The organism is Marinobacter sp. MDS2, assembly GCF_030718085.1.
GTDB lineage: Bacteria > Pseudomonadota > Gammaproteobacteria > Pseudomonadales > Oleiphilaceae > Marinobacter.
The window spans coordinates 1663233-1778575 of record NZ_JAVAJF010000001.1; the positions used below are offsets into that span (position 1 = coordinate 1663233).

General features: G+C 56.2%; 101 protein-coding genes and 1 pseudogene (2 of these 102 cut by a window edge). 49 read left to right on the top strand and 53 right to left on the bottom strand.

The features are described 5' to 3' along the window. The 5 genes from Q9245_RS07890 to trxA form a co-directional block, all read right to left on the bottom strand. Window positions 1-259, bottom strand: partial view of an iron-containing alcohol dehydrogenase gene (locus Q9245_RS07890; RefSeq protein WP_305896616.1) — the 5' portion only. It extends 899 nt beyond the left edge of the window; the window shows 259 of its 1158 coding nt (coding positions 1-259); it begins with the start codon at window positions 257-259; its stop codon lies beyond the left edge, outside the window. Between the two features lie 158 nt (window positions 260-417). Continuing rightward, window positions 418-1182 carry a hypothetical protein gene (locus Q9245_RS07895; protein ID WP_305896617.1) on the bottom strand — a complete coding sequence of 255 codons (765 nt, stop codon included), beginning with the start codon at window positions 1180-1182 and terminating at the stop codon, window positions 418-420. Between the two features lie 176 nt (window positions 1183-1358). Further along, complete coding sequence (locus Q9245_RS07900) at window positions 1359-1952, bottom strand: TetR/AcrR family transcriptional regulator (protein WP_305896618.1); 594 nt, start codon at window positions 1950-1952, stop codon at window positions 1359-1361. Between the two features lie 111 nt (window positions 1953-2063). Next, window positions 2064-2999, bottom strand: a complete 936-nt coding sequence (locus tag Q9245_RS07905; protein ID WP_305896619.1) for a LysR family transcriptional regulator — start codon at window positions 2997-2999, stop codon at window positions 2064-2066. Between the two features lie 33 nt (window positions 3000-3032). Continuing rightward, window positions 3033-3356 (bottom strand): thioredoxin, encoded by a 324-nt coding sequence (gene trxA / locus Q9245_RS07910; RefSeq protein ID WP_305896620.1) that lies wholly within the window; start codon window positions 3354-3356, stop codon window positions 3033-3035. A 315-nt stretch (window positions 3357-3671) separates the two neighbouring features. Between trxA and Q9245_RS07915 the strand changes: the two genes are divergently transcribed. Next, window positions 3672-3839, top strand: coding sequence for a hypothetical protein (locus Q9245_RS07915; protein ID WP_305896621.1), 168 nt, complete (start codon window positions 3672-3674; stop codon window positions 3837-3839). 219 nt (window positions 3840-4058) lie between these two features. Then, on the top strand, window positions 4059-5153 hold the full coding sequence (locus Q9245_RS07920) for a rhomboid family intramembrane serine protease (protein WP_305896622.1): 1095 nt from the start codon (window positions 4059-4061) through the stop codon (window positions 5151-5153). A 59-nt stretch (window positions 5154-5212) separates the two neighbouring features. On the opposite strand, the gene Q9245_RS07925 is transcribed toward Q9245_RS07920, so the two are convergent. The 21 genes from Q9245_RS07925 to tssB all read right to left on the bottom strand — a co-directional run bounded on the left by Q9245_RS07925 (window position 5213) and on the right by tssB (window position 34498). Continuing rightward, window positions 5213-6526, bottom strand: a complete 1314-nt coding sequence (locus tag Q9245_RS07925; protein ID WP_305896623.1) for a hypothetical protein — start codon at window positions 6524-6526, stop codon at window positions 5213-5215. Window positions 6527-6528: 2 nt separating this feature from the next. Next, a complete protein-coding gene (locus Q9245_RS07930) occupies window positions 6529-6804 on the bottom strand; it encodes a hypothetical protein (protein ID WP_305896624.1) in 276 nt (91 codons plus the stop codon). 156 nt (window positions 6805-6960) lie between these two features. Beyond that, window positions 6961-8274: a hypothetical protein gene (locus Q9245_RS07935; RefSeq protein ID WP_305896625.1), complete on the bottom strand. Its 1314-nt coding sequence runs from the start codon at window positions 8272-8274 to the stop codon at window positions 6961-6963. 2 nt (window positions 8275-8276) lie between these two features. Then, window positions 8277-9143: a hypothetical protein gene (locus tag Q9245_RS07940; RefSeq protein WP_305896626.1), complete on the bottom strand. Its 867-nt coding sequence runs from the start codon at window positions 9141-9143 to the stop codon at window positions 8277-8279. A gap of 22 nt (window positions 9144-9165) precedes the next feature. Further along, window positions 9166-11697 carry a toxin VasX gene (locus Q9245_RS07945; RefSeq protein WP_305896627.1) on the bottom strand — a complete coding sequence of 844 codons (2532 nt, stop codon included), beginning with the start codon at window positions 11695-11697 and terminating at the stop codon, window positions 9166-9168. Then, window positions 11690-12619, bottom strand: a complete 930-nt coding sequence (locus Q9245_RS07950; RefSeq protein ID WP_305896628.1) for a DUF4123 domain-containing protein — start codon at window positions 12617-12619, stop codon at window positions 11690-11692. The genes Q9245_RS07945 and Q9245_RS07950 overlap by 8 nt, the downstream gene beginning before the upstream one ends. Beyond that, window positions 12612-14696, bottom strand: coding sequence for a type VI secretion system Vgr family protein (locus tag Q9245_RS07955; protein WP_305896629.1), 2085 nt, complete (start codon window positions 14694-14696; stop codon window positions 12612-12614). The genes Q9245_RS07950 and Q9245_RS07955 overlap by 8 nt, the downstream gene beginning before the upstream one ends. 102 nt (window positions 14697-14798) lie before the next feature. Then, window positions 14799-18392, bottom strand: a complete 3594-nt coding sequence (gene tssM, locus Q9245_RS07960) for a type VI secretion system membrane subunit TssM (protein ID WP_305896630.1) — start codon at window positions 18390-18392, stop codon at window positions 14799-14801. A 24-nt stretch (window positions 18393-18416) separates the two neighbouring features. After that, on the bottom strand, window positions 18417-19856 hold the full coding sequence (gene tssA, locus Q9245_RS07965; protein ID WP_305896631.1) for a type VI secretion system protein TssA: 1440 nt from the start codon (window positions 19854-19856) through the stop codon (window positions 18417-18419). 10 nt (window positions 19857-19866) lie between these two features. Continuing rightward, entirely contained in the window at window positions 19867-20508 is a 642-nt protein-coding gene (gene vasI / locus Q9245_RS07970; protein ID WP_305896632.1) for a type VI secretion system-associated protein VasI, read from the bottom strand. Next, window positions 20505-22070 (bottom strand): sigma-54-dependent Fis family transcriptional regulator, encoded by a 1566-nt coding sequence (locus Q9245_RS07975; RefSeq protein WP_305897194.1) that lies wholly within the window; start codon window positions 22068-22070, stop codon window positions 20505-20507. The genes vasI and Q9245_RS07975 overlap by 4 nt, the downstream gene beginning before the upstream one ends. 177 nt (window positions 22071-22247) lie before the next feature. Next, window positions 22248-24920, bottom strand: coding sequence for a type VI secretion system ATPase TssH (gene tssH / locus Q9245_RS07980; RefSeq protein ID WP_371824795.1), 2673 nt, complete (start codon window positions 24918-24920; stop codon window positions 22248-22250). Next, the gene (gene icmH, locus Q9245_RS07985; RefSeq protein ID WP_305896634.1) at window positions 24886-25707 is read right to left on the bottom strand and encodes a type IVB secretion system protein IcmH/DotU; all 822 of its coding nucleotides are present in this window, start codon (window positions 25705-25707) and stop codon (window positions 24886-24888) included. Before icmH ends, tssH begins: the two co-directional genes overlap by 35 nt. Window positions 25708-25710: 3 nt before the next feature. Beyond that, on the bottom strand, window positions 25711-27045 hold the full coding sequence (gene tssK / locus Q9245_RS07990) for a type VI secretion system baseplate subunit TssK (RefSeq protein ID WP_305896635.1): 1335 nt from the start codon (window positions 27043-27045) through the stop codon (window positions 25711-25713). Then, entirely contained in the window at window positions 27045-27578 is a 534-nt protein-coding gene (tssJ, locus tag Q9245_RS07995; RefSeq protein WP_114335286.1) for a type VI secretion system lipoprotein TssJ, read from the bottom strand. Before tssJ ends, tssK begins: the two co-directional genes overlap by 1 nt. Beyond that, window positions 27578-28900 (bottom strand): type VI secretion system-associated FHA domain protein TagH, encoded by a 1323-nt coding sequence (tagH, locus tag Q9245_RS08000; protein WP_305896636.1) that lies wholly within the window; start codon window positions 28898-28900, stop codon window positions 27578-27580. The genes tssJ and tagH overlap by 1 nt, the downstream gene beginning before the upstream one ends. Window positions 28901-28917: 17 nt before the next feature. Then, window positions 28918-29934: a type VI secretion system baseplate subunit TssG gene (gene tssG / locus Q9245_RS08005; RefSeq protein ID WP_305896637.1), complete on the bottom strand. Its 1017-nt coding sequence runs from the start codon at window positions 29932-29934 to the stop codon at window positions 28918-28920. Further along, window positions 29898-31670, bottom strand: a complete 1773-nt coding sequence (tssF, locus tag Q9245_RS08010; RefSeq protein ID WP_305896638.1) for a type VI secretion system baseplate subunit TssF — start codon at window positions 31668-31670, stop codon at window positions 29898-29900. Before tssF ends, tssG begins: the two co-directional genes overlap by 37 nt. Before the next feature lie 344 nt (window positions 31671-32014). After that, complete coding sequence (tssE, locus tag Q9245_RS08015; RefSeq protein WP_305896639.1) at window positions 32015-32452, bottom strand: type VI secretion system baseplate subunit TssE; 438 nt, start codon at window positions 32450-32452, stop codon at window positions 32015-32017. Window positions 32453-32455: 3 nt separating this feature from the next. Then, window positions 32456-33937: a type VI secretion system contractile sheath large subunit gene (tssC, locus tag Q9245_RS08020; protein WP_133007098.1), complete on the bottom strand. Its 1482-nt coding sequence runs from the start codon at window positions 33935-33937 to the stop codon at window positions 32456-32458. Between the two features lie 63 nt (window positions 33938-34000). After that, complete coding sequence (tssB, locus tag Q9245_RS08025) at window positions 34001-34498, bottom strand: type VI secretion system contractile sheath small subunit (protein ID WP_305896640.1); 498 nt, start codon at window positions 34496-34498, stop codon at window positions 34001-34003. 271 nt (window positions 34499-34769) lie between these two features. Here tssB and Q9245_RS08030 point away from each other — a divergent pair, with 271 nt between their 5' ends. Together Q9245_RS08030 and Q9245_RS08035 are read left to right on the top strand one after the other, a co-directional pair. Beyond that, window positions 34770-35030, top strand: a complete 261-nt coding sequence (locus Q9245_RS08030; protein ID WP_305896641.1) for an acyl-CoA-binding protein — start codon at window positions 34770-34772, stop codon at window positions 35028-35030. 149 nt (window positions 35031-35179) lie between these two features. After that, the gene (locus tag Q9245_RS08035; RefSeq protein ID WP_305896642.1) at window positions 35180-35491 is read left to right on the top strand and encodes a site-specific integrase; all 312 of its coding nucleotides are present in this window, start codon (window positions 35180-35182) and stop codon (window positions 35489-35491) included. Between the two features lie 10 nt (window positions 35492-35501). Here the strand turns inward: Q9245_RS08035 and Q9245_RS08040 are convergent, their stop codons facing one another. Then, window positions 35502-35972 carry a hypothetical protein gene (locus Q9245_RS08040; protein ID WP_371824796.1) on the bottom strand — a complete coding sequence of 157 codons (471 nt, stop codon included), beginning with the start codon at window positions 35970-35972 and terminating at the stop codon, window positions 35502-35504. Window positions 35973-36078: 106 nt separating this feature from the next. Beyond that, window positions 36079-36591, bottom strand: coding sequence for a transcription elongation factor GreB (gene greB / locus Q9245_RS08045; RefSeq protein WP_305896643.1), 513 nt, complete (start codon window positions 36589-36591; stop codon window positions 36079-36081). A 288-nt stretch (window positions 36592-36879) separates the two neighbouring features. On the opposite strand from greB, the gene Q9245_RS08050 reads away from it, so the two are divergent. Continuing rightward, window positions 36880-37161, top strand: a complete 282-nt coding sequence (locus Q9245_RS08050; RefSeq protein WP_305896644.1) for a hypothetical protein — start codon at window positions 36880-36882, stop codon at window positions 37159-37161. 2 nt (window positions 37162-37163) lie between these two features. On the opposite strand, the gene Q9245_RS08055 is transcribed toward Q9245_RS08050, so the two are convergent. The 8 genes from Q9245_RS08055 to ftsY form a co-directional block, all read right to left on the bottom strand. After that, the gene (locus tag Q9245_RS08055; protein WP_305896645.1) at window positions 37164-38642 is read right to left on the bottom strand and encodes a cell wall metabolism sensor histidine kinase WalK; all 1479 of its coding nucleotides are present in this window, start codon (window positions 38640-38642) and stop codon (window positions 37164-37166) included. Further along, window positions 38629-39309, bottom strand: coding sequence for a response regulator transcription factor (locus Q9245_RS08060; RefSeq protein WP_133007660.1), 681 nt, complete (start codon window positions 39307-39309; stop codon window positions 38629-38631). The genes Q9245_RS08055 and Q9245_RS08060 overlap by 14 nt, the downstream gene beginning before the upstream one ends. Before the next feature lie 104 nt (window positions 39310-39413). Then, complete coding sequence (gene hyi, locus Q9245_RS08065; RefSeq protein ID WP_305896646.1) at window positions 39414-40193, bottom strand: hydroxypyruvate isomerase; 780 nt, start codon at window positions 40191-40193, stop codon at window positions 39414-39416. Between the two features lie 22 nt (window positions 40194-40215). After that, the gene (locus tag Q9245_RS08070; RefSeq protein WP_305896647.1) at window positions 40216-41127 is read right to left on the bottom strand and encodes an NAD(P)-dependent oxidoreductase; all 912 of its coding nucleotides are present in this window, start codon (window positions 41125-41127) and stop codon (window positions 40216-40218) included. A 246-nt stretch (window positions 41128-41373) separates the two neighbouring features. Next, the gene (gene rpoH, locus Q9245_RS08075; protein ID WP_305896648.1) at window positions 41374-42234 is read right to left on the bottom strand and encodes an RNA polymerase sigma factor RpoH; all 861 of its coding nucleotides are present in this window, start codon (window positions 42232-42234) and stop codon (window positions 41374-41376) included. A 206-nt stretch (window positions 42235-42440) separates the two neighbouring features. Further along, window positions 42441-43448: a permease-like cell division protein FtsX gene (ftsX, locus tag Q9245_RS08080; RefSeq protein ID WP_305896649.1), complete on the bottom strand. Its 1008-nt coding sequence runs from the start codon at window positions 43446-43448 to the stop codon at window positions 42441-42443. Beyond that, complete coding sequence (gene ftsE, locus Q9245_RS08085) at window positions 43438-44130, bottom strand: cell division ATP-binding protein FtsE (RefSeq protein WP_305896650.1); 693 nt, start codon at window positions 44128-44130, stop codon at window positions 43438-43440. The genes ftsX and ftsE overlap by 11 nt, the downstream gene beginning before the upstream one ends. A gap of 27 nt (window positions 44131-44157) precedes the next feature. Beyond that, entirely contained in the window at window positions 44158-45411 is a 1254-nt protein-coding gene (gene ftsY / locus Q9245_RS08090) for a signal recognition particle-docking protein FtsY (RefSeq protein ID WP_305896651.1), read from the bottom strand. Between the two features lie 158 nt (window positions 45412-45569). On the opposite strand from ftsY, the gene rsmD reads away from it, so the two are divergent. Then, window positions 45570-46208 carry a 16S rRNA (guanine(966)-N(2))-methyltransferase RsmD gene (gene rsmD, locus Q9245_RS08095; RefSeq protein WP_305896652.1) on the top strand — a complete coding sequence of 213 codons (639 nt, stop codon included), beginning with the start codon at window positions 45570-45572 and terminating at the stop codon, window positions 46206-46208. An 82-nt stretch (window positions 46209-46290) separates the two neighbouring features. Here the strand turns inward: rsmD and Q9245_RS08100 are convergent, their stop codons facing one another. Continuing rightward, entirely contained in the window at window positions 46291-47469 is a 1179-nt protein-coding gene (locus Q9245_RS08100) for a fatty acid desaturase (RefSeq protein ID WP_305896653.1), read from the bottom strand. Window positions 47470-47652: 183 nt separating this feature from the next. On the opposite strand from Q9245_RS08100, the gene mutM reads away from it, so the two are divergent. The 6 genes from mutM (at window position 47653) to Q9245_RS08130 (ending at window position 52890) form a co-directional block, all read left to right on the top strand. Next, the gene (gene mutM, locus Q9245_RS08105; protein WP_305896654.1) at window positions 47653-48465 is read left to right on the top strand and encodes a bifunctional DNA-formamidopyrimidine glycosylase/DNA-(apurinic or apyrimidinic site) lyase; all 813 of its coding nucleotides are present in this window, start codon (window positions 47653-47655) and stop codon (window positions 48463-48465) included. Between the two features lie 192 nt (window positions 48466-48657). Beyond that, entirely contained in the window at window positions 48658-48990 is a 333-nt protein-coding gene (locus Q9245_RS08110; protein WP_305896655.1) for a hypothetical protein, read from the top strand. An 87-nt stretch (window positions 48991-49077) separates the two neighbouring features. Next, window positions 49078-49764 carry a GMP/IMP nucleotidase gene (gene yrfG, locus Q9245_RS08115; protein WP_305896656.1) on the top strand — a complete coding sequence of 229 codons (687 nt, stop codon included), beginning with the start codon at window positions 49078-49080 and terminating at the stop codon, window positions 49762-49764. 56 nt (window positions 49765-49820) lie between these two features. Next, window positions 49821-50228 (top strand): ribosome-associated heat shock protein Hsp15, encoded by a 408-nt coding sequence (gene hslR, locus Q9245_RS08120; protein WP_305896657.1) that lies wholly within the window; start codon window positions 49821-49823, stop codon window positions 50226-50228. A 99-nt stretch (window positions 50229-50327) separates the two neighbouring features. Beyond that, window positions 50328-51182, top strand: a complete 855-nt coding sequence (gene hslO, locus Q9245_RS08125) for an Hsp33 family molecular chaperone HslO (RefSeq protein ID WP_305896658.1) — start codon at window positions 50328-50330, stop codon at window positions 51180-51182. Between the two features lie 172 nt (window positions 51183-51354). Continuing rightward, complete coding sequence (locus Q9245_RS08130; RefSeq protein ID WP_305896659.1) at window positions 51355-52890, top strand: phosphoenolpyruvate carboxykinase; 1536 nt, start codon at window positions 51355-51357, stop codon at window positions 52888-52890. Window positions 52891-52955: 65 nt separating this feature from the next. Here the strand turns inward: Q9245_RS08130 and Q9245_RS08135 are convergent, their stop codons facing one another. Continuing rightward, window positions 52956-55022, bottom strand: a complete 2067-nt coding sequence (locus Q9245_RS08135; protein WP_305896660.1) for a TRAP transporter large permease subunit — start codon at window positions 55020-55022, stop codon at window positions 52956-52958. Between the two features lie 26 nt (window positions 55023-55048). After that, window positions 55049-56101 carry a hypothetical protein gene (locus tag Q9245_RS08140; RefSeq protein ID WP_305896661.1) on the bottom strand — a complete coding sequence of 351 codons (1053 nt, stop codon included), beginning with the start codon at window positions 56099-56101 and terminating at the stop codon, window positions 55049-55051. 156 nt (window positions 56102-56257) lie between these two features. On the opposite strand from Q9245_RS08140, the gene Q9245_RS08145 reads away from it, so the two are divergent. After that, window positions 56258-56530 (top strand): HU family DNA-binding protein, encoded by a 273-nt coding sequence (locus Q9245_RS08145; RefSeq protein ID WP_305896662.1) that lies wholly within the window; start codon window positions 56258-56260, stop codon window positions 56528-56530. Window positions 56531-56574: 44 nt separating this feature from the next. On the opposite strand, the gene Q9245_RS08150 is transcribed toward Q9245_RS08145, so the two are convergent. The 8 genes from Q9245_RS08150 to gshB all read right to left on the bottom strand — a co-directional run bounded on the left by Q9245_RS08150 (window position 56575) and on the right by gshB (window position 63513). Then, window positions 56575-57594 carry a putative solute-binding protein gene (locus Q9245_RS08150; RefSeq protein ID WP_305896663.1) on the bottom strand — a complete coding sequence of 340 codons (1020 nt, stop codon included), beginning with the start codon at window positions 57592-57594 and terminating at the stop codon, window positions 56575-56577. Window positions 57595-57799: 205 nt separating this feature from the next. After that, window positions 57800-59098 carry a dihydroorotase family protein gene (locus Q9245_RS08155; protein WP_305896664.1) on the bottom strand — a complete coding sequence of 433 codons (1299 nt, stop codon included), beginning with the start codon at window positions 59096-59098 and terminating at the stop codon, window positions 57800-57802. Continuing rightward, complete coding sequence (locus Q9245_RS08160) at window positions 59095-60114, bottom strand: aspartate carbamoyltransferase catalytic subunit (protein WP_305896665.1); 1020 nt, start codon at window positions 60112-60114, stop codon at window positions 59095-59097. The genes Q9245_RS08155 and Q9245_RS08160 overlap by 4 nt, the downstream gene beginning before the upstream one ends. A 27-nt stretch (window positions 60115-60141) precedes the next feature. Further along, on the bottom strand, window positions 60142-60651 hold the full coding sequence (pyrR, locus tag Q9245_RS08165) for a bifunctional pyr operon transcriptional regulator/uracil phosphoribosyltransferase PyrR (protein WP_305896666.1): 510 nt from the start codon (window positions 60649-60651) through the stop codon (window positions 60142-60144). Between the two features lie 10 nt (window positions 60652-60661). Next, window positions 60662-61102, bottom strand: a complete 441-nt coding sequence (gene ruvX, locus Q9245_RS08170; RefSeq protein ID WP_305896667.1) for a Holliday junction resolvase RuvX — start codon at window positions 61100-61102, stop codon at window positions 60662-60664. After that, window positions 61095-61661 carry a YqgE/AlgH family protein gene (locus tag Q9245_RS08175; protein ID WP_305896668.1) on the bottom strand — a complete coding sequence of 189 codons (567 nt, stop codon included), beginning with the start codon at window positions 61659-61661 and terminating at the stop codon, window positions 61095-61097. Before Q9245_RS08175 ends, ruvX begins: the two co-directional genes overlap by 8 nt. Continuing rightward, window positions 61658-62515: an energy transducer TonB gene (locus tag Q9245_RS08180; protein ID WP_305896669.1), complete on the bottom strand. Its 858-nt coding sequence runs from the start codon at window positions 62513-62515 to the stop codon at window positions 61658-61660. Before Q9245_RS08180 ends, Q9245_RS08175 begins: the two co-directional genes overlap by 4 nt. A 47-nt stretch (window positions 62516-62562) precedes the next feature. Next, window positions 62563-63513: a glutathione synthase gene (gene gshB, locus Q9245_RS08185; RefSeq protein ID WP_305896670.1), complete on the bottom strand. Its 951-nt coding sequence runs from the start codon at window positions 63511-63513 to the stop codon at window positions 62563-62565. A 310-nt stretch (window positions 63514-63823) separates the two neighbouring features. On the opposite strand from gshB, the gene pilG reads away from it, so the two are divergent. The 12 genes from pilG (at window position 63824) to Q9245_RS08245 (ending at window position 80559) form a co-directional block, all read left to right on the top strand. Further along, window positions 63824-64216, top strand: a complete 393-nt coding sequence (gene pilG, locus Q9245_RS08190; RefSeq protein WP_114335249.1) for a twitching motility response regulator PilG — start codon at window positions 63824-63826, stop codon at window positions 64214-64216. 32 nt (window positions 64217-64248) lie between these two features. Next, entirely contained in the window at window positions 64249-64611 is a 363-nt protein-coding gene (gene pilH / locus Q9245_RS08195; protein WP_114335248.1) for a twitching motility response regulator PilH, read from the top strand. Window positions 64612-64632: 21 nt separating this feature from the next. Further along, a complete protein-coding gene (locus tag Q9245_RS08200; RefSeq protein WP_114335247.1) occupies window positions 64633-65178 on the top strand; it encodes a chemotaxis protein CheW in 546 nt (181 codons plus the stop codon). A 92-nt stretch (window positions 65179-65270) separates the two neighbouring features. Continuing rightward, window positions 65271-67343 (top strand): methyl-accepting chemotaxis protein, encoded by a 2073-nt coding sequence (locus Q9245_RS08205; protein WP_305896671.1) that lies wholly within the window; start codon window positions 65271-65273, stop codon window positions 67341-67343. A 27-nt stretch (window positions 67344-67370) separates the two neighbouring features. Further along, window positions 67371-68270: a protein-glutamate O-methyltransferase CheR gene (locus Q9245_RS08210; RefSeq protein ID WP_305896672.1), complete on the top strand. Its 900-nt coding sequence runs from the start codon at window positions 67371-67373 to the stop codon at window positions 68268-68270. An 11-nt stretch (window positions 68271-68281) separates the two neighbouring features. Further along, window positions 68282-75817, top strand: a complete 7536-nt coding sequence (locus Q9245_RS08215) for an Hpt domain-containing protein (RefSeq protein WP_305896673.1) — start codon at window positions 68282-68284, stop codon at window positions 75815-75817. Further along, window positions 75817-76872 (top strand): chemotaxis protein CheB, encoded by a 1056-nt coding sequence (locus Q9245_RS08220; RefSeq protein ID WP_305896674.1) that lies wholly within the window; start codon window positions 75817-75819, stop codon window positions 76870-76872. Before Q9245_RS08215 ends, Q9245_RS08220 begins: the two co-directional genes overlap by 1 nt. An 11-nt stretch (window positions 76873-76883) precedes the next feature. Beyond that, a complete protein-coding gene (locus Q9245_RS08225; protein ID WP_305896675.1) occupies window positions 76884-77345 on the top strand; it encodes a chemotaxis protein CheW in 462 nt (153 codons plus the stop codon). 72 nt (window positions 77346-77417) lie between these two features. Beyond that, window positions 77418-77909 carry a Fur family transcriptional regulator gene (locus Q9245_RS08230; protein WP_305896676.1) on the top strand — a complete coding sequence of 164 codons (492 nt, stop codon included), beginning with the start codon at window positions 77418-77420 and terminating at the stop codon, window positions 77907-77909. Next, complete coding sequence (gene znuC / locus Q9245_RS08235; RefSeq protein ID WP_305896677.1) at window positions 77902-78675, top strand: zinc ABC transporter ATP-binding protein ZnuC; 774 nt, start codon at window positions 77902-77904, stop codon at window positions 78673-78675. The genes Q9245_RS08230 and znuC overlap by 8 nt, the downstream gene beginning before the upstream one ends. Further along, window positions 78662-79474: a zinc ABC transporter permease subunit ZnuB gene (gene znuB, locus Q9245_RS08240; RefSeq protein WP_305896678.1), complete on the top strand. Its 813-nt coding sequence runs from the start codon at window positions 78662-78664 to the stop codon at window positions 79472-79474. The genes znuC and znuB overlap by 14 nt, the downstream gene beginning before the upstream one ends. Before the next feature lie 80 nt (window positions 79475-79554). Next, a complete protein-coding gene (locus Q9245_RS08245) occupies window positions 79555-80559 on the top strand; it encodes a PAS domain-containing protein (RefSeq protein ID WP_305896679.1) in 1005 nt (334 codons plus the stop codon). A gap of 3 nt (window positions 80560-80562) precedes the next feature. Here the strand turns inward: Q9245_RS08245 and Q9245_RS08250 are convergent, their stop codons facing one another. Continuing rightward, window positions 80563-81645, bottom strand: coding sequence for a patatin-like phospholipase family protein (locus Q9245_RS08250; protein ID WP_305896680.1), 1083 nt, complete (start codon window positions 81643-81645; stop codon window positions 80563-80565). A 213-nt stretch (window positions 81646-81858) separates the two neighbouring features. On the opposite strand from Q9245_RS08250, the gene Q9245_RS08255 reads away from it, so the two are divergent. Further along, window positions 81859-82941, top strand: coding sequence for a GGDEF domain-containing protein (locus tag Q9245_RS08255; protein WP_305896681.1), 1083 nt, complete (start codon window positions 81859-81861; stop codon window positions 82939-82941). On the opposite strand, the gene Q9245_RS08260 is transcribed toward Q9245_RS08255, so the two are convergent. After that, a complete protein-coding gene (locus tag Q9245_RS08260; protein WP_305896682.1) occupies window positions 82938-83867 on the bottom strand; it encodes an alpha/beta fold hydrolase in 930 nt (309 codons plus the stop codon). The two genes, Q9245_RS08255 and Q9245_RS08260, sit on opposite strands and share 4 nt — an antisense overlap. 164 nt (window positions 83868-84031) lie before the next feature. On the opposite strand from Q9245_RS08260, the gene folE reads away from it, so the two are divergent. The 11 genes and pseudogenes from folE (at window position 84032) to Q9245_RS08315 (ending at window position 96985) form a co-directional block, all read left to right on the top strand. Then, window positions 84032-84604 (top strand): GTP cyclohydrolase I FolE, encoded by a 573-nt coding sequence (gene folE / locus Q9245_RS08265; RefSeq protein ID WP_114335236.1) that lies wholly within the window; start codon window positions 84032-84034, stop codon window positions 84602-84604. A 175-nt stretch (window positions 84605-84779) separates the two neighbouring features. Beyond that, a pseudogene (locus Q9245_RS08270) lies at window positions 84780-85598 on the top strand (SDR family oxidoreductase); the annotation flags it as partial. Between the two features lie 141 nt (window positions 85599-85739). After that, complete coding sequence (locus Q9245_RS08275; RefSeq protein ID WP_305896683.1) at window positions 85740-86456, top strand: enoyl-CoA hydratase/isomerase family protein; 717 nt, start codon at window positions 85740-85742, stop codon at window positions 86454-86456. A 31-nt stretch (window positions 86457-86487) separates the two neighbouring features. Next, complete coding sequence (locus Q9245_RS08280; RefSeq protein WP_305896684.1) at window positions 86488-86910, top strand: CoA-binding protein; 423 nt, start codon at window positions 86488-86490, stop codon at window positions 86908-86910. A gap of 48 nt (window positions 86911-86958) precedes the next feature. Then, complete coding sequence (locus Q9245_RS08285; RefSeq protein WP_305896685.1) at window positions 86959-88230, top strand: HD-GYP domain-containing protein; 1272 nt, start codon at window positions 86959-86961, stop codon at window positions 88228-88230. 67 nt (window positions 88231-88297) lie between these two features. After that, window positions 88298-90565 carry an EAL domain-containing protein gene (locus Q9245_RS08290; RefSeq protein WP_371824797.1) on the top strand — a complete coding sequence of 756 codons (2268 nt, stop codon included), beginning with the start codon at window positions 88298-88300 and terminating at the stop codon, window positions 90563-90565. Window positions 90566-90620: 55 nt separating this feature from the next. Further along, complete coding sequence (locus tag Q9245_RS08295) at window positions 90621-90941, top strand: hypothetical protein (protein WP_305896686.1); 321 nt, start codon at window positions 90621-90623, stop codon at window positions 90939-90941. Window positions 90942-91260: 319 nt separating this feature from the next. Then, window positions 91261-91692, top strand: a complete 432-nt coding sequence (locus tag Q9245_RS08300; RefSeq protein WP_305896687.1) for a MerR family transcriptional regulator — start codon at window positions 91261-91263, stop codon at window positions 91690-91692. 3 nt (window positions 91693-91695) lie between these two features. After that, entirely contained in the window at window positions 91696-94290 is a 2595-nt protein-coding gene (locus Q9245_RS08305; protein ID WP_305896688.1) for a heavy metal translocating P-type ATPase, read from the top strand. Window positions 94291-94409: 119 nt separating this feature from the next. Beyond that, window positions 94410-94859, top strand: coding sequence for a DUF411 domain-containing protein (locus Q9245_RS08310; protein WP_305896689.1), 450 nt, complete (start codon window positions 94410-94412; stop codon window positions 94857-94859). Between the two features lie 140 nt (window positions 94860-94999). After that, the gene (locus Q9245_RS08315) at window positions 95000-96985 is read left to right on the top strand and encodes a ribonuclease R family protein (protein ID WP_305896690.1); all 1986 of its coding nucleotides are present in this window, start codon (window positions 95000-95002) and stop codon (window positions 96983-96985) included. 12 nt (window positions 96986-96997) lie between these two features. Here the strand turns inward: Q9245_RS08315 and Q9245_RS08320 are convergent, their stop codons facing one another. Then, complete coding sequence (locus Q9245_RS08320) at window positions 96998-97891, bottom strand: acyltransferase (protein WP_305896691.1); 894 nt, start codon at window positions 97889-97891, stop codon at window positions 96998-97000. A 181-nt stretch (window positions 97892-98072) separates the two neighbouring features. Between Q9245_RS08320 and Q9245_RS08325 the strand changes: the two genes are divergently transcribed. The 7 genes from Q9245_RS08325 (at window position 98073) to Q9245_RS08355 (ending at window position 106768) form a co-directional block, all read left to right on the top strand. After that, window positions 98073-99224, top strand: a complete 1152-nt coding sequence (locus tag Q9245_RS08325; RefSeq protein WP_305896692.1) for an alpha/beta fold hydrolase — start codon at window positions 98073-98075, stop codon at window positions 99222-99224. A gap of 68 nt (window positions 99225-99292) precedes the next feature. Beyond that, a complete protein-coding gene (locus Q9245_RS08330) occupies window positions 99293-100204 on the top strand; it encodes a LysR family transcriptional regulator (protein WP_305896693.1) in 912 nt (303 codons plus the stop codon). A gap of 233 nt (window positions 100205-100437) precedes the next feature. Further along, complete coding sequence (locus tag Q9245_RS08335) at window positions 100438-101655, top strand: multidrug effflux MFS transporter (RefSeq protein ID WP_305896694.1); 1218 nt, start codon at window positions 100438-100440, stop codon at window positions 101653-101655. 297 nt (window positions 101656-101952) lie between these two features. Next, a complete protein-coding gene (locus Q9245_RS08340) occupies window positions 101953-103926 on the top strand; it encodes an acyltransferase family protein (protein ID WP_305896695.1) in 1974 nt (657 codons plus the stop codon). Between the two features lie 255 nt (window positions 103927-104181). Next, window positions 104182-104682: a thiol peroxidase gene (gene tpx / locus Q9245_RS08345; protein ID WP_305896696.1), complete on the top strand. Its 501-nt coding sequence runs from the start codon at window positions 104182-104184 to the stop codon at window positions 104680-104682. A 262-nt stretch (window positions 104683-104944) separates the two neighbouring features. Next, on the top strand, window positions 104945-106273 hold the full coding sequence (locus Q9245_RS08350) for an MATE family efflux transporter (RefSeq protein WP_305896697.1): 1329 nt from the start codon (window positions 104945-104947) through the stop codon (window positions 106271-106273). A gap of 303 nt (window positions 106274-106576) precedes the next feature. Continuing rightward, window positions 106577-106768, top strand: a complete 192-nt coding sequence (locus tag Q9245_RS08355) for a CsbD family protein (protein ID WP_199005627.1) — start codon at window positions 106577-106579, stop codon at window positions 106766-106768. Between the two features lie 72 nt (window positions 106769-106840). Here Q9245_RS08355 and Q9245_RS08360 read toward each other — a convergent pair whose 3' ends face one another. Continuing rightward, window positions 106841-107266 (bottom strand): thioesterase family protein, encoded by a 426-nt coding sequence (locus Q9245_RS08360; protein WP_305896698.1) that lies wholly within the window; start codon window positions 107264-107266, stop codon window positions 106841-106843. A 215-nt stretch (window positions 107267-107481) separates the two neighbouring features. Here Q9245_RS08360 and Q9245_RS08365 point away from each other — a divergent pair, with 215 nt between their 5' ends. Then, a complete protein-coding gene (locus Q9245_RS08365) occupies window positions 107482-109122 on the top strand; it encodes an MBL fold metallo-hydrolase (RefSeq protein ID WP_305896699.1) in 1641 nt (546 codons plus the stop codon). A gap of 8 nt (window positions 109123-109130) precedes the next feature. Here Q9245_RS08365 and Q9245_RS08370 read toward each other — a convergent pair whose 3' ends face one another. After that, window positions 109131-109289 carry a YqaE/Pmp3 family membrane protein gene (locus Q9245_RS08370; protein WP_004581060.1) on the bottom strand — a complete coding sequence of 53 codons (159 nt, stop codon included), beginning with the start codon at window positions 109287-109289 and terminating at the stop codon, window positions 109131-109133. 183 nt (window positions 109290-109472) lie between these two features. On the opposite strand from Q9245_RS08370, the gene Q9245_RS08375 reads away from it, so the two are divergent. After that, window positions 109473-110933, top strand: a complete 1461-nt coding sequence (locus Q9245_RS08375) for a succinylglutamate desuccinylase/aspartoacylase family protein (RefSeq protein WP_305896700.1) — start codon at window positions 109473-109475, stop codon at window positions 110931-110933. A 41-nt stretch (window positions 110934-110974) separates the two neighbouring features. Continuing rightward, window positions 110975-111904: a DMT family transporter gene (locus Q9245_RS08380; RefSeq protein ID WP_305896701.1), complete on the top strand. Its 930-nt coding sequence runs from the start codon at window positions 110975-110977 to the stop codon at window positions 111902-111904. Between the two features lie 6 nt (window positions 111905-111910). On the opposite strand, the gene Q9245_RS08385 is transcribed toward Q9245_RS08380, so the two are convergent. After that, the gene (locus Q9245_RS08385; protein WP_305896702.1) at window positions 111911-113098 is read right to left on the bottom strand and encodes a MalY/PatB family protein; all 1188 of its coding nucleotides are present in this window, start codon (window positions 113096-113098) and stop codon (window positions 111911-111913) included. An 89-nt stretch (window positions 113099-113187) separates the two neighbouring features. Between Q9245_RS08385 and Q9245_RS08390 the strand changes: the two genes are divergently transcribed. Together Q9245_RS08390 and Q9245_RS08395 are read left to right on the top strand one after the other, a co-directional pair. After that, the gene (locus Q9245_RS08390; RefSeq protein WP_305896703.1) at window positions 113188-114075 is read left to right on the top strand and encodes an AEC family transporter; all 888 of its coding nucleotides are present in this window, start codon (window positions 113188-113190) and stop codon (window positions 114073-114075) included. 79 nt (window positions 114076-114154) lie between these two features. Continuing rightward, window positions 114155-115343 carry the beginning of an acyl-CoA dehydrogenase gene (locus Q9245_RS08395; RefSeq protein WP_305896704.1) on the top strand. 1316 nt of this gene lie beyond the right edge of the window, so 1189 of the gene's 2505 nt are visible here — the first part of the coding sequence; the start codon lies at window positions 114155-114157; its stop codon lies off the right edge, out of view.

Consider the following 115343-nt stretch of genomic DNA (forward strand, 5'->3'; position numbering starts at 1 on the left):
CGAACTGCTCCTGTTCGATCAGCGCTACGGCTTTCATCAGTGTTTCATAGGTCGGGTTTGGCTCAATGCCACCGAACTCAGCCACGTGCCGATCGCCCAGCGCTTGCTTGACCTCATCGAGGGTGCCGGTTTTCCGGGCACTTTCACCGCCGAACAACACCAGCACCCGCGCATCGGCCGGCACCAGATCATCAAGGCGAGCCACCGTGCCTTCGCCAAATACGATTCGCGTGGGATTGTAGAATTCGAAATTATTCATTACGCCTCGCTCTTAGACCAGTCGTCTAGTGTTTAGATAAATAAAAAGCCGATTAGATCGGCTCATACTTGATTCTCTAATTTAAGTCTAAAGCATGATTAGACCAGTCGTCTACACCCAAAAGGAAACTCCCCTGCTCTATCGGTACTTCGCGGATCTTAAACCAACGACACCAAAGCCAGTAACCCAAAAAACAAGCCGAAAATCGCGGCCATGGGCAGGGCTTCTGCAGTCGCTTGCGTTGGCTTCATCAGGCTACGCTTCAACGCTTTAGCGAAGCGCTTTGGGGTGTAGATGTTTTTCCGGTAGTTGGCTTGGTAGTGCGCCTGCATTTCGCGGGGCATGCTGTCTCGGTCGAAGCGATACCAGAGCTTCAATACGCCCATCCGATCCTTCTTGCGAGCCCAATCTCCGATCACGCCCGGCAATAAACGGAAAAACACGGCAGACCCGAAATCGATGATTTTCGGCTCGCCCGCTGGCGAGCACAGTACGTTCCCGGAGTTCCCCAAATCAAAATGCACCACGCCGCTTTTATGCATCTGTTGCACCGAGGCGTATAGCTTCATAAAGAAATCGTTCGGAACGTCACCCCGCCGTGCCAGCTCTTTGAGTGACACGCCGTCTACGTACTGATACTGAATGGCCTCACTGCAGTCAGCGCACCGATAAACCTCGCTGGGGGTAAACGGAAGACCCTCAACAGCCTTGAGCATCCGATATTCATGTCTTGCAAGCATTTGAAAGTATTGCGCGAGCGGAAACACGAAAGAAGGATAGGTTTTCACCACCTGCTTTGCCCCCGCCGGGTTCTCAGCCACAACCGTTACCGGCTTGTGCCAACGCTTGGCACGCTCACGGCTTTCACCACACTGCGCACTGACATCAAGACAATCGAGAAAATTGCCGCTACGAGAACTCATTACGCCTTCCTTTTGATGGATCTTACCGAGCAATGTCGGAGGAAGGGCTATTATTGGCGGGCAAACGATTAAGGAATAATTCGGAAGTCGTATCCTTCATATCACTGAGAGTGATATCAAGGTCAGCAAGAGGCCGTCGTCAGTGTGTTTGCAGGTAACTCTGATCCAACGAGGCCTTATAGACCGAGCATGTCTTTGGTTGCCGTGAGCGCGCATTCCATGGGTTCAGGGTCCCGAGTGATTTTGCTACGCAGGCTTGCGCCAAGCCACAGCTGATATAGCGTGGACGCGGTTACTTTAGCGTTCAGAGATGCCGGCAAGGAGCCATCAGCCATGCCCTCTGAAACCGCCTGCTCCAACCTTGCAACGACGCGGGCCGTTTCTCGTGCCAACACTGCTCGCATCGTTTCAGACAAATCACTGACCTCGGCAGCCAGCTTAACCGTGAGGCATTTACCTTTTGGATCACAGGCCGATTGGGTCTCCAGCCAGGTTTGCCAATAGCTGATCAAACGCTCGGCACCGTTCAGGCCCGGGCGCGACAGCATAGCATCCAGCGTTTCGTGGTAATCGGCAAAATAGCTCTTGAGCAACTCTTCACCAAACGCTTCTTTGGAGCCGAAATAATGATAGAAAGATCCTTTCGGCACACCAGCAGCCTGCAGAATCTGATTTAATCCCACAGCACTGAAGCCCCGGCCACTGATAATGACTTGGGCTGTTTCTAGGATGTGGCTGCGCACATCTTGAGTCGCTACTTTTGCTTCCATGGCGAAATTCTAAGCGGGATTAGACCAATTGTCTAGAAAGCATACATAGGAGCCTGACAAGGCTTCTTCGGGCTTAAACAACAGGTTTCAACCGATCCCCAACCCTGCAATTTAATGCGAAGAGCATGGCGATGCGGTCATGATTTCTTGCCAACGCTCCTGAAGGAGCCGCTCAAGGTGGCCCCGCATCCAGATGACCCCGGGGTCACGGTCGTGACGGGCGTGCCAGATTAAATAGAGGCTGGTGGGATCGACGTTGAACGGCAGCTCGCTCATCCACAGCCCGTTGACGAAGCCGCAGTCCTGACTGATCAGTTCAGGCACTGCGGCGATAAGGTTGGTTTCTCTTAGCAGTTCAGGGGCAATGGAAAACTGGTTGACCGTTGCCGCAATTCGGCGGCTCTGGCCTTTCTGGTCGAGATAACTGTCCACAAACCCGTGAACATCTCCGGACATCGTCACCAGCAAGTGACGAGCCTCCAGAAATTCCTCCAGCGTGATGGGCCTTCCGGCAAGAGGATGATCTTCGCGCATCGCCAGCACGAACCCACTTTCAAATAGCCAGGTACTGCGCAAGCTGTGGTCGTGCTGCTGCAACATCCCCACCGCCAAATCGACGTTCGCTTCCCGAAGATCGTCATGGGTGCCCTCGGGCGTATAGGGCACGGCATAGACATCAACACCCGGCGCCTCTTGTTCCAGCAGCTTGACCAGAGGGCGCCAGACCATCTCTGCGATGACGTCTGTCACCGCCAGCCGGAACTTGCGCTTGGAGGTTTGAGGATCAAACTGCGTGGCGCTCACGGCGTTGGTCAGAGCATACATGGGCCCGCCCACCTGATCCCACAGGCTCAGCGCATAAGACGTAGGCTCGATGTTTCTGCCCTTGCGCACGAACACCGGATCGTTCCAGATCTGGCGCATTCTGGAGATAGCATTCGACACCGCCGGCTGGGTCATGGCGAGACGGTCAGCCGCGCGCGTGACCGACCGTTCCGTCATGATGGCATCGAAAATATAGAGCAACTGGAGCTCTTGGGTTTTCATCAACAGTTACCCCGGGTGATTCGGTTCAGGTTGTTACAGGTTGCCTTTTACAAACGTGCGCAGCTCACTCAGGCTGCCTGCACCGGTTTGGCGGGCAATGGCGGCACCGTCTTGAAAGAGCGCCAGAGTCGGGATGGCCCGAATACTCATTTTGGCCGCCACCTCCGGGCTATCATCAACGTTTACTTTAGCTACGGTCAACTGCCCATCGAACTCCTCGGCCAGCTCTTCAAGCAGAGGCGCTATTGCTTTACACGGGCCACACCAGGGTGCCCAAAAATCAACCAGAACGGGCTGCTCGCTCTGAAGAACCGCTTTATCAAAATCCGCATCGGTTACATGGATCATGTCGGTCATCGTCATTCCTCCTGAAAAATAAACATCTGATCGCTACCTTGCGGCTGAATGACCGGCAATACCAATTTCCCAATCGTATGATTCACATTCACAAATTTGATACCAGCTTCGCCTTTGACGGTTGGCCAGTGAGATTTTTTACCCACACGCCCTAAAAGCTCTAGCCTCAACGCCCTTCACATAACATTCAGTGATGTATCCCATATTGATTCCAAATTATTCACAACCGCCGCTGAGTCACATACTGCTTGCCATCTGATCGCGAGTCGCTTCCGGCTTCGCGATCACTACACATCACGAATCGGAGAACGTCCTATGCGTAACCTCATCCTAGCCGCCCTAACCTCTCTCGTTGTTTTTGCTGTCGTACCGGCACAGGCAAGCCTTGCCGACCGTGAGTCAGACAGCGCACGGGTAGAAACCACCGAACCGGCGCCTTACAGCGGCCAAACTGTTATTCGAGGTAAAATCGTCTCTGATTAAGACGGCTAGCCTTTCCTTTTTCTTTTGCATCTTGGCACCAGGGACGGTGCGTTTTTGATCTAACCTCGCCACGCGCAATCCATGTGTAATTGATACTGCCTGAACCAACCGTGACCGAGGCTGTGGAATCCAAAGTTGAGGTTGCTATGATCAACCAAGTTAACCCAACCTTGGAAAACCATTCGCTCCAATACGCTGTTTATTCAGGAAAAGGATTTCATGCCCAAAACACGTACCCATGCCTGCCCTTCGTGCGCAAATAATAGCCTGAAGGCCACCAGCAACCCCTCGATACAGAGCTGCCGACACTGTCACGGCATGTGGTTTGAAGACGGTGCGCTGAACCAAGCCATTGCCAACCGGCATGATCACATCGACCACTATGACCATGAGCAACACTTAGGCTCTGCCCTACGAACCAGCGACCGACAATGCCGGCGCTGCCGGGTTTCTATGGTCCACTACCAACTGCTGGAGCACTATACGACCGAAATCGACTGCTGCCCGAGTTGCGACGGAGTCTGGCTGGATAAGCACGAAGTCGACCAGGTGATGCAATCCCCGGAACTGAAACGGGCGCTGAACAATCTCAATGAAAAGGTGAGCTGGAAGTCTTGGCTGTTTCAGTTTTTTACAGCTATGCCCGTGGAATACAACATTAAGCCTCAGCGCACACCTTGGGTCACCCGAGCATTAATTGCACTTTGCAGCCTCGTATTTATCGCCGGCCTGCTCTCCCCCGAAATCAACGACTGGGTGTTCGCATACTGGGGGTTAAACTCTGAAAACCAGAGCCCTGCACATTTTGCCATCCAGCTCCTTACCTATCAGTTCGTCCATGGCGGTTTCATGCACTTGGCCGGCAACATGTATTTTCTGTGGATCATTGGGGACAACCTGGAAGACGCCCTCGGGCATGGAGCCTTTCTCGCGCTGTACCTGTTTGCCGGCGTGATGGCGGCTTTGGCGGAACTGCTGTTCTTCGACAGCAGCCAAGGCCCGCTGCTGTTAGTGGGGGCTAGCGGGTCTATCGCTGCGCTATTCGGCCTTTACTTGATGTGGTTCCGCCACGCCAGCCTGACCTTCATGTTCTTTGTTTACCAGAAGAAACTCGCACCCCACTGGTACTTCCTGATCTGGAGCCTGATTAATCTGTTTGGCATGTTCTCCGGCCAAGGCGGTGTGGCTTGGGTGGCCCACTTGGGCGGTTTCGCGCTTGGTTTGTTGTTGGGTTATCTGTTGAGGGATTATGTGTTCAGGAAGAACCCGCTGATTGCGCTGCTGAATCGGCCGGAGGCTGAGTTGCGGCGGTAGGGTTTCGAGTGTGGAGATAGAGGCCCCTGTATGCATGGTTCTCCTTGCGCGAGTGATATTCAGGCCCGGAAACGACCTCTCCCCCGTTTTTGTTGTCGTTTTTCCTCAAGGCCCGCTTGCCATTCCGATACAGGTCCCATCTGCGTAAATTTCAAACCACGCTCGTAGGCCCGAGTTAGCTGTTGGTTCAGGCTCTGCAGTCCCTCGGATGGTTTGGCCCATTGCTCTTTGGGCAAAGGCGCGGACCAAGCTTTCAATTCCTCTGGCAAGCTCTTCAGGGCCAAGGTCTTGATGCGACGTTCGGTGATGATGTGAGCCAGATAGCGCTGAAAGAACCAGTCACCCACCTTATTGCCGAGCCAAGGTAACAAGGACATGTCTTTGCGGGCCTGACGGCACTTGGCTTTGTAATGGGCCAAGGTTTCATCTTCTTTCGGGTCCGGGCAGGCCTCGGGGCCGTTTTCCATAAACTGTCGAATACACTCCCACTGGGCCAAGCCGGCTGTTTCGTGGCCCACGTTAATGCTGGCAGCGGCCAAGGCCGATTCCGGATCGTCGGGTTTTGGTATCGCCAAGGTGAGCACCGTGTGTGTGGCCATCAGGCTTGGGCCCATGTCCTGGCGGGTTTCGATGTAGGCGACCAGTTTTTCCCAGGGGTAGATTTCGTAGACGAGTTTGGGGTCGTGTTTTTTCTTTAGGCGGAGGGCGATGAAGAGGTAGGTGCCGATGACTAAAAGCTCTAATGCAAGCACGACCAAGGCCCACATTATTATCGTGTTGCGATACTCCTCTGTTACATCCTCCAACATAAATGGTGCAAAAACAGCAACAAGTGTGAATACAACCGTCACATAAGCCCATCCTTCTGCGCTTTCATTCCAAAATGGCAGCTTGTATTCTTTTCCTCCCTTCCAATGCGGTATAGCCACTTCTCGGCGTTGCCGGTTCAGTCTCACCGAAGGCGTTTCTTTCACCGCTTTGTTACCCAAAAAATGCATGTACAGTCCCCAAGGGATGGTGATTAACAAATTCATCCCACCCAAACCCAGCAAAGGTATCCACGTCAATTCGTTGTGCCCCAGGTAATAGTGCACCGTCATAGCAAGCCCACCCATCATCACGAGAATGGTGAGACTCAAAAACATCAACGCAAATTCGGCCCCAAACAACAGATTGCCATGCTGTAGATCCAGCCAGCCATCGGTTTTTCGTCTAATCCAGGCATTGACGTCCACCGCCCGCTTACCTGTTGTTACCGGTTCCGGACTCAGGGCCAGTAACCGACCCTCTTTAGTGGTACGGCGCGCACCGACTTCCCAATCGGATTCACGCGATGTATTAGTTGATAACGGATTCTCGTTTTCTTTGGTCATAGTTATGACTTAGTGGGGTCGCTTGTCAGGGCATGATATTTGGTAATCAACGCGGTCAGTCGATTGTCCGGTTTATCCAAAGTTGTTACGGCTTTCCATTGCTTAGTTTCGTTAGCTCCGACCATCGGCAAATCACCCTGCTCGTGCAAGGTCAGCTTGTAATGGTACGCTTTGTCTTTCTCTGGCAACCAGTTGGGGGAATTGGCTGCCTTGTAGCGGAAGGCCAAATAAAACCCATCGGCTGTTTCTAGGTCGGCCCCAGTCAGGGACAGCTCCAAGGCAACGCCCGCACCGCCCATGCTCTTGGCAGTAATGGCCTGATTCCAGTAGTCGTGGTCAGGGTCCCAGGCCGTTCCCTCCTGCCGCAGGATGGCCCACCCAAGTTATCTACTTCCACTGAGCTCAGTCCGGGCAATTCGATTCGGAAGCGAGACTCAGGCTCGAAAACGGCCTTTCCCTCGCTTTTGTTGCTGCTTTTTCTCACGCCCTGCCTGCCATTCAGACACTGGCCCCATCTGGGTAAACTTCAGGCCACGCTCGTAAGCACGGGTGAGTTGTTGATTCAGGCTCTGTAGTGCCTCAAACGGTTTGGCCCACTGTTCCTTGGGTAAAGGCTCGGACCAGGTTTTCAATTCTTCTGGCAAACTTTTCAGAGCCAACGTCTTGATACGGCGTTCAGTGATGATATGAGCGAGATATCGCTGGAAGAACCAGTCGCCCACTTTCTTGCCCATCCAAGGTAATAGGGTCATTTCTTTGCGGGCCTGACGGCATTTGGCTTTGTAGTGGGCCAGGGTTTCGTCCTCTTTCGGATCCGGGCAGGCCTCGGGGCCGCTCTCCATAAACTGGCGAATACACTCCCACTGGGCCAGGCCGGCCGTTTCATGGCCGACGTTGATACTGGCAGCAGCCAGGGCCGATTCCGGGTCGTCCGGTTTTGGTATCGCCAAGGTGAGGACCGTATGTGTGGCCATCAGGCTAGGGCCGATGTTTTGTTTCGTCTCGATATAGGCGACCAGTTTTTCCCAGGGGTAGATTTCGTAGACGAGTTTGGGATCGTGTTTTTTCTTTAGGCGGAGGGCAAAATAGAGGTAAGTGCCGATTATAAAAGTTTCGACGACCAAAGCGGTGGCAAATATAGTCACCAACAATTGGATGTATTCTGGCGACTCCCCTTCCAGCGTAAAAGGCATGAATACAGCAGCTATAGTACCGATATAGGTTATGTAGGCGATTCCAGCGGCACTGTCGTTCCAAAATGGCAACTTGAATTCTTTGCCCTCTGCCCAGCGCGGCATCGCCACTTCCCGGCGTTGCCGGTTCAGTCTCACCGGAGGCGTTTCTTTCACGGCTTTGTTACCCAAAAAATGCATGTAAAGCCCCCAAGGGACCGTGATTAACATGTTCATCCCCCCCACAACACTGTACGGAATCCATGTTATTTGCCCATCTTGGAGATAGGCATCAACTGTGATAGCCGTAGCGAACAGCATCATTAAGATAAACAGGCTTAAAAACATCAACGCAAATTCGGCCCCAAACAACAAGTTGCCATGCTGCAAATCCAGCCAGCCCTCGGTTTTCCGTCGCATCCAGGCATTGACGTCCACCGCCCTTTCACCTGTCGTTGCCGGCTCCGGACTCAGAGCCAGCAACCGACCATCTTTAGTGGTTCGGCGCGCTCCGACTTCCCAGTCGGGCTCTGGTGATGTTTGAGTTGGTGATGGGCTCTCGTTAGCTTTGGTCATAGTCAGGACTTAATGGGATGGTTTACCAGGGCATGGTAATTGATGATCAACGGGGTCAATCGAGTGTCCGGCGCATCCAGCGGCATTATCGGCTGCCACTCTTTCGTTTCGTTAGCGCCGACCATCGGCAAATTACCCTGCTCGTGTAATATCAGCTTGTAATGGTACGCTTTGTCTTTCTCTGGCAACCAGTTGGGGGAATTGGCTGCCTTGTAGCGGAAGGCCAAATAGAATCCATCGGCTGTCTCCAGGTCAGCTTCGGTCAGCGACAGCTCCAAGGCAACGCCCGCTGCGCCCGTGCTCTTGGTAGTAATGGCCTGGTTCCAGTAGTTGTGGTCAGGATCCCAGGCTGTGCCTTCCTGCCGCAGGATTGCCCATTCCATGTTATCCGCTTCCAGCGAACTCAGGCCCGGTAATTCGATCCGGAATGCGCAGTAGCTCGTGCGCCCATCCAGAGCAGTCTGTTCCGCCTTCACCAACAGGTTTGGCCGGTAGATGGCCTTGGCCAGTTCTTGGCGTTGTTGATCCGTATCCCAACCTTTGGCGTCATTGCCCCAGGCACTCTGCTCACACCAGCGCTGCACGTCTGTGCGTTTATAATAGTTTTGTACCCAATTGCCTATGCAGACCAAAGCGGTGCCTATCCACAGGTAAGCGTTCAATCCCCGGAACACACCGCCGGCCAACGACAGCATCCCCCGATTGACCGATTTCCAGGTGATGTCGGCGGAAGTTTTGCGGAGGACGTGGTAGATGCCGGCTGATCCGTTTTTCGCCATTTGCCAACTGCCGTATGTCAGCAAGCTATCTCCAATAAAGGTAACACCTGCGCCTGCCCGGGTTCCGCCGCTAATCCCAGACTTAACCATTACAGAAAGTTGCTTGAACCAATCAGCACCCGCCGAAAAGAACCCCGCCCAAGCGGCAATCGTGCCACCCCATACATAGTCGCGTGAGCACTTCATCCGCCTGGGAGATGGTCTGGTAGTAATAATTCAGGCGGGCGCTGCCGACGATGGTCAGGACACTGGCAGCCGCGCCGATTGTCCCTGTTACGCCACCAAACATAGGCAGGAAGTTGTCGAGGGTTTTATCTTTTTGCCATTTACTAAACGCATCCCAAGCCCCAACAGCCCCAACCAATCCTATAAACGACACCAGCCCTAGACCGCTAATTCGCAGCGCATCCTGACCGTGAGCCAAACCACGACCAAAATCCATCATGCCCTTAAGTCCACCCCTTTCTCTGAGGCGTTTCAGTGCGTCAACTTCAGATTGCACCGCACGGCCATAGGCAGTCCGGGTCAAACCGCCGATCAGAAGAGCTCCGCTGTGGCCCTCCCCCTCAACCGGAGACGTGTCCACCAGTTGAAAACCTCGCTCACGGAGCTGATTAGTCAGCGCTTTCTTTTGAGCACGAAGGGCTCGAATCTTGTCGTCGTACTCTCGTTTGTTTCGGCGACGGTCTCGGGTACTGGCCTCGCTATTCCGTTGCTGAAGACGGTTTTCCTGCGCCAAAACTTTCTCACGCAACTCAGCCAGCCGTTCAATTTCCTTCACGAGGGATTCATGCCTCGTCAGGCTGTCGGCATCGGCAATCTTCAGATCAACCTGGTACAGCCTCTGGTTCTCGAAAACGTGAGCTCGCAACCCAGGGTCCATGCGCTCAAACACTTGCCTTAGGCGGCCATGCAAATCGGCGGCATCCGCCGCTTGAACCAACTCGAATACAGCCAATCGACCGGTAATATTCAGCTGGGCCAGGTGGTGGCTGAGTTGTGCGGCTGCGCCCTCTGAAAGAGAGGGAAATTGCAAATAAGGGCTCTGCTCAACCAGTTGAACCCATTCCTGGTAGGCCGCCGGAGCTTGCCTGGCATCCATAATGGCTTTCAGGCCGCCGATGACGTCTTTTAACGTGCCGGGAATTACCTCGGGCTTCAGATCCAACGAGATCAAATGCTGATGCCCAACCTCCTCAAAATAGAACTCCTTTAGGAAAGAAAAGTCACCCGTTGATTGCGCCCATTCAGTGAGCACCGTAACCAAGCCATTGTCCATACCCAGCAACGCCGTGTAGCTGGCTTCACTTTGCCGGTCATAAAGATGGCCGTGAAGATAAAATGTCGCCAATAGCGACTGAATATCCGCGACGATCCGGCGCTTTTCGTCGTCAAACCAGGCTAAATGCTGCTGAGCTTGCTCCAGATAGGCGTTCATATCGTCCAGTTTCACCAAGTCTGCGATGCCCTGTTCGCCACTGAAGGCTGAGCCATCAACAAGGCTCTCTTGGTAGTCCGCGATAGACTCGACGATCGAGAACACTTCCCGCTTCGACATATCCAATTCAGCCGCCAATGCTTCAGACGCATTACGCATTGCGGTGACCCGGTCCTGATCGGCTGGCATATAGCTGTATGTAGCAGGTCCGGCTACTTTGCGAACACTTTTTTGATATTCAGGGAAATCTTGAATCAGCTGTTTTAACCGGGCATGTTGGTCACGACTTCCCTCAGTAACCTTCTCAAATAATGCCTTGGCCTCTTCATCATCAACCTGCTCTGAAAACGCCCGGGCCAACTCAGCTACGCGCTCGTCATCCAGTTGAATCAGTTCGTTGATAAAGCGCGCCGGATAGTATTTAGCATCCTCAGCCTCCAGCCATGCGTTATGGTTGGTGTCCACTATTGCCCAGGCATCCAGAAGCTCACTGATGTGACCCATAAAATCATCAACGACGATATACGCATGATCTAAATCATAAGCAGGTAACCGATGGGCGAACGGTTCCGAGCCTGTATCCAGCGCATTTTGCGCCCAATACCACGAAGGTAAGTGGGGTTTCCCATCCATGGTCTCTGTTTGTTTGTCTGGATGGGCCAGCAGCGATTCCAGACTCTCTTTACTCAACAAATGGCGCTTGCCATTGATGGGGCAATAACCAGACAAGCTGACCCGCTGCATTACCTCTCGCCGATAATCTTCCCAACGAATCAGCATGCTGCATTTTTTTGCAGTTAGCTGCGTGGACGAGAACAAGGCATCAACATGGCCTCGACGCGGCACCACTATGGCTGATGTATCCGGGGTCCCAGTACGTTTATCCTGAGCGGCTTCGTCGCCTTGCCATAAACGCTTGGTGACCGCACCGCCGTCTTTGACTTCATACTCGTGCAAAATGTCCGGGGCATCGGAATGAAACAAGTAGAAGTAACCATCTCGTATCTGGCGAACGCCAATAGGCTGGAATTCCAGATCGAACCGAGAAGCTAAAGCGGAATGCTCCACTGGCTTATCGGCATAGGCGTATCGAACGGGGATCAACTGAATATCAGCCCGCGTCAAAGGGCAGGCGCCTTGAGCGGTAGTGCTTGCGAGGCTTGCACGGTCGGCTGCGACTATGGGGTTCGTAAGTTGCTTACCCATGAATAGGCTCTCCTTGCTCTTGGGTTTCAGCCGAGGACATGGCGATCATCGCCGCTTCTCTAGCCTGAGCTTCCGCGGCCGTCCCTGGCCACCGATGAAAAAGGTCATGAATACTAGAGGCCGCCGTTTCCCATAACGAGAGCTCTCCCATATATCCGTATACGGTAGACCAGTGGAGCAAAGCTTGTTGTGATTCATAGCCGTTAGCTAAGGCCTGCTCCATGATGGCCCGAAGATCCTCAACTACACCCTGCCGTGCTTTTGATGCAACTCTACTCGGAAAATAGGTCTCAAGGTGTTGCATCAATTTGACCAGTGTTGCGCGTCGATCCGTGTCCGTTAAACCGCTGAGGGTGAGTTCGCCCAGCCGAAATGGAGCACTACTCTCCGCGCTCCGTCCAACGCCAACCTCCGACAACCAGTCCGGGCGTACCTGAAGGTGCCAATCGTCCCATAAGGCATCAGGGAGTTTGACCGCAGTTAACGGAGCCCAATATTCTGACACCCCGCCATCACCGGACGAAGCCAACAGGACTCTTGCAACCGTGGGGTCTGCAAATCGCAGCATGACGCTGTATCCCACAGGGTGACGTACCGTGATAAACCGGCGTAAATGATCAGCTAACGCGTCCATGGGCTCATCGCTGTCGATAGCGTAGCCCCACTCCTTCATCCTGCCTTCCAGAGACAGTCGTTCCAATAGCGGGTGACTCTGGCTGGTGCGCACTAGGAGCGGCGAAATGGAGCGAATCGGTGCCCACTCGGTGCCATCATACAGATTACGATAGTCCGGACTATCGACAAGCTCGTACAGCCAGCGCTCCGCCTCTTCGCGTTTGCTGCCATCAATCAGGACGTAGTTGCAATGAATGTCCTGAACCTGTGTGGTGTTTTTGGAAGGTCTTTCGAAAACATCAAACATCGGACTGATCTCCCGATGTGTTCCCCTCTGCCTGACAAATAGCCGTCAGTGCTTTGCCTTCTTTTAGCGCGCGAATCTGTGCATCTGGTTGTGCATTAGGTCGCTGCCCAACCTCCGCCAACACCGCCGGCGCCACAACCCCGCCAGCAGCATCCACCAACCCCGGCATCTCCGGCACCTGCACCTTCTGCCCACTGCCTTTACCTGCAGCCCCACCGGCATTCATCTTGATACTCGCGCCCCCCATGGCCACGCCACTGGGATCGATCTTTACGAAGCTGCCGCCGGCTTTCAGGGTGATTTCGGCTCCTGCTTCGATCACCGCTTTCTGACCGGCTTTGATATGCAGCTCGGTGCCCGAGTCACTGATCCAGGCGGTGCCGGCTTTGAGGTGCAGGGTGCCGGTGACGTTGAAGCTGTGGTCTTTGCCGGTTTGTTCGCGCTTCTCGCCGTCCACCGTGTTATGGCTGTTGCCTTGGGTGTGGCTGAAGCGGTTGTTTTCCACCGTCAGGTGGCTGTCGTTCTTGATGACTTCGGTGCGGTTGTTTTCCGTCAGCAGGTCCAGGTCTTTCTGGGCATGAATGTAGATCTGCTCTTCGCCAGCTTCGTCTTCAAAGCGCAGTTCGTTGCTGCCTTCACCCTTGTGGGTTTTGGTCTTCAGGGTGGTCCGGGTTTTGTGTTCCGGCAGCGCGTACGGCGGTGTGTTGGTGGCGTGGTAGGTTCTTCCGGTGATGATGGGCTGGTCCGGGTCGCCGTCCAGGAAGCTGACGATGACCTCGTGGCCGATTCTGGGCAAGGCCATGAAGCCATACTGGCCACCGGCCCAGCCTTGAGATACGCGCAGCCACGCGCTGCTGTGTTCGTCATTCTCTGAATAGCGGTCCCACGGGAATCTTATTTTCACTCGGCCGTATTGGTCGCAGTGAATCTCTTCGCCTTCCGGGCCGGTCACGATAGCTATTTGAGGGCCGTCCATCATGGGTTTGTGTTCACAGAGGGCGCGCCAGGTTTTATCGGCGGGAATGGCGGTGAATTCGTTGTGGTAACTGGTGGGTTCGCTACCACCCTCTTCTTCCAGCGCTTGCGGTTGTTTGCCGGTGTGGGTGATGGCGGTGATCAGCCATTCCCGGTTCAGGGTCTGGCTGTCGTGGTCCTGCAGTTCCACTTTGGCGCCGGCGGCAAAATACGGGCGGTTGCTTTTGCCGTTGGCGACGGAGGCATCGTTTCTGAGTGCGTCTAATCGGGTCTCAGTAAACGGCTGACCGCTGGCGTCAGCTTTGTAGCGGCCGGGGTAGTCGTAGTGCTGGTAGTCTTCCCGGTGGTTCACACCGCCGGCGCTCTGTTCGTGCATCAGAGCGTAGGCAGGGTTCTTGAAGGTGTAGTCTTTCATCGCCACCGATGACGCCCGCACCCTTTCTTCGTAGGCGAAGCTAAATACACATGCCTGCTGGGTGCTGCCGCCGGCTTTGGTGTTGCATTCTACAGGGTCTAGTTTGGGCGCATCACCGTGATGATCGGCGATGACCAGCGCCGGTTGCTCTTCACCGTCCACGCTGCCGTGCTGGTAGCGGTAGTGCCAGCCTTCTTCGGCAGCGAGTCGCTCCAAGAATTTCAGGTCGTTTTCGCGGTGCTGGACGCAGTATTCCCGCTCTTCGGGGGAACGCTTTAAATCAAATACCGTATCCACAATACCCCGCTCTTCCAGCAGCGTGCGCACGATGGCATCGGTGGTCTTAGCTTGGAAAATCCGGCTGTTGTGCATTAGGCCCAAGCGCCACACGGGAGGCTGAATCACCACTTCGTAGTGGGTGCGGCGGTGGCCGGTGTTGCCTCGAACGAATTCGTTCACCACGCCGGTGAATCGGCGCAGAGGCTGGCCGTCTTGCCACACCACCAGATCCACCGGCTGCTCCAATACATCCGCTGCTTGCACGTCCGGGTCGGTGCTGGCCAGTTTCAAGCGGCCATGGGAGAGCGTGGATAGACCTTCGGTGAGCACAAAGCTGGCAACCACGAAGTAGTCTGAGGGGAATTCGCCAATACGGGCGGTGAACTGCAATCCGCTTGCCTGGGGCATAACTTCAGTCCCTGAAGAATGAACATTTCCTTTTCAGCCAGCGCCATCCGGGTGCCAGCTCCCGCCAACCCGAGCATTCATGCCCGGGCGACGGCACACAGTCTAATACAAGCTGCGGGGTATTCGGTACCCTGCAAGCATCTGCTGTGTGAACGGGTTGGTATTACTGGCCGCATGCAGGCGGTAACGCATCTCGCCATCGTCCACTTTGAACATCACATCCACCGCATTACTGCTGACTCCGGTGATTTCTGCTTTGTTCAACAGCCGGAAGAGCGCCCACGGGCCACGCTCGGAAATGCTGCGCGGTGAGCGGTTCACCTGTATCGGCACCAGGGTAATGCGGCTCTCAACGCTGTCACGCAGGGTGTTCGGCCAAACCAGCGGGATGCTTTGGCGAGGCCCATGGGAGAACTCCACCAGTTGCCCGTCGATATTCACCACGGCGCGGCGTTTGTTGTTGGTCAGATTGAGCGGTTCTAGCGCGAATTCAACATCCAGCGTGCCACTGCGGGTGAAGAACGCCTGGCGTATCTGGCGGGCCCGTTCCAAGGCGGCGCGCACATCGCGGCGCACCAAGCTCGCGCGGCGGGCATCGCCGACCTGTTCGGGGTGGTCTTCCAAAAACAGCTTCAGGTTATTGTTGTAGAAAGACTCCAGAATGCCGTCGGGAGCGAAGAAGCGCTCGAAATCCTGCAACGCGGCATCTCGGCTTGCGTCTGTCGCAAACGGGTAATGCCGGGCAAGCGTTTGCTGGAACGGCTGGTACACTTCCCGGTACCACTCCCGCTCAAGCTGGGCCACGGCACGATCAAGCACCACTCGCCAGCTTTCGGTAGCCAGTCGGCTTAACAGGCGGTTCAGCGGCTCGGGCTGATGACTAGCCATACGCTGGAGCGTAAAGATGGGGTCGGAGCCCTGCAGAGCCATGCGAGCGCGGGCAGCGCTCAATGCGGCTTTGCCGGAATCCGGTGATTCCTGAATGCTGCGCATGTATTCGTGTAACTCGGCTACCACCACCATGACTTCTTCCAAACCACTGGGCTGATCGCTGTTTTTGCGAGTCAGCCGGTTCAGGTCGTCGAACTGGCGCTCGATGTCCTGCAGCATTCGGTAATGCGGCGACTCCTGCAGCAGTTTTCGAGCCACTTCGGCTTCGCCTTCACCGGCAGGAATCAGTTTGGTGTTGGCCTGCACCTGGCCCAGCAGACGCGCCAAAGGCTGGTGGCCGCTCGTTAAGCTTTCAAGGATACGCACGCCGTGATTCAAGTCTTCAAAACGGTGCACGTCGATTCGGCTGAGCGCGGTGCGCCACACGTTGGCGTAGTTTTCGGCGTACAGAGTCTGCAAGCTCGATAGCAATTCCGCTTCGTCGGCTTTGCTGAAATCCACGTCGTTCCGGCGCCCTAATACCCAGGCATCCACCAAGGCCAGTTCCGTCACCGAGCTTGATTGACGCAGGAACCATTTTTCCAGACCGTCCCGGGTCAACAGTGCCGCAATGGAGAGCGGGTCATCCTCTGCAGGCAGGGTATCGCCCTGAGGCTCGCCGTAGGCATCCACGCGAGTGAACACGGTAGCGAAGGCCGGGCCAGAACTACGCGCCAGCTCCAGCGGTGACTGGAAATCCCGACCGGCTTCGACTTTCAGATCACGGTACACCCTGTCCGGGGTGCTGATCCGCCCCAACTCGTGCTGCGCCCACTGCACACTGCTCCGGAAAGGCGCCAGTGCCATAGTCGCAGCTTGATCACCTTCGGCGGCCATACCCGCAAGATTGGTGTGCGCCATCGCGTACTGCAGATGGCTGTGCAGCCGGTTCTGTACGTCCCGCTGGCCGGGGAAGCGCGCTTGCCAATACTCGCGCATGTATTCCGATACGATGTCGCCACGGCGGCCGCTTTCGTCATACATCATGCGCAGAACCCGCAAATGCTCCAACCGCTCGGTGCTGTTATCCGGCGCTTGCCCCATTTCTTCCATGACACCGAACATCAGCGCTGGAAGGTATTGATAGGCCAGCATATCCAGATAGGCAGCATCCACTTCCGGCCCAACTTTATGGCCTTGATACAGGCCCATGTCGGTTACCAGCGGCCACTCTTTACGGTAGTCGCCGAACGCCAGGGTGGCTTCTCGTAACTCATCCAGTGGCTGTAGCAGGTTGCGGCCGGTTGTGTCCGGCTCGTAGCCAACCGGCTGCCAATCGTTTAGGAAGGCGTTAACCCGGTTTTCCACCTGCGCCGCAGCTTCGGCATTCTTGATGAAATAGTGCTGCCAACCGGCAGTCATAGCTGCGCCGGCACACAGAGCGATGATGGAAGCCATCGCGACTTTCCGGTGGCGCTTTTTGATCACTTTCCGGTTGTCACCCGCCAAGCCGGCCTCGCGATAGATCACGCCCGGGAACAGGTTTTTGGTGAACAAACTGACCGACTGGGCATTCCGCTGCGCCGGCTGGATCGGACCGCTCATCTGGTAATTACGGGCGGCGGCTGCCACGAAGGCATCTTCAGGCACCCCCTCCTGTAGAACGGAGGTGAAATAAGTGCCCCGCACCAAAGCCGGTGTCGAGAACGCGTCGGCGGACAGCAAGTCGTTGAGGAACTGTTCTATCGCTGGCTTGAGGCCCGCCAGCTGGCGTGTGAAGGAATACGCTGCCGCCCGTTCTTCGGCATCACGGGTATCGGCGAGCACGTCTGGCAAACGCTGACTTAGCTCGTCCACTAATTCGCTGTAACGTTCCGCGAACTGCTCGAGCCATTCGTCGTGATCTTGCTGGTTATCCAGCTGGAAGGTGAAGCCGAGCGCCTGGTCTTTTTCGGCCTTCGACATGGCTCTAACAAACGGGGCAAAGCCGTAAATCAAGTCCATTTTGGTGAAGGTGACGTACACCGTTAGCCGCGAGCCCAACTGCTCCATGAGCTCCCTTATCCGGGTGCGCAATAAAATGGCGTGGGCTTCCCGCTGTTGCTCATTGGCCGTGCTCAATCGCGCCAAGTCTACGGCAAGGATCAGGCCGTTCAGTGGTCTTTGCGGGCGGCTGTTTTCCAGCCAGCCGATGAAGTGGTTCCACAAACGGTTCTGGATTTCACCCGAAGCCCCTTCACCCTGATTCTGGCTTAGCAATTCACCGTCTGGATCAATCAGAACGCCGTTATCACCAATCCACCAATCGAAACCGAAGGGGTTGCGATCACCCCGGTTATTGCGGGTGACGTTAGTCAAGGTGTAGGTTTGCCCCGAGCGCTGGATCAGACTTGTTTTACCGGCGTCTTCAAGCCCCATCACCAAATACCATGGCAGGCGATACAAACCTTTTCGGCCGGGTAGATTGCTCTTCAGCGTCTGAAGCTGACGATCCAGCAACCGTTGTTGCCGGCGCTCCATGGGTAGAATCGGGTCTTCTTGCTCTTGTTGCTCGGCCGCTTTGGCCTTATTGACTTTGCTCAACCGGCGAGCCAGCGCCATGCCCCAGAATATGACCACCAGCAGAACAACGCCGAGAGTCACCAGCGCCCGCATCTGCCAGGCCACCAACGGGTACTCGCCGTCGATTTCCAGCCTTGGCCCTAACCACCAAGTCGCAACCAATAACGCGATCACGCCCAAGGTCAGCGTGACCGGGGCCGCGTTACGAAGGTATGGCAGCAGCCATCGACCAATGAGTAATGCTTTTCTCCACATGGTTTCCATTCCTGCGTTTGATGCGTGTGGCGGTTACGCCAGCCGTTCCATTTGTTTGATCAAAGCCGGTTCCCAGTCTTCAAGAACCAACCCTTGAACCTGCCCTTGCAGGTCCTGAATTTGTTGTGCAGCCATGGCTTTCAGGCCGCTTTCTTTCATCAGTTTTGCCGTCGTCAGGCGCCAGTAGAATTTCTCTCTGGGCTCACGGGCGTCGGCCAAACCTTGCTCCAGTAGTTCCAGAGCAGACGACAGCTGATTCTGCTGCACCAACTCCAGTGCGGTTTCCAGAGCCTGCTCCCAAGGGTTTGAACGGCCTCCACCGGCTTTGGCCGAAGCCGGGACGGTATGCATCCACTCGGCCGCTTGTTCACTGAGAAACGGTGTATGGTCGTTGAAGGTCAGCTCCGCGATTTTCGGTAACTGCTCTACGAACTGTTTCAACGCGTCTCGAATTGCTTCTGCGCAGTGGTTATGGCCTAAAGCTTGGGCGGCGCGGGCGCTCAGCCAATGGCCATCGAGCCAGAACGGGCTTACAGACAAGCTCTGTTCGATGCGCTGCCACAAATCATTGTCGGGCGTTTTTTCCAGCGCCTCTTTGTAGTCCGCAACCCGGTCTGCACTGACGGCGGCCAAATCGGTACGAATACCATCCCGTGTCGGCGGCAGGCTGGTGATGCTTTGCCAAATGGCATAGCGGCGCAGTTGATAGCCCAAGGGGTTCTCCGGCTCGGTGCTGGTCAACAGCTCCGCCACTTTCAGCAAGCTTTGGCGGGTTGCTCGTTCGTTGCCCGGGTCCAGAGTAAGATTGCCCAAGGCCGCCGGAGCCGCAGTTGACTGTGCCGGCGATTGAGCAGATTGCGTTTGTGCGGGACTTACCGTCGCAACCGTTGAAGCCAGTTGCTGGCTACTGCTTTGATCCGGCTTTGGCAACTTATCCACAGCCCGTTTCAATTCGAACAGCGGGTCATCTGGTAAATCCCGGTTCCGCGCCTGCTCATCCAGCTTGGCAATCAGGTCCAGACAAAACTGCCGTCCATCACCCACACTGGCATCGAATCCCAGGCCGTCCACACTTTTAATCGTTCGCTGCACAATCTGGGTGAACAGCATTTTTCGGGCCCGCTGCCCCTTGGCTCCCGGGTAAGGCCACGCGCTTTCCCACCAGTCATCCAACACCCGATGCAACAGATACAAGGACAAGGCGAAGTGCTCGCCATCCTTGCCCTGCTGCAAGCTCAGCATGAAAAAGCCAAGCACTTTCAGGTCTTTGCTGCGGTCTGCCAGCAATTGCAGAGATTCGCTCTGCACTTTTTGCCAATTGATGTCGTTGTGAGCCAGCGAGCCCACCTTCATCACTTCGTCTTCCAGAAACTCCAGCACGGAATCGTCGGCAAGGTTGTCACCCACCCCGGAGTCCCCTGGAATGGCGGCGAGAACCTGATCAACGTATGGGTGCTGTTCAATCACTTGCATAGCACTCTCCTCACCAGCCACAGGCTTGTCGCAGAGGGCGAATGGCGTCGCGGTAACCGGTCAGGTCAAACAACAAGCCATCCAACTCCGGTACGTCTGCCTGAATACGAACATCTGGCTGGTGCACGATTTCAAGCACCGAACGTATTGCCGGCAGGCCGCGGCCAGCACTTACCACTAGGCCTTCATCCCGCACCCGCCACTGGCTGGGTGCCGATGCCAGCGCCACGTCTACACGCTCCCGGCTGATCGGTTTGGGCAGCATCACCGTCAGTTCCGTGATGTTGTTGTGGCACTGCAGTGTCAGTACTGGCCGCGGAGGCTGAGCCCCCAAAGCGGCTACCGTGACCATGTGCCCGGCGGCCGAGCCGGTATTGCGGTAGATCGGACCACTGGCATCGTTTTGACCCGCTTGCGAAAAGGCCTGGCGCCAACGTTCGGGCTGGTTAATAACCGCGTCGCTGGCGCCGGCTTCGTATCGAGCCAGTGGGGTATCAAACACCTCATCAAAGCACGCCAGGCGGGCCAGCCGATTGGCTTCTTCGGTGCAGGCTTGGGCATCACTCAGGCGGGTATCCGCTTGCCCGGCACTGCTCATCAGCACTAATGCGAGGCCGAGGAAGCGGGCTCGGGGTTGGTCTTTCAGGGTCATACGTCGGTTACCTGATACTTCAGACATTTATGGGCGAGTGTGCGCTTGGGTAAACCCAAACTCTCGGCGGCCTGGGCCCGGTTGCCGCGGTATTGTTGCAGGCGTTCGCGAATGATGGCCGCCTCGAATGCCTGTGCGGCGGCTTTCAGATCCCGAATTTCCTCGGCCACGGGAATACCTGGAATAAGCGGTGCTTCCGCTGCGGCAGGGACAGCTTGTCCCGCGTCCATCAACAGGTCATCCAATCGCAATGCCTCAGGCTGGATGTCGCCGTTGGCATCCGTTTGCAGGCAGGCCAGTTCAATGATGTTGCGTAATTCCCGCACGTTTCCGGGGAAGTCATAACCCGCCAATCGCTTCAACGCGTGGCTGCTGATACCCAGTGGCCCACTGCCTTCGCGTTCAACGTAGAGTCGGATGAAATGCCGGCTTAGCGCTTCGAGATCGTCGGTACGTTCGCGCAGGGGAATCACCCGCAGCGGGAACTGGCTGAGGCGATAGAACAGGTCCCGGCGAAACAGGCCGTCATCAATGCCTTGCTGCAGCGGTTGGTGGGTTGCAGCCACCAGACGGAAGTCGGAAAACCGCTCTTCCCGAGCGCCTAGAGGGCGGAACTGTCGGCTTTCCAGAACCCGCAACAATTTGGACTGCAGGGCCATGGGCATGTCGCCAATTTCATCGAGGAACAGGGTGCCGCCGTTGGCTTGAGCCAGTAGCCCTTCTTTGGCTTGATCGGCACCGGAGAAGGCGCCTTTGGTATGGCCGAACAGTTCGCTTTCCAGCAAGGTGTCGGGGATGGCTGCGCAGTTCACCACGACCATTGGGCCCGTTGCGCGTTCGGATAGCTCGTGAATGCCTCGGGCGACCACGTCTTTACCACAACCGGTTTCGCCTTGGATCAGAACCGAAAGCTGGCTGCTGGCCGCGCGCACGACTTGTGCCCGGAGGTTGGTCATGGCTTCGGAGTTGCCCACCAAACTGTGGGACAGTTGCTGGCAGCGCTGGCGCACGCTTTCGGCGTCGTGCAGGTGATCCAAGGAGCGTTTGAGCATACGCCGCTGCCAGACCTGGTCGCGGGTTTGCAGTTGGCTGATCCATTGATGCACCAACAGCTGTTTCAGGCCGGTGTACAGGGATTGGCCAACAATGCTTTGCCAGTCCTCGTGGTCGCCGCAGAGGGCGAGTATGCCAAGGGTGCGGCCATCTGCGCCGGTGAGTGGTTCGAGCCAGAGGCTTCTGGGGCGGTCGCTGTGTTCGAACAGGGTTTGGAAGCCGGTGTGGTCGAGCCGGTAGCTGGCTGCGCGGGTGAGTTCGCGCGGCTTTCCGGTTTGCAGTACGTGGGCGAAGGGGTGGCTGAAGTCGCCACAGTCGAATTCGCCGGCATCACCTAACTGGCCACAGTGGAGCGTTCGGCCACTGAGGTCGAGTTCGAGGGCCCAGCATTTGCTGAGGCCAAAGGCGTTTTCGAGTTGGCGGGTGGCTGTGTCAAGCAAGGCAGGGAGTGTGTCCTGCTTGATCAGTGCTACCGCCAGTTCTATGCCGGTGTGCAGTTCCATCTGCATCCGTCCCATGCTTTCTACCCCAGAACAATGACTTAGGAGATTGTCGCCCGCGCATCCTGCGGGGTGGCTTTCCAAAACACGCTGTGAATACATCCTTGTACGCTCCGCTCCGCCATCCATGGCTCCGCAGGGTTTTGGAAAGCCACCCCGCAGGCTACGCTCCGTTTCTATGGGCCGTCAGGCAACGACTCCGGTGAACTTTCCGTCGCTCACGCCCAGCGTGACCTTGGTCACCGGTTCTCGTGCCGCCAGTTTTTCCAGCAGCGCCAAGGATACCGGTGGCAGCAATTCACCTTCGATGATCGATTCCAGCATCCGTGCACCGTTTTCGCTTCGAGTGGCGCGGCTGCGGATGGCTTCTACCAGGCCGTCTTCCAGCGCCACTTCGGTGTGGTAGCGGGCCGTGATTTGGTCAGCAAGGCGCTGGAGTTTATCGCCCACGATGCGGTTGAGGGTGTCTTCGCCCAACGGCAGGTAGGGCACCACTTCCATGCGCGCCAGCAAGGCCGGTTTGAAGAAGTTGGCCAGTTCCGGGTAAAGCGCCTCTTCGATCTTTTCCGGCTCTTCAGCGTGGTTAACGATGGTTTGGTAGCCAAGGTTGGAGGTCAGGAAGAAGACTACGTTTTTGCAATCGATCAACCGGCCTTCGCCGTCTGCCAGTTCGCCTTTGTCAAAAGCCTGATAGAACAGGTTGAGGACTTCCGGGTGGGCTTTTTCGACCTCGTCCAGCAACACCACAGAGTAGGGTTTCTGACGGATGGCTTCGGTGAGGATGCCGCCTTCGCCAAAGCCAACGTACCCCGGGGGTGAGCCAATCAGGCGGGAAACGGTGTGTTTCTCTTGGTACTCAGACATGTTGATGGTGGTTAGGAACTGGCGGCCGCCGTAGAGCAGTTCGGCCAGTTGTACCACGGTTTCGGTTTTCCCCACGCCACTTGGGCCAACCAGCAGGAAGGCGCCCATGGGGCGGCCGGGCCGGCGCAGGTCGGCGCGGGCGGTGAGCAGGTGCTGGTGCAGGCAATCGATAGCGGTGTCCTGGCCTTTGATGTGGGCCTGCAGGTATTCCGGCAAGTGGGTGATTTTTTCCAGCTCGTCAGTGGTCATGCGATTGACCGGAATGCCGGTCCAGTCGGCGATGACTTCGGCCACTTGGCGAGCATCGACTCGTGCGTGAACCAGCGGTTCGTCGGCCTGAAGCTCCGCCAGTTCCTGTTCAATGGCTGCGGCTTCGCTTTTCAGATCCGGGCGCTCTTCGTTGTCGGCATCGGTCGTTGCTTCCAGAGCTTCCGACACTTCTCCGGTGAGCAGTTGTTCGCGGATTTCGACCAAACGGGCCACCAGCTCTCGCTGGTCGTTCCAGCTTTGCTCCAAAGCCTCGGACTCGGTCTTGAGCTCAGCAATGCGCTGTTCCAGCGCCTGCTCTCGTTCGTTATCAACCGCTTGGCCAAGCGTGTGTTCCCGGGTCAGCAAGTCTTGTTCCATGGCCATTTGGTGCAGTTCGCTGCGCACGTGGCTCAATCGGCGTGGCGGGGTGCTAAGGTTCAGGCTGACCCGAGCGCAGGCGGTATCCAATACGTCGATGGCTTTATCCGGCAGTTGGCGGCCGGCCAGATAACGGGCAGACATTTCGGAGGAGGCTTTCAGGGCACTGTCGGCTACCAAGACTTTGTGTGCTTTTTCGTAGACGGTGAGCAGGCCACGTAGAATGTGAACAGCCTCGCCCGGCGTGGGCTCATCCAACGCCACGGGCTGGAATCGACGGCTCAGGGCCGGGTCTTTTTCGAAGTATTTTTTGTACTCGCGCCAGGTAGTGGCGGCGATGGTGCGCAGTTCACCTCGGGCCAGTGCGGGTTTCAGCAGGTTGGCGGCATCTGAACCACCCTCGCTGTTGCCTGCGCCAATCAAGGTGTGCGCTTCGTCGATGAACAGGATGATCGGGGTAGCAGAGCCTTTGACCGCTTCGATGACGCCTTTCAGGCGCTTTTCGAACTCGCCTTTCACCGAGGCACCGGCTTGCAGCGCGCCCATGTCCAGGGTCCAGAGTTCAACGTTTTTCAGGCGGTCCGGCACATCGCCACTCACAATCCGCAGGGCCAGCCCTTCTACCACCGCACTTTTACCCACACCGGCATCGCCCACCACAATCGGGTTGTTCTTACGGCGACGGCATAGGATGTCGATCATCTGGTCGATTTCGGCATCCCGGCACACCACGGGGTCGAGTTTTTCGTCCCGAGCCAATTTGGTGAAGTCGGTGGCGTAGCGCGTGAGCGGGTCCATGCCGGCTTCGGCGGCTGGTTTGGCCGTACCATTCTCCGCCAGCTGCGGGCGTTCCACTGAGCCTTCGGTCAATCGGTCGAACTGCTTTCGCAGTTGTTCACGGTTAATGTCCACCAACGCTTGAGCAACTCGCGGCATCAGGTAGCGGTCGGCGTTCATCAACAACGCCAAAAACAAGGCACCAGATCGCAATTCGCTGTGGCCGAGTTCGGTTGAGGCCAGCAGCCAGGCGTCCTGCATCATTTCTACCAACAAGGGTGAAAAGGATGGGTATGGCTCGGCGCTTTGTGGCTCGCCGTTCAGGCTGTCGCCTACCAGCGGCTGCAGTTGCTGATGGTTGATGTCGGTTTGTTCCAGAATCTGACGCACATCGGAAAACGGGGTTTCCAGCAGTTTGAACAACAGATGTGCCGGCGTAATTTCCGCCCCTTGTCGGCTGATGCACAGCGCGGCAGACCCTTCCAGGGCCTGACGGGAAATCTCATTTAGGCGCCCGATCAGCGCCGGTAGTTCTACCCGAATCACAGTGATGTCCTTATTTCGGTAGTTGTTCCAGTACGCTGAGCACATCCCTGATGCGTTCGTTCAGCGCTACGTTATACAAGTGATAAATCCCAACCATGGCCGCTGCAAACGCGCCGGTGATAAGCCAAACCGGCATGCCTGTCCGTAAACGGTTGCGTGCCGGCACCACGTTTTCCGAGGCATCGGCCAGCGGCCCCGGGTCACGATCTCCGCGCAGATCACGCAGCTGTTCGTACAAGCCACGAACGATTTGCTGGTACTCATCACGGCCGCTTTCCATGACCTTGTAGCGACCTTCAAAGCCCAGACACAGGCACAGATAGATGAACCCAAGCATGTCGCGGTAGCGTTCCGGCTCTTTCTCCATGCGCGCCAGAATGGCGAACACTTTTTCGCCGCCCCAGGTTTCGTTGTGGAAACGTGATAGCAACGAGTGCTGCGACCACACGCTGTGCGCCCCCCAGTCGGTGCCCAATACGGCTTCATCGATAAAAGCGCAAAGCACATAGCGGTACGCCACCACGATAGGCCGTTCGTGGCCTTGTTCGATCAGTTCGCGGTCAATAGCCGCCACTTCATCGACCACCTGCTGGTACAGGCTTTCGACATCGTGAAAATCGGCCAACCGGCGAACCCGGATAACCAGCCCCAATAACGGTGTGGCGGCATCAATCAGGCGATTTTCTTCCAGTCCGCGCAGCTGAAAGTGGGTATCACCCAACTCGGTGCGGCGGCCAGTGTTATCGGTGTCCGCGAACAACAACTCACTGAATGCACTATCACCCGTGTCCGTGGTGGTATTTGGTCGATCCATTACCGGTGCATTGGTCATTATTTAGCTCCTGATTGCCCAGAACTGCATTTCCAGCCCCGGATAGCTTCCCGCTACGTGGAAAGCAAAGCCGCTGGCGTTGTCGAGCATTTGCCAGGCCTGGCTCTGGTCATCCAACCGGAAGTACACAAAGCCGGCGTGATACGGCAACTGGCGCGGTGCCACGGGTAACGCCGACAGCGGAATACCCGGCAGCTGCAAGCTGATGAGATCCCGTATTTTTTCCACCGACGCCACTTTGCACTGCTGGGTGAATTGCTTGCGCAGGTCGTCAAGCGGCATATCGGCTTTTACCGCCAGAATGAACTCGGCATCCTTGATCAACTGACCGTCCTGAACCGGTGCCACCGTCAGCCCGTACTGACGCTGCTGCAGGGCAATAGACAGGGCTCGCGGCTCCAGCACGGTGCTCAGGGCTTGTCGCAGCACCTGCATCAGCGGGCTGAAACAGCCTTCCGGCAGGTCGTGATCGTAGGGGGTATATTCGCGAGGCATGCGGCTTTCATCGGTGAAGGTCACCAATTCACCACACAGCTCCAGCAAAGCTTCGTACAACCGCTCGGGATGCAACTGGCGCAAACGCGCTAAGTGCATGAACTTTGGATGCGCCCGGTTTAGCATTTGCAGCAGCATGAAGTCCGACACGTCGGCCACACCGCCCTGCCCCGGCGCGCCCACCCGCTCGGCAATGTTGCGGGCACGTTCCTGCATCAAACCGGCCATTTCACCGACAAATCGCTGTAACCGCGGTGCCGCGCGCACACTGAGCATGGTGGGCAAGAAGTTGGGATCCATCACCAAGCTGCCGTCTGGCCTTTTCTCCAAAATTCGGCCAATGGCCAAAGCTGCGTAGGCGCTGCGGTCTTCCCGCTCCAGCATCAGCCGCGGTGCCACTCGCCCAACATCAATGCTGTGGGCATCGCCATCAATGGAATGCAAATCGCGAATTTCGACAGATAACGCCCGGAATCGCCCGGCAATCGGTGCATCGGGCCACTCCACTTCCGCAAGAGAATCACTCCCGAGCGGCAACGCCAGATACACCACCTGATTGGCCACCGACGCATCGGTAATTTCCAGCGGCTCGGGCATCACATCGTCTTGCGGTAGGTTGAATCTTGTACCATCCGGAAACAAACCGCTTGCCCGCACCAAACCGACTCGACCAAAACTCAGGTATTCGGCATTGAGTTCCAGATCGCTGAAGCCGTAGAGGTAGTCCGAGACGGCCAAGGCGCGCTCATTGATCTGATGCTCTAGGTACCGTTGTTGTTGCTGAAAGTGCTGGGGCTTGATGAACAAGCCGTCACTCCAGACCACTCGATTGCTAACAGGCATCAGCTTTCATCCGAACGGGTCAGTTTCACTTCCCGCTCTCGCAGGTTAACCAGCAAATGGTAGGTGCCACCGATCGGGTCCACCTTCACCACCTTCTTCCACTGCGACAAGTTAGGGTAAGCGTAGAAGGCAATCACACCGATAAACCGGGTGTCTTCGCTGATCTCGAACGGCTCCACAAACTTGAACTGACCGGGCACCAAGGTGTAGTCGCTGTGGTCCACGTAGTTGCGACCCAACGAGTCTTCAAGGTTATTCAGCAGCTGATCGAAATCACCCGCCATCAACAGCGAACTGTCACGAAGTTCGATGATCTGAAAGGCAATTGGCGTGGGCGCCAAAGACTGGTTCGGGTTAACGCTCGGCTCCGCCAGCATGGTCAAATCCACTCGGCTGGGCTGATCTTCCGGGTAGCCCACAGGGATGTCGGGGTCCCACAACACTTTGGCGGTTTTGGTGACCGCGTTGTAGGGGGTGCTGCACCCCACCAGCAACATAACCATCGTCAGCAAGCTCCATTTGCAGTACTTCACTAGCCATTCTCCCTCTGTAATTGGCGCAAGTGTTGGTCGTAAGCCTGGTCGAACACCTCTTGGAAAAGGCGCTCAAAACCCTGCTGACGACTGGATCTAAGTTCTTGGTAGTAATGTTGATACATGTCCCAGGCCCAACGGCCCTCGTCTTCGTTGTCCTTGAGCCCACGGCGGTATCCGTGGAACCTTCTCAGCAAGGCCTCCGGCGAGAAGGCGTGCAGAATCGCGTCCAAGGCTTCGCGAATGGCTTCCTGCGTGGCCCGCTGGTGGTGGTTCAAGCTGTCGAGGCTTTCTCTCACCGCAGCAGGCGCAGATAGGTGAACCGGGCTTCGTTCGGCGGCAAACAGGGTTTGAATGGTGCCGTGGTAATCGTTTCCCAGTCGCAGCGGGTTGTCTTCAAGGGGCTGCAAGCGGGTACGCAGTGCCTGATGCCGGGTATCTTCGCTTTGGTGCAGCGTAAGCAGGCCATCCACCACGGCTTTGAGGGTTTGCCCGGCCTCTTCCAGAAACAGCTGCATGTCTTCGCTGTCGGTAAATTCAATGTCCGCCTGCAACCCTCGCAATAAAGGCGCCCCACTGATGTGCTGACGGCTGGCATCCCGGGTGGGTGCTCTGGTGTCCGACATTCCCAGTCGCTCCTTTTCCTGATCATTCTGATGGCGGGCCGTGCGGTTCACCGGCAGTCCCATCGCCACATCCCGGTTTTCCCGGTATTCCTCATCCACATCGGTGGAACCGGCAAACCAGCGTTCCTCGCTGGCCAGCAGTGCTGGTGATAATTGCTCACCCGATGCCTCTGGCTTCTGCCAAAGGGCCAGTGGGTCGTTACTTTGAGGCGCGTCGGCCGAGCCTTTCAGCCCCACCAAAGGTTCGCGGCCTTCCGGCAAAGTTTGGTGCTGGCTAGATCGCAGCAAGTCGCCTTCATCTACATTAACCAACCGATGATCTTCGGCGCTGGGCTCGTTCAACTCGCTTCGCCCTGAAGAACCACCCTGCAGCTCCGCCCGGATTTGGTACCGGCCAATGCTGACGGTGTCGCCATGGTTCAGGCGCGCTCTGCGTCCACGACCTACGGGCTGGCTACTGCTGTTGATGTAGGTTCGGCCGCTGCGGTCGATCAGACAGAAGCCGCCGTCCAGAAAGCGCACTTCAGCATGCCCCGCCACGGCACCAGTGCGGTGGGGCGATAAACGCCAGGTATCATTAGCCGCAGTACCAATCGAGCCCCCGGTTGCGCTGAAACGGTGTTCAATACTTTCGCCGCCCCCCGCTTCCGAGGGGTTGGTGATCACCAAGTTCAATTCTGCTGTTTGCGTGGTCACACTCTTGGCTCCTTGCCTTAACGTCGGATCTGGATGCGCACCGCCGGTCGCTTGCTGGCGCGCTCCGGTGTCACGAATGAGTTCCAGCCCAAACGCAGCTCTTCCCCCATCTGCATGGGCCGTATGTCTTTCGGTCGCATTTCCAGCTCAAGGTCATAAGCCAGCTGTTCCCGTGTAGCGAACTCCACCAGCTTGACCAACCGCTCGTGCTCCGCACCGTTGGGCAAAAAATCGGCAAAGCGCTGTCGGCTCAGGTTGCGTAACCGAAGTATGAATTTGCCGCCGCGGTCCCGGATGCTCGACCCCATCAACGTGTCCTGACCGAGGCTGGCATTCGCCTGCCCCAAACGAGTCTGCTGATCTTCTGCAATGGCCACCTTTCTCAACACCCACTGCTCTATGCTGACATCTTCAAGATCGAAGCAATGAGCCACTATGCCGCTGACCACTTCCGGGGACCGGCTACGCCCCGCCATCAAGCCGGCATAGGCCAGCATTTTCGACCAGTTAACGGGTGTCGCTTCCCGCAGACGCCGATCACCCAGCCCCGTTAGGGAGAACACCAGTTCCGAAAAGCCGTCACTGGCACCCGGCTGAAACCGTATGTAGTAGCGGTACTTGCGCCAGGCCCGATGAAACAGAGTCACCAGCCGGTGGTTAAAGAAATCCAGAAAATGCCGGCGAACGCCCAGATTCTGACCCGCTTCCCACGCCAGATCTTCCAGGTAATACCCGGGTAATGGCGACTGGGAACCGTGCAAGCCGAGAAAGCTCACTTCCATTTGGTAGGGTGCATGCTCGTGCTCCGGCGACAATGCCGACACCACGTCACTGCCCGGAAACCCCAGGCCGGCAGAGGCCGAAAACCGAATGCGTTCCTGCACCGGATCGCCGGAGCCAGAGCCTTCCAAATCATCGCCATGATGCCGGTGAATCAGGTCCACCAGCTGAAAAAAACTGTAGCGCCGCGCGTTGCCCAGAACGGGTTCCAGCCCGGCTACATCAGCGGCTGCTGACCTTGCTGTAACGTCCATGTGTACCGTTCCTGATTCTCTGTATTCACCACTTCCAACTGGTGAAAGGCGTTAATGCTGGCGTAGAGCGCAAAGAACTGGCTCAACACCGTGCCAAACAGGTACAGATCGCCTTCACTGGCGAAATTCTGTTGGTCGAGTTTTAGCACTGACCGGATACCCCGCACCGGCAAACCACGCACCATCCGGTCAACCGGTTGCGTACTGATGTCGCTGATGCCCGCCAACCGCTTCTGAGATACCCGCTCGGCTTGGCGATCTACCAACGCCCGAAAGTCATACACCCGGAGCACAGTGCGCAAGGCATCCACATCGAGCATCGACAGGTAGTTCAGGGACAGGTTGGAAATCAGCGTCCATAACAAGCTGCCATCCAGTGTGGGTCGCAGGGTGGCGGTGGGCCGGGTAATGTTGCTGAACGAAGCGAAGGCCGGTGTGGTTTCTGTGGCCATGCATATCTCACCCACCGCCAGCTGTTGCGGCAGTTGCCGGTTGGTGCAGGTGAGCGTTAACGAAACCGCTTCCTGCCGATTCAGGCAGTCGGATTCGTCGGCGCGCACGAAGGAGATGTAATGATCAAAGCCATCACCCCGAACGCTTTCGCGGGTGCGCACGCGGTAATACAACGCGGTGCGGCCACGGTCCCGCTCCACTTCGTGCTGAAAACTCTCAAACGCTGTGTATAAACGGGGTTCGCCCCGGCCCGAACGACCTTCCAGCCAGCCTTCAACCTGTTCAATGCTGAACACTTCGTAGTGCTCGGGGCAGCGGCTGGACGGCGAAATTCGGTACTCGGTTTCACGACCGTTCAGATCCACCGGTTCGCCTTCGTGGCTAAACAGGTTCACCGCTGGCGTGCAGTACAGCTGCAGGGAATCCCGGGTGACTCGGGTGTCCGGCGGCAAGATGCGGCTGAAGTGGAAGCGCAGGCTGATCTCGTCTGCCTGAACTCCGGGCAGGCGTTGCTTCAGTCCGGTGACATCGATAAACCGGAAGGCTTCGGGAAAACTCAGGTACTCCTGAATAATCCGGTAGCCGGAGTAGGCATTTTTCGGGTACGGCAGTATGGCTTCATCGGCAGCAAAGCCCACCGGCTTGAGCAACGATGTGGGCAGGCTGTATACGCTGTCGCCCACCACCAATTCCATGCGGCTGAGATAGTGATTTAGCCAAAGGTACAGGGTTTCCGCGGTGTGGTTGTCGCCGCCCAGATAGAAGCGCAGGCTTTCCATGCCCAGTTGGTTCAACGGCTGGTCGGTGTGCAGGGCCAGATCGACCGACACTGAAGAGACTTCACGAGAGTGCTCGGCGTGGGCTTCTGCGACGCTGACAGGAAAGATATCCACAGCTCGGCAAGTACGGAACCGGCACTGGGTTTGGCGGGTGCTTTCACCCACGGGCCGGCTTTTGATTTCGGTATGGCGCTCTACCCGCTGGCGTTCGCTGATCGCGTGCAACTGGGGGTCGAAGCGCATGATGGTGCAGCTGGGCACGGGGCGCAGGTAGTTGGGCCAGAGCATGTTGAGCAATGAGTGCGTCAGCTCCGGGAATTGGTCTTCCACTTTTTCGCGCAGCTTGCCGGTCAGGAAGGCAAAGCCTTCCAGAAGGCGCTCTACGTCTGGGTCGGTGCTTTGTTCGGATAGAAATCGGGTGAGCTGCGGGTGTGCGTCGGCAAATTCCCTGCCTTGCAACCGCAAAAAGCTCAACTCATCCCTGTAGAACCTATTTAACTTCATGTTACTGCACCTTGACTGCTCGGTCTCACTCCGAGCCAAGATGAGGGTAGTCTTTCCAAAAGACGCTTCTGGCCCATCCATGGGACGCTTGAGCTTCGCCATCCATGGCTCCGCACACTTTTGGAAAGACTACCCTCATCCTGACTCTCATACCTACCTTCAAAAACTTCGGCCGCATTCCACTCAGGTTTGCAGGAGGGGATGGGGATGCTTTTCTGGCGGGAAAAAAGATGTCTGAGCGAAGCGAGTTATTTTTTCCCAGAAGAAAAGTATCGCCATCCCTTCAGGCTCCGAGCGAGGAGCAGAAGCCCCTCACTCTCTTCCCTGCCTTCAACTACTAAGTTTCAAACAACCCGGTAGTATCGTTTTTCATCCAACACCAGATCGATCGTGGTCCTGTCATCACTTCCCGTGACGCTGAGATAAACCGTGACCTGAAACTTCAACTGCAACGGGTTCGGGCCCGGCGGCAACGCCATCACGTCCACCCGCTTCACTCTGGGCTCAAACTTCTCGATACACTGACGGATCGCACCGCGAATCTGGATACTCAGGTCGTGAGTACCCAAAGTGGCGTCGTTGAAATCCAGCAAGCCCAGGTCCGGTACGCTTGCGCTGTTGCCCGGATGGGCGTTCAGCAAACGCACCAAATGGCGCTTGATGGATTCCACCACATGGGTCACTTCACCCATGCCTTGCCCTGCGGGGGCCGCAGCCTGCTCGAGTCGTTCGAACAGGCTGCCGGTGTTGCGAACGCCGTCAGTTGCCGTGTCGCCGAACACGGATTAATCCTTATCCAGTCGACCAACCAGCGAGAGCTCGAAGTTCGCACCCATGTACTTGAAGTGCGGGCGAACCGCCAGCGAGATCTGGTACCAGCCCGGATCGCCTTCAACATCCGACACCACAACCTGCGCGGCGCGCAGTGGGCGACGGCTGCGAACTTCCGCCGGAGGATTCTCCTGATCGGCCACGTACTGACGAATCCAGGTGTTCAGCTCACGCTCCAGATCCTGGCGTTCTTTCCAGGAGCCGATCTGCTCACGTTGCAGCACTTTGATGTAGTGAGCCAGCCGGTTCACGATCATCATGTAAGGCAGCTGGGTGCCCAACTTGTAGTTGGTTTCCGCTTCTTTGCCTTCTTTGGTGTTCGGGAACTGCTTGGGCTTTTGCACCGAGTTGGCCGAGAAGAACGCGGCGTTGTCGCTGCCCTTGCGCATGGTCAGGGCGATGAAGCCCTCTTCCGCCAGTTCGTATTCACGACGGTCAGTGATCAACACTTCGGTCGGGATTTTGGCTTCCAGCTGACCGAACGACTCGAAGGTGTGCACCGGCAGGTCGTCCACCGCGCCGCCGCTTTGCGGACCGATGATATTCGGGCACCAGCGGTATTTGGCGAAGCTGTCGGTCAAACGTGTACCTAACAAGTAGGCAGTATTGCCCCACAGGTAGTGTTCGTGATCGCCGGACACGTTTTCTTTGTAATTAAAGCTGCGCACCGGGTTTTCCGTGGGGTCATAGGGTGTGCGCAACAGGAAGCGCGGCGCGGTCAGGCCCAAGTAGCGAGCGTCTTCGGATTCGCGCAGAGAACGCCATTTGGCGTATTTCGGGCCTTCAAAAACAGCGCTCAGTTCCTTGATGGCCGGCAGTTCCTGGTAGCTGTCGACACCAAAGAACGACGGTGCAACGGAAGACAGGAAGGGTGCGTGAGCCATAGCGCCTACGGACGACACATACTGCAGCAGCTTCATATCGGGCGTAGAAGGGCTGAAGGCGTAGTTACCCACAATGGCACCGACAGGTTCACCACCAAACTGGCCGTATTCCGCCGAGTATACGTGCTGATAAAAACCGGTCTGGGTCACGTCTGGCGCAAATTCGAAGTCTTCCAGCAGTTCCTGTTTGGTGGCGTGCAGGATATCGACTTTGATGTTTTCGCGGAATTCAGTGCGATCAACCATCAGCTTCAGGCCGCGCCAGGACGACTCCAATTCTTGCAGTTTGGGGGCGTGCAGAACTTCGTCCATCTGCGCGCTGATCTTGCGGTCCAGCTCTACCACCATCTGGTCTACCAGAGCCTTATTAACCGGTTGGCCTTTTTCGTCGCTTTTTAGCAGGTTGGCAATAAATGTTGCGACACCTTTGCGCGCGACATCGTAACCTTCGTCAGCCGGCGCCATGCGGCTATTGGCCATAACCTGATCAAGCAGAGAGCCTTCTGCCACGGATTCGGAGGCAGCAGATTGCTGCACAGCAGTATCAGACATACCACATCCCTTCAGTACGTAATTGATAATTGGTGTTGGGTGTAACCGGTTTCGGAAACGTGCTTATGCGTCGTTTTCGGTCGCCAGTTCCAGTTCCGCCAGCAGCGATTCCCGTGCGCGTTCGTCATCCAGCAGCTCTTGGAGCTTGGTGCGGAATGAGGGCACATTGCCGAGCGGACCTTTAAGAGCAACAAGCGCTTCGCGCAGTTCGATCAGCTTTTTCAGCTCGGGAACCTGGCGGGCGATACTGTCAGGCGAAAAGTCTTCCAGACTTTCAATTCGCAGATTGATCGGCAGATCATCAGCGCCTTCTTCGAGCTTATTGGATACGGAGGTCGATAGAGTAAGACCAGCTTCCTTCATCACAGAACGGAAGTTGTTCTTATCCACAGAAATGGCCTTGCGGTCTTCAATGGGGGTTTCTTCAGCATGGCCCTTGAAATCGCCAACCACAAACATTTTTAGCGGCAGTTCAGTTTCAGCCTGCTGATCGCCGGTGGCGGGGACATACTTGATATTAATGCGCTCTTTCGGCGCGACAGAACCATCTTTGCCAGACATGACGTGCTCCCTGTGCAATTCATTTGCAACGTATTTCATTCCCTTGTGTCTGCCATCCTAGCAAACAACAGGCGAGACTCTACACCGGTGATCGGGCCAGCTCAATAAGCCTTTGGCCACAATTGGCTCAAAATGAGGACTCGGGCAAACTTTTGCCAGATTGCCGTAATGCCACGTGGCACGCTGTTTTAGTCAATGACGGGCCTGGTGCTCAAAGCTATACTCCGGTGATCCTTATAGGAAACAATCATTCACACCAAGGACCACAACGATGAGTGACCTGAAAGCCAAGTTTGAAGAGTCAGTAAACTACATCCAGACTGCCGAAGGCGATTTCCAGCCGTCCAACGAACTCAAGCTGGAATTCTATGCCCTGTACAAGCAAGCCACTGAAGGCGATGTCACCGGCAAGCGCCCCGGCATGATGGATTTCGTAGGCCGCGCCAAGTACGACGCGTGGGATAAACTGAAAGGCACTTCCAGCGAAGAAGCCATGCAGCAGTACATCGACAAGCTCGAATCGTTGAAGTAAAACGCTGCAATCGCGGCCGCTGGTCACTGCCGGCGGTTGCCCACTCTCTCTACAGCCCCCTCACTTCTGCTTCACCTTTGCGCCTTTCAAACGTTTGTCATATGATGCGCGCACCATAAGAACAACAAGTCATTCGGAAGATTTTACACATGGATATTACTGAAGCGCTGGAGCAGTCACGCCCCGGCTTGGTGAGCCTTGTTCAAGCTGCTATTCACAAACGCGAACTCAACCAGCGGGCAGAACAGACCTATCTGCACTGGATAAGCCGTTTCGTGCTGTTTCACGATTTAAAAGACCCCGGAACCCTGTCGGACGAAGATCAGGCGCGTTTTTTTGCGTATCTGAACGAACAACTGCGAGTGTCGCGGGCCCGGCTCAACCAAGCCAGGCAAGCTCTCGAGTTTTTCTTCGACGATGTGCTGAGCAAACCTGTGCAGCAAGACAGCGCCGCCGCATAGACCGCGGCGGTTATGGCCGCTCTGTCATGTTCACATTAAGCGCGTCGTAAGTTCGGTTCTGGGGCGGGCGGATGACGTAGTTATTGCTGTGGGTCTGCCCCGGCACGACTTTCGGGTTGGCGAAACGGATGTCCACCGGAATTTCAGACCGGCCCAAATCGGTGCGTTCATCCCGGGGTTGCAGCGCCAGGGGATCAAGATAAAAGTCCGCGTCTTTACCTGACTGCACCGGTACACCCGCTGCAGGTGCCGCTAGCCCACCCTCAATAACCGTGTTCGCCAACACCTCTTCATCCATTGAACGAAAAGGGATTGTGTCGATGGTTGTGCGCTCTTCGTATTCGAAAACCGGCGCGTCGTTCCCGTTGGTAGCCGTCTGGCTAAACGCCGGTGACAGTCCGGCCCCCAACATAAAACCGATACAAGCTTTCCAAAGACCGTAGCCAGCCGTTTTTCCGGCAATGAGGTTTGCGGTATTCATGACAATCATCCTGATCAGATCGTGCACCCATGGGGTGACAATTTTTGATCAGTGTATCGCCTAAATTGACGAATCGCTCACCGATTAGACGATTCTGTGACAGCTCTCACTTACCGGGCGTATCAGCGTTATATCGAATGGCAGTAATAACAACGTTTTTCCAACCTTCCGGTGTTTTTACCGACACGTCGTCATCCAGGTGCTTGCCTATCAACGCTCGCGCCAACGGTGCGTTGATGCTCAGGTATCCCTTGGTCAGATCAAACTCGTCGGCCCCCACCAAACGATAGGTTTGTTCTTCGCCGTCTTCATCCTCGACGGTTACCCAAGCGCCAAAATACACGCGGCTTTGGTCGTCCGGAAGCCGATCGACTACGGTCAGCTCGTCCAGCCTTTTGCTGAGAAAACGAACCCGTCGGTCAATCTCACGCAGTTGTTTTTTGCCGTAGATGTACTCCGCATTTTCTGAACGATCGCCCTGTGCGGCGGCTTCGCGCACCGCTTGGGTTACTTCAGGCCGCTTGATCTTCCACAGGTATTGCAGCTCTTCGCGCAGCGCTTGCTCGCCGTCCGGAGTAATGTAGCGGGGCGGATGTGCGGGTGATGTGGCTTTAACCATAATGCTATGCGCTCAACCTGACTGAAAAAGTGGGGCATAAAAAAACCCCGTGGATCACGGGGTATAAGGCTAGCGCTGTGCTGGAGGAAGAAGCAACCTTAATGGGCCGGCTTCTTCGTCTACATTGTCTATTATGCAGACTGACCATTACCCCTCAGTGGCCACCGCATTACCTTTTGGAAAGAGCAGAAGGGCCACCGCTCAACGGCAAATTAGGTTGCACACTCTAGACACTATCGCTAATTTCGCCCCCACTACCCCTTACTCACCATTTTGTGGAGACACACCATGAACACTCAAAAGATTCTGAATCTGGCGCTGGAAGGCGTTGATAGCCTCGGTTTCAAACTGGAAGAACTGGGCATCACCAACAAGGTCAATCGCCACAACATCGCGGCCTTTATGATGGCTGAACAAAAGCATCTGGAAGGAGAGTGGGACAGCCTGCAGGTGAAAGTGGACCACCGCCGTGCCCAGTTCGACGCACTGACCAAGCAAGTTGAAGCACGTGCTGAAGCAATTTTCAGCCCGTTAATGGCGCAAGTAAATCGTTTCCGCGCCAGCCACTGAGTTTACGCCTGACTGTCGGCGGATGAGCGGGCCTCATCCGCTCCGTCAGGAATCTGTTCAACCTGCGCCGCTTTAATGCGTTTTCTGACTCCGGTGAACGCCGGCATTTTCACTGCGACCGTTAGCCCCGGCATCTCCGCGTCAGGGTGACTATCACTCAGCAGAATTTCCCCCTGGTGAATCTCCGCCACGGCGCTGACCAGACTCAAACCCAAACCATTACCCGGCAACGAACGACTCTTTCCAACCCGGTAAAAACGTTGGAACACCTGGTCTTTTTCATCATCCGGGATACCAATCCCAGAATCCTGAACTTCAAAAATAGCGTTGGCCCCTTCTTTGCGAACCACAACCACAATCCCGCCATGCTCCGGCGTATATTTGATCGCATTGTCGATCAGGTTACTGACCATCTGGAACAGCAGATCCCGATCCCCCTCAATCATCACCTTGGGCTCCATCACCTGCTTGAACTGCTGATCTTTATCTTCGGCCAACGCTTCGTAGAGTTCACAAGCGTCGCCCACCAGTTCATCCAGCGAGACGACTTTCATGTCGGCGGTGTTGCCTCGGGTTTCCAGCCGGGCAATTCTCAGCAACGCATTAAATGTCGCCAACAACTGATCGGCCTCACCCACGGCCCGACCAACCTGTTCCCGGGCTTCGTCGTTATCCACAGATATCAGGGTTCGTTCCAGCTGGTTACGCAGCCGGGTGAGCGGGGTTCTCAAATCGTGAGCAATACTATCGGAAACGTGTCGAATGCCTTCCATCAGATACACGATACGGTCGAGCATCTGGTTCAGGTTTTCCGCCAGCTGGTCGAAGTCGTCTTCGGTACCCCGGGTGGGAATTCTCAAAGACAGATGGCCGTTCATGATACGGCGGGAGGTGTTGTTGATCACTTCAATACGACGGGTGGTACTTCGGCTCATCAAAAAGCCGCCCAATAGAGCCAGCGCCAAAGTAATGCCCATACCCCAGTTGATCGCGCCTTCGATCACGCGCTTGAGACTGGTCAGTTCATCGACGTCGCGTCCGACCAATAACCGAAGACCACCCTGAACGTCAAAAATACGGGCACGGGCCAAACGTTCCGGGCCTTGCCAGCCTACGCTGGAGTCCAGAGTAAAGTTGATCCAACCGCTTTCGGCGGTGCGGCTACCTTCCGGCCAGGCTTCAATATTGCCCGCCAGCTTCAGCAGATCATCGGTAGAAAGGAGGTAAACCGTTTTAGCGTTGGGGTCGCGTGCGACACGTTCCCGGATAATGGTAATCAACCCGTTAACGCCTCGCCCGCGGTACTGCTCCGCGAGGCCTGCAATTTCGGCCTCGATCGTCTCATCAGTCTGAGCGGTCATGAATCCAGCTGTACGCCAGTATATAAATGCCAGAAGCAAAAATACCGAGGTGGCAAACACCACCATATACAGCAGCGCCAGCTGGAAAGACGACGTTCTGAGCTGACTAAGCAGTTTCACGCAACATGTATCCCGCACCCCGAACTGTTTGCAGCAAGGGGGTGTCGAATTCCTTATCGATTTTCGCGCGCAGACGGCTGATGTGCACGTCGATCACGTTAGTCTGGGGATCAAAGTGATAGTCCCAAACCTTCTCCAGCAGCATGGTACGGGTGACCACCTGGCCGGCGTTGCGCATCAGGTATTCCAGCAAACGGAACTCACGGGGCTGAACATCAATGTTCTGGCCGGAACGTTTGACGGTACGCGCGAGCAGATCCATTTCCAGATCCGCCACTTTCAAAACCGTTTCGGTTTCTGCCGCCTGTCGGTTACGGCGTACCAAGGATTCGATCCGCGCCAGCAATTCGGTGAAGGAAAACGGTTTGGTCAGGTAATCATCACCACCCCCGCGCAAACCTTCAACCCGGTCGTCCACATCGCCCAAGGCGCTCAAAATCAGCACGGGGACCTGGTTGCCGGTGGCCCGCACCGTCTTGATAATAGAAAGGCCGTCCATGCCCGGCAGCATGCGATCCACAATCATGATGTCGTACTCTTCACTCGCAGCCATCATCATGCCGTCTTTACCATCGGCAGCATGATCCACTACGAAATCGGATTCCTTCAGCCCCTTTACCAGGTAACTTGCTACATCCTGATCGTCTTCGATTACCAGTGCTTTCACCGGTGAGCCCTCCTGATAGCGGATAACATTAACTCTAAGGTTACGAAGAACTGGCAGCGCGGGCCAGTTACGATCTTGTAAGAGGGTGTCGCGTCTGGCGACGGTCAAGCTGTGGCACTGAACCATCCCAGCGTCTGCTCAGTTGCCCCCGAAGGTCTGTACTCTGCACTGACCCAGCCCTCGTACCCCATGTTATCCAATGCTGTAAAAACATTCGAAAAGTTAATCTCGCCAGTGCCCGGTTCGTGCCGACCCGGATTATCGGCAAATTGCACATGAGCAATCCACGGCAGCAGACACTCCACAGACCGGACCAGATCCCCTTCCATAATCTGCATGTGGTAGATGTCGTACTGCAAGCGCACGTTATCGGCATCTACTTCTTCAATCAGCGCCATCACCTTGCCGGTGGTATCCAGCATAAAACCGGGCATATCCACTCTCGAGTTGATCGCTTCAAGGCACAAGGTCAATCCGGCCTCGGCAAAGCGCTCGGCGGCATACTGCACATTCTCCACTAACGTGCGCCAGGCTTCGTCCTCAGTCAGCGTTTCCGGCTTCAACCCGGCCAAGCAATTCAGCTGCTTACAACCCAGCACTTTGGCATAGGTAATGCCTTGCTCAACCCCGGCACGGAACTCCTCAATCCGGTCAGGCAAGCAGGCAATCCCCCGCTCGCCAGCATCCCAGTTGCCAGGCGGCAGGTTAAACAACACCTGAGTCAGCTCATTAGCCTTCAACTCCGCCGCAATAGCCTCGGCCGGCCACTCATACGGAAACAAAAATTCCACGCCACTGAACCCCGCAGCCCGGGCCCTGGCAAACCGCTCAAGAAACGGCACCTCTGTGAACAACATCGACAAATTAGCGGCAAAACGGGGCATAGCAATCTCCTGAAACTAAATCTTATTCCTTGGGCCCACGGCCCAGAGAACCCATCAACGCGCCGTTCACGTGTTCCAACTCAAGTAAAAGCCCACTGTGGTCCACCTCACTGTGCCCGTTCGCCACCAGTGATAAGTATTCATTATGCACCTGCTGCGACAACGGCAACGTCAGCCCCTCGGCACGGGCCTCATCGAGAATCATCCGTAAATCCTTCAATTGAATCCGCGCCGGCGCACCCGGCGCAAAATCCCGATCAATCATCCGCTGGCCATGCAATTCCAGAATCCGACTCCCGGCAAACCCGCCCATCAAAGCCTCACGCACCGCCGCCGGATCCGCGCCGCCCTTAGCCGCCAACAGCAACGCTTCAGACACCGCACCAATGGTAATCCCGACAATCGCCTGATTCGCCAGCTTAGCCAACTGCCCTGCCCCCACCGGCCCAATGCGGGTGCACTTTCCCAGCACCTCAAACACCGGCAAAGCCCGAGCCACATCCGCCTCGGCACCACCCGCCATAATGCTCAATCGAGCCTCAGCCGCACCCACCGTGCCACCCGACACCGGCGCATCCAAATACCCTACACCCTGCTCTGCCGCCAAAGCCGCGTGACCACGCGCCACCGACGGCTGCACCGAACTCATATCAATCAACAGCGCGCCTTCCTTCAATGCGGCAATCGCACCCTTCCCCACCAGCACATCATCCACCACCTGCCCGTTCTCCAGCATGGTGATCACCACATCTGCATCGGCGACCGCTTCGGCAGGTGACTTGGCGATGGTGGCTTCGTCGGCAAACGGCTCGCACTTACTCTCGGTGCGGTTCCACAACGTCATCGGATAGCCTGCATTCAGCAGGTTTCGGGTCATAGGCGCGCCCATCAAACCAATACCAAGAAAGGCGATCTTGGGTAATTCTGTACTCATCTTTTCGGAATCCCACTGGAAAGTTCGGCGAAGTGGTTGGGCAGGGCTTTCCAAAACTGTGCGGAGCCATGGATGGCGTAGCCCAAGCGTCACAGGGATGTGCCGCAGGAGCGTGTTTTGGAAAGCCCTGCCCAACCACTTCCACTCGGATATATGAAATTAGATAGTAAACGGATTATACAAACAAAAACGCCACCAACCGCGAAACGGTGGTGGCGTTTTCAAACATTCAAAACAAAAGGGCTATCAGGCCGCTTCCGTCATCTGAGCCTTAATCTTCTTCATGGCGTTCTTTTCCAACTGCCGAATCCGCTCAGCAGACACGCCATACTTATCCGCCAGCTCATGCAGCGTCGACTTACTGTCCGTCAACCAACGCTCACGCAGAATATCCTGGCTGCGCTCATCCAACGCACTCAACGCATGCATCAAACGGCCATTGGAATCTTCCGACCAATTGGAATTCTCTAGCTGCACAGCCGGATCAGCACGACGATCCTCAAGATAATGAGCCGGCGCCTGATAAACCGCATCGTCATCGTCGTCCATCGGACCATCAAAAGACGCATCACGGGAAGCCAACCGGCCTTCCATCTCGCGAACCACCTTGGGCTCAACACCCAAATCTGCCGCGACCGCATTCAGCTCATCGTGATTCAACCACGCCAGCTTCTTCTTCTGGCTGCGCAGATTAAAGAACAACTTACGCTGCGCCTTGGTGGTCGCCACTTTCACAATGCGCCAATTGCGCAAAATAAACTCGTGAATCTCAGCCTTGATCCAGTGCACGGCAAACGAAACCAAGCGCACACCGTATTCCGGATTGAAGCGCTTGACGGCTTTCATCAAGCCAACATTACCTTCCTGAATCAAATCCGCCTGAGCCAGACCGTAGCCCGAATAACTGCGAGCGATATGAACCACAAACCGAAGATGAGAAAGCACCAACTGGCGTGCCGCCTCTACATCACCGTCGTAATGCAGCCGTTCCGCTAAATCCCGCTCTTCTTCAACCGTAAGAACAGGAATGCGACTTGCCGCCTGAATATAGGATTCTAGATTCGCGCCCGGAACCAGTCTGTCAGCCAGCTGTAAACTCGTACCCATGCATTAACCTCCGAACCTGACGGACTTAAAATATATCAACAAACTGCAAGACCGCCAAGATCATAATAAGTTCCAGAGAATTCCAGTAAAACGTTCATTATCAACAACCTGGAAAACTCACCGTACCTGCCTGAAACGCCACATCAATTTCGTCAAGCTACGCCAGCTCAAGCTTCAAATTCAATACGGTATTCCCGTGATCTGCGTCACCCACCGGCAATCTCGCCCGGCTCTATATCGTCCAGATGACGCTTTACGGCCACCCAAGCGCCCAACCAGCCTAACAGCATTGCGATGATAATCAATGCTGCCGCGCCCTCAAAGCCCAGCCCCTGCAAGGCAAACTCACTGCGATACAAGGCAGCCAGACGTTCTATAGGACCGTTTAGCCACCACAACGAGGTCTGAATCAACACCCAGGCAACCAGACCGCCGCCCACGCCAAACCAGGCGCCAGTGTACAAGAACGGCCTGCGCACAAACGCATCCGTGCCGCCCACCAGCTTCGCCACCAGAATCTCATCGCGACGATTCTCGATCGCTAAACGTACGGTATTACCGATCACCAGGATCACCGCCGCACCCAACAACAGTGACAATGCCCATACCGCTCGCGCCAGAATATCAGTCATTGCATTCAAACGCTGCAACCAGCCGAGATCGACCTGAACCTGATCTACCCGCCCCATACCTTCAACAAAGGCCACCAGTGCCTGCACACTCGCAGCCGTGCGGGCGCTTTCCTGAGGGGTGATCAACAAAGTATGCGGCAACGGGTTATCACCCAGAAAATCCAATGCATCGCCCAAACCGGAGGCTGCCCGAAATTCGGCCAGGGCCTGATCCCGCTCCACCAGCTCGACCGACAATATTCGGCCGTCACTGTCAATGTCACGAGTCAGCTCGCGGGCCTGCAGTACAGACGTATCCATACTCAAGTACGCGGTGATCCGGGCACTGCTTTCCCAACCGGCACTCACCCCCTGCAAACTGGTCAGCAATAACAGCAAAGCCACCGGCAACGCCAGCGCCACGCCCATCACGGTCCATGTCATCAAACTGGCGACCGGTGCTTTCAACAAACGCCGAGCGGACGCGCGAGCCACCTTACGATGGTGGTCGAGATAACTTCGGGCCTGATTGTTAATCGGAGATTTCGAACGCGTGGCAGCACCACGGGGGTTATCGGGCTTCTGTTTTTGGTCAGCGGCCATTCAGACCTCCTCCAACCGAGGCGCTACCGCCTGCGATCAGTTCACCGTGGTCCAGAGTCAGTCGGCGGCGGCCCATTTGGTTAATCAAGGCGATGTCGTGAGTGGCGATCAACACCGTGACACCCACCTGACTGAATTCGGTAAACAACTGCATGATGTCGGCCGACAACTGAGGGTCAAGGTTACCGGTAGGCTCATCCGCCAGCAGCACCGGAGGTTTGTTGACCACCGCCCGGGCAATACCAACCCGCTGCTGCTCACCACCGGACAACTGCATGGGGTTCATTTTTTCTTTGCTCAGCAGGCCAACCTTGTCCAGGGCTGCCCGCACCCGGCGACCGATGTCACGCGGAGCAACGCCCATGACTTCAAGCGGCATCGCCACATTGTCAAACACGCTGCGGTCGAACAACAACTGATGGTTCTGAAAGACCACGCCGATGTGGCGCCGAATGTAGGGAATCTGTCGTTTCGGCAGGCTGTTCAGTCGCTGCCCGCCGACCACCACCTCACCGGCGGTCGGCCGCTCCATCACCATGATAAGTTTCAACAAGGTACTTTTACCGGCACCGGAATGGCCGGTAAGGAACGCCAGCTCACCCCGCCCCAGATGAAAATTCACCTGGCGCAGAGCGGTGTGATCGGAGTCGTAGCGCTTGGTTACCTGACGAAACTCTATCATCTGGGCTGAGGCTCCCGGGCCTGGGTATCAGTCGTCAAACAGTGCACTGACGAAGGTTTCTGCGTCGAACGTGCGCAAATCTTCGGCCTGCTCACCCACACCGATGTAACGAATGGGCAGCTGCAGCTGACGTGCGATGGCAAATACGATACCGCCTTTCGCCGTGCCGTCCAGTTTCGTCAATGTAATGCCGGAAACACCCACTGCCTGCTGGAACACCTGCGCCTGGCTCAGGGCATTCTGTCCAGTACCGGCATCCAGCACCAACATGACTTCGTGAGGCGCAGAATCATCCAGCTTTTTCATCACCCGAACGACTTTGCTCAGCTCGTTCATCAGGTTGTCCTTGTTCTGCAAACGCCCGGCGGTATCGGCTATCAGAATGTCGGTACCGCGGGCTTTCGCCGATTCAATGGCATCGAAGATCACCGATGCGCTGTCTGCTCCGGTATGCTGGGCTATCACCGGCACGTCGTTGCGCTCACCCCATACCTGAAGCTGCTCCACCGCAGCCGCCCTGAAGGTATCACCAGCAGCCAACATGACAGACTTGCCTTCGCTCTGGAACTTGCGGGTCAGCTTGCCAATGGTGGTGGTTTTGCCCACACCGTTAACGCCAACCACCAGAATCACATAGGGTGCTTTTCCGGAATTGATTTCCAGGGGTTTGGTGACATCTTTCAACAGTCCGTGCAGTTCTTCCCGCAGCGCCTTACGCAGGGCCTCTCCGTCTTTCAGCTGATTGCGCTCCAGCTTGTCAGTCAGTGAATCGATGATTTCCGACGTGGCTGTTACGCCGACATCCGCCATCAACAAGGACGTTTCGATTTCTTCCAGCAGGTCTTCGTCGATTTTCTTACCGACAGAGAACAGATCCGCAAGGCCACCGGTCAGGCTGGCGCGTGTTTTACCCAGACCTTTCTTGATACGCTCAAAGACGCTGACCTCTGGCTCTGGCTCTGGCTCTGGCTCTGGCTCTGGCTCTGGCTCTGGCTCTGGCTCTGGCTCTGGCTCTGGCTGAGATTTTACTTCCGGTGCCGGGGCAACGTCTGGTTCCACAACCGCAGGCTCTTCAGCCGGTACTTCCGGCGCAACATCTGCGGCCGGTTCATCGGCTTTTTTCTCGGCTTCGGGTATCGGTGCCGGGCCTTTGGCGATGTCCGGCTTGCGCTGTGGGACCGGCTTCGGGCGCGGAATCCGCTTACGATTGCCGGCAACATCCAGCACGAAGAAAAGAACAAGAAGGGCCAACAGGCCAATTGAAATCCACTCTGCCGTCATAGTCTTACCATCTGTCTGAAAATGGGCGCGCGAAAGAAAGCGCACATTCTAGCAGACTGCCGGCGCTAAGTGATGGGGCGCTCGATTATCGCTCACTTCAGGCTTTCCGGTACTATGGCCCTCAAATTCACCCCACATCCAGTACCGCGGAGCGAACCATGGCGAAACGTAAATCTGCCCCCAGAAAACCGGGGTCCGGCGCACCACAAAACGCTGGCCAAGGCGGCAACGGAGAGCTGCGGATCATCGGCGGTGACTGGCGCAGCCGAAAACTGCGTTTCCCGGATGTGGGCGGCGTGCGCCCGAGCCCGGCCCGTATTCGTGAAACCCTGTTCAATTGGCTGAATTACCAAGTGGCCGGGAGCGACTGTCTGGACCTGTTTGCCGGTTCGGGTGCGCTGGGCCTCGAAGCCCTGTCTCGCGGCGCCGAACAAGCCACGCTGGTGGACCACACCCCCGCACTGGCGAAAGCACTGCGGGACAACCTGAGGCTGCTGAAGTCAGACAAGGGCGCGGTGATCTGCCAGGACGTTGAACGCTTCCTGAGCCACCGTCAACAACCCCCATTCGACATCGTGTTTATGGACCCACCGTTTCGCCAGGGCTGGCTGGACAAACTGTTCCCGCTGCTGGATTCGGAACAATGGCTAAAACCCGGAGGCTGGGTGTACGTGGAGCATGAAAGTGAGCTGCGCACTCCGCCAACCCCGAAAAGCTGGGAACTGCACCGCCAGAAAACTGCGGGACAGGTCACCTACAGCCTGTACCGCGTGACCATCGAAACGGCTCCGGAATAAAACCGGCCAACATCCCATCGGCTTTAAACGAAAAAAGCCCGAATGACCAGGTCACTCGGGCTTTCTTCAGTGCGGCGGCTAATCAGCTCACCGGGCGCAGCGAATAGGCTCGCAAGTGCGCTGAAAACTCTTCCAGGTACCGTATGCCACTGGCTTCGGCATCCTTGCACCACTCCATCAAGGCCTGCAGTTTTTCCTGAGGCTTCAGGCCACGCTGGCGCCACAGCAGTTGCAGCTCCTGATGCTTTTCATAGATCTGACGCAGAATCTCATTGCGTTCCAGAACCGTCTCCAGATGCGCCTTTTCACGCGGCTTGATGAGCGCTTCTTCCCGGTGCAGCAAACGCTTCAGCTTGCGGTACATCGGGCGAATTTCCTCATCCATCAACGACCGCTGCTGACGCAAGACCGGCTTCATGACCCGCTTACGATACTGGCGCATGATGTCAAACCGGTTGTTGGCAATGGCCTGCACCGTTTCTACATCCACGTCCAGTTTGCCGGGAACGTGGTGTGCAATCGGGCGGTAGCCTTTCGGCTTGGCCAGACCAAACAACTGGAACAGGCGAATATAACCCCAGCCAATATCCACTTCGAACCAGCGGCGCGACAGTTTTGCCGAGTTCGGGTAGGTGTGGTGGTTGTTGTGCAGCTCTTCACCGCCGATCAAAATACCGAGCGGTGAAATATTGTGGGCATTATCGGCACACTCGTAGTTCCGGTACCCCAGGTAGTGACCCAGCCCGTTCACCACACCAGCGGCCCAAATCGGGATCCACATCATCTGCAGCGCCCAAATCCAGATACCGTTGACACCAAACAGCGCCAGATTGATCACCGCCATCAGCGTGATGCCCATAAACTTGTGCGGGGTATACACCTTGCGTTCAATCCAGTCTTCCGGAGTGCGCTGGCCATAACGCTGGAGAATCTCGGGCGTTGCGGAGGCGGCGTACAACTCTGCACCTTCAAACAGCACCTTACGCACACCAAGAACGACCGGGCTATGGGGGTCTTCTTCGGTTTCACACTTGGCGTGGTGTTTGCGGTGAATGGCGGTCCATTCTTTGGTGTTCTGGGCTGTGGTTAACCACAGCCAGAAACGGAAAAAGTGTTTCAGAACCGGATGCAAATCCAGAGCGTTATGAGCCGAATGTCGATGCAGGTACAGCGTAACACTGACGATCGTGATGTGAGTCATCACCAAGGCAGCTGCAATCAACTGCCAGACAGAAAGGTCTAAAAGACCATTAAACCACATAAAATTTCCTCAAAAATCAATCTACTTCGACATACGGCACGAGAACACTACTGCGGGCATTCGAAGGGAATTATTCGACCCACACTTTAGCGTACAGCTGTACGCCAGAACAACCGTATTTGGTGGACTTTTTGTTACCGTTTACACTTATTCGTTTCGCAAGCGGCAAACGGCGGAGGTTCAGTGCCCGAATTACCTGAAGTAGAAACCACACGACAAGGCATTGCGCCCCACTGCGAAGGCCAAACCATAACCCAGGTCCATGTACACAACGGAAAACTCCGCTGGCCGGTTCCGGACAACCTGCCCGCTTTGCTGCAGCACCAAACCATTCGAGCTGTCGATCGACGCGCCAAATACCTGTTTCTGCACCTTGATGCAGGCTCGGTCATCGTTCATCTGGGCATGTCGGGAAGCTTACGGGTTATCACAGACAGCAGCCCGGCGATGAAACACGACCACGTCGAGCTGCTTCTCGGCAACGGCCGAACCCTGCGCTTCAACGACCCCCGTCGATTTGGCTGCTGGCTCTGGAGCGAAGATTACCGAAGCCACCCCCTGATCCGGGATCTTGGCCCGGAACCCTTGTCCGAGGACTTTAACGGAACTGCGCTGTTCAGGTTATCCCGCGGGAAACAAACGCCGATAAAGTCTTTTATCATGGACAACCATGTTGTGGTCGGCGTGGGCAACATCTACGCAAACGAAGCCCTCTATAAAGCGGGCATTCACCCTAAGCGCAAAGCCGGGCGCATCAGCCTCGACCGCTACCACAAGCTGGTGGAAGCCATAAAAGAAACTTTGAGTGCAGCCATCCTGATGGGCGGCACCACGCTTCGGGATTTCGTCAACAGCGACGGCAAACCGGGATATTTTGCCCAATCTCTGCTGGTGTACGGCCGTGCGGGGGAAGCCTGCCCGGAATGCCAAGCTTCTTTAAAAGAAATTCGCATGAACAACCGGTCAACCGTCTACTGCCCCCGATGTCAGCGCTAGCCTTGCACGTTATTCGTGAGTCAGCCCTCTTTTTAACCGGAAAGCGTTTGAAATTGCGGCAATATGATTCATAGTTAACAGAGAATTCATGACCGTGCGCTATACTTATTCCTTACACCTCTGAAATGCGCACAAAGATTTCGGGCTAGAAGCTCCGGTTATGCCGGGCGATTCGTTCAGGAGAGATTACCCATGATTCGCAAGTTTTCCCGCACACTGGTAGCCACTGTCGCCGCCTGCCTTCTCGCGTTTTCATCCGTGGGCCACGCCCGTGCTATCGATGAAAGCCCTTCAGCCCTGGCCATGACAACCGACGCCGTACTGTTGCGCCCAGCTCTGCTGGCCACCACCATTGTCGGCACCGCTGTTTATTTGGTGTCGCTGCCGTTTTCGGCTTTGGGCGGCAACGCCGGTGAAGCCGGCGAAGTCCTGGTGGTCGGGCCAGCCAAGGCAACGTTTGTGCGCTGCCTGGGCTGCACGCGCAGCGGCCGCAAACAAGAGGCGGTGTCGCAATCTGACGACTGAACACCCCGCACTCCTCCGTATAATTCCGGCTTGCCAGAGGCCGGAATCTAAGGCAGCCTGAAGCAAAATTCTTCAGGCTGTTTTTTTATGGTTGACTGGTCATCGCTCGACACGGTGTTTCTGGACATGGACGGAACGCTGCTGGATCTGCATTTCGACGCCCATTTTTGGCTGGAACACTTGCCCAAACGCTATGCCGAACAGTTCGATCTAAATCCGCAGGAAACCAAAGACCAGCTGATCAGCATGATCATGGCCGAACGCGGCACACTGAACTGGTACTGCACCGACTACTGGAGCGAGCGGCTCTCGGTGGACATCACTCAGCTGAAAGCGGAAGTCGGTGACCGGATCGGCTACCGTCCGCACGTTCGCGACTTTCTCAGCAGCTTGCGCCAAGCCGGTCTTCACTCGGTGATCGTCACTAACTGCCACCCCGATCCTCTGGCTCTGAAACTGCAGCGAACCGGCCTGGACCGACACGTCGATATGATCATCTCCAGCCACGAACTGGGCAAACCCAAAGAGGACCGTGATTTCTGGCACGACCTGTCTCAGCGAGTGAGCTATCGACGCGAACGCACATTGATGGTCGATGACAGCTTTCCTGTGCTGGAGAGTGCGCACGAAGCCGGTATAGGCCAGTGTCTGGCCATTCTGTCACCCGACAGTACGCAGGCCGCAAGCCCTCATCACCCTGATATTCCGGGCATTTGTCATTTCGATGAAATTTTGCCATCCCTGCAGGCTCGCGGGACACTGCCATCGGCCTGACGAGGCCGTTATAATTCGAAAGATGATTGCCCGGAGCGCTCATCAGGTAAAGAGATATGAAGGCGACAAACACTGAAGATCAAAAAGTGCGACTCGACAAATGGTTGTGGGCCGCCCGATTTTATAAAACCCGTTCTCTGGCAAAAGAGGCTATAGAAGGCGGCAAAGTTCATTACAACAGCCAGCGAACCAAACCGGGCAAAATCGTCGAGTCTGGCGCCAAGGTCACACTTCGTCAGGGCTGGCAGGAAAAAATCGTCGTCATTGACGACATCAGCGACCGCCGCCGCGGAGCACCGGAAGCTCAAAAGCTGTACCACGAGACCGAAGACAGCGCCAAAAAACGGGAAGAACTGGCCTGGCAACGTAAAACCATGCAAGCAGCGCAATTGCCACCCGCGCGCCGGCCCAGCAAAAAAGATCGCCGAAAAATTCAACGATTTCGGGAAGAGAACGATCTGTAATCCACCACTGCAGACTCGAGCGCTCCGATATCAGCATAGAGAATGCTCTGCCCTATGCGGGCAATGACAACCAATTGACCAATATTTTCAGGAGACACCATGGCATCCCGAGACCAGTTCCAGCGTTTTATCTTTGAGCACAGCCAGGTTCGGGGTGCCTGGGTGCAGCTGGGCGACAGCTACAACGAAATCACCCGGCAAGCACCCTACCCCGATACCATCCGCGATTTACTCGGCGAAACACTGGTGGCCAGCGTTTTGTTGAGCAGCACGCTCAAATTCGAAGGCACCGTGGCCCTGCAAGCTGCTGGTGAAGGCGCTCTGCGCACACTGATGGCGGAATGCAGCCACGACCGCAACATCCGCGGTCTGGCCCGCTTCGACGATCAGGCCATGAGCGGTGGCACCCTGAATGAAATGCTGGGCGACGGGCGCATGGCGATCACCATCACGCCAGACAAAGGCCAGCGTTACCAAGGCGTTGTTCCGCGAGAAGCCGAAACACTTTCCGGCTGCCTGGAAGAATACTTCGAGCGCTCCGAGCAGCTCGCAACCAGCCTGTTCCTGTTTGCCAACGAAGGCTCGGCTGCAGGCCTTCTGCTACAGCGGCTGCCAGGGCACACCGAAGAAGACGACGAACTGTGGAGCCGGGTGAATCATCTGGCCAGCACCGTGAAAGCGGAAGAGCTGCTCGAGCTCGACAGCGAAACCCTGCTCCATCGCCTGTTCAACGAAGAAACCGTGCGTTTGTTCGATGCCGAACCGGTGGCGTTTCGCTGCAACTGTTCCCGGGAACGCACCCTCGGCGCCCTGGAATCGATTGGCAAAGAGGAGTGTTACAGCATTCTGGAAGAGCAAGGCAGCATCGAGATGGACTGCCAGTTCTGCCATGCTAACTATCGCTTCGATAGAAACGATATTGACCACCTTTTCACCGGTCATACGTTACACTGACACCCGAATAGATTATCCGAAAGCCGCGCCAGAAGCGGCTTTCGGAGCAGTCGTTTTTTACCGGCGTCTCTGGCATAATAGCGCGCCTGAATTGACCCGATTGTTCAGAATTCCGTCAATTTTCTGAGTGCGGACTGAGCAGTCACTAAGACATCCCGAGGGCGAGGTCGAAGTGAGCAACACTTATACTGATCTGAATACAGCACAGCTGGTCGAGCTAGCACTGGCAAGGAACGAAGGCCAACTGGCAGCGAACGGTTCTCTAGTGGTCACTACCGGTGAACGCACCGGCCGGTCTCCCATGGACCGTTTTATTGTTCAGGAGCCCAGCACGGCTGACGATATTCATTGGGGCCCGATCAACCGCCCCTTTGATGCCGATAAGTTCGACGCCCTCTGGGATCGCGTTGAAGCCTACATTGCCGAGAAAGACCAGTTCGTTTCAAACGTTCACGTAGGCTCAGACCCTGAGCACTACCTGGCCGTGAAAATGACCACCGAAACGGCTTGGCAGAACCTGTTTGGCCGCAACCTGTTCATCCGCCCGGAGTCTTACAATCCGGCCGACAAGCAAGAATGGCAAATCCTCAACGCGGCTAACTTCCAGTGCGTTCCCGAGCGGGACGGCACGAACTCCGATGGCTGCGTGATCATCAACTTTGCCAAGCGCAAGGTTCTGCTGGCTGGCATGCGCTACGCCGGCGAGATGAAAAAAGCCATGTTCTCTGTGCAGAACTTCCTGCTGCCAGAAAAAGACGTTTTGCCCATGCACTGCTCGGCCAACGTCAGCGAAAACGGCGATACCTGTCTGTTCTTCGGCTTGTCTGGCACCGGCAAAACCACCCTGTCTGCAGACCCGCATCGCTTCCTGATCGGTGACGACGAGCACGGCTGGGGCCCGGGCACTGTGTTCAACATTGAAGGCGGCTGCTACGCCAAGTGTATCGATCTGAGCCAGAAGAACGAGCCGATCATCTGGGACGCCATCCGCTTTGGCGCGATCGTCGAGAACGTGATGATCGACCAGGATACTCGCGAGCCGGATTACACCGACGTATCCCTGACCGAAAACTCTCGTTGTGCTTACCCGCTTGAGCACGTTGAGAAGCGCGTTCTGGAAAACCGCGCCGGTGAGCCGTCGCATATCATCTTCCTGACCTGCGATATGACCGGCGTTCTGCCTCCAGTTTCCATCCTGACCCGCGAGGCTGCTGCGTACCACTTCCTGAGCGGCTACACCGCACTGGTAGGCTCCACCGAGATGGGTTCTTCGTCCAAGCTGAAGTCCACCTTCTCGACCTGCTTCGGCGCACCGTTCTTCCCGCGTCCAGCGGGCGTTTATGCTGAACTGCTGATGAAGCGCATCGACGAGTTCGGCAGCAAGGTATTCCTGGTTAACACCGGCTGGACCGGCGGCCCCTTCGGCGAAGGTAAGCGCTTCAGCATCCCGACGACTCGCGCAATCATTGCTGCGATTCAGAACGGCGATCTGGACGACGTGGAAACCGAGCATCTGGACGCACTGAACCTGGACGTGCCCAAACACATCCCGGGCGTAGACAGCGAGCTGCTGAACCCACGCAACACCTGGACCAGCCCGGAATACTACGACGGCAAGGCTCAGGAGCTGATCGGTCAGTTTGTTGAGAACTTCAAGAAGTTCGATGTGGCGGATGCCATTGTTGAGGCGGGCCCGAAACTCAACTGAGTTTCAGCCAGCTAAAAAAAAGCGCCCTGCGAAAGCACGGCGCTTTTTTCGTGCTCTGTTAACACTTAACTGGCGTAGAACAGCAACGGTACGAACGCCACCAGCACCAGAGAAATGCCCATCGCAATCAACGGCATAATGATGCGCTCGTGCCGCTGATAGAAGGTGCCCTCTTCCGCTTGAGCCGCCAGCACCTCGGCTTCGCCGACCACTTGCCGGGTCAGCAAGTGGTTCAGGGCAACCGGCGGGCTCAGGTAGCCCAACTCAAAAGCGACCAAGGTCACCATCCAGAAATGAACCGGGTGAATGCCGCTGGAGTAGGCGATGGTTGCAACCGTTGCTGTGACCAGAATCACCGCACCAAAAGCATCCATGATCATTCCCAGAATAACCAGGATGACCACCATCAGCAGCATCGCCGACCAGGCACTGTCAAAGGCCTGAGGGAAGGCTTCCATAATGTGGGAACGTTCGATGACGCCACCGATACTCACCGACAACCCCAGCAACAACAGCAAAGCGCCGATCTCCGCCGTGGTGTCATTGGTGGCATTGCGAACGCTTCGCTCCAGCCCCTGATGGGCGTTTTCGCCCGACGACACAGCTCGCTCCCGCTTACGGCTCACGTGCTCGTACAACAAAATCGACAGCATGATCACCGGCAACAGGCGCGGCGCGGAAAATTCATCCATTTTCACATCAAGCGCAAAGCGGTACAGCAGGATCACCGACACAATCACCAGTGCATAAGGAAGCAAAGGCCGGAGGGCCCGGATGCTCGCGGGGACCGCTTCTGCGCTGGGAGCAAGGTTAAACTGGCTTTGGCGGTTAACGGTGGTCGCGACAATGCCGAACAGTGTGGCGGTCAGCACGAACACCCAAATGCCCCAACCGAACAGCTCATCGGTGGTGACCTCGCGGTTCAGATAGGCAATGACAACCACCAACAAACAGGGCCGCAACACGACCCCCAACGAACCCGACATAGCGGTGGCGGCCAGCGCCAGATGTCGCCGCGCTCCCGCCGCACGCAATTCGCTGTAAATTACGGCACCGGCCGCGATCACGAAAATACCGGAGGCACCGGTGTAAGCTGTGGGGATGGCGGCAACCAGCACCGCAACTACCGCCAGCATCTCCGGCGGCATACGCCATGGCCGAAAGACATCAAACACCAGTGTAGCCAGCCTGGTCTGCTTGAGCATCATGCCCACCCAAACGTACAGACCGACATTCAGGAACATATCCGCCAACTCGACCATCTTGCCCAGATAGATACCGATGCCGGACGAGTGACCAATCAGCGCAAAGTAGGTACCGGAAATCAGGCACATCACGGTATACAAAGGCACTGCCATGAAGGCTTTGCTCGGATTTCCGCCAGGCTGGAGATCATCGGGTACACGAACAAGACGGTACAAACTGGCCAAGGTCAGGCAGGCAAAACCGGTAATCCAGAAATTATGCAGGAGCATCTCTTCACTGGACAGGGCGGTACTGCTGGCAAGCGTAGACTGTCGAAAAATCACGCTGGACCCTAGCAGCATTGCGTTGGCAATGGTTTGCAGGGTCATGGACACCGTATAATCCAGCCGCGTTTCCATCGCGCGCATGGCAATGTGGTGGCGGGTCAACGTGGCAGTGACTGCGCACAACATCACCAGAACCACCAGAATATAGCGCTGTGCTGCCAGCCCGAACGCAATCAGGTCCGCCACGAACAGCTCAACGGTCCGATAGGCCTTCACACCCGGTGTGAGCTTATCTTGCAACTCAGCATAACCGGTGTGGGCCGCCTGGCAATCCGCGGCCGAACGCTCTATCGCCAGCCGGACTTCGGCGGGGTCTTTCTCAAAATCCCCCAGTAACGCAGCCATCGGGTCGTCAGCCGGCGGCGCTTCGGCCATCTCCTTGGCCACCGCCGCATCCACATCCTGAACCACCTCACATTGCGGTTTTACCGGATCCATCCGCAGCTTGTAATAGCCACTCCAGAGCTGCTCCCCACCGCGGAGCATCTGGTTGTGGATATCACTGCTGGTAGAGAAAAGAACAACAGCAAGCAAAAGCAGACAGGCTGGCAGCGACGAAAACCACTCCAGCCCGCTACGCCTCATTCGACCCTGAATCATGACAACCTACTCTGGAAAGGACGGTTTTACAGAAGATCGTCGAGATCCATGGTTTCAACCGGTGCGCGCTGATCGTCCCAGAACGAGCCGAAGCGCCCGGTTGGCGTCCGATGTCCGGTGTTTTCCATCCACAGCTTGTCGGAAATGGTCACCAGCATGTTTCTTGCCATGGCATCAATGAAGCGCCAGTCTTCGCTGACCTCAACCGTTTTTTCTGACTCGGCGAAATCACGAATGATGTCCTTCACGAGCCCGATGTCGTTCTTGTTGGTGGCGGCAATGGCGTGAAACACATGTCCAAGGCGCACTCCGGCTTCCTTGCCTTGTTCCTGCGCTGCAGCCAAACGCTCAAAGGCATCTTCACCCTGCGGCTGAGTGCCCGGGATCATCGCCCAAACGGTGGCTCGCAGGCCCATAGGCGCGCCCCACCATTGATTGTTATCCAGACACTGACTGGCACGACCTACAACCGAACCGGTGTTGAACGGCACGCCAATGGATGATGCCGCCTGAATCTGCGCGCTCAGCGCCTGCATACCCGACAACAATCCAGCCATATAGATGAACTCGTCGGCCTCGTCGTCAAAGCTCGGGCATTCACCGCCATCCGGATTGCCGTAATGAGCGTTGTGATGCTGCCAACCTTTGAAATACCGCTTGGCCGCTACCGAGTAAGCGCGTTTTTTCTGAATAAACGCATCTTCAGCCCCGATGCCGTCATTGGCATACAGCTTGGCCATACCGTCCAGCTCGTGGCCAGTGGCCCTTTCTTCGGCGCAGCCACCGGCGGATAGGTACAGCATCACGGCGATTTGATCCGGTTCGCTGGTTACGCGGCCAAACGACATCAACAACGGTGCGGTGGCTTCACTCATGGCACAACCCATCGCAAGGTCGTCTGATTGCATCAGGTAAGGCACGGTGTGATTACGGGAAAACCCTTGCATCACATCACCCGTGGTTTTATAAACCATGTGGTTGACCACCCCACAGCCGCTTAACGCGACACTGGCTGCAACCGCCGCCACGAAACCGCGCAGCCGTGCACCTGCAGCCATCTTTTTCCGGAAAACTGTCATATCAACTACATCCTTTTATTCTTATGCGTATTCGCAGACCACTGACGCTCGGGTTTGCACATTTGTGCCAAACCCACTATAGATTGCATACGCTGCCCGCCTGCGCTTGGCAGCTCAAACAAAGACAAAAACCAAAACAAAAGACAGGAGTACCTAATGCGCAAACCTGAACTCTCCGCCGCGATCGCCGATCAAACCGGGCTAACCCGGGAAAAAGCCAGCGAGGTAATCAACGCGGTGACCGATCAGATTACTGCGGCAGCCGCCCGGGGCGACGACATCAGTCTCATCGGCTTCGGAACCTTTTCGGTTCGTAAACGGGAAGCTCGTAATGGCAGAAACCCGCAAACCGGTGCAACCATCCAGATTGCCGCCAGCAAGACCGTCGGTTTCAAACCCGGCAAAGCCCTGAAAGACGCCGTCAATTGATTCGGCGATAGCCCGCCTGGGCGGGCTATCTCTCCCGATCTACCTCAGGATGCACACTCCGACCTGGCGCCATCAACCCGACAGCGAATCGCCTTCATCAATTTGATCGCGCGCTCGTCGTACACGCCATCTTCAAGCAGCGACATCCGCACCTGACGCAGCATTTTGTCGTATTCGGCCGTGTCTTTGCGGGGCAGATTCACCCAAACGTTATCGGGAATGCTGGCTTCCGCCTCGGCGATAATTTGGTAGGCCTCGTCGATACGCTTGATGGACTCGTCACGCACCATCTGGCCGGCATCTTCCGGAAAGCGCTCGGTGTTGATAATCACCTGAAAGTTCATGTATCCCAGCGCGTACTTGAACACCCCGCCCTGATCGCCGATGCCTTTGTAGAGTTCGAGTGGCTGGTAGGCAACCGCCGGTGCATAAGCAAAATCGACACTGCCGTTATTGAACTTGCCGGCAAAATTGGCCGAGTTAGAACCCACAACCGATGCACCGACGTGACGAACCATTCGCACCGAAGCCTTATCGTAATCCAGGGTGGCTACCCGCTTACCCTGCAGTTTTTCGACCGTATCCAGTGTCCGGTCCCGGGCATGCAGGTACACGGCACCACCGGGGAACACTCCGGCGACCTCATAGGGGCCTTCAACCAGGAACGGGCGCGCCTTGGGCTGGCTTAGAGTGTTGAACAGCAAACGCATTTCCTGCTCACCCGGAATCGCCCCCATGGCTTCCAGAGTCCCGGTAAACTTGTTGAATTCCCGGGCACGGGTGCCGGTTAGCAGGACCGCGTCACACTGGCCGGCCTTGAAGTCTTCGGCCGCCACTTTTTCATCGGTGTATGCGCGCAGATCAAGCTTGATTCCGCGCTGAAGGGCGACCGGCTGAAATTCTTTGGTGATCGAAAAGAGCGGACCATTTGCACCGACCGGATCAAATACACAGAAAGAGCGTTCGATGATGTCCGTCTGAGCTTGCGCAGACATTGGTGCAATGAAACTGGCGCAGAGTGCGGTCGCCGCAGCAACACGGCGAGTGAATCGAATGGGTTTCACGGGATAACTCCTGATTATTATTGTCTAAAGCATGAACTGGCTTGGCGCCAACCACTCATTCGCTTTAACGGATTATGGTAGTTCGAGGGGGTCTAGGATACGTTGGCTGAGGTGACTGGCCGCAAGGCCTTTTAGGAATATTGGCTACAATTTGTGATGGATTCGACAGAGGGAATGCTGCCTCCGTCGAATCCTGTCGTGTGCGCTAGGCGTTAGCCACCCAAACCGGGCGGCCAGCCACCAATGTCAGCTCGACCTTTCCTTGCAATGGGCGACCGAGAAGGGGGGCATGTTTGCCTGTGGACACCAGGCTCTGCTCGCAAGGCTGCCAGCTCGCAGTTGGGTGAAAAATGCACAGATCCGCGCTGGCACCCGGTGCCAGTTCTGGCGACAACCCCACAATGCGCCCCGGGCCAAGAGTCAGCGCCGCGAGCAGGCGCTCTCGACTCAGCTCACCACTTTGGACCAACTCCAAACCGAGTGAAAGCACGCTCTCGATGCTGGACAACCCCGGCTCGGTAGCGGGCAATGGCGCTTGCTTGGCCGCAGTATCATGAGGTTGGTGTTGACTGACGATAGCATCAATCACGCCAGCCTCAACCCCCGCCACCAAAGCTTGCCGGTCAGCTTCAGAACGAAGCGGAGGCCGAACGTGGAATCGGCTATCAAAACCCGCCAGCGCCTCTTCGGTGAAACACAACTGGTGCATGGCCACATCCGCCGTCACCTGCACGCCTCGCTTTCGGGCATCCGCCACCATTTCAACGCTGCGGCCACTGGAAAGCTGACTAAGGTGTAACTTCACACCGGTTTCTTCCGCCAACAACAGCATTTCCATCACCGCTGCGGTTTCCGCCACCTCCGGTATCCCGAGCAAACCGAGACGGGTCGTTACCTGACCGTCGTGTGCGTAGCCATCGGCTGCCAGAGCCTGATTTTCCGGGCTGAACATCACGGTCAAACCGAAAGTTTGAGCGTAGGCCATACACCGACGCAGAATCCGGGCATTTTTAATACCGCGAGAGCCATTGCTCACCGCCACACAACCAGCGTTTTTCAGCCCGGCCAGATCGCTGAGCAGCTCGCCGTCCAGGCCACGGGTAATTGCCCCTACGGGCAAGACACGAACCGATCCCCGGGACGAGGCGCCGTCACGAATCAAATGAGTCACCGCACTGGAGTCGTTGACCGGCGACGTCTCCGGAGAGGCACACACCGTTGTAAAGCCCCCGTGAGCGGCCGCCAAGGTTTCGGATGCAATGTTGCCCTTCTGGCCGTTACCCGGCTCGCGTAGGTTGCAGCATAGGTCGATGAACCCCGGCGCAATCACACAGCCACTGGCATCGACATTCTGGTCGGCATCGGCACTGATAGCCTCAGCGCCGATGGCCACAATCTTGCCTTCTTTTATTAACAGGCCCGGGTTGTCGCTCTCGGTGCCTGTGCCATCAAACAGGGTACCGCCGGTGATTTTAAGGCTTTTATCTTGTGAACCCGCCTTCATGCCCGGCCCCCCTCTCGTTCCATCTGTTTTTGCTGCCGTTCCGCCATCTGACCACCCATCGCCATGGACATCACCGCCATACGAATGGCGATGCCGTTGGTGACCTGATTCAGAATCACCGATTGAGGACCGTCCGCTACCGCGGACTCGATCTCGACACCGCGGTTAATGGGGCCCGGATGCATCACGATGCAATCGGGTTTAGCCAATGCCAACTTATCCTGATTCAGCCCGTACAAGCGGTAGAACTCCCGTTCACTCGGCAACAAGGCACCTTCCATACGCTCTTTTTGCAGTCGCAACATGATCACCACGTCGAGGTCTCTCATGCCACGCGCCATGTCGTATTCCACCGTGCACCCTAAATCTTCCACATCCCTCGGCAGCAAGGTTCCGGGTGCAATCACACGCACTTCTTCCGCACCCAGTTCGTTCAGCGCCCGAATCTGGGAGCGGGCAACCCGTGAATGCAGAATGTCGCCAACAATGGCCACCTTCAAACCTGCAAACGAGCCCTTATGCTGGCGAATGGTCAACATATCCAACATGGCTTGGGTCGGGTGTGCATGGCGGCCATCGCCAGCGTTGATGATCGCCACCCCGGGTGTCACGTTATCCGCGATGAAATGAGGGGCACCACTCTGAGAGTGCCGGACCACGAACATGTCGCTGGCCATCGCCTCCAGGTTTAACAAAGTGTCGGAAAGCGATTCGCCTTTGGAAGTGGCCGAGGTGGAGATATCGAGATTAAGCACGTCTGCCGACAGCCGCTTGGCCGCCAATTCAAAGGTGCTTCGGGTGCGGGTACTGGATTCAAAGAACAGATTTACGACGGTTCGCCCGCGCAGCAAGGGCACTTTCTTAATACTGCGCTCACCCACCTCGATGAACGAATCGGCCGTATCGAGAATGTCGGTGAGCAGTTCCCGGTTCAAGCCATCAAGGGTAAGAAAATGTCGCAACTGACCACCCCGGGTCAGCTGCAAATGATTCGGGGAAGGGTCAATCGCGGTCATGGCTCGCCTGTTATCAATGGGAAGGTTTTACTGCCCGGTTTCCTGAAATTCAATGTGCAACGGCTCGGGGCCGCGTAGTTTAACTCTTTGATAGGTTTCCAGTTCAAGAACTTTACCAACCACGTCCGGCTGGATCGGCAACTCTCTGGCACCCAGATCGATCAATGTGGCCAGTATGATACTGGCAGGACGACCATAATCGAAGATCTCGTTCATGGCAGCCCGGATGGTGCGACCACTCATGATGACATCGTCCACCAGAATGATGTCCCGGCCTTCGGTATCAAACGCAAGACTGGAAGGCGTCACCGTCGGGTTCAGGCCAATACGGCTGAAATCGTCACGATAGAACGAAATATCCAGCTCACCAAAATCCTGCTTCAGGCCCAGGCGTTTGTTCAGCACGTCGGCAATCCACACGCCGCCGGTACGAATACCAATCAGCGCCGGATTCTCGATGCCCCGGCGCTCCAGAACCTCACGCAACCCCGTTTCCAGCTCATCAAGCAACTGGTTGATATCAAGCAATGCGGTCATTAAAGCCTCGTTAATCCACTCGGCCGGTCTGTTCCCGGCACCAGGTTTCCAAAATCAACACCGCCGCCAGATCATCAACACCGTGACGGCCAAAATCCCGACTACCACCTTCGGCCATCACCTGACCCTTGGCTTCAAAACTGGTCAATCGCTCATCGACCATTTCTACCGGCACATGGAAGCGACCATGAATGCGCTTGCCGAACTTCCGCGCTCTGGCACACATGTCGTTTTCGGTATCGTCCATGTTCAGTGGCAACCCTACCAACACCAGGTTCGGCTGCCATTCCGCCAACAATGCTTCGATCTGAGCCCAGTCGGGAACACCGTCTCTAGCCGGAATCATGGCCAGCGGCTGGCCGGTACCCAGCATCTCCTGACCGCTCGCAACACCAATGCGCCGGGTGCCAAAATCGAACGCCAATACACGTCTATTACCAATCTCAGGCATGACCCACCGAATCGCTAAGCTGGCTCAAATCCACGCCGATCAACTCAAGCACGGCTTCATACCGGCGCTCAATCGGGGTGCGAAATAACACATCATCAGTAGCCGGGCAGGTTAACCAGGAGTTGCTACCCAGCTCTTCCTCCAACTGCCCCTCACCCCAGCCCGAATAACCAAGCGCCACCAAAAATTCTTGAGGGCCATCATCCTGGCCGATGCTTTCCAGAACATCACGGGAGGTGGTCAATGACACCTCGTCAGTCACCCGCGCGGTGTGTTGCCACTCCCGCCCCGGTGAGTGCAGCACGAACCCGCGTTCCGGCTGCACCGGGCCGCCGGTGTATACCGGTATGTCCAGTTCGCCGCCCTGCATATCCAGTTGTTCCAGTATTTCGCCCAGATGGATACCCAAGGGCTGGTTGATCATCAAGCCCAGTGCGCCGTCTTCAGAATGTTCACAGATGTAAATCACGCCTCCGTGAAACCGGGGGTCGGATAACCACGGTGAGGCCACCAGAAAATGGTGCTTCAAGCTACCTGCAGCACTGGTATTTTCAATCATCCTGAACTGAGCCCCCGCTTCTGGAACGACCAGGTTCGTATAATTTCCAATTCATCCGCCTTCTCACGCATACTTTCCGGGAAGGGTGCAAAAGGCGCGGCCATCCTGACAATACGAATCGCCGCATCGTCCAGCACCGAACTGCCCGACGACTGCAAAATGGCCACTTCCTTTATGGTGCCATCTTTACGAATAGAAACCAGCATTCTGAGATCGCCATAAATGCCGGCCCTTCGCGCCTCCGTCGGGTAATTGATGTTCCCTACCCGAGTCACTTTGCCAACCCAGTCCTGCACATACCACGCGTTACTGGACTTCAGCGTGGAAGCCGCCGTCACGCGCATCACCCGCGGCTTACGGGCATAGGCTTGCTGCTGGGCATCGAGCCGGGCTTCCAGACTGGCGATCTCCAGACTCCGCTCCATCAGGCTTTTGCGTTTGGCGCGAGGCAAAGGCTCCGGCGCGATCTGATCATTCTGCGGCGACACCTGCCGGCGGGCGCTATCCGTCTCGACCACGGCCCGGCTTTGACTGGGCTGCGGCTCGATCGTGGATTTCGGCTCCGGCTGTACTTCAGCCACCTCTGGCTGAGGGACATCGGCCGGTTGCGGCGAGGTCATTTCCAGAGGCTCGGCTTCCGTGCCACTGCCTTGCTGATTGGTCTGAGCCAGAAAATCGGCTTGCTCCGGGGCCTGCTCGTCATCAAATTGCGACAGCGTGATCTCCATCGTTTGCGCCACCGAACTGGGCAGCTCCGGCGCAAACGTAATACCCAAGACTATGATGGCGTGCAGCGCCACCGCCATGAAAAGGGTGAATGAAAGTCGATCGAAATCACTTACCTGAACTGCCATCACGTGTCCTGATTCTGCATCTCGGAGCCCACCGGGATTACGTCAGCTTACCGCTTCAGGCGCCGTTCGACGGCATCCATCAACAACGCTGAAATATCGATTCCATACTGCGCATCCAGCTCACGAATGCAGGTTGGGCTGGTCACGTTGATTTCAGTGAGGTAGTCGCCAATAACATCCAGCCCCACAAACATCAGCCCTTTCTGCTTGATCACCGGCGCCACCCGGGCACAGATTTCACGGTCGCGGTCAGTTAGCTCGCGCCCTTCTCCGCGGCCTCCGGCGGCCAGATTTCCGCGATTCTCACCCTGCGAAGGAATTCGGGCCAGCGCATAAGGGACCGGCTCACCATCAATCAACAAAATGCGCTTGTCACCGTCCGAGATCTCGGGAATGAACTTTTGAGCCATCGCCTGATGCTCACCGTAATTGGTCAGCGTTTCAATAATCACGCCGAGGTTGGCGTCGTTTTCCTTAACCCGGAAAATCGACCGGCCACCCATGCCGTCAACCGGCTTCATAATGATGTCGCCGTGCTCGGCGTAAAACTCCCGGAACCGCTGGGAGCTGCGGGTCACAATCAGCGGGGGCGTCAAATCCTCAAACTGGGCAGCAAACAATTTCTCGTTGCAATCCCGCAGCGTTGACGCCGGGTTGACCACCAGCGCACCTTGTTGCTCGGCAGCATCAAGGATGTAGGTCGCCATCAAGAACTCGCGATCAACCGGAGGATCCTTGCGCATCAGGATGACATCCAGATCACCCAAGGCCCGATCCTGACTGTCACCATAACTGAACCAGTCGGACGGGTCGTTGCGCACCGTCAGGCTGCGGGTATGGGCCCGTGCCTGACCTCCGGCCAGATACATATCCTGGAGTTCCATGTACTCGAGTTCCCAACCACGATTCTGCGCCGCAAGCAACATGGCCAGCGAGCTGTCTTTCTTGAACTGGATGTCCTCGATCGGATCCATCACGATCCCGAGCCGAATTGCCATAGAGTCTCCTGGAATATCAAGTTGGAAATCTGCAAATAAACCACTGAAAACACGAACCAGGCAGCAGAGTGCATCGCTGATAAAGTGCTATGCTGTTGATGGTATTGTACCCCAGTCACAAATGCATCCGCAGAAATCCTGTGGCAAATACGTGACAAGGGAGGCAGAAGTACATTTGGTCACAAACAAATACTTTTTATCCAGCCATGGATACTCTATAAATGAGAGGGGTTTATAGAACAACCTTAAGGTTTGTGCTAAAACCTTCTCTAAAATAATGACACCCGCTCGAGCGCAAGGCAGTCGGACAATGGATGACAACTTCGAGAACTTGAAGATCATGGTGATCGACGATAGCAAGACCATTCGTCGCACCGCGGAAACCCTCCTGAAAAAGGTTGGCTGTGAAGTCATCACCGCCACTGACGGCTTTGACGCTCTGGCCAAAATCGCTGATTCCCAACCAGACATCATCTTCGTAGACATTATGATGCCTCGCTTGGACGGCTATCAGACCTGCGCCTTGATCAAGAATAACTCCACTTTCAAGAACACGCCGGTCGTGATGCTTTCGAGCAAGGATGGCCTGTTTGATAAAGCAAAAGGGCGCATCGTTGGCTCGGATCAATATCTGACCAAACCGTTCAGCAAGGATGAACTGCTCAACACCATCCGCCAGTACACGCCTCAGGCGGAACAGTAATCCTGCTGCCACCCAGAACCATCGAGGAAACCATGGCTCGCATTTTGATTGTTGACGATTCGCCAACAGAAGTTAAAAAGATATCCACCATTCTGGAAAAGCACCAACACGAAGTGCTGACTGCAGACAACGGTGCTGACGGCGTTGCCAAGGCCCGCGCAGAAACGCCAGACCTGGTACTCATGGACGTCGTTATGCCGGGCCTGAACGGCTTTCAAGCAACCCGTCAGTTGACCCGGGCACCGGAAACCGCATCCATTCCGGTTGTGATCGTCACCACCAAAGATCAGGAAACGGATCGCGTGTGGGGAACCCGCCAGGGTGCCAAGGGTTACCTGGTCAAACCAGTTAACGAAGACGACCTGATCAAAACAATCAACAATCTGATTGCCTGATCCTTCGCCGTGGAGTTAAGCATGTCCGCCGAGGCCGCCCCTTTCGCCGTTCTGACGGATATCGCCCAGCGCAGCCGGGCAATGGCCTCGGGCCTTCCAGAGCAGGAACAAGCTGTTGAGCTGTGGAATGGCATCGGGTTCATTCTTTCCGGCCAACGCTATGTTGCTCCGATGGGCGACGTCACCGAAATCCTGCATGTTCCCCGGTTTACTCACATTCCCGGGGTACGCCCGTTCATGATGGGTGCGGCCAACGTTCGTGGCCGACTTCTTCCCCTGATCGACCTCGCCAGCTTCTTCGATATTCCCCGCTCCTCACGCAGCCCGCGTGAACGCCGGGTATTGGTGATCGAGCAAGGCGATATCTTCAGTGGACTGGTCGTCGACAGCGTTTTGGGCATGCAATATTTCGCGAAAGACAGTTTCCGGGCCAGCCCGAAAGGGGTGCCCGACAACGTTCGGCCGTTTGTAGATGGCGGTTACGAGCGTAACGAAGAGATCTGGAACGTGTTCTCCGCCGCCGACCTGGTGGACGACGAGCGCTTTCTTGATGTCGCACAGTGGTAGCGTGATGGTACTGGCAGGAACGTCACCCTGACCGTCTGCAAGCCGATACAACAACTTGCCATTTCCAGAAGAAAAAGGCCGGGAGCCAGAAGATGAAAAACAGAGCCGGAAAACTCAGTATGGGACAGGGAGGCAACAAGCTGATTGCCGGTCTGATCGCCGCACTGATTGCACTCACTATCCTGCTCGTTGTGGTGCTGTTCATCATCAACAAGGACAGCCAGAACGATCAGGAGTACATCGCCAATACCGCAGAGATGCGCGTGCTATCCCAGGAGATTGCGAAAAACGCGACCGAAGCGGCCGGCGGTACTGCCGAAGCGTTCGACCAGTTACGACGCTCCCGCGATGAATTCCAGCTGCTCTGGACCAGCGTTACCAAAGGTAATCCGGAAACCGGCCTTCCGCCCAGCGAACTGGCACAACAAAGTAACACGCAGAAACTGTGGAACCGGGTGCGCGAAAACGCGGACAGCATCCTGTCCACCCAGGAAGCGGTACTTGGCCTGCACGAAGTGGCCCGCACCCTGAACGAAACCATTCCGCAACTGCAGGTTGAGTACGACGACATCGTACAGATCCTGCTGGAAAACGAAGCACCGGCTGAGCAGATCGCCCTTGCCCAGCGCCAGTCCCTGCTGGCAGAACGGATCGTCCGCTCGGTCAACAACGTTCTTTCCGGTGACGAAGATGCCGTTATCGCCGCCGACCGCTTCGGTCGTGACGCCAGCTTGTTCGGGCGGGTACTCGACGGACAGCTGAACGGCAACCCCGGCATGGGCATCTCACAAGTCGCAGACGAAGACGCCATCTACGGCCTTGAAGCGGTTGATGAGCTGTTTGAATTCGTTTCCCAGAACGTTGACGCCATCCTTGAGGCTTCTCCCGACCTGTTCAAGGTACGTCTGGCGGCCAGCGACATCTTCCAAAACTCGGAAGTGCTGCTGACCGAACTTTCCTCCTTGGCGAATGACTTCAGCTCCCAAGCGGAATCACGTCTGGTTAACGCAACCCTGGCGTTCTTCATCCTGGCGGCCATGGTTGCCATCGTGGTCTTCATCGGCTTTGCCCTCTACCGTGAAACTCAGTCCCGTCTGACCACCACTCAGGAACAGAACGAGCAGAACCAGAACGCGATCCTGCGGCTGCTGGACGAACTGGCTGATCTAGCCGATGGTGACCTGACCACCGAGGCGACCGTAACCGAAGACTTCACCGGTGCCATCGCCGACTCCATCAACTTCGCGATCGACCAGATGCGCGGCTTGGTACAGTCCATTCGAGGCACCGCAGTCCGAGTGGCATCCGCAGCCCAGGAATCTCAGGCAACGGCCATGCATCTGGCCGACGCTTCCGAGCATCAGGCCCAGGAAATTGCCGGCGCCTCGGCGGCGGTGAACGAAATGGCCGTGTCCATCGACCAGGTATCCTCCAACGCGGCGGAATCTTCTGCGGTTGCGGAGCGCTCGGTTGCCATCGCCAAGAAAGGCGCGGAAGTGGTACAGAACACCATTCGCGGCATGGACAACATCCGCGAGCAGATCCAGGAAACCTCCAAGCGGATCAAACGACTGGGTGAATCGTCCCAGGAAATCGGCGACATTGTATCTCTGATCAACGACATCGCCGACCAAACCAACATCCTGTCTCTGAACGCTGCGATTCAGGCCTCTATGGCCGGTGACGCGGGTCGAGGCTTTGCGGTTGTTGCGGACGAAGTTCAGCGCCTTGCGGAACGTTCCTCTGCCGCAACCAAACAGATTGAAGCACTGGTTAAGACGATCCAGTCTGACACCAACGAAGCCGTTATTTCCATGGAGCACACCACGGCCGAGGTAGTACGTGGTGCGCGTCTGGCTCAAGACGCGGGTATCGCACTCGAGGAAATCGAGAACGTATCCATGAGCCTTGCGGAACTGATCCAGAACATCTCCAACGCGGCACGCCAGCAGTCTTCTTCTGCGTCGCACATTTCCAACACGATGAACGTCATCCAGGAAATCACCTCGCAGACGTCTTCCGGTACCAACGCAACCGCGAAGTCGATCGGAAATCTGGCGGAAATGGCCTCCGAGCTTCGTTCTTCTGTTGCCGGCTTTACGTTGCCGGATGAAGATGCACTCAGCGAAGAAAACGAAAGTTACGACGAATCGGTGGTCAGCTGATCACCGGCCCGGGGCAGCTGAAGGCTTATGGTTCAGACACATAACCAAACGGCACCCGCAGACGGAATCTGGTCGCTGCGCAAACTTCCTGAAATGGACAATGCGCAGTTCGGTCAGTGGCAAACCCTGCTGGAACACCGGACAGGCATCACCCTGACCCCCGACCGGCGATCGTTTCTGGAAACCAACTTGGGTATCCGGATGCGGGAAATAGGCTGCAACAGCTATCAGGCCTATTACGAGCAGATCGTGTCGGGCCCGGACGCTATTCAGGAGTGGGCTACGCTGGTGGACCGCCTGACGGTTCAGGAAACCCGCTTTTTCCGCGACCCTGAAGCCTGCAAGCTGGTGTCAGATTATGTGATGACCCGCCCTCGGGATGGTCTGAAAAGCCAGGCCCTGGAGGCCTGGAGTGTCGGCTGCTCGACCGGCGAAGAGCCTTACACGCTGGCCATGGTACTCAACGGGTGCATGGAACAGCTCGGCTTGCAGCCGCTGTACGGGGTAACCGGCTCGGACATCAGCCAGCCCGCACTGGTGAAAGCCAAATCCGGTTTGTTCAGTGCCCGCAAGTTGCTGGGCATGGATGAGGCCCTGAAATCCCGGTACTTCCGGCCTGCCGAGCGGAATACCGTAGAAATTGTGAACAGCATCCGTGAGCGGGTGTGCTTTGCCAGGCTCAATGTACTGGACCTGAACAAAGCCCCCATGCACGGCATGAACATTATCTTCTGCCAGAACCTGCTGATTTACTTCCGCCGCTGGCGCCGGCGCGAGATTGTCAGACGTCTTTCAGAACGTCTGGCACCGGGGGGGTTACTGGTGTTAGGCCAAGGGGAGCTGACCGATTGGCAGCCACCGGGCCTGCAGAGGGTTCCCTCGGAACATGTACTGGCGTGGATCAAACGTCAGTCCGACGAAGAATAACCGGAGTGGTTATGGGCAATCACCATGACAGTATCGCCCTCGACTGGGTTCGGGGCGAAATACAGGACACGCTGACCCAAGGCCAGCATGCACTCGAAGCGTACGTTGATAATCGTGACGATACCGCGCGCCTGCGCTTCTGCCTGAACTACCTTCATCAGGTGCACGGCACCTTGCAAATGGTGGAGCTCTACGGTGCGGCGTTGCTCACCGAAGAGATGGAGAAACTTACCCAGGCCATTCTGAACGAAACCGTCGTTAACGTTGATGACGCCCTCGAAGTTCTGATGCAGGCCATTCTCCAGTTGCCCCAGTATCTGGAGCATCTGGGCAGCAGCAACGACGACTTTCCGATGGTGTTGTTGCCTCTGCTTAACGATCTACGCGCGGCGCGCGGCGAATCGCTGCTGTCTGATACCTCGCTGTTCAAACCGAACCTGACCGCAGCCCACTTCCAGGTGACCGGAAAAGTCTCTGAACGCCTTCAAGATCCGAAAGTGCTTGGCCACTTGCGTAAACTTCGGCAGATGTACCAGTTTGCTCTGGCCGGTGTGGTTCGCGAAGAAGACATGGATGCTCACTTTGGTTACATGCAAAAAGTCATCGACCGGCTCTCGCGTTTGTGCCAAAAAACCGCTCGGGGCGAACTCTGGAAGGCCGCCGGCGCGTTTGTTGAAACACTCGAAGCCCGCGTAAACCCGGTCAACACGGCCGTTAAATCGCTGTTGCGCGAACTCGATGGCGAGATTCGCAAGCTGACCGACGAACACGCCGACATTCTGCTGCAGCCGGTTCCCGAGGCCTTACTCAAGAACCTGTTGTATTACGTTGCCCGGGCACGGCATCTGGACCGGCCACAGGTTAATTACCTGCGCAGCGCTTACCAACTGTCCGATGCCCTGCCCTCCGACGACGATGTCAGTGAGGCCCGGACTCGTGTTTCCGGCCCCGGCCGCGATGCCATTCAGTCCGTCGTCAGCGCCCTCAACGAAGAGCTTGGCCGCTTGAAAGATCAGCTCGACCTGTTCGTGCGTGCGGAGCATCGCCAGAACAACGAGCTGGACGAACTGCTTCCGGGTCTGCGCCAGGTTGGCAATACGCTGGCCGTGCTTGGCCTTGGCATTCCTCGCAAAGTGGTGACCGAACAAATTGAGCTGGTTGGAAAACTGTGCGGTCAACTGGAAACGATCGATGACGGCACACTGATGGACATCGCAGGCGCTCTGCTTTATGTCGAAGCCAGCCTGGCCGGCCTCGACGTGGATCGCCATACCGAAGTTTCAGACAACGCCGAAACCGGCGAACCAACAAACATCGGCTCTCGTGAACTATCAGAGGCCAATGAGGCACTGATCCGGGAATCCCGGAATACGCTGGAACAAGCTAAATCCGCCATCGTTAACTTCATCGCCTCGCAATGGGATACCCAGGAAATCGAGCACGTCCCGGCACTGCTCCATAGCATTCGCGGCGGCCTGGGGCTGATACCTCTTGAGCACATACCGGACATGCTCGACTCTGCCGAGCGTTATATTTCCGATGTTTTACTGTCCAGCCAGCAGGTTCCCGACTGGCGCCAACTGGACACACTGGCCGACGCAATAACCAGCATCGAGTACTACCTCGAGCGGGTCGCCGAAGGCATTACCGATAACAGCACCATCCTTCGCATTGCCAATGAAAGTCTCGCAAGCCTGGGCTTCCCCGTGGGTGAAGACCCAACCTGGAGCGAAGCAGGTCAAGCCGAGGCCGTTGAATCAGAGGATGTCCCCGTTCTTGGCCAGTCCCTGCAGGAAGAGCCGGGCTCGCCGCAGAAGAGCTCCGACAGCGAACTGCTGGATGATGAAATACTCAGCATCTTTGTCGAGGAAGCCGAAGAAGTTCTGGCGACCATTCAAGAGTACTATCCCCGTCTGCGCAGGGATCACGGCGACCGGGACGCATTGACCGAAGTGCGTCGCGCCTACCATACATTGAAAGGCAGTGGCCGACTGGTCGGTGCAGAAAGCCTCGCCGAGATGGCCTGGTCGGTTGAAAACCTTCTGAATCGGGTTATTGACCAAACGCTGAAAGCCACAGACGATATGTTTGCGCTGCTGGATGATGTGAATGCGCGTATTCCAGAGCTCATTCAAGATTTCCGTCAGGGCGAAACCGCCGGTGATGTCGATGCACTGATAAACCGGGCGGAAGCACTGGCCACAACCCGTCGCGCAGATACCACCACTTCGGAACCGGCCAACCCGGCAGACGCGACCGAACAGCCTGTCGAGACACCCGACGAGCCAGCGATTGCCGCCAGTCCGGCAGAACCGATCATTATTGAGGCCGCAAAGTCGGCCGAGCCCGCCACAGACGACATGGACGACCTCATCGACGATGAGATTCTGGAGATCTTCATTGAAGAGGCGGGCGAAGTACTCGAAACCATCAACGAATATTTACCCATGCTGCTTCGGCAGTACGATGATCGCAGTGCGCTGGCCGAAGTAAGACGCGCCTTCCACACCCTAAAGGGCAGTGGTCGCATGGTCGGTGCCGGAGTGATTAGCGAATTGTCCTGGTCCGTGGAGAACATGCTGAACCGGATTATTGAAGGCAGCATCTTCATGAACGACGATCTGGCCCAGCTGCTTCAGGACGTGACCGACGTCATTCCCACGCTGGTCAGCGATTTCGAACAACGCATCGATGCACGCGTTGACACCGCGCCACTCGAGGCACGTGCTCAGGCCCTGGCCAGCGGCGAATTCCCGGACACCTCCGCGATGCCAGCGGCTGAGGTTGCGGAAACATCGCAAGAGCAGAGCAGCGGAACATCAGGGAACGAGGACGTTGATCAGCAGAGCCCAGAAGATGCAGATCGCGTGCTGCTCGAAATTTTTGAGCAGGAAGCCCAAACCCATCTGGAAACCCTTCAGAATTACTTACTGACAGCCCAACACCAAACCGCGGCTGTCTATACCGACGACCTGTCCCGCGCGCTGCATACTCTGCGCGGCAGCGCCAATACGGCAGGCATTGCTCCTATTGCGGCCATCATTACGCCTTTGGAGCGCTTCATCAAAGAAGCCAGAGCACAAAACAAGCGGGCCGATCACGAGGTACTCGAATTAATATCCCGTGCCAGTGATTTCCTGACCCAGGGGCTGGCGCAAATTCATATTGATCCGCAAGCCGAACTTGACGGAACCGCGGACTACCTCGAAAAACTCGAGAAAGTCAGCACCTCCACGTTCCAGGGACAGGCCTTTGATGACGATGTCGCTCCGGCCAATCAGGTATCGTCACAACTGATCCAGCTGTTTCTGGGCGAAGGTCTCGACATCGTTCTGGATGCCGAAACCATTCTGGATGAATGGGCTACCGATCCCCAGCAAACCGGTGCCCTGTCCACCTTGCGCAGCGAGCTTGAATCCCTCACCGACAGCGCAGCGGATGCCGGCCTAGCCGACGTGGCCAATCTGGCCGACGCCCTGACGCGCCTCTACGGAGCGGTGACCGTGTATGGATTGCCCACCAACGGCCAATTCTTTGAAACCGCGCGAAACGCTCAGGAACAACTCATCAACCAGATGGATCAGGTCGCGGCCGGTCTGGCGACCGATCCCTGTGACGACATCATTCTCGAACTTCATGCGCTGACCGACGCAGTGAACCGGAACGACGAGCCGGACGAATTTGAACAACAGTTCACCGAGGACCTTGAAGAAATAGACCTCAGCCTCGAAGACAACGACTTTGCTGTTCCGGAATCCGCTGCCGAGCCGCTGACGACCCCGGCGGAGGCCTCCGATGACAGCGACATGGATGAGGAACTTGCCGCGATCTTCCTTGAAGAAGCCCGGGATCTCATCGACAGCACCGCTGAAACACTTCAGACCTGGAGTGACGAGCCCGACAACATTGATATTCTGCGTTTGCTGCAAAGAGACTTGCACACACTGAAAGGCGGCGCACGCCTTGCCGAAATCGAGGCAGTGGGCGATCTGGCCCACGAACTGGAAAACCTGTTCGAGGGCCTGACCGAACAGCGGCTTTCCATCAACAGTACGCTTTCCGACCTTCTGTTCCGGTGCCATGACCGCCTGGCAGGTATGGTTGATGCTCTGGAGGCTCAAAATCAGCCAAAACCGGCCCCCGATCTGGAGCATGAAATCCAACAGTACATCGCCGGTGCCGACAGCACACGACCGGTCACCGATGTGGTGCAAGAGGCAGATCCCAAAACCGAATCTGGCGACGACGATGGCAAAACGACGGAATCCGGAGATATTAATGCCAACGAAGACACTGGCAGCAACGTGGCTGACCTGTCTCACCTGGACCCGGAATTACTCGGTATCTTCCTGGAAGAAGCCTACGACCTGATCAATTCTACCGGCAGCGCCCTCCATAGCTGGAGCGAGAATCCGTCCGATCGTAGCATCGCCGCGGAACTGCAGCGCGATGTACACACCTTGAAGGGTGGAGCCCGAATGGCGGGCGTAGACGCTATCGGCGATTTGACCCACGTGCTTGAAGACCTGTTTGAAAAGGTTGCCGAGGGTCAACTGGAAGCCAGCGGCACCATGATCGACTTGCTGTTTGCCTGTCACGACCGGCTGGCACAAATGGTCGAGCAAGTGGCTACCCAACAACCATGCCCGCCCGCAAAAGCGCTGGAAGCACAGGTACAAGCCATTCTCCGGGGCGAAGAGCCTGCCAACGTTGACGTTGCACCGGACCTTGAGGCATTAGCGGAACAATCACCCATCGAGCACGATGACTCGGGCTTCGAAACCGAACCGGTGATTGACTCACAAGCCGAGGATATTCTCAGCATCTTCCTGGATGAAGGTCTGGAAATTAACGATGCCATCGCGGAAAACCTGGAGCGTTGGCGCGAGCAACCCGATGAACTTGCCGCACTGATGTCATTGCGACAAGAGCTCCACACCCTCAAGGGTGGCGCGCGTTTGTCAGACCTCGATGCCATCGCGGATCTCGCCGAAGCCTGGTCGGAATTGCTTGACGACACGCTGGCCGGCAGCAAACCGGCAGAGACGGCGCTGGCGCTGAGCGACCGGGCACAAGCCAATTTCCGCTCCATGCTTGAAGCCATGGAAGCCGGTAAGCAACCAGAACTCGACTTCAGCCTCATCGATGCCCTGGCCCAATCGGACACCGGGATTCCCGAGCCGGCTTCAGAAGTCGAACAAGCCGAGAGCCAGGATCGGGAAGCGCCGGATCCGGAAGTGCTGGAGATCTTCCTCGAAGAAGCCAATGAAATCATGGACCAGCTGGAGCAATTGCTGGCCGATTGGCACAAAGAACCGAACAATCACCATTTCAATCAAGAAGCTCAGCGTGCCATGCACACCCTCAAAGGGGGCGCGCGCCTGTCTCAGCTTTCAGGATTGGGAGACAAAGCCCATACCTTTGAAACCTTGTTGATTGATCTTGGCGGCAATGCTCCCTCCGAAGCCCAATGGCAGCAAATTGCCCGTCAGCATGACGACATCATCGCAGCCGTCGCTGCGGTCCGCGCTCATTTCGAACAAGGCGCCGCACTCCCAGAGCCCGCGCCAGCTGAGCTGGAGGAGCAACCAGCCGCCCAGGCACCGGCACCGCTGATAACCGAAGCTGCGCCCGAACAGCCCGAAACCAAGCCGGTTGCCCGTAAACCTTCGAAGCGCCGCAATCAAAAAGCCGCCGAAGCCCAGCGTGCTGCCCAAGAAACCATTCGAGTGTCGGCTCCGCTGCTGGACGACCTGGTTAACCTAGCGGGCGAAACCAGTATCACCCGTGGCCGGCTGGAGCAGCAGTCCAGTGATTTCAGCCACACCCTCGACGAGATGGCCGCCACCATCGAGCGGCTGCGCGAGCAGCTGCGTCGAATGGATATTGAAACCGAGACCCAGATTCTGTTCCGTGCCGAACAGGAACACGGCGCAGACTACGGCGAAGATTTCGATCCGCTCGAGATGGACCGCTATTCCTCGATCCAGCAGCTGTCCCGGGCCCTCACCGAATCCTCGTCTGACCTTGCTGACCTGCGAGAAACACTGGCGGACCGGGTACGTGACACAGAAACACTGCTGGTTCAGCAGTCACGTATCAATACCGAGCTCCAGGAAGGTCTGATGAAGACCCGAATGGTTCCGTTTGCTTCTACCGTGCCGAGGTTGCGTCGGATCGTTCGCCAGATCAGCGGCGAACTGGGCAAGAAAGTCGATTTCGACGTTCGCAATGCCGAAGGCGAAATGGATCGGAGCATTCTGGAGCGTATGATCGCACCGCTGGAACACATGCTGCGAAACGCTCTGGACCATGGCATTGAAACACCACAGGAACGCCGTCAGGCCGGCAAACCTGAAACCGGCGAAGTCGTGCTGTCGTTGACCCGCGAGGGTGGCGACGTGGTGTTGCGCATGATCGATGACGGCAAAGGCATTCCCGCTGACGTGATTCGCGAGAAAGCCATTCGCCAGGGCCTGATGCACAACAACGAAGCATTGTCCGAACGGGAAGTGCTGCAGTTTATTCTGCAGCCGGGCTTCTCCACGGCCGAGAAGGTTACCCAGATTTCCGGCCGCGGTGTCGGCATGGACGTAGTGGCGAGCGAAATCAAACAACTCGGGGGCAGCCTCGATATCGACTCCTCACTGGGTCGCGGCACCACTTTCACCGTACGTTTGCCGTTTACCGTGTCGGTCAACCGTGCCCTCATGGTTGCTACTGGCGAGGATTTCTACGCCATCCCGTTGAATACCATTGAGGGTATTGTCCGGGTCAGCACGTACGAGCTGGAAGAGTATTACAAACCCGATGCGCCCCTGTACGAGTACGCAGGTCAGCAATATCGTCTGCAGTACCTCGGCAACCTGTTGAACAGCGACCACCATCCCAAGCTGCAAGGTCAGGCGCTCCCGCTGCCGGTAATACTGGTGCGCGGTGCCGAGCAACCCCTGGCTCTGCAGGTGGATCACCTGATGGGTAGCCGTGAAATCGTCGTTAAATCCCTGGGCCCTCAGTTCAGTACGGTGCGCGGTGTATCCGGTGCCACCATTCTGGGTGATGGTAACGTGGTGGTCATTCTCGACTTGCCGGCGATGATTCGGTCCGACGTACTGTCCGAACGCCAGCGCATAGCCAACCTGGCCAAAGAGCGCACGACAAGCCGCTTCGAAGAACAGGTGACAACGGTCATGGTAGTGGACGATTCCGTGACTGTTCGGAAAGTCACGTCGCGCTTACTGGAACGAAACGGCATGGAAGTGATCACCGCAAAAGACGGCTTGGATGCCGTAGCGCAGCTGCAAGACCACCGACCGGATGTCATCTTGCTGGATATCGAGATGCCCCGTATGGACGGTTTCGAAGTGGCCAGTTTTGTGCGCCATGATGACACGCTCAAAGAGACGCCGATTTGCATGATCACCTCCCGTACTGGTGAGAAACACCGCGAGCGGGCTCTGGCCATCGGCGTTAACGAGTACCTGGGCAAGCCTTTCCAGGAAACGGTGCTGCTTGAAACCATTAAACGGTTAACTGAGAGCGAGTGATGTCCGGCCAGACCGGCCGACCAAAGGTCGGGATTGTGTCCGATGATGCGTTACAACGCCGGCGGCTTCAGGAAACCGCCGGCAAATTTGGTTTGGCCAGCTGTTTCGCTGGAGACCCGGATCGATTACTCGATTACCCGGATTTTCCGGATGCCGCGTTGTGGCTGGTCACCCTGCAAGACGAAGCAGATCATCCGACGTTTTTCGACCACTTGCTCGAGCACACCGATGCGCCTGTGTTGTTTGGTGTCGATCTGGCGCCGAAGCCTGCCAGCAAAGAGTTTGTTCGTTGGGAGCGTCGGCTTCGGGACAAACTGGAAAAGCAGTTGGGCCCCCTGCAAGCGCTTGATAGTGCTCGCGATCTGGAAGAACTTGTTGAAACAAGCCCCATCCCGAAAGCACGGCCTGACAGCCTGCCAGATTATGTAACACCTGCACCGCCCGGTTCGCTGGCTGGTGAAATCTGGATTCTAGGTGCCTCATTGGGCGGCCCGGCTGCGGTGAAAGCGTTCTTGGATCAGCTGCCACCGGGTTTACCCGTGGGGTTTGTTTACGCACAGCACATTGACGGCAATTTTACCGATGTGCTGACCCGGGTGCTTGGCCGGCACGCTCACTACCAGCTCAAAAAAGCCGAGCAAGGCTACCGGATACAGAACGGTGACGTGGTACTGATGCCCGTTGAACACGAATGGTCTTTTGATTCAGACGGCCGCCTCGTGCAATTGGACACCCCTTGGCCGGGGCCTTACGGACCGTCCATTGACCAAGTGCTGCTCAATGTGGCCGACCATTACGGCAAGCGCTGCCACGCCATTCTCTTTTCAGGCATGGGCAACGACGGAGCCCTTGCGGCCCCCATGCTGAAAGCATACGGTAGCCGGATCTGGGTGCAGGACAGTCAAAGTTGCGGTAACAGTTCGATGCCGGATTCCGTCGCGGCAACGGGCTGCACCAGCTTTCGTGGCACACCGGAACAATTGGCCGAAGAACTGATGACAACCGTCAAGAACAACAGCCTGCTCAAGAGCCGGCACAAACGGGATTCCGCCTGAGGACACACGCTATGAATGAAAACAGCCAATCCCTATCCTGCGTTATGGTACCTGTCAGCGACCGGCAACTGCTGCTCCCGAACGTATCCATCGCAGAAGTTGTTGATTTAAACAACACCAAAACGGATAGGGGCACACCTGACTGGCTGATTGGCTTCATCGACTGGCGCGGCCTGAATCTGCCCGTGATCTCTTATGATGCCGCTAACGGCAAAGAATTGATGGTACCCGGCGACAACCGGGGCCGGATTATTGTGATCAACACCATCGGCCCCCACCATAACCAATTGCCGTTCATGGCTCTGGTGACGCAAGGCATACCCAGTCAAACCCGCCTGACCGAGTCCGAGATTAAAAAAGTGGACACACAGCCCGGGCCCGCAGACCTTATGCAAGTTGAGGTAGAGGGTGAAGCCGTCTGGATTCCAAATCTGGAATATCTGGAATCCCTGGCGGTAACCGCCACCCCCTGAGGTTACGGGGAGCCCCCATAGCGGGACTGTCTGCAAATGTTATAATGTTGCAAACTTTGCAGGAGCCACCCCATGCCAGAGCACGCGCTTCCCTACCGCCCTCACAACCATCAAGCCTGTGTCAGCCAAGCTCTGACAGACGCACAGGCGATTTGCCGTGAGCAAAATGCCCGCCTGACCCCCATTCGGGAACGTGTGCTTGAGCTGATCTGGCAATCTCACAAGCCACTGGGCGCTTACGACATTCTGGCCCAGCTCGGGGCCGAAGGTCACAACGCCGCACCACCCACCGTGTACCGGGCGTTGGATTTCCTTTTGCAATACGGCCTCGTGCATCGCATTTCCTCGTTGAATGCTTTTATCGGTTGCGCCCATGCCGGTGAGCACCACCGCAGCACCTTTTTGATCTGCCGTGACTGCGGCATTGTTCTGGAGCTGGCCGAAAACACCGTGGCCAAAGCGATCGAGTCTGCCGCCAAGGCGGAAGCGTTTCAGGTCGAAGACATTACGCTGGAGATTTCCGGTTTGTGCCCCACTTGTCAGGGAAGCACCGGTCATGCCTGATCACCTGGTACAGCTGAACCAGCTAACGGTGCGCTTTGACGAGCGGGTCGTGGTTGATCACGTCAATCTTGAGGTTGGCCGTGGAGACATCATCACCATCATCGGCCCTAACGGCGCCGGAAAAACCACCCTGATCAAAACCATACTGGGCATTCAGAAAGCGTCCAGTGGTCAGGTCTCTCTGGCACCGGACCTGATCATCGGATACGTGCCCCAACATCTCTCCCTCGAGGCGACGCTGCCGTTAAGCGTTAAACGCTTCATGCTGCTGAGCGGGCGGCCCCTGACAGCCTGTGAAGCGGCCTTGCAACGCACCGGCGTGGGCCATCTGCTGAACGCCTCGGTACACCATCTTTCGGGCGGGGAAAAACAGCGTTTGTTGCTGGCGCGCGCCCTTGCCCGCCAGCCTGACCTATTGGTGCTCGATGAACCGGCCCAAGGGGTGGACATCAACGGGCAAGCCGCGTTGTACGAACTGATCAGAGAACTCAGGGACGAACTACACTGTGGCGTGATCATGATCTCTCACGATCTGCATCTGGTGATGGCCGCCACAGACCAGGTTATCTGTCTGAACCAGCACATATGTTGCAGCGGCCATCCGGCGGATATTTCCCACGATCCTGCCTTTATCGAAACCTTTGGTCATCAGGTAGCCGAGTCCCTGGCGGTTTACCACCACCGCCACAATCACAGCCACGACCTACACGGCGATGTTGTCACCGGAAGCGAACCACACGGAGCCTGCACCCATGAACATCATTGATCTGATCCTGGGTGATTTTTTCTGGCGGGCATTGCTTGGGGGGCTCGGGGTCGCCCTGGTTGCCGGCCCACTCGGCTGCTTTGTGGTCTGGCGGCGTTTGGCCTACTTCGGAGATACCCTGGCCCACTCGGCCCTGCTGGGAATCGCGTTAAGTTTTCTGATCAGCATTCCGCTCAATCTCGGCGTGATCATTACCTGTTTGCTCATTGCATTGGCGTTGGTACTGCTATCCCGAACCCGGGCTCTGGCTACCGATACCCTGCTGGGTATTCTGGCCCACAGCGCGCTGGCCATCGGTTTGGTGACCCTCAGTTTTATGCCGGATATCCGGGTTGATCTTACCGGGCTGCTGTTTGGTGATTTGCTCGCCATGAGTCGCCAGGATCTGCTCTGGATTTACGGCGGGGCCGCGGTGGTGCTGGCGCTGCTCGCGCTTTTGTGGCGCCAGCTATTGATGAGCACCATCCACGAAGAACTCGCGCGCGTGGAAGGCGTGCCGGTGGAGCGGCTTCGTCTCGCTCTGATGTTGATGTTCGCCTTAGTCATTGCCGTGGCGATGAAGATCGTGGGCGTGCTGTTAATTACCGCATTGCTGATCATCCCCGCGGCAACGGCCCGGCGCCTGGCAAAAACCCCGGAGCACATGCTGGGACTGGCGATTGTGTTCGGATTTATCGCGGTTTCGGGTGGCCTGACCTTGTCCTGGCATCTGGATACACCGGCAGGCCCGTCGGTTGTCGTCACCGCCTTTCTGACCTTTTTGCTGGTCTACGGCGGCGCACGCAACACCAGCTATTGAACGCCCCGGCTTTCCCGATGGCGCAGACTGGTCTAGAGTGGATTGGCTGACCTACGGAAAGCCTGAGGGAGGGCCCTTGCATGGGCAGCAGCCTGGACAGCGTGACAGCAAGTGCAAGAATCCGCAGGGCTCTTTGGCCCGGCTTGTGGGTGCCTTTGCTCATCCTTCTGGCCGGAACTGCGCTCAGTTTTTCCGTCGCCAAACAGGTTTCCTCCCAGGCCGAAACCCTCGCCCAACAGCACTACCAACAGCAACACCGAACCCTGGTGCTTTTGGTTCTTGATCATCTTTACCGAAACGGACATGACATTTCCCGGCTGAAGGTGCCGCTGGCCAAAGCCATGCCACAACACCTCCGTCTTCGCATCGACACACTGGACCGACACACCAAAAGGCCGCTTCTGGAACTGGGCGCCATTCATGCACCAATGAAACGCCATGCCCTTCGCAGTGAACTGAATATCGATGGCAACAGGTCAATGGTCACCACGCTGCCCGATGCCCAATTACTGAAAGCGCCTGCACAAAACTTACGCTGGCTGATTCTTGCCAGTGGTATGGCCCTCTCTATACTGGCGTTTTCGCTCTCTCTCTACCTGTGCTGGCGCAATCACCGGCAGCGCAAGCTAACCCGAAGACAACAGAAAGACCTGAAAACCCAAAGCCAGAAAATCGCGAACCTGAACGTTGAAAAACTCGTTCTCAGACAAGCACTCAACGACAGCGAGAGTCGATCACGGGATTTGATCAATCTATCGGGCAACCTGATTGCCGAGCTGGACGATCAGGGGCAAATCGCTTACATCTCGGCCCTGGCCGCCGATCTCTTCAAGCAAGCACCGTCCGATTTGGACCAACTACCCTTCCAACAACTGATCGCGCCGGCCGACCAACAGCGTTTCGCAGAATGTCTGGAAGCCGCGCGCGCCGATCACGAGATCATGCAGGCCGATCTCGCGTTGGCAGGCGAGTATTCCGGGCAATCCGTGCCGGTGACTCTGCGTTTAAAAGCAGTAACCGATCCAGTACGAGGCATCGCAGGGTTCCGGATAAGCGCACAGATAAAAGTCCATGGAGTGGATTAGCTTTTACAGGGGCTGGACCCGCTCCAGAAGCCGCCCGGTCGCAAGCAGCTCCAAAAACTCGTCCCCTAGCCTATCGCTCTCGGCAATGGCCCGGCGCCAGGACCTCTCCCGCCCGGCATCGTCGCCGAGGTACTTCTCGAAGTCCTTACGATCCGGTAGTTTGCGATCCGGCAAGGCGTCCAGATAGTCTCGGGACGGCGACAACAACAAAACATCTTGCAGACGAGTCGCATCCCCTTTACGCCATGGCAGCGTCTTGTCAAACCAACCCGGCACCACCCGATCGGTAAAGTGGGGATATAGCACGATCCCGGGCTGCTCGTAGGGCAGATCAAGATGGTAATCCAGCAGGCCCCCGTCCCGGTAAACCCCGACAGGGGCGCCCGGGATGTTATGCACAGCCGACATCACCATCGGGATCGACGCAGAAGCCAGCAAGGCTGACAACAAATTGTCCTGAGTGAGCGCCACTTCATGACGCGGGAACTCCGCGTGGGTCGATATTGGTGTCTTTTGCCGGGCATCGTGCACAAAACCCCTTTCCATAAACCGGCTCAGGTGGCGGCGGCTCAGCATGTTGGCGCTGATCGCGCTCATCAGCCCCATACCCAGGCGGCCCTTGGAATCATGCTGCAACAGGCCAAGGCTACGCACCACCACGACGCTCAGCCGATACACCGGGTGGGCCAACAGGTACTCTTCCCGGCCACCCAGCAACTCGTGCAAAAACGCGACGCTTTTACGACTGACTTCTTCAGCGCTGACGCCTTTACTGAAACGTTGCTGTGTGTAGAGCTCCGCCAGCTTACTCAACTGGGCGCGAGGGTTATCCGATGACGCCACAGCGGCAAAGCGCCAACTGCCAATCGATGAACCAATCAGGGCGATTTCCTGCTCGGCTTCGGCCAACCACTCACCAAATATGGCCTTATCCAGACCACTGATGCCCAATGCTTTCGGGCCTCCGGCAGCGCCCGGGACCACATGCACGTCCGAAGCTTCCAAGGGTTTCTGTCGCAGCCGTTCTAAAGCGCGGCGGCCAGCGCGGATCGTCAGTGCCGGGGCACGGGTATGAACTGCAGTCATTCGATATCCTCTCATTCGCTGGCCGGAGTTTAACCAAGGCTCACTGGGCAGCCAACTGAACAAAATTCATAACATCCATTGGCATTGTGCATAAACCACCGAGCTGCACTCTGAAACGATTAAATTTCGACTTTTACACAAAAAGTGCCATGCTAAACTCTAAACAAAAATGGCACAGGATGCGTGCCGTGGATTATCAGCCGGAGCTGTGTGGTGAATCTTCTGACCTCGCCAGATACCATGGAGTCTAATCCGAACCTCACGGTGCTGGGGTTCCGGCGGCAACTGGTGTACCACTTACACTTCTGGGCTTTTATTGCCGTCGTTCCGTTGATTTTGATTCAGTGGCAACATGGCAATCACTTGCTCGCCGTTTTTCTGGCCCTTTTCTGCATTAATGCGGTGCTCGTCATCGGCTTTTTACGGCTGACCGGTCGCTACTTCCTGAAGGGCTGGCTTTTCCCCGTTCTCGCTGTGGTTTCCGCCGCCTACTCCACCGCCATCAACGGGCACGCGGGGCTTTACTGGGCGTATCCAGCCGCCATCGCCCTGTTCTTTTTACTCCCGTTAAAAGAAGCCGGCGCTTGCAACATCGTGTTTGTTACGGTCATGGCCGTTACCTCGTTTCTTAAATTTTCAGAAGCGGATTTCTGGCGCATCACTTTTTCACTCGGCTTGAGCTGCGTATTTGCCATGGTATTCGCCTGGCTGGTAGGGCGCATGCAACAAGAACTGACGAAACTGGCCACCACGGATCCACTGACCGGCTGTCTGAACCGTTCTCAACTCGCCGACATTCTGAACCGGCAAATCCAGATGCGCGAACGCTACGAACGCGTTTCAAGCCTGGTGCTGCTGGATCTCGACTACTTCAAAACCATCAACGATCAATGGGGCCATCTGGCTGGCGACAATGTTCTGAAAGAACTCGCTTTGCGTATCCGAAAGCGCCTGAGAGAGAACGATCAACTGTTCCGGATTGGCGGGGAAGAATTCATGATCGTGCTACCGGAAACCCGTCAAAAAGATGCCGACACCCTGGCCCACCAGCTCTTGAGTAGCATCAGCGCCACGCCCTTTCTGGAGGACATTCGCGTGACCGCCAGCGCCGGGGTGGCCGAAGTCAGTCAGGGTGAAACCTGGTCAATCTGGCTCAATCGCGCCGACCAGGCGTTGTATACAGCCAAGCGTCAGGGCCGAAACCAGATAGTGAATGCATCTAAACCCAATGCAACCTCTGCAACGATCGAGGAAGAACGCTCTCCCGCCACCAACCAAGGCGGCCAGCTGGCTTAACCCTGCCGTTCGGAATTCTGCAGTTGCTTTCTGAAATCGCGGTAGGCTGAGAACACTTCCCAAGGCTTCTCGAAATGCGGGTAATGCCCCACCCGCCTGAGACTCACCACATCCGCAGATGGCACCAGCTCACGGTAACGCCTGACCATTGCGGCGCCAGAAACCGGATCTGCCATGCCCGAAATAAGCCGCATGGGTTGCTTCGCCTGCTGCAACGCGCCCACCCATCGATTCCGGTGACACCGGCGTTCTTCCATAAACTGAATGAGGTCATGCAAAATGCCGCGGCCATTGTTGTAGTTCAGTAAGTGCCAGAAATCCGATAAATCATCACGGTCTGGCTGACTATCTGCTGCAAACAACCGTCGAAAACTCCGCTCAAACGAGCCTTTGGTCAGTCCTCGGCTGATCAAACTACCCATCGGGCTTTTAAGTACTTTTTGAATGAACAAAGGGGAGTGAACTTCCGGAAAAAGGCCGCCATTCAACAAACACACACTGTGGATCCGAAACCCCAGGGCACCTTCCTGGTCTCGGGCCAGCAGTTCCTGCACCACAGAGGTGCCGTAGTCGTGGGCCATCAGATGCACGCCCGGCAACCCCAACCCCTCCAGCCAGCCCTGAATCAGATCCGCCTGATCTTCGATGCTGTAACGATATTTCTGAGGCTTGTCAGAAAAACCAAAGCCCAACATGTCCAGCGCCAGCACCTGGTAGTGCCGGGTCAGCATTGGCCAGAGACGGCTCCAGTCCCAGCTGGCCGAGGGAAAGCCATGGAGCAGAACCACGGGCTCGCCCTGTCCTGCCATGCGGCTGAAAACGGCGTGGCCGCCATAGCTGAACCATTTCCCCGTTTGCTGCCAAGCCTCAAGCGTCGCAGCCATCTCATACGTTCCTGCCATCGACCCGGACATAATCTGCCCCATGATTCGTCTCCACACACCCTGTGAGCAGATTACTTTAGTGCAATGTACCGCCACTCGCCAATGCCACACCGCCCGCAACCATCATCGAAGCGCCTAAATCATGGAGGTGAAGCTCGATTTGCCTTAAGCTTCACACTTTGACAGGCACACTATCGGAAACCATTATGTCTTTACCTCTTGATGATCTCACCGGCCATTACCACGCGATTTTAGAAGGCCTGGGTGAAAACCCCAGCCGCGAAGGCCTGATGGACACCCCAGCCCGTGCTGCAAAGGCCATGCAATTTCTGACTCGAGGCTATCAGCAGGACCTGCAAAGCCTGGTGAACAACGCGGTGTTCGAGTCAGCCATGGATGAAATGGTGGTGGTCCAGGACATCGAGCTTTACAGCATGTGCGAACACCACATGCTTCCGTTCATCGGCAAATGCCACATCGCGTACTTGCCTCAAGGTAAGGTGCTGGGGTTGTCCAAGTTTGCTCGCATCGTGGACATGTACGCCCGCCGCCTGCAAATTCAGGAAAACCTGACCCGGCAGATTGCCGAAGCCGTTGAAAGCGTGACCGGCGCGAAAGGTGTGGGTGTGGTGATCGAAGCGCAACACATGTGCATGATGATGCGCGGTGTTGAAAAGCAAAACAGCCGCATGAAAACCTCGATGATGCTGGGCCAATTCCGCAAGTCTCAGGCGACCCGCAGCGAATTCCTTACCCTGATTTCCAGCAACCGCGGATAAATTTGGCACATTAACCTACTGAAGTTGGCGTTTTTGGCTGCTGGAAAACCTTCTCGGTTACGACAGGATAGATCCGTACCGGCTAACAGCAGCCCTCCGATCGTTGCTCGCGAATCCCGCAGCCTGATCGAAAGCAGACTGCTCCATCGTTAGCCTTCACTGTTCAGGAGCTGCCATGCGTTCGTTGAAGAACAAAACCATCATCATTACCGGCGCCAGCCGCGGGATCGGCCGGGAAGTTGCGCTGGTGTGCGCAGCGGAAGGCGCGAACATCGTTATCGCGGCGAAATCCGATCAGCCCCACCCGACACTTCAAGGCACCATTCACTCTGTTGCCAAAGAAGTCGAGGAGGCCGGTGGCCAGGCTCTGGCCATCAAAGTGGATGTCCGGAGCGAAGAAGACGTCGATAACCTGATCGCCAAAACGGTTGATACTTTTGGCGGCATTGACGGCATTATCAACAACGCAGGCGCCATCGCCTTATCCGGTGTAGAGTCCACGCCGCTGAAAAAGCTCGACCTGATGATGCAGATAAACTTCCGTGCGGTGTTTCTGCTCAGCCAAAAAGCACTGCCGCATCTGAAGAAGTCTGAAAACGGGCACATTCTGAGTTTTTCTCCACCCCTGGACCTCGACCGTAGCTGGCTTCGTAATCACGCGCCCTACACCCTGACCAAGTATGGCATGTCGATGCTGACGCTGGGCATGTCGGATGAATTCAAGCGCTACGGTATCGCGGTCAACGCTCTGTGGCCACGTACCGTTATTCACACCGCCGCCATTGCGTTTGCCGGAAAAGAAACCCTTGACCGGGCCCGCACGCCAAAAATCATGGCGGATGCCGCTCTGGCCCTGCTGAAAACACAGAATCGCGAGGTCACCGGTCAGCTGCTCATCGACGAGGACTTCCTGCGCACCCAGGGGGTCGAAGATTTTGAGCATTACCGGGCGAACCCGGAGTACAACCAGAAAGACCTCATGCAAGACCTCTTTGTTCAAGCACCCGAGGCCTACGTGCAAGGCGCCGTGCCGCCCCTTGCTGGCTGGCCCGCCGACGAGTAAGCCACCAACCGCATCGTCACGAACGCCATAACGCCGGGGCGGTGCGGTTACATACGCTTGAGATACGTTACTATGCCCCTTCTCAGTCTTCGCCGTGACAATCGCGTCGCCATTATCTCCATGGACAATGGCAATAACGCCAACAATCTGGTTTTTGCCCAGCAGTTTATGGCGTTGTTAAAACAGGTCATCGACGACCCAACCTACAAAGCGCTGATCTTGACCTCAAGCGACGAAAAAAACTGGAGTCAGGGCATTGATGTCAACTGGCTGCTGGGCAGCATCCAAAGCGGCAACAAAGACGATGTAAGAACCTTCTTGTCCACCATGGATGAGATTTACCGCGTCATGCTGCAATACCCAATGCCGATTATCGCAGCCATCAATGGCCACACCTTTGGCAACGGGGTCGTCATTGCAGCTGCCTGCGACTTCCGGTTTATGCGCGGCGACCGTGGCTACGTGTGCTTTCCGGAGGTTGATATGAACATCCCGTTCCTGCCCGGCCTGATCGATGTGATCCTGAAAGCGATGCCTCGGCACACTTTTAACGAAATGATGCTGACCGGCCGGCGCGTGACGGCAGATACTCTGGCCGACGCCAGGTTTATAGACAGAACGTTCGATTCGGTTGAAGCCTTGAACGATGGCGCGTTAGAGTTTGCGCAAACCTTCAAAAAGGGCCGTGCCATTGTTGCCGAGCACAAAAGGCGTTTGCACAAACCCGTGCTCGACGCCCTGGCGGCCAAGAACCCGCCCCTCATTGAGGCGCTGGACATTCTTTTGTAACCACGCCATCGCGATTTCAAGGAGAACACTTGTGCCCATTGAGAACGATCAAGGCCTTCGCGACATTCTAACCAGTGTCCACACCATCGCTTTGGTAGGCGCCAGCGAGAAAACCAGCCGACCGTCCCACGAAGTCATGGAGTATCTGCAGAACCAGGGCTACCGGATTATCCCGGTCAACCCGCGGCTTGAAGGTAAGCAGGTACTCGGAGAAACCGTGTACGCTGACCTTGCATCGATTCCCGAGCCGGTCGATATGGCAGAGCTTTTCCTGGCGCCCGAGCGCACCGATGCGATCATCGATCAGGCTATTGCACAGAAGATTCCCGTACTCTGGCTGCAAATCGGCGTCATCAACGAAGCCGGTGCCGCAAGGGCCGAACAGGCTGGCTTAAAAGTGGTGATGGACCGCTGCCCGAAACGGGAAATTCCCAGGCTCAACATTGCCAGATAAACGGACCTGCTCTATTCTGAAAAGACTTCAGGATAAGTGAGCTGGTCTATGTCGTTCAAAGATCACCCAGGGAACGGGCAAGCGCCCCCAACCAAGCCCGAGCACGCAGGCGCCCGCGCCGAGACGTTTTTGCACAGGGCACGCATTCCTGTCGATTTGCTCAAGCTCGGTATGCGCGTTGTGCAACTTGATCGGCCGTGGAACGATGTGCCTGTGCTGTTTCAGGGATTCACCTTATCCACGCCCGACGAGGCGAAAGTTCTGCGCCAATATTGCTCTTGGGTCGTTGTCGAAGACGAAGAAAGCAAACTGGCCCCGGTGCTGAGCAAAATACCCCAGCTGCGCCAGAAAACCACGGAACCCATGAAGGAAACCCGCACCCTGGAACAGGAGTTCCCGCGGGCGAAAGAAACCTGGCGCCAGACTCAGGCCTTTGTCGACAAAGTTACCGTCAATATTATTCAGAACAACACCCTGGAACTGGGCGAAGCGCGCACGCTGGTCCGGTCCTGTGTTGAAAGTGTCAAAGCCAACGCCAGTGCCATGCTGTGGATGGGCCGGATCAAAAACCGGGATGCCTACACCGCCGAGCACTGTCTGCGCGTGGCCGTTTACGCCATCGCATTCGCGCGTTTTCTGGGCATGCCGGATGAAGACATCGAAACCGCCGGCATGTGCGGTCTGTTACACGATCTGGGCAAGCTGAAGGTGCCCGGTGCCATCCTGAACAAACCCGGCCCACTGACGCCTGATGAGTACGTCGTCATGCAGTCACACACCACCCACGGTTTCAACTTACTCAAGCAAGATGAAACTCTGGAGCCCATCATTCGTGATGTGACGTTACACCATCACGAACGGGTGGACGGCAAAGGCTACCCGACCCACCTGCCAGAATCCCAGATAAGCCGCTTTGCCCGATTGATTTCCATCGTCGATACCTACGATGCAATTACCAGCGACCGTTGCTACCGGAACGGTCGATCACCGGCCGAGGCGCTTAAAATTCTGTACCAGAATCGCGGTCAGCAATTCGATGCCGATTTGGTCGAATCGTTCATCCGGATGATTGGTATTTATCCGCCGGGCACCCTTGTAGAGCTGAACACCGGTGAAGTCGCCTGGGTTGTCAGTACCCATCCGGGGCGCAAGCTCAAGCCGAAAGTTGAAATCGTACTCGATAGAAACAAGCACAGAATGACACCCTATATTCTTGACCTGAGCGCGCAGACAACAGAAGATGGTGAAGTTCGTGAAATTCGTAATCCACTGGCCGACGGTGCATTCGGAATAACTATAAACGAGCGAATTCACAACTAGCGATTCACGATAGAAAGGACTCTGCCGTTACCCCTAGTCATACGCCAAGGTAAACTCGGAGCAGAGCGTGACCCCAGCACAACGCACCATGCCGTTTGTAACTCGCGTCCTTAAGAGTCCGTTTTTCGCTGCCGTGGTCTTTTTGGTTTTTTTTGCGTTGGCGTGGGCGCTTCGGTCAGGCCTGATTCAAAAAGATACCGCTCAGATCCAGGCAAATCTGACTGACGAAGCCCATGCACTGGCCAACAATCTGGAACGAGAATTCGCGGTACAGGCAGGCGCTCTGGGCCGAATGGCCGAGCGCATGAAAAACGGCGCGTACCCAAGCAAACAGATTTGGCAATCCGACGCCAGCACCTACCTCAACGACTTTGGCATCTATCAGGCCATCGAGTGGATTGATAGAGAATTCATCATTCGCTGGCTGGAACCCGCCGGCGAAAACCAAGCGGTTCTCGGTTACAACGTAGCCTTCAACGAGCAGCGGCGCCAAGCTCTGGAACACTCAGCCGCGACCGGAAAACCGGATATCTCCGGCATTATCGACCTCCGGCAAGGGCCTAAAGGTATTGTCACCTATCACCCCGTCGGTCAGGGCTCGGACAATAATGGTTTTATTGCCGGCGTCTTCAAAATGCAGGTGCTGGCCAAACAATTATTGACCACTCGGATAATCGATCAGTTCCAGGTGGAAATACTACAAGGCAGTGACCCCAGTTACGCTCTGAACACCTCAGGCGACATCAACACCGCCTTTCGAGCGACCATGCCCGTCAATATCCCCTTGCTGGATTGGCGCCTTGCCCTGAGCCCCACCAACGACTGGGTCGCGAATCAGCGCAGCCAGTGGCCACGCATCACCTTTATCAGCGTGATTGTGATGGGGGTTCTGGCCAGTCTGACCATACTGCTGGGACAGGTCACGTTCAAACGCACACACTCCCTGCTCAGAACACGGCTTGAACTGGAGCGGCAGGTCGACGAACGTGTCGCGGTGCAGGTCGATCTGGAACGATTGGAATCCACCGACACCCTGACCGGCCTGGCCAATCGTCGCTTTTTCATGGAAGACCTGTCACATACCCTCAACATTGCCGACCGCCAGTTGCGCCAGGTTGCCTTGGTGATGATTGATCTCGACCGATTTCAGGTTCTTAACGATACCCTTGGCCACCAATTCGGTGACGAACTGTTGATCAAGGTGTCGGAACGGCTGAACGATCTCAGCAGCGAGACCGTTTTGGTGGCCTACTCGGGGGGCGACGAGTTCATGATCTGCCAACAGCAAATGGACGACATTGATGATGTCATCCATCTACTTGGCGAGATCAAACAGTGCTTTGCCGAACCTTTCGAAGCGCAGGGGCAAGTGCACCAGATCACCGCGACCATGGGCGTTGCCGTTTATCCTCAAAGCGGCCACGATGCCGACACGCTGATGCGCAATGCCGACATTGCGCTCTACCGGGCCAAGGATCAGGGCCGCAATACCTATCAGTTCTACACCGAGGGTATGCAAGAGAAAGAGATGATGCGCCTGGAACTCGACAAGGATCTCAGCGAGGCTCTGGCGAACGATGAGTTTGTACTGCATTACCAGCCCCAGTTAGATCTCGACACGGGTGAGATCAATAACGTTGAAGCCCTCATTCGTTGGCAACACCCTACCCGGGGCCTGCTGTCGCCGGTTGAGTTTATTCCGTTGGCTGAAGAGAGCGGCCGCATCACCGAGATCGGCCGATGGGTAGTACTGGCGGCCTGTCGGCAATTGGCTCGTTGGAAAGGCACCGCCTGCGAACACCTGAGAATTGCGGTGAATTTGTCCGGCCGTGAGCTGGAGGATGCCACACTGGTTGACCACGTGCGGGATACTCTGGCGGCAGAAAATATTGCCCCACACATGCTTGAGCTTGAATTGACGGAAGAAATTTTCATTCAGAACATCGCGCAGAATCGCAGTCAGCTGACGCAGTTGCACCAACTAGGCACGCGTTTGGCCATCGATGACTTCGGCGTGGGATATTCGTCGTTGGGCTATCTGCGGGATTTCCCGGTGGACTTGCTGAAGATTGACCGGTCGTTCATTACGAATGTGACGGAGCGCCATGATGATGCGGTGATTACCCGGGCGGTGATCAATCTGGCGCATAATCTGGGTATTCAGGTGGTGGCTGAAGGCGTGGAAACGGAAGATCAGCTGCATTTTCTTCAGGCCCATCGATGCAATCTGGTGCAAGGGTATTTGATCAGTCGTCCGGTTCCCGGGCCGGTATTGGAAAGGGCGATCCGGGAGGATTCTCTGTTTACCGGTCTGCAGGTCACTTCCGAATTGTAATTAATGCTTCTGCGCTGCAAACTTTGCGGTCTGTCTTTCTTTGAGTGTGATGTGTATGTCTGCCAGGTATTTGTCTTCGGAGCAGGATGCCAAGCTGCGCCGCTGGGAGCGCTGGAACCGCAACTATTTCCTTTTTGCGTTTTTTGCGCTGATTCTGGTGCTGGTGTTCAGCAGTCAGTTGGGGATTTCTTCCGGTGATGACTGGGGCGGCCTTGGGGTGCTTCTGGTGGTGCTGGTGATTCCGATTATTGTGTTGCAGTTGCGGCTGTCTTGTCCGGCGTGCGGCACGAAGATTGGCTGGCAGGCTAAGTTGATGGCGCCGGATCAATGTAAGTCCTGTGGTGTTTTTCTGCGTTCCAAGAACTCTTCTTCCTGAAACCTTTGACCTGTGAGTGGGTCATAGGTTTTAGTCTATCCTTGAAGTAGCGTGTTTGCCGTGCTGGCACGGGGTAAGTGCTTCCGAAAACCGCTGCTAGTACTTCCATGTACGCTTGTCTCCGCCCCTCAGCGCTAATCGCTCCTGCGTCGCGCCGAGGGTCCTGGGCAGGCCATCCATGGCCAGCCCGTGAAGAGCTCACGCTCTTCACCCATGGCTCCGAACATTTTCGGAAGCACTTACCCCGCACCAGCACTCCGCTGACTTGGTCCGTGGATTCTCCTGAATCCAGCTAGTCATTGTTCATTGGGTGCTGCCTATGAAAGTCAAAGAACTCGCCACTGCTGCCGATGTCACTCCGGATACCGTTCGGTTTTATACCCGGGAAGGCTTGCTGCGGCCCAGTCGTAATCCGGACAACAATTATCAATACTACGATGCCGAGGATCTGCGGCGATTGCGGTTTGCCCGGAAGGCTCGGCAGTTGGGTTTTTCGTTGCCGGAGATTCGGCAGATTTTAGGGCAGGCAGACGAGCACCACTCTCCGTGTCCGATGGTTCGGGATGTGTTCCAACATCGTTTGGCTGAGGTGGATCGAGAGATTGCCGATTTGCAGCAGTTGCGATCACGGATGGTGTCGGCATTGTCCGCCTGGCAGGAGATGCCGGATGGTACGCCGGACGGGCAGACGATTTGTCGATTAATCGAGCATTGGGACGATCCCGCTACTTGTTCGAAAAAGGAGCATTGAACCATGAGCGAAGCACCTGTTTTGAGTACGGCTCTGAGTATTTCCGGAGCGTCCTGTCAGGGCTGTGCGAAGAAGATTCGTAACGCTCTGGAGCCGTTAACCGGGAACGCCGATCTGGTTGAAGTCGATCTGGAGGCGCAAACGGTGGCGCTGCCAGACAGTGTGGACAGGGCTGAGGCTGCACAAATTGTGACGGATACCGGGTATCCCGCAGAGCCGGTTGCAGCTGAGGAGCCCTCGTCGAGCTGTTGCGCGTCGAAGACGGATGATGCCACCAACAAGCACTCCGATCAGTCGCCGAGTGACATCCCGAAAGGGGATTCTCAGGTGACATCGGTCGAGAGATCCAGCGAGAGTCAGGTGCACTTGGCAGTGACCGGCGCGACTTGTGCTTCCTGCGTGAACACCATCGAGAAGGCGCTGTTGTCGGTACCGGGGGTTTCTCACGCCCATATGAACCTGGCGGATAATACTGCAACCGCCACCGGTGCCGCGGAGTCTGCCCGTCTGATTCAGGCCATTGAGAGCGCGGGTTACGGAGCCCGCGAGATCGAGGACGAAGACGCCGCCGACGATCGCAAGCAAGAGGAAGACAAGAAGCAGTACAGAGTCCTGCTGGTCAAGATGGCCATCAGTTTAGGACTGGGCATTGCCTTGATGATTTGGGGCATGGGCTTTGGCTCGATGACGGTATCGAGCGAGAACCAGATCACCTGGCTCAATCTCGGCATTCTCACCTTGGGCGTGATGATTGCGACCGGGGGGCATTTTTACGCCGGAGCCTGGAAGGCGTTCAAGCATCACAACGCCAATATGGATACGTTGATTGCCCTCGGCACCGGCACTGCGTGGCTGTATTCGATCGTGGTGGTGAGTATTCCCGAGGCGCTGCCCGAAATGGCGCGGCATGTGTATTTTGAAGCATCGGCGATGATCATTGGTTTGATTAACCTCGGGCAAGCGCTGGAGCTGCGCGCCAAGGGCAAAACCTCGGAAGCGGTGCGGCGGCTGCTGGATCTGCGAGCGAAAACCGCTCGGGTGATTCGGGACGGCGAAGAGCAGGACGTTCCTGTGGAAGACGTTCAGCAAGGTGACCGCATTCGGGTTCGGCCCGGTGAGAAGTTGCCGGTGGACGGCGTGATTGTGGAAGGCTCCACGCGTATCGATGAAAGCATGCTCACCGGTGAGCCCATGCCTGTGAACAAAGCCGACGGTGATCAAGTCTCCGCCGGCACGCTGAACACTCACGGGTCGATTATTTACGAAGCCACCCGGGTGGGCAGTGAAACCGCGCTGGCGCAGATCATCAAGTTGGTGAAGAAGGCTCAGGGGTCGAAACCGGCCATTGGTCGGCTGGCCGACAAGATTTCTGCGGTGTTCGTACCTTCGGTCATGCTGATCGCGGTGGCAGCGGCACTGGTCTGGTACAACGTCGGGCCGGAACCGGCAGTGGTGCATATGATGGTGGCGGCCACCACGGTGCTGATCATCGCCTGCCCTTGTGCGCTCGGCCTGGCAACGCCGATGTCTGTCATGGTCGGCGTTGGCAAAGCTGCTGAATACGGCATTCTGATTCGTCAGGGGGATGCCCTGCAGACTGCCGGCAAGATTGATCTGGTGATTCTGGATAAAACCGGCACCATCACTGAAGGTCATCCTGCGGTGACACGGGTTCATGCACTTGATGGCGATGAGAATAGGCTGCTGGCGTTGGCCGCCGGGCTGGAGCGGCATTCGGAACACCCCTTGGCGGAGGCCATTGTGGCCAAAGCCAAAGACGAAGGCGTTTCCCCCGAAACGGTATCCGGCTTCGAGGCTTTGAACGGCAAAGGCGTCCTCGGGCAAGCCAATGGCCAACCCCTGCGCTTGGGTAACCGCCGCTGGCTGGAAGCCGAGGGGCTGGCCGTTGATAGTTTGTCCGAAGCCGCCAAAGGTATTACCGATGAGGCCGGAACCCCGCTTTATTTGGCGCTTGGCAATGAATTAATCGGTGTGATCGGAGTTGCCGATGCCATCAAACCGGATTCCAAAGCGGCCATTGAACGCCTGCACGACTCCGGCATCAAAGTCATGATGGTGACCGGCGATATCGAGGCCACAGCCCGCGCCATATCTGACGCCGCCGGCATTGACGATTTCCGCGCCGAGGTGCTGCCGGAAGACAAAGCCGATGTGGTGAACGAGATGCGCAAACAAGGCTATACCGTGGCCATGGTTGGCGACGGTATCAACGACGCACCGGCACTGGCCGCTTCCGATGTCGGTTTTGCCATCGGCACCGGCACCGACGTGGCCATCGAAAGCGCTTCAATCACACTGATGCGGGGTTCGCTACACGGCGTTCCGGATGCCATCGAGATTTCTCAGGCCACGGTCACCAATATCCGGCAGAACCTGTTTGGCGCCTTTGTCTACAACACCCTGGGCATTCCGGTCGCAGCCGGCCTGCTGTATCCGATCTGGGGCGTTCTGATGAGCCCCATTCTGGCGGGTGCCGCCATGTCGTTGTCGTCCGTGACCGTCGTGTCCAACGCCAACCGTTTGCGTTTGTTCAAAACCAGTCAGAAATCCGTTCAACACAAGGAGCCGAACTCATGACGACTTTTCTGGTCAATATCAGCGGTCTTGCGCTCATGGCCGCCATTGTGTGGTGGTTCTGGCTTTCCGGTTCAGATAAAGAATCTACTGATAACCCACATCACCACTGAGGTAACACTATGAAAAAGCACTCTCTGGCCCTTGGCTTTATGGCGGCGCTCGGATTCTCGACCGCTGTCCTTGCCGGTGGCGCAGCGCCCAGCATTCATGTTTACAAGTCGCCCACCTGTGGCTGCTGCGGTGATTGGATCGATCATCTCGAGGAAAACGGGTTTGAGGTGACCGCCACCAACAGCAACGACATGGGCCGAATTAAAGCCGAAGCCGGTTTGATCCCGGGTTTAGGCAGCTGCCACACCGCCATCGTCAACGATTACGTGATTGAAGGCCACGTCCCGGCCGATGACATCAAGCGTTTGCTCAGCGAAGCTCCCAAGGCCACCGGATTGAGCGTTCCGGGCATGCCGGCGGGCTCCCCCGGGATGGAAATGGGTGATCGAAAAGACCACTACAAAGTGATCCTATTCAACGAACAAGGCCAAACCCGGGTGTTTGCTGAACACAACTAACTGCCCGGTTACTGCGGCTGAGGCCATTGCGCCTCAGCCGACCGTTTCTTAGACGAAAGCCCCGCCGACAAATCTGACTCACACTGACAGAACCGTTATACTTCGCAGCATCATTCATTTTAAGCCCAGGTTACTACTTCATGCTCAATGCCGACGCTCTCAATCAGTTGCGCCAGCTGAAAACCGATATCAAAGAAAACAAGGTGGTCTTCCCCGGTACGGTCAAGTCCACCAACGGGCGTTTCGGGTTCGTCGCCCTCGATGAAGGCCGGGATGTGTTCCTGCCCCCCGAGGAAATGCAGAAAGTACTACCGGGCGATCGGGTCAACGTTGTTGAGCAGGAAGCCGACAAAGGCAAAACCCAAGGTGTTATCGACGAGCTTCTCGAATCCAACCTGAGCACCTTTGTGGGCCGCTATCTGGTCAAAGGCAAAGGCCACTTCGTAGCCCCCGAAACCCCGGGCATCAATCGCTGGATTTTCATTCCGCCAAAAGAGCGCATGGGCGCAGAACCCGACGATTTCGTGTATTGCCAGATCCATCGCCATCCGATCAAAGACGGCAAAGGTCAGGCGAAGGTTTTGCGTATCATCGGTAAAGCGGGCGAGCCGGGTATTGAACGTGCCTTCACCCTTGCCAACTTCGATCTCGCCGACTCATGGCCCGAGAATGTACAGCAACAGGCCGACAAGCTGTCAGAAGAAAGCATCACCGCCGCTGCCGATAACCGGGAAGACCGCACCGCCGAGCCCTATGTCACCATCGACAGCCCGGGCACACAGGACATGGACGATGCGCTCAAGGCAACGCCGAACGCCACTGGCTGGACTCTCTCGATCGCCATTGCCGACCCCTCGGCCTTGATCGAACCGAACAGCCCGGCCGAGCAGGAAGCCTTCCATCGCGCCACCGCGATCTATTTCCCCGGTGAGCCCTTGCCCATGCTGCCAGACAGCATCAGCACACGCTTGTGCTCGCTGATGCCGGATGTTCCGCGTCTGGCTCTGGTGTGTGATCTGCAAGTAAACAACGATGGCAGCCTTGGTGAATACAGTTTTCATCAAGCGGTCATTCGATCCAAAGGCAAACTCAGCTATGAACTGGTTGCCCACCTGATCGAAGGCCGGGAAGACGATGAAATCAACGCGCTGCCGGACGATGTCAGCAACAGTTTGGATCAACTGCATCAGGTCGCCACAGCCCTTCGCAAATGGCGTTCAGAGCACGCACTGCTGAGCAGCGATCGACCGGAATTCCGCCTGCGCCTGGATGAAAACCGTCGCATTCGCCTGATTGAGCCGTCCGTGCAGAACGAAGCCCACCGTTTGGTGGAAGAGTGCATGGTGGCCGCCAACCGCTGTGCCGCTGACTTCCTGAGCCAGCAAGGCAAAGGGTTGTTTATTCAGCATCCCGGATTGCGTGACGACCGGGCCGACAACATCCGGAAACTGCTGGATGGGTATGCACCGCATCTGGCCGATATCGATGCCAGTAGTGCCGACGGTTTCAAAACCTTGATGAAAGAATGCGAGCAGCTGGACGCAGAAGTACCGGTGAAATCCATTTTGTCTCGCCAGCTGGCCCGCGCTGAACTCAGCGAAGCGCCTGCGCCGCACCAAGGTATGGGGCTGGCCGCTTACACCACCTTCACCTCACCGCTGCGCAAGTTCTCGGATTACTACGTGCACCGGCTGATCAAAGCGGCTTTGTGGGATGCGCCCATCACCGCGCTGAACAAAGACCAGCTGGAAACCCTGCAAGCCACCCAGTTCAAGGCACGCCAAGCGGCCAACTCACTGGAAACCTGGCTGAAAGCCGACTTTGCCAAGACGCTCACGGATGAACCCCTGGAAGGCACCATCAGCCGCACCGTACCGGCTGGTTTCTTCGTACGTCTGGATTGCAACGGTCTGGAAGGCTTTGTCAGCTGCCGGGACCTGGAAGGAAAGTTCGGTTTTGACCCGATCACCTTGCGCCTGGTGCATAACAAGAACGGTCGTATCTTCCAGCTCGAGCAGCGGGTAACCGTCAGTTTTGCTGGTGTGGACGATGAGCGGCGGCAGATTAACTTCAAGCTGGTCAAGGCCGAGGAAATCGCCACCGGCCAAAACAACGAGGGCGGTTAATACCGCCCCGGCTTACTTCTCAAGCATTTGGGTCAGGCGGGCATCCTTTGCCTGCCAGACCTCACCCAACCAGCTCTTCATATTCTGACGGTGCTCGGCATCGTTGGTGTAATCGCGCCCGTTCAGATGCTCCGGAATATTCTGGGTTCGTATGTCCATCCGGATTGCAGGCACCTTGCCGCACAGAAAATCCCAGAAGCTTGGCGCGCCATTCGGGTAGGCGATGGTGACGTCCACCAGCGTCTCGATGGAATCACCCATCGCATCCAGTACAAATGCGGCGCCGCCCGCCTTCGGGGTTAGCAGGTGCTGATAGGGTGAATTCTGTTTGTCGTGCTTGGCCTTGGTAAAACGGGTACCTTCCACAAAATTCATCACGCTGACCGGGGTGTAGCGGAATTTCTCACAGGCCTTTCGGGTGGCCTTCAAATCCTCACCGCGCTTTTCAGGATGCTTGATCAGATATTCTCGCGTGTAACGCTTCATAAACGGGAAATCGAGCCCCCACCAAGCCAAGCCTATCACCGGCACCCAGATCAGCTGCTGTTTCAGGAAAAACTTCAGAAACGGTGCCCGACGATTAAACACGCGCTGCATAGCGAAAATATCCACCCAGCTCTGATGGTTACTGAGCACCAGATACCAGCTTTCCCGCTTCAGGTTGTCGGCACCCACTACCTGCCAATCCGTGCGCTGTGTCAGTTTCATCCAGCCGGTGTTACACGCCACCCAGGATTCGGAAATCCAGATGATCAGCCTGGTGCAAAGCACGCGGAAGCCTTTGTGGGGAATCACAAGCTTAAGCAGGGCCGGGATATACAGCAGCACACACCAAAAAACCGTATTGATGGCTAGCAGAATGGAGTTGATGACACCGATAATGGGAGCAGGCAGAAAACTGAGCATGGTGATCCTGTTTTGATTATTGTCGCCAAAAGAGGCGCCATCATAGCAATCGTAAGCGGCCTTGGGCAGTGGCCGAACGTGGCCCTTTCGCCGGCACATAATGACAATTTCGCCATGGACTGAATATGGATTCAACCTTACGCTTGGCGCATTCTGACTCTAGCGCCCTACGGAAACACCTATGCTTAAGCCACTAAAGCGTGCCCTCAACACAGCATCCGACCTATCAAATAAAAGCTTGCACTACGCGGGCAACGCCTTCGATCGCGTTTTTAAAGCAGCCAGTCTGGTACAGGCCGGGCAAACACCGTTCGAAACCCTGCACACCAACGGGCTCGTCAGCCTGCGTTACTACCCGCCACTTGAAGACGAGCTGGTTGAGATTGACGGTATATTCATTCCCGTCGAACGCAACGCGCACAAAACCCCCATTGTGATCATTCCACCTTTAGCGGTGAACATGCTGATCTACGATCTGTTTCCTAACCGCAGCCTGGTCCGCTTTCTTCGAGCCAAAGGCTTTGAGGTTTATTTGATCGACTGGGGTATTCCCCAACGGGAGCATACCCACTACAACCTTCATACTTATGTTGCAGAGTTACTGCCCGAATACCTGAACCGCGTGCGCGAACACAGCGGCGAGCAAGAACTGTCGCTGCACGGCTGGAGCATGGGTGGCATGTTTACCATGTTCTACTCTGCGCTCAGCCGGGATCAGCACATTCGCAACGCCATCGTTGTTGGCCTGCCCATCGACAGCCACGCATCTGGCGTTCTCGGCATGATGTACCAGCGGCTGGCTGAGATATCCGGGGCGGTGTACCGGCGCACCGGTTTCCACATCCATAAAGTAAAACCGCACTGGTTCCACACCCCGGGCTGGGCCAACACCCTCGGTTTCAAATTGACCAATCCGATTGGCAGCGCCATGGGCTACTGGGAGTTGCTGGTACGCTTGGGAGACCGGGAGTTTGTCACCAACCACGCCACCACCTCGGCATTCCTCGACAAAATGGTCGCGTACCCGGGCGGCGTTGTTCAGGACACTCTGGTTCGGGTCTGGGTTGATAACCAGTTGGCAAAAGGGCAAATCCAGATTGGCGACGACTTTGCGCGTTTAGAGAACGTCAACGCCAATCTACTGGCCATCGCCGGGGAAACCGACACCCTGGCAACACCCGGCGCAGCCAAGCGCATCATGGACCACGTCAGCTCTGTGGATAAAACCTTCCAAGTCGCGCCCGGCGGGCACATGGGCATTCTCGCAGGCAGCAAAGCTCCGAAAGCCAGCTGGCTGGCTTTGGCAGATTGGTTGGCCGCCCGTTCCAACTAACGCCTTGAAGCTGCTTCCCATGAGGGTGTGCCGTGACAAAACGGGCACCCTCACCTAAACTCCGACCGATGAAATCCGTTGATATATTAAATCTCGATCTTCGATCGCTGGCGACCTTCATTGCCGTACTGGACGAAAGCAGCGTATCCCGCGCGGCTGTTCGCTTAGGCGTCAGCCAGTCGGCGGTCAGCCACACCCTCGACCGCCTGCGCTTAGCCTTCGGCGACCCGCTGTTTGTGAAATCAGGGCGAGGCATTGTGCCCACCGAATACGCGTTGCGTACCGGGCCTCACATTCGCCATCTGCTGGACGACCTCCGCACCCTGCCCTCGGGCCCACCGTTTGATCCGGCCACTGCTGAATTCACCTTCACCATTGCCGCCAACGACTACCAGCGGGATTTGCTACTGCCCGGCTTGGTGAAGATCCTGCGCGAACAGGCACCGGGCATTCATTTGCAGGTGATACCTTCAGGTATTCCCAACCCCGACATGCTCAGAAAGGAAGCCTGCGACCTGGTGATCAGCCCCCACGCACCCGAGGCCACCGACATCATGCAACGGGGCTTGATGGCCGATCGCATTGTGGTGTTCTACGACCCGAACATGCGCGAAGCACCTGTCGGCATGGACGATTACATGAAGGCCGACCACATCACTGTACTGTTCTCGGCCGGTGAAAAGCCTGGCCTGGACAGCACTCTGGATACCCGCGGGGTTCAGCGCCGAAGCATGGTAACCGTGTCTAATTTCTCTGGCCTGCCCGAGCTGTTAAGAGGCACCAGCATGCTGGCCTCCGCCCCCGAGCGCATGAGCAGCCAGCTGATGCGCGACTTCGCCTACGTGCCGCTGCCGTTCGAATACAACCCCTTCACCCTGCTGATGCTCTGGCACCGCCGCCACCAAACCGACCCCGCCCACCGCTGGGTTCGCAACCAGCTGAACTCCGTCGCAGCCACCATGAATGGGCTGAACAATTAATCAATCAATTTCATTCATGTATTGCATGAGAGCTCGGGCTGTTATTTTTGCGGGCATATCGTCCTAGACTTCCACTTCGCAATAGGTCGGCAGGTGTGGGGACGTCCTTCCGAAACACGCACCTTCGGCACGTCCATGTGACGCTTGAGCTCCGCCATCCATGGCTCCGCACAGTTTCGGAAGGACGTCCCCAAACCTGCCTCGCAAACATCATCATGGGCCCCACATAAACCATGCTCGCACTGACAAGTATCTGGACAACCATTCTGCTGGCGGCTGCCGTGGCTCTGGGCCCTATGGCTACGGACATGTACCTGCCTGCACTTCCCCAGATTGGCAGTGACTTTGGCGCTGGAACCGATCAGGTACAGCTGACCCTCAGCCTGTATGTTGTCGGGTTTGCTATAGCCCAACTGATTTGCGGCCCCTTGGCTGACCGCTTCGGCCGTAAGCCGGTCATGATTGGCGGCATGGTATTGTTCGCCGTGGCCAGCATAGGCTGCGCGCTGGCCAGTAGTATAGAGTCCCTGCAGATGTTCCGCTTTTTGCAGGCCTTGGGCGGCTCTGCCGGCCCGGTGCTGGGAAGAGCCATCGTTCGTGACGTCTATCAACCGAGAGACGCCGCCAAAATCCTGGCTATGCTGGGCGGCATGATGGCGCTGGCACCGGCAATCGCACCAACGTTTGGCGGGCTGATTGTCGCCCATATGGACTGGCACTGGATCTTTACGGTCATGGCCGGCTATGCCCTGATCATGATCGCCATCATCGCCATCGGCATACCGGAACCACTAAGCCAGAACAACCGTCAGCCTTTCCGCCTGGGCAGCCTGTTGCGTAACTACCGCAAAGTCAGCGCCGACATGACATTCGTAGGTTATACCCTCACCAGCGCTGCAATTTACGGCGGTATCTTCGCGTTCCTGTCCGGCTCAGCGTTCGTTCTGATTGATGTTCTGGGCGTGGCCCCGGAACATTTCGGCCTGTACACCGCAGTGACTGCCGGCGGCTACCTGCTGGGCAACATGACGTCCATCCGGCTAACCAATCAGCTCCACCCGGACCAGGTCCTGCTCTACGGCCTGGTAACCACCGTAGCTGCGGGAATGGCCATGGCCTTACTGGCCTGGAACCAGATTTACAGCCCCTGGGCGGTCATCCTGCCCCAGACCCTGTTCATGGTTGGCACCGGCATGGTATTGCCCCAAACCATGGCCGGCGCCCTGGCCAACCACCCCACCATGGCCGGCTCCGCCTCTGCGCTTCTTGGCTTCATCCAGATGAGTGCCGCCGCCACCGCCGGTGCGCTCGTCGGCCATCTACACGATGGCACGCCACTGGTCATGGCAAGCATCATCGCCACCTGTGGCGCCCTGGGCTTACTCGGCTACCTGCTGATGGTGCAGCGTTACCCGGCACAGGGCTTTGAAACCCAGAACGCCAGCTCCTGAACATTCGTAGCCTGAAGCTGTAGAGAAGGGCGCCAGGAGGCGGGCCAGCCGTCCAAAAACCGCTCCTAACGGCACATCCTTGTGGCGCTTCTGCTCCGCCATCCATGGCTCCGCAAATTTTTGGACGGCCGGCCCGCCTCCTGCCTCCGCCTACATTTCGCGTAGCCTCATACACTGAACGTTCATCATAGTTACATGGCTAACTTTTAACCTCTATAATGTCGGGGTTTTCACGCCGAGCCATAGCCTTTACCTATGATCTTTGGCTTTTCCGTATTCAAGAATGGGCAATTAGGAATGCAATACAGAAGAGAGATTGACGGCTTACGAGCGATTGCCGTCCTGCCAGTCATACTTTTTCACGCTGGCTTCTCATGGTTCTCCGGCGGCTATGTCGGCGTTGATGTCTTTTTTGTAATTAGCGGATACCTAATTACAACCATCCTAATTGATGAACTTGACAAGGGTTCGTTTTCCATTACCCGATTTTATGAGCGGCGAGCAAAACGAATTCTACCAGCACTTTTATTCATCTCAGCCTTGTGCATTCCCTTTGCGTGGTTTTTATTGTTACCAGAACAATTCAAAGATTTTTCACAAGCTCTCATTTCTATAGCGATATTTTCTTCAAATATCTTATTCTGGAGAAAAGAGGACTATTTTGCTCAAGATGCTGAAGAAAACCCTCTGCTACACACTTGGAGCCTCGCAGTTGAGGAGCAATTCTATATATTTTTCCCCGTGTTGCTTTTGCTACTTTGGAGATTTGGAAGAAATCCCGTTTTCCTAACTTTAGTAATTTTTTCATTTTTTAGCTTAATACTTTCAGAGTGGGCATCCAAAACCCACCCAAGTGCAAACTTTTATCTTCTCCCCACTCGGGCTTGGGAACTCGGTGCTGGTGCAATCTGCGCCTTCATTCTCAGCAAAGGAAAAAAATATGGAAACAATACTCTATCTTCTTTCGGTTTTTTACTAATCTTAATACCCGTAATAATTTACGATGAAAACACCCCATTCCCATCCTTTTTCGCGCTCCCCCCTGTTATTGGTGCCAGCTTGATAATAATATTTGGCAACCTAGATGGAATAACAAAACGAATACTAAGCACAAGAATATTAGTTTCATTAGGGCTTATTAGCTATAGCGCCTACCTTTGGCACCAACCTATTTTTGCATTTGCTAGGGTACAAAGCTTTGAACCTTTGCCATATACTACAATGGCCTTATTATCTTTAGCGTCGCTAGTTCTTGCATGGCTGACTTGGAAATTTGTTGAAACACCATTTAGAAATCGAAAAACTTCATACTTTAGAACCTCAAAACAAGTGTTATTGGTTTCAGCATGTTCAATGTTGATTGTGATAGCATTTGGAAGCTACGGCTCACTAACCAATGGTGCTAGCTTTAGGTCAGTCGGTCTAGATGCACTATCCTATGAGCCGGACAATAGGGCTTTGCAAAAGCAAAGCTGGGACATTCTAAAGCAGATCACTGGAGATGAATCTTATAGTGTAGAAAATAATAAATCAGATGAAGAGTCATGGTTTTATGGAAATACAACCCAGCACAAAATTTTACTCGTCGGAAACTCACATTCTAAAGATTTGTTTAATGTCCTCTACAATAGCGAGTATGTAAGGGATCAAATCTCTATATCCAGGTATGGTGTACAGATAAGATATCTAGCAGACCCCACACACAAATTTTATAGATCTAAAAACCTAGAAAACTCAGATATAGTGCTGATTTCATCTCGATACTCGGAAGAGGATATTGATAAATTAAAAACCGTAATCGAAAACTTAAAACAAAAAAACAAGATAGTTGCAGTATCAAATAATATATTTGAATTTAAACAATTTAATGGATACAGAAACTTGGCTGACTATGTTTTGTGGAAGGCTGAAAGAAGCACTGACCTTGAGGATGCCCCAAGTCTTGTTACGAACAGAGTTAATGCCAAGCACTTCGAACATTACAAAATGGGAGAAAACTCCCCCCGTGCAGAGAAAGCAAACCAAAGAATAAAAGAGCTTGCTCAAGGAAATCAATTTTTAATTCTAGATCGAATGGATTATGTCTGTGATGAAAATCAGAAAAAGTGCTTTGCATTGGACGAAAATTACAATAAATTTTTCTATGATTACGGACATCACACTTTATCAGGGGCAGAATTTTTTGGGCGGCGTATCAGTAAAATTAGCTGGCTTGAACAGCTGCTCAAGCCACAAAATAACCTTGTGAGTAAAACCGAGCATTATCCATAGCCTCAGTTTTTCAAAAAATCTGACGTCAAAGCCCAGCTTACAAGTCAGCCCCATTGAAAAACTATTTTGATGATAGAAATGGTTCCGTTTTCGTGCCGTCTTCACATTTTTTAAAAGACGGCACTCTGTCGTATCCCATACACAACTCACGCGACTTTCAGAAAGCCCCTACATGCTGCATGGATGAAAACTCATCCAAACTAGGCTACATAGAGTAAGTACAAATTCCCGAAACCAATCAGCAAGGAGCAAACCATGGCGAACAACGTAACTCTGGACGGAAACCCGATCGAACTCAGCGGTACCTTCCCAAATGCCGGTGACAACGCCGCCCCATTTACCCTGACCACCAGCGGTCTGGAAGAAGTCAAACTCGACAACTGGGCTGGCAAACGCAAAATCCTGAACATCATCCCCAGCATCGACACCGGCGTATGCGCCGCCAGTACCCGTAAATTCAACGAAAAAGCCGGCAACCTCGACAACACCGTCGTACTCGTTGTCTCTGCCGACCTGCCCTTCGCAGCATCCCGCTTCTGCGGCGCAGAAGGCCTGAACAACGTTGAAACCCTATCAACCTTCCGTAACTACAGCTTCCAGCAAGACTACGGCGTAGGCATCCAGAATGGCCCGCTGGCCGGTTTGTGCGCCCGTGCGGTGGTGGTTCTGGACGAAAATGACAAAGTTATCCACAGCGAACTGGTCAGTGAAATCAAAAACGAGCCAGATTACGAAGCAGCACTGAAAGTTCTATAACAACTAGAGAACACCTTAACCTCGGCACCGGAGTACCACTCCCATGCCGAGGCCATAGGGCGAAGACACCCCTCCAAAAATGTGCGCAGCCATGGATGGCGGAGCAGAAGCGTCACATGGACGTGCCGAAGGAGCGGTTTTTGGAGGGGGGTCTTTGCCCTATGGTCAACTCCCAAGGCCTGATACCAGATCAGCAGATGCACCAAACCCATGACCTGTTAGAATCTGCGCCAAACACCCAACCGAAGGCCCCAAAACCAACGTGCAACAAGCCCTGCAAAACGCCTCCCTAGGCCGCCAGCTCTACCACATGACCTGGCCCATGCTGTTCGGTGTCCTCTCACTGATGACATTCCAACTCACCGACAGCGCCTTCGTCGGCCAACTCGGCCGCGATCCGCTCGCGGCACTGGGCTTCACCGTACCCATGCAACAACTCGTCAGCGGCATGTACGTCGGCCTTGGCATCGCCACCACCGCCATCATCTCCCGCACCCTAGGACAAGGCGACAGCCAACGAGCACAACGCCTCGGCGGACTCGTCATCGCCGTCGGAGCCGGCCTCGCACTGACACTTTGCATCTCAGTATGGCTGCTACAAACCCTGATACTCGATTTACTCGGTGCCGAAGAAACCCTGCGACCCGTCATCCGCGAATACTGGGCACCCTGGCTCACCTCCGCCTGGGTCGGCGCCATGGTCTACTTCAGCTACTCCATCAGCCGCGCCAACGGCGACACCAAACTGCCCGGCTACATGATGATTGTCAGTAGCTTGCTCAACATCGCACTGGACGCACTCTACATCTTCGTATTCGGCTGGGGCCTGCCCGGTGCCGCCTGGGCCACCATCACCGCCTTCAGCATTGGCGGTCTGGTCATGTACCCCATGCTGCTCAAGCGCCAGTGGCTCCGGTTCGATCTGCTGCAACTGCAATTAGCCAAAGCCGCAAAACAACTGGGCGGCATCATGGCGCCCGCCATGGTCAGCCAACTCATGCCGCCACTGGCCGCCATACTGGCTACAGCACTGGTGGCCGGATTCGGCTCAGCCGCTGTTGCCGCATGGGGCCTGGGCACCCGACTGGAGTTTTTCTCCATCGTCGTCGTACTGGCACTCACCATGTCCATGCCCCCCATGGTCGGGCGCTTGCTGGGCGCGGGAGAAATCGACCAGATCCGCAAATTGGTACGCATTGCCGTGCGCTTTATCATCGGCTGGCAGCTGTTCATCGGGCTGGTGTGGCTTGGCGCCTCAGGGGTGGTGTCCACCTTGTTCAGCTCAGACGCCAACGTACAAGATGTACTGGTTAGCTACCTGCTGCGCGTGCCGCTCAGCTACAGCGGCCTGGGGGTGTGCATCCTGATGGTATCCATCAACAACGCTCTTGGCATGTCCATGCGCGCGCTTCTGATCTCGGTGTTACGCCTGTTTGGCTGCTACCTGCCCATGCTCTGGATCGGCTCACAAATCGGCGGGCTGCCCGGCCTGATGACCGGTGCGCTGATCGGCAACCTGCTCGCCGGGATCATGGCTTACAGCCTTTATCGTCAGGGCCAGAAAACTCTGGACCAACGCGCCCGCGACTGAGCTCCCGAAAGATTTTAGCGGCGGCCACAGCCCTTGTGGCTATCAGGTTACCGACAGCTCACAAAGTCGTAACAGTGAAAAATACTTATTATTTTTCAAGAAGATAAGAAAACACGACCCCGCCGATCTCGCGCCACGCTCCGTTCACCGGTTGTCAACAAAACACGCCTGTGCCAGCCTGAATACCGAGCTGTAGAGCTCAGTAACGAAGCAGCAAAGTTTTACCTCGAGGTAAAGGTTGATGGAACACCTACCCCTTTAGCTCTGAATTCATGCAATTATTTTCAAGATGAGGATAAAGTTATGAATAACGACATTCTGGAAGGCAACTGGAAACAGCTAAAAGGTAAAGTGCGCGAACAATGGGGCAAACTGACCGACGATGATGTTGACCAGATCGGCGGCAAGAAAGACAACTTCATCGGCAAGCTTCAGGAAAAATACGGCCTGAAGAAAGACGAAGCCGAAAAAGAGTGGAACAAGCTCTCCAGCTAATTATTTGTTCACACGGCTGACCCCATACCGATGGTGCACCCTGCACCATCGGTTGATTTATCATCTAACCCTTTACTCAAACCGCGCGCGAAAACTCTCCGGCACCGGCGTAACTTCACGGGTGTTGTAGTTAAAGAACACAAAGCCGTATTTCGCCAACGCAACCGGCTGACCGCTGTCGGCTTTGGTCACCCGGAACACGAAATCGCCACCGTATTTATTGAAATCCATCAGCCCCACTTCAAACCGCAGCATGTCCGGGTAAAACGATTCGCCCTGATACATGGTGGCGAGGTCGGTAACAATAATGCCATTACCGCTCGGATCGGCCTCTTTAATGCCGTTTGCCACCAGAAACTGCGCCCGGGCCTCCGAGAGCATGGAAATCAGCGCATCGTTGCCTAAATGGTTGGCGCCGTTAATATCGCTGATTCTAACGGGTAGAAGAGTTTCGAAGCTGAAGGCGTCGTCCGGGAATTCCAGTTTGATTCTTGCCACGGTGGTGTCCTGTTTTACGATCGTTTTAACGTGTGAGCATCATACCCTTGCGCTTGTGACTTCTCATCTTACGTCGGTATCAGGTATCTTGAGTCATGCTCCTGCGCTTTAAACTTGGGAGCGGGCAATGATTGGGGGTGGGCTTTCCAAAAACCGCTCCCAATCATCGCTCGAGCATTCGAGGCGCATCTGGAATAACAAAACAAGAGTGATCTATGAGCATTCGTCCTGCGGCCACTTTGGCTCTGACTCGCGATAGCGAAAACGGTATTGAAGTCCTTCTGCTGCAACGCACCTGGGAGGCGATCTTTCTACCCGGTTATTTCGTCTTCCCCGGCGGGGCTGTGAATGTCGAGGAACCCGAATGCCGGGATCATGCCATTGGCGTGGAAGACTCCGCTATTAGCCAGACCATGAGCTTGGTCGAAGGCGGCGGAGTGGATTATATGCTGGCCGCGGTTCGGGAATGCTTTGAAGAGTCCGGCGTTCTGCTGGCCTTGGACAAAACCGGAAAACTTATCGGCCCGGACCACCCGGTACACGCAGATCGCGACGCGCTGTTCCAGGAAACCGTGTGTCTGGCCGAGCTTTGCAAAAAGTACGAATTAACCATACCGCTGGACCATTTAGCGTACCTGAGCCATTGGGTCACACCACCGGGGCCACCGCGCCGGTTTGATACCCGATTCTTTATTGCTGCCGCACCCGAAGGGCAAATTGCCAGCCACGATGGCTCGGAAACCATTGATCACGTCTGGATTTCACCCGCTCAAGCACTGGCAGAACACAAAGCCGGGCAGCGCTTGTTAGGTCTGCCGACCATTCGAACCCTGCGGGTTCTGTGCGACTTCGACACCACGGCTGAACTGATGCGCTACGCCCACGCCAACCCGCCAGAACCCTTCCCGACCGACCCCTGGCCGGCGATCCGAAAAGGCAAACCGGTGCTTCTGGAGCCGAACGCACCCGCCTACGACGAAGCCGTAAAACTGGACCCAGAGGGTGCAGGTTCGGTGCAGGCGCAGATCACACCGGGTGAACCGGTTGAGGTAGCCGCCGGCGTGGTTCGTTTGACCGCGCCGAACCCGGGGATGATGACGGGCCCCGGCACCAACACCTACATTCTGGGTTTCGATCGTTTTACCGTGATTGATCCCGGACCGGCCAATGAAAACCATATTGAACGCATTCTGGAAGTGACCGATGGTGCGGTGGATCAGGTGGTGGTCACCCATACCCATCTTGACCACTCTCCGGGCACCCGATTGCTGAAAGAGCGCACCAACTGCCGGGTTTTCGGCTGGCCAGCGCCGGAAGGTGCCAGCCAAGACCGCGCCTTCACGCCGGATGACATCCCCGAACACGGTGAATTGATCGCTACAGAAGCCGGTGTGCTGAAAGTTATCCACACCCCCGGCCACGCCTCGAATCACCTGTGTTTGCTGCTGACCGACCAGGATCTGCTGTTTTCCGGTGACCACATCATGCAAGGCTCAACGGTGGTGATTAATCCGCCGGACGGCGATATGAAAGCCTATGTGGAATCGCTGTACGAATTGCTGGAAGAGAAGATTCAGTTCATTGCCCCGGCACACGGGTTTCTTATGGGGCAGCCAGAGGCCGTGGTGGATTATCTGATTACCCACCGCCTGTCACGGGAGCATAAGGTGTTCCGGGCGCTGGCAGCACTGGCTCCGGTTTCCCTGAAGGATCTGACGGCAAAAGCCTACGACGATGTGCCAACCGCAATACACGGGCTCGCTGCCCGCTCTGCGTTGGCCCACCTACTGAAACTGGAAGCCGAGCACCGCGCCTGCCAGAAAGACGATCTCTGGCATACCACAGCCCCGGCTTAACCGCCGGGCTATTTCTTGGCGATCACCCAAACCGCGTGAACAATGCCCGGAATGTAGCCGAGAATGGTCAACAGAATGTTGATCCAAAAGTGCTTTCCGATACCCACCTGTAAAAACACCCCCAATGGCGGTAACAGAATCGCAATCAAAATACGCAAAAGGTCCATACAGTTCTCTCCTTAGTCTCGGTATAACAGTCTTATGATTGCAAGATAGTTCAGTTATACACAATCAGCTGTCTGAATTCGGCCCGGAATCATGAAAGTGGCATTACAGCTTCTTCACAGCCGTATTCATTACTCGCTGAGAGCCCTATCCTAGGGCCGTTTCGTCAAGGTACTCGAGGATTTATGCTGTTTCAACGTCATCATAGCCACACGCCCAGCACACTGCTTGCCGGTTTTCTTCTGGTACTGGCGCCATTCAGTGCATGGGCTGACACGCAAAAAGCACAGACGGTTTCCGAAACGCCCGGGCCTTTGATCGCTCAACTGGCCGAGGACGAAAGTGTCGAAGATGTCGTTCATTCCGAGCCACGCCACGACACCCAGAAAAAAGCAGCACCGAAGGCCAAAGAATCCGCTGAGACCGAACCTGCGAAAGCCGCCGGTGCGGATAAACAAGGCGCAGCCACCTCGGAACCGACGGCAACCAAGGCCAAGCAGCCGCGGAAGATTGCCCCCAATGTGGATCTGAAAGAAGTCGCGCCCATGCCGGAGCCTGAGCCTGAGCCAGAACCCGCTCCTGAAACTGAGCCGACCGATGCTGCGGACACAGACTCCACTGCTCCCCAGGAGCCAACGGCGACCGAGGAAAGCGAGCCGGACGTTACCGAAGCCGAGCCCGTTCCTTCGGAAACTTTCGCCATACTGGGCAAAGAAGTGCTACCGGGTACTTCAACCCGTCTGGCCTGGTCGCCGAATATTCAAATTGCCGGGCTGTCCCAGATTACTCCGGTACTGGTGGTGAACGGTGCGCACGCCGGGCCGACTCTGTGCCTGACTGGCGCTATTCACGGCGATGAACTGAACGGCATCGAAATCGTACGGCGCGCCATGTACGACCTGGACCCGGCCAAATTGAGCGGCCAGGTCGTTGGCGTGCCCATCGTGAACCTGACCGGTTTCCAGCAAGGCACCCGCTATCTGCCCGACCGTCGTGACCTGAACCGTTATTTCCCGGGCCGCCCCGACGGCACGCTGGCAGACCGCATCGCACATTCGCTGTTCAACAGTGTCATCCGTCATTGCGACATGTTGGTGGATATCCACACCGGATCCCTCAAACGCACCAACTTGCCGCAACTGCGCGCCGACATGAACAACCCGGAGGTCGCGGAATTCACCAAGGGCTTTGACCGAATGGCGGTGGTACACAGCTCGGGCTCTGAAGGCATGTTGCGAACCGCCGCGGTCAATGCAGGCATCCGCGCGGTGACGCTGGAAGCCGGCGAATCGCTGCGCATTCAGGAGCACCAGATCAAAGCCGGCGTCAACAGCCTCAACAGCCTGATGGAAAAGCACGGCATGATCTCCCGGATGTTTGTCTGGGGTGATCCGCAACCGGTGTATTACGACTCGCTGTGGATTCGCGCCCAGCACGGCGGCATTCTGTTCAGCGAAGTGGCCTTGGGAGATCGTGTGTCCGAAGGGGAAATCCTCGGTTACGTGTCAGATCCCATCACCAACGAGCAATACCCGATTCGCTCGAATGCCAATGGCCGCGTCATCGGCATGGCGGTGGATCAGGTGGTGATGGCCGGCTTTGCGGCCTACCACATTGGTACGGAGGCAGAAGTTCCAGGAGAGTAGTATGCTAGGCGTTTAATGCATCGAGCCTGAAGGATAACAACGTGGCTGCAGAGAACGCCGGCATCGTGCCCCGCACACCGGGGCTGGCCTATATCGGTTTAGTACTGACGCCTCTGTTCTGGGCCGGTAACGCGGTCATCGCGCGAGGCACGGTAGACAGCATTCCGCCGCTTTCCATGTCGTTCTGGCGCTGGGTGATCGCCCTGTGCATTCTGCTGCCTTTCGGCCTGCCCGGCGTTTGGCGCCACCGGCACGTGATTCGCCAGCACCTCGGCTCCATGCTGGCGTTGGCCACCTTCAGTGTCGCGGCATTCAATTCGTTGCTCTACTACGCAGCCCTGACCACCACCGCCACCAACATTGCACTGATCAACTCCACCATTCCCATATTCGTGGCCCTGCTTGCCTGGATCCTATTGGGCGACAAAACCCGCCCGCTGCAAGCGTTGGGTATTGGTTTAGCCATTTTGGGTATTGTCACGGTAGTGGCACGGGGCGATCTGTCGATTCTGCTGAATCTGCAGGCGCAACCCGGCGATCTGATTATGGTGGCGGCCGTGGCCAGTTGGGGGCTGTTTTCGGTCCTGCTGCGGCGGCAGGCTGTACCATTGCCACCCCTGACCTTTCTCACTACCCAGATTCTGCTGGGCAGCTGTGTGCTGTTTCCGTTCTACCTTGCCGACCTATTGTTCTTTTCCGGTGGCTTCAGCTGGTCTGGTGACACGGCGCTGCCTCTGCTGTACTTCGCCATCTTCCCCGGCATTCTGGCCTACGGTTTCTGGAACTATGGCGTGCAACAGATTGGCCCCGCCAAAGCGGCCATTTTCATGTATCTGGTGCCGGTGTTTGCCTCGGTTCTGGCCAGTGTGTTTCTGGATGAAGCACTGGGCGCGGCGCACCTGGTCGGCGGTGCTTTGATTCTATCCGGGCTGCTGCTGGCAACCCGGGTAGGCCGGCGCCCGCCGGTTTAGCCGGCCTTAACGCTGCGCCAAGGCCAATTCCACACGGGCCATTACCTGTTCCAGTACGGCTCGCGGGCAACCAATATTGAGTCTCATAAAACCGCTGCCTGGCTCGCCAAAGGTAACCCCCGGGTTCATGCCCACCCCCGCCTGTTGCACAAAGAAACGTTTCAGCCCGGCATCGTCTAACCCCAGTTTCCGGCAATCCAGCCACATCAGATAGGTGCCTTCCGGCGCTGACACCCGAATTCCGGGCCAGCGCGCGGTAACCTGCTCCAGCACATAGTCTCGATTGGCCTGCAGATACACCATCAGCTGATCCAGCCATTCGCCACTCTGTCGGTAACCGGCTTCAAAGCCCGCCACGCTGAACGGATTACACTGAGGCAAATGCAAAGAATCAAACACCGCTTTAATGGCCCGGCGGCGTTCAGCGTCTGGAATCACCAACGCTGACAAGCCCAAACCGGGCATGTTGAAACTTTTGCTCGGAGCAATGGCCGTTACCAGAGCATCCTCCTCATCCGCCAGTCGGGCCAGCATGGTATGAGCAGGTTTGTCCCGATACACCAGATCGCAGTGGATCTCGTCGGTCAGCACCGTCAGTTGATGCCGGCGGGCGATCTCAAGCACCGCCTTTAATTCGTCGTCAGTCCACACCCGGCCCACCGGATTGTGAGGCGAACAAAACATCAGAACGCGGGCATCCGGCCGGGCGGCGCATTGCTCAAGATGCTCCAGATCCATGCGGTATTGCCCGGTTTCCGCGTCCTGCACCAATGGGTTTTCGATCACCACCCGGCCACTTTGCTGCACGGAACTAAAGAACGGTGGGTACACCGGGGGCTGGATAATCACCCCTTCGCCGGGTGCCGCATAAGCCATGCAGGCGGCATGCAGCGACGGCACCACACCCGGTGCCATCAGAATCCATTCTTTCTCGATCTGCCAATTGTGGCGTTCGGCAAACCAATCAATGATCGATTGATAAAGGCTGTCCGGAAAAATCGTATAACCGTACACCGGATGCTCAGCTCGGGCTTTCAAGGCGGCAGTTACCGCCTCGGGCGCGGCAAAATCCATATCCGCGACCCACACCGGAATCACATCGTCACGGCCGAACACCGTCTTACGCACATCAAATTTCACCGAGGCGGTGTTTTCTCGTTGTATCGGCTGGTCAAAATCCATAGCTACCGTCATTCCCCATCAGCATTACTAACAGCTACTTGTCGAAACCGTTCAGAATTGCGAACCTGCTGAGTTTTAACGCAGCCCGCACCGGAAAATTTATGATCGCGCAAATACTGGCCACCATGCTACCCGTATTCCTGATTGCAGGCTGTGGGGCATTGTACGGGCGTTATCGCACGCCGGACATTCAGGGCTTGAACCTGCTCAACATGGAGTTGTTTGTGCCCATGCTGGTGTTTGCGGTGTTGGCCGACCAGCAAGCGCCCTTGCAGGATTACGGCTGGCTGGCGCTGGCCGCAACCGTAGTGGTGCTGGGTTCCGGCATAATTCTGTACCCGCTAGCCCGGGTGCTGGATCTGAACCTGAAAACCTTCCTGCCACCCATGATGTTCAACAACTCCGGCAACATGGGCATTCCACTGCTGGTGCTGGCGTTCGGCGAAGCGGCGCTGCCGGCAGCCATCGTGTTGTTCATTGTGGAAATGCTGCTGCACTTCTCCGTTGGCCTGTACATGCTGGACCCACACACCTCCGTACTGAAACGCCTGCGCCAACCCATCGTGTTTGCCAGCATCGCCGGCCTTGCCGTGAACTTCAGCGGTGTGGCCCTGCCCAGCTGGCTGCTGGAAGCCCTGAACATGCTGGGCGGCGTGTGCATTCCACTAATGTTGTTCGCTCTCGGCGTGCGCATGCTGGATGTCGACTTCAGCGACTGGAAGCTCGGTATGATCGGCGCCATCGCCTGCCCCGTCAGCGGGCTTGTACTGGCGTGGCCGCTCATCGCTGTGCTTGACCTTCCAGGCCTTCAGGTAGCGGCACTCTGGGTCTTTGCCGCCCTGCCTCCGGCGGTTCTGAACTATATGGTGGCGGAACAGTATCGCCAGGAACCGCACAAGGTCGCCTCGCTGGTGCTGATCAGCAATCTGGGCAGTCTGGTGGTGATGCCCATCGTACTGGGCCTGGTGTTTGCTTCTGGTTACCTCTAGGCAACTTGCAACAACGCTTTTTATAGCCGATGGTTAGAGTTCAGCTTGCTGATTTCAAACCCGATATGGAGGTCTGCCCTTGAGCGTTCTGCTTCTTGTTCTCAGTGCTTTGGTGCTGATTTATTTCAGCATAGGCGGGAAAACCGCTGCTATTGTTATGTCGGCGGCCACCTTGGTTGGCGTGGCACAAGACGACTGGCACATTCTCAGCTTTTTAATCGGCGGCCTGTTACTGGCGCTCGCTTTGTTGGTAGTTCTGCCCAGCGACCTGCGCCGGGAAAAACTCAGCCGTCCTCTACTCGGTTGGGTACGGGGCCGTTTGCCCACGCTCTCCTCGACGGAAGAAGAAGCCCTGAAATCCGGCTCGGTAGACTGGGACGGCGAATTGTTTTCCGGCAAACCGGAGTGGAACAAGCTGTTAGATGCTGCACCGGCGCACCTTACCAGTGAAGAACAAGCCTTCCTCGATGGCCCGGTGGAAGAACTCTGCAAAATGCTGGATGACTGGCAGATCACCCATGAGAACTACGATCTGCCCGAAGACGTCTGGGCATTCATTCGCAACAACGGCTTTTTCGGCCTGGTGATTCCCAAGGAAGATGGCGGCAAGGGCTTCTCCAACACCGCCCATTCCGAAATCGTGATGAAAATCTCCACCCGCAGTGTCTCTGCCGCCGTCACCGTGATGGTGCCTAACTCTTTAGGCCCGGGCGAACTGCTGATGCACTACGGCACCGAAGACCAGAAACAACATTACCTGCCCCGCCTCGCCGGCGGCGAAGACATTCCCTGTTTCGCACTGACCTCGCCCATCGCGGGCTCCGATGCCGGGGCCATTCCGGACAAAGGCATCGTCTGCAAAGGCGAGTGGAACGGCGAAGAAGTGATGGGCCTGAAGGTCACCTGGAACAAGCGCTACATCACGCTGGCCCCGGTGGCCACCCTGATCGGCCTCGCCATCAAAGTATACGACCCCGAACACTTGCTCGGTGAACAGGACGAAATCGGCGTAACCTGTGTGCTGGTGCCCCGGGATACCGAGGGCGTGCATGCCGGTACGCGCCACTTGCCGATGAACACGGTGTTTATGAACGGGCCCACCTGGGGCACCGAGGTGTTCATTCCGATGGATCAGGTGATTGGCGGGCAAGACATGCTTGGCAAAGGCTGGACCATGTTGCTGGAATGCCTGTCCATCGGTCGCTCGATCTCGCTGCCCGCGCTGGGCACCGGCGCCGGCAAGCTGGCCAGTTTGGCCACCGGTTCTT

Excerpts from the sequence above, each read along its gene's own strand:
- Q9245_RS08135 (WP_305896660.1), bottom strand. The coding sequence starts at position 55,022 with ATGATTCAGGGTCGAATGAGGCGTAGCGGGCTGGAGTGGTTTTCGTCG.
- Q9245_RS08215 (WP_305896673.1), top strand. The coding sequence starts at position 68,282 with ATGGGCAATCACCATGACAGTATCGCCCTCGACTGGGTTCGGGGCGAA.
- Q9245_RS08295 (WP_305896686.1), top strand. The coding sequence starts at position 90,621 with ATGTCTGCCAGGTATTTGTCTTCGGAGCAGGATGCCAAGCTGCGCCGC.
- tssH (WP_371824795.1), bottom strand. The coding sequence starts at position 24,920 with ATGTGCTCAGCGTACTGGAACAACTACCGAAATAAGGACATCACTGTG.
- Q9245_RS07950 (WP_305896628.1), bottom strand. The coding sequence starts at position 12,619 with ATGTTTGATGTTTTCGAAAGACCTTCCAAAAACACCACACAGGTTCAG.
- Q9245_RS08225 (WP_305896675.1), top strand. The coding sequence starts at position 76,884 with ATGAATGAAAACAGCCAATCCCTATCCTGCGTTATGGTACCTGTCAGC.
- folE (WP_114335236.1), top strand. The coding sequence starts at position 84,032 with ATGTCTTTACCTCTTGATGATCTCACCGGCCATTACCACGCGATTTTA.
- Q9245_RS08320 (WP_305896691.1), bottom strand. The coding sequence starts at position 97,891 with ATGCTCAGTTTTCTGCCTGCTCCCATTATCGGTGTCATCAACTCCATT.
- trxA (WP_305896620.1), bottom strand. The coding sequence starts at position 3,356 with ATGACCGACATGATCCATGTAACCGATGCGGATTTTGATAAAGCGGTT.
- rsmD (WP_305896652.1), top strand. The coding sequence starts at position 45,570 with ATGGCGAAACGTAAATCTGCCCCCAGAAAACCGGGGTCCGGCGCACCA.
- tssC (WP_133007098.1), bottom strand. The coding sequence starts at position 33,937 with ATGTCTGATACTGCTGTGCAGCAATCTGCTGCCTCCGAATCCGTGGCA.
- Q9245_RS08230 (WP_305896676.1), top strand. The coding sequence starts at position 77,418 with ATGCCAGAGCACGCGCTTCCCTACCGCCCTCACAACCATCAAGCCTGT.
- Q9245_RS08200 (WP_114335247.1), top strand. The coding sequence starts at position 64,633 with ATGTCCGCCGAGGCCGCCCCTTTCGCCGTTCTGACGGATATCGCCCAG.
- Q9245_RS08050 (WP_305896644.1), top strand. The coding sequence starts at position 36,880 with ATGAACACTCAAAAGATTCTGAATCTGGCGCTGGAAGGCGTTGATAGC.
- pyrR (WP_305896666.1), bottom strand. The coding sequence starts at position 60,651 with ATGACCGCATTGCTTGATATCAACCAGTTGCTTGATGAGCTGGAAACG.
- tssM (WP_305896630.1), bottom strand. The coding sequence starts at position 18,392 with ATGGAAACCATGTGGAGAAAAGCATTACTCATTGGTCGATGGCTGCTG.
- pilG (WP_114335249.1), top strand. The coding sequence starts at position 63,824 with ATGGATGACAACTTCGAGAACTTGAAGATCATGGTGATCGACGATAGC.
- Q9245_RS08315 (WP_305896690.1), top strand. The coding sequence starts at position 95,000 with ATGCTCAATGCCGACGCTCTCAATCAGTTGCGCCAGCTGAAAACCGAT.
- tssG (WP_305896637.1), bottom strand. The coding sequence starts at position 29,934 with ATGGACGTTACAGCAAGGTCAGCAGCCGCTGATGTAGCCGGGCTGGAA.
- ftsE (WP_305896650.1), bottom strand. The coding sequence starts at position 44,130 with ATGATAGAGTTTCGTCAGGTAACCAAGCGCTACGACTCCGATCACACC.
- pilH (WP_114335248.1), top strand. The coding sequence starts at position 64,249 with ATGGCTCGCATTTTGATTGTTGACGATTCGCCAACAGAAGTTAAAAAG.
- Q9245_RS08300 (WP_305896687.1), top strand. The coding sequence starts at position 91,261 with ATGAAAGTCAAAGAACTCGCCACTGCTGCCGATGTCACTCCGGATACC.
- Q9245_RS08245 (WP_305896679.1), top strand. The coding sequence starts at position 79,555 with ATGGGCAGCAGCCTGGACAGCGTGACAGCAAGTGCAAGAATCCGCAGG.
- Q9245_RS07905 (WP_305896619.1), bottom strand. The coding sequence starts at position 2,999 with ATGAAAACCCAAGAGCTCCAGTTGCTCTATATTTTCGATGCCATCATG.
- tpx (WP_305896696.1), top strand. The coding sequence starts at position 104,182 with ATGGCGAACAACGTAACTCTGGACGGAAACCCGATCGAACTCAGCGGT.
- Q9245_RS08370 (WP_004581060.1), bottom strand. The coding sequence starts at position 109,289 with ATGGACCTTTTGCGTATTTTGATTGCGATTCTGTTACCGCCATTGGGG.
- tssK (WP_305896635.1), bottom strand. The coding sequence starts at position 27,045 with ATGCCTGTTAGCAATCGAGTGGTCTGGAGTGACGGCTTGTTCATCAAG.
- Q9245_RS08365 (WP_305896699.1), top strand. The coding sequence starts at position 107,482 with ATGAGCATTCGTCCTGCGGCCACTTTGGCTCTGACTCGCGATAGCGAA.
- znuC (WP_305896677.1), top strand. The coding sequence starts at position 77,902 with ATGCCTGATCACCTGGTACAGCTGAACCAGCTAACGGTGCGCTTTGAC.
- Q9245_RS08110 (WP_305896655.1), top strand. The coding sequence starts at position 48,658 with ATGATTCGCAAGTTTTCCCGCACACTGGTAGCCACTGTCGCCGCCTGC.
- Q9245_RS08175 (WP_305896668.1), bottom strand. The coding sequence starts at position 61,661 with ATGATTGAAAATACCAGTGCTGCAGGTAGCTTGAAGCACCATTTTCTG.
- Q9245_RS08325 (WP_305896692.1), top strand. The coding sequence starts at position 98,073 with ATGCTTAAGCCACTAAAGCGTGCCCTCAACACAGCATCCGACCTATCA.
- ruvX (WP_305896667.1), bottom strand. The coding sequence starts at position 61,102 with ATGCCTGAGATTGGTAATAGACGTGTATTGGCGTTCGATTTTGGCACC.
- Q9245_RS07895 (WP_305896617.1), bottom strand. The coding sequence starts at position 1,182 with ATGAGTTCTCGTAGCGGCAATTTTCTCGATTGTCTTGATGTCAGTGCG.
- vasI (WP_305896632.1), bottom strand. The coding sequence starts at position 20,508 with ATGACCCTGAAAGACCAACCCCGAGCCCGCTTCCTCGGCCTCGCATTA.
- hyi (WP_305896646.1), bottom strand. The coding sequence starts at position 40,193 with ATGCCCCGTTTTGCCGCTAATTTGTCGATGTTGTTCACAGAGGTGCCG.
- Q9245_RS08310 (WP_305896689.1), top strand. The coding sequence starts at position 94,410 with ATGAAAAAGCACTCTCTGGCCCTTGGCTTTATGGCGGCGCTCGGATTC.
- Q9245_RS07925 (WP_305896623.1), bottom strand. The coding sequence starts at position 6,526 with ATGACCAAAGAAAACGAGAATCCGTTATCAACTAATACATCGCGTGAA.
- tssF (WP_305896638.1), bottom strand. The coding sequence starts at position 31,670 with ATGAAGTTAAATAGGTTCTACAGGGATGAGTTGAGCTTTTTGCGGTTG.
- hslR (WP_305896657.1), top strand. The coding sequence starts at position 49,821 with ATGAAGGCGACAAACACTGAAGATCAAAAAGTGCGACTCGACAAATGG.
- Q9245_RS07900 (WP_305896618.1), bottom strand. The coding sequence starts at position 1,952 with ATGGAAGCAAAAGTAGCGACTCAAGATGTGCGCAGCCACATCCTAGAA.
- Q9245_RS08250 (WP_305896680.1), bottom strand. The coding sequence starts at position 81,645 with ATGACTGCAGTTCATACCCGTGCCCCGGCACTGACGATCCGCGCTGGC.
- Q9245_RS08355 (WP_199005627.1), top strand. The coding sequence starts at position 106,577 with ATGAATAACGACATTCTGGAAGGCAACTGGAAACAGCTAAAAGGTAAA.
- Q9245_RS08385 (WP_305896702.1), bottom strand. The coding sequence starts at position 113,098 with ATGACGGTAGCTATGGATTTTGACCAGCCGATACAACGAGAAAACACC.
- Q9245_RS08340 (WP_305896695.1), top strand. The coding sequence starts at position 101,953 with ATGCAATACAGAAGAGAGATTGACGGCTTACGAGCGATTGCCGTCCTG.
- Q9245_RS08070 (WP_305896647.1), bottom strand. The coding sequence starts at position 41,127 with ATGAGTACAGAATTACCCAAGATCGCCTTTCTTGGTATTGGTTTGATG.
- Q9245_RS08275 (WP_305896683.1), top strand. The coding sequence starts at position 85,740 with ATGCCCCTTCTCAGTCTTCGCCGTGACAATCGCGTCGCCATTATCTCC.
- ftsX (WP_305896649.1), bottom strand. The coding sequence starts at position 43,448 with ATGGCCGCTGACCAAAAACAGAAGCCCGATAACCCCCGTGGTGCTGCC.
- Q9245_RS08035 (WP_305896642.1), top strand. The coding sequence starts at position 35,180 with ATGGATATTACTGAAGCGCTGGAGCAGTCACGCCCCGGCTTGGTGAGC.
- Q9245_RS08375 (WP_305896700.1), top strand. The coding sequence starts at position 109,473 with ATGCTGTTTCAACGTCATCATAGCCACACGCCCAGCACACTGCTTGCC.
- Q9245_RS08260 (WP_305896682.1), bottom strand. The coding sequence starts at position 83,867 with ATGGGGCAGATTATGTCCGGGTCGATGGCAGGAACGTATGAGATGGCT.
- Q9245_RS07945 (WP_305896627.1), bottom strand. The coding sequence starts at position 11,697 with ATGGGTAAGCAACTTACGAACCCCATAGTCGCAGCCGACCGTGCAAGC.
- hslO (WP_305896658.1), top strand. The coding sequence starts at position 50,328 with ATGGCATCCCGAGACCAGTTCCAGCGTTTTATCTTTGAGCACAGCCAG.
- Q9245_RS08390 (WP_305896703.1), top strand. The coding sequence starts at position 113,188 with ATGATCGCGCAAATACTGGCCACCATGCTACCCGTATTCCTGATTGCA.
- Q9245_RS07920 (WP_305896622.1), top strand. The coding sequence starts at position 4,059 with ATGCCCAAAACACGTACCCATGCCTGCCCTTCGTGCGCAAATAATAGC.
- Q9245_RS08335 (WP_305896694.1), top strand. The coding sequence starts at position 100,438 with ATGCTCGCACTGACAAGTATCTGGACAACCATTCTGCTGGCGGCTGCC.
- ftsY (WP_305896651.1), bottom strand. The coding sequence starts at position 45,411 with ATGACGGCAGAGTGGATTTCAATTGGCCTGTTGGCCCTTCTTGTTCTT.
- Q9245_RS08210 (WP_305896672.1), top strand. The coding sequence starts at position 67,371 with ATGGTTCAGACACATAACCAAACGGCACCCGCAGACGGAATCTGGTCG.
- gshB (WP_305896670.1), bottom strand. The coding sequence starts at position 63,513 with ATGGCAATTCGGCTCGGGATCGTGATGGATCCGATCGAGGACATCCAG.
- Q9245_RS08145 (WP_305896662.1), top strand. The coding sequence starts at position 56,258 with ATGCGCAAACCTGAACTCTCCGCCGCGATCGCCGATCAAACCGGGCTA.
- Q9245_RS07915 (WP_305896621.1), top strand. The coding sequence starts at position 3,672 with ATGCGTAACCTCATCCTAGCCGCCCTAACCTCTCTCGTTGTTTTTGCT.
- Q9245_RS08140 (WP_305896661.1), bottom strand. The coding sequence starts at position 56,101 with ATGACAGTTTTCCGGAAAAAGATGGCTGCAGGTGCACGGCTGCGCGGT.
- znuB (WP_305896678.1), top strand. The coding sequence starts at position 78,662 with ATGAACATCATTGATCTGATCCTGGGTGATTTTTTCTGGCGGGCATTG.
- Q9245_RS08330 (WP_305896693.1), top strand. The coding sequence starts at position 99,293 with ATGAAATCCGTTGATATATTAAATCTCGATCTTCGATCGCTGGCGACC.
- yrfG (WP_305896656.1), top strand. The coding sequence starts at position 49,078 with ATGGTTGACTGGTCATCGCTCGACACGGTGTTTCTGGACATGGACGGA.
- greB (WP_305896643.1), bottom strand. The coding sequence starts at position 36,591 with ATGGTTAAAGCCACATCACCCGCACATCCGCCCCGCTACATTACTCCG.
- Q9245_RS07975 (WP_305897194.1), bottom strand. The coding sequence starts at position 22,070 with ATGCAGATGGAACTGCACACCGGCATAGAACTGGCGGTAGCACTGATC.
- Q9245_RS08220 (WP_305896674.1), top strand. The coding sequence starts at position 75,817 with ATGTCCGGCCAGACCGGCCGACCAAAGGTCGGGATTGTGTCCGATGAT.
- Q9245_RS08205 (WP_305896671.1), top strand. The coding sequence starts at position 65,271 with ATGAAAAACAGAGCCGGAAAACTCAGTATGGGACAGGGAGGCAACAAG.
- Q9245_RS08285 (WP_305896685.1), top strand. The coding sequence starts at position 86,959 with ATGTCGTTCAAAGATCACCCAGGGAACGGGCAAGCGCCCCCAACCAAG.
- Q9245_RS08100 (WP_305896653.1), bottom strand. The coding sequence starts at position 47,469 with ATGTGGTTTAATGGTCTTTTAGACCTTTCTGTCTGGCAGTTGATTGCA.
- Q9245_RS08040 (WP_371824796.1), bottom strand. The coding sequence starts at position 35,972 with ATGAATACCGCAAACCTCATTGCCGGAAAAACGGCTGGCTACGGTCTT.
- Q9245_RS07955 (WP_305896629.1), bottom strand. The coding sequence starts at position 14,696 with ATGCCCCAGGCAAGCGGATTGCAGTTCACCGCCCGTATTGGCGAATTC.
- Q9245_RS08030 (WP_305896641.1), top strand. The coding sequence starts at position 34,770 with ATGAGTGACCTGAAAGCCAAGTTTGAAGAGTCAGTAAACTACATCCAG.
- icmH (WP_305896634.1), bottom strand. The coding sequence starts at position 25,707 with ATGACCAATGCACCGGTAATGGATCGACCAAATACCACCACGGACACG.
- Q9245_RS08180 (WP_305896669.1), bottom strand. The coding sequence starts at position 62,515 with ATGGCAGTTCAGGTAAGTGATTTCGATCGACTTTCATTCACCCTTTTC.
- Q9245_RS08155 (WP_305896664.1), bottom strand. The coding sequence starts at position 59,098 with ATGAAGGCGGGTTCACAAGATAAAAGCCTTAAAATCACCGGCGGTACC.
- Q9245_RS08160 (WP_305896665.1), bottom strand. The coding sequence starts at position 60,114 with ATGACCGCGATTGACCCTTCCCCGAATCATTTGCAGCTGACCCGGGGT.
- tssA (WP_305896631.1), bottom strand. The coding sequence starts at position 19,856 with ATGCAAGTGATTGAACAGCACCCATACGTTGATCAGGTTCTCGCCGCC.
- tssB (WP_305896640.1), bottom strand. The coding sequence starts at position 34,498 with ATGTCTGGCAAAGATGGTTCTGTCGCGCCGAAAGAGCGCATTAATATC.
- rpoH (WP_305896648.1), bottom strand. The coding sequence starts at position 42,234 with ATGGGTACGAGTTTACAGCTGGCTGACAGACTGGTTCCGGGCGCGAAT.
- Q9245_RS07940 (WP_305896626.1), bottom strand. The coding sequence starts at position 9,143 with ATGGTTAAGTCTGGGATTAGCGGCGGAACCCGGGCAGGCGCAGGTGTT.
- Q9245_RS08305 (WP_305896688.1), top strand. The coding sequence starts at position 91,696 with ATGAGCGAAGCACCTGTTTTGAGTACGGCTCTGAGTATTTCCGGAGCG.
- Q9245_RS07935 (WP_305896625.1), bottom strand. The coding sequence starts at position 8,274 with ATGACCAAAGCTAACGAGAGCCCATCACCAACTCAAACATCACCAGAG.